The organism is Methylotenera sp. E1MeOHC1, assembly GCF_058745595.1.
Genome location: NZ_CP196025.1, coordinates 692,056 through 807,398, shown reverse-complemented (window position 1 = coordinate 807,398; position 115,343 = coordinate 692,056). Strand labels below are relative to the sequence as shown.

Genomic DNA, 115,343 nt, shown 5'->3' with positions numbered 1-115,343 from the left:
GATGGCTTAAATGCTAATCAAATTGAGCATCACGCGGAGCATCAAGGTATTGAAGATATTTCTCTACGTTCAATTAGTGAAGATACCAGCCCAGTAGTGAAGTTTGTGCGCTCCACACTTTACGACGCACTCAAAGCCGGCGCTAGTGATATTCATATGGAAACAGACCCAACTGGGTTGAAAGTGAAATACCGTATTGATGGGGTGCTGAGTCAAGAGGGTGGCATTCAGGGCCTAGCACAGGCGGAGCAAGCTATTTCACGCATCAAGGTCATGTCTGAGCTGGATATTACAGAGCGTAGGGTGCCGCAGGATGGGCGCTTCAAAGTGCTGGTAACTAGTGGAGATGGTAAAGCACGTGAGGTGGATATGCGTGTATCTATTATGCCTAGCGTGTTTGGTGAAGATGCCGTGCTGCGTATTTTAGACCGCAAGGCATTGAGTGATGAAGCCAAAGGCTTGAGCTTAGAAACCTTGGGGTTTGAAGAGTCCATCATGGCTCGCTTCAGGCTGTTAGCAGAAGAGCCCTATGGCATGTTGCTTGTTACTGGGCCTACCGGTAGCGGAAAAACGACCACCCTATATGGCATTATTTCTGAAATAAATCATGGGCAAGACAAGATCGTCACCATTGAAGACCCGGTTGAATATCAACTACCAGGCGTGCTGCAAATCCCTGTGAATGAGAAAAAAGGGCTGACCTTTGCCAGAGGTTTGCGCTCTATTTTGCGGCATGACCCGGACAAAATCATGGTGGGTGAGATTCGAGATTCAGAAACAGCACAAATCGCTGTGCAATCAGCGCTCACTGGGCATTTGGTGCTTACCACCGTGCATGCCAATAACGTGTTTGATGTCATTGGCCGTTTTACCAATATGAATGTAGACCCTTACAGCTTTGTCTCTGCCATCAACGGCATTATGGCACAGCGCTTGGTGCGCATCAGTTGCCATCACTGTGCGGTTGCAGACACACCTGATGCAGCACTTATTAGCAAATCTGGATTAACTCTGGAGCAGGCAAAAAGCTTTAACTTCAGAAAAGGCCAAGGTTGTGGGCAATGCCACGGCACTGGTTATAAAGGGCGTAAGGCCATTGCAGAATTATTGTGTTTTAACGATGAAATTAGAGAACTAATTGTTACTAGAGAGCCAGTGCGTAAAGTGAAAGAAGCAGCACGTGCCAACGGTACTTTAACTATGCGTGAAGCAGCGCTAGAGCTGGTAAGACGTGGTGAAACGACATTAGAGGAGATTAATCGTGTTACATCGCTGGTTTAACACTTTATTTAAAGATGAGCTGCGCGTGTTTATATATCCACAGCGCATATTGCTGCTGCATTTTAAAAGAACTTTTAAAAATGGTTTTAAACAAGCATTGGTACACCAGCAGTTTGTTGATTTAGCGAAAAAAACAGAAACAAATGGCAGTGAAGCTGCGCAGTGGGATGGCCTTGTATCAACATTGCAACAGGTATTGCAGACTAAGCATTGGCAAGCTGTTGCAAAAAGTGGTTCGTACACAAAAATCATCATTTCAAACCATTTGGTTAAATATACAGTGATTCCGTGGAGCATAGCGCTTGCGATAGAAAGTGAGCGTCAGGCGTATATGCAGCATCGCTTCAAGATTGCATATGGTGAGACTTCCAAAGCTTGGGATTTATGTATGAGTGAACCGGCCTTCGGTCAAGCATCAATTGCCAGTGGCTTATGTTCCGTATTGCTGAAAGCGCTTCATCAAGTATTTGAACAGCATGGCATCAATGTTTATGCAATACATCCGCATTTGATGCTGGCTAGCAATCAGATGCTCAAGCATATTAAAACGCAAAAAAATAAACACCACTTTTGGTTTGTCGTCATCGAATCTGGGCGTGCCTGTGTGTCGTTAATAGAAGATGGTGAGTGGCGTTTTGTTAGAAACATTGCAGCAGGCGAAGATGCTGCCAAACAAATCGATGATCTCATTCAGCGTGAGGTGGTCGTGAGTAATGCCAGCGCACAGTTGCCGATATTTTGGTATGGAAAAACACCAGTGCTCGTCACTGGGCTTAAACCAGATAGTCAGCATATCAAAGTCAACTTACATCATTTTGAGTTACTCAACCAACAGCTTGAAAAGCGTTTTAAAAACTGGGTGGCGGCATGAGCAGTATTACTTTAAATCATGCATTGGCAATCAAAAAAATCAACTTGACGGCGTTGGTGTTATTGGTGCTAGGTGTGCTAATAAGTGGCCTAACCATTAACTATTACCAATCTTTATTAAGTGATACACGTAAGTTAGAAACCAACATCGATGCACTTAGTCGTGCAAAGTCCGTGCGTCATTTGCCTAAGGCTAATATCAATCAAAACGCGCAAAAGACTCATGATGTTGCGGCGGTAAATGCAGCAATCGCTGAGATAGTTTTGCCGTGGACCGCGATATTTAAGATGCTGGAGGCGACAAATAGTGATGCAGTGAAACTATTAGCCGTAGAGCCAAATATAAAAAAACAAACGTTGCGAATGACAGCTGTGGCTATGGATGTAGATAGCATGATGGCTTATGTGGATAGCTTAATTCAGCAAAAAATTCTTAAAAGTGTGGCTTTAGTTTCGCAAGAGTCAGCAGAGGTTAACGGCCAGTCGGCAGTGCATTTTGTGGTGGAAACAGCATGGTAAATACAAGATATTTTTCTCTGGAACTATTGCAGTACAAATTGCGGCAACTTGGTTGGGCGGGATGGCTAGGTTTATTTTTATTGCTATTTAGCCTGCTAATCATGGTTACGGTAATACGTTCTCAAGCTAATAAAGTTGAGACGCTAACAGCCGACATCAATGAACTAAAAACCAACCCTAATATCAATAAACTCGAAATTAAAGCTGACACTCAGTTTGATATTGAGCAGAGGTTTTATGCGCTATTGCCCCAACAAAATGAAGCCAATAACAAAATTGCTGAAATATTACATGCTGCAACCAGTGTGGGCATCACCCCCAACAAAGTTGAATATTCCTCTCAATCTCCCTCAGCTACATTAATCAAGTACCAAATCAGGCTTCCGGTACAGGGCAGTTATGTACAGATTCGCCAATTCATCAATGCAGTGCTAAATAGTTTACCGACAGTAGCACTGAATGATATCAGCATGAAACGAGAGAATATTGGCTCAGATTTGATTGAGGCCAATATCCAATTCACTATGTATTTACGAAAAAGGCGCGAATAGATTGATGGTCATGGTGAAGAAATACGCAGTTTGGTTGGTTTTAGTGTTAACGGTAATTGCTTGTTATTGGGTAGGCGCTCAAGACGAGCCTGCTGACGATGAGTTGGAGGTTATAGCCAAGTCCAGTAAAGCAACTTTAGCTAAACAAGAAGCAAATCCTGGTAGTAATAACTTATTGCCGGTTAATACTGGCAACGCAGAGTTTAGCAGGCCACAGATAATGGATGAACCTGAAAACATATTCACTATGTTTGTCTCTCAGGCTGATTTAAACCAGCAGTCGGTAGAACAAGAAATAGATCCGCCGCCAGAAAATCCATTTAAGTTTGCCGGGAAGCTGATTGATGACGGTGAAATCGTGGTCTTTCTGATGGATGGACAGAAGAATTATTCAGTAAAAGTGGGTGATGTGCTTGAGGGCAGTTGGGAAATTAAAGCCATTACGCCACCGTTAATGACAATTAAATATATTCCTTTAAATATTGAGATGCAGATGCAAATTGGAGCAGTAAGTTGAAATTATCATTTTCCCAGACTTTTATTAAGGTAATCACAGCGCAAAGATTGCATATGAGTATAAAAAAACTAACTGCTTATTTTGTAGTAATCACCTTTGCAACCAGTTGTACAGGGCTTAATCACCTTAAGGGTAAACCAGCTGACGATAATCAAGCATATGAATCAGCTAGGCAGTTGATCAATAGCGGCGATGTAGACGCTGGTGTAGCTAAACTAAAGCAACTGGTTACTTTATATCCAGATAACCCTCAATACCGCAGCATGTTGAAAATGCAGCAAGAGTTGCAGCTATCAACCCTATTGAAACAGGCAGATAACCAATCTCAGCAAGGTTTGTTTGCCGATGCCGAATCAAACTACAAAAAAGTGTTGATGCTAGACCCTAATAACCAAAGGGCGCAAGAAGGGTCTTTTAAGCTTGGCTTGGCACAGAACCATGACATGATGCTGGCAAATGCGCAAAGCTATTTTGATAAAGATGATATTGACTCTGCCCAAAACCTAACCAGAGCCATCCTTGCAGAAGATAGTAAGCATGAAGGAGCCCGCCTACTGTTTGAGAGCATGGAGAGTAAGCGTATAGGCAAAATAACGGCAATCCCGCAGATTAAGTCTGCGTTTAAAAATCCCATTACATTGGAGTTTAAGAATGTTTCTGTAAAGTCTATTTTTGAGTTTATCGGTAAGGCTGCCAATATCAATTTTTCTTATGATCAAGAGCTACGGGACAATCAACGCACCAGTATCTTTGTACGTGATACTACAATTGAAGATGCAATACAGGTTATTCTGACAACCAATCAGCTCGCAAAAAAAGTATTGAATGACAACACTTTACTTATTTATCCCGTGAGCCGTAGCCAAGAGTATCAAGAGCTGTATGTGCGAAGTTTTTATTTGAATAGCATAGATGCCAAGCGAGCCATGAACTTGATTAAAACTGTACTGAAATCTAAAGACGTTTATATAGATGAGAAACTTAATACCTTAGTGATGCGCGACACGGCTGAATCGATTCAAATCGCAGAAAAACTGATTGCCTCGCAAGACTTGATTGAGCCGGAAGTGATGTTAGAAGTCGAGGTAATGGAAATTAATCGTAGAAGTTTGGAGAACATAGGCGTGCGCTATCCTTCGCAAGTGAGCGTTGGTGTGCAAGGCAAAACAAATAGTAATGGCGTAACGACTAACACTCCAGGTCGATTGTCATTGGCTGAGCTTAAAAACTTTAATTCCGGGCTAGGTGTTTTTACGATTAGTGACCCTGTATTAGCGTTAAATCTGCTACATCAGGACACTGATACTAACCTTTTGGCTAACCCGCAAATTCGCGTAAAAAATCGTGAAAAAGCCAAAATTCACGTAGGTGACAAAATACCTGTATTTACCAGCGTAGCTAACTCAACAGGTTTTGTGTCACAAACGGTTAATTATCTTGAAGTAGGCATCAAGTTGGACGTAGAGCCCACTATTCTGTTACAGGACCAAGTTAATATCAAAGTAGGGCTAGAGGTCAGTAATATTACCGACCAAGTAAAAACCGATACAGGCGTGTTGGCTTACACCATCGGTAGCCGCAATGCGAATACCACTTTGCAATTGAAAAATGGCGAAACACAAATTCTTGCTGGACTATTTAGGGATGATGGGCAGAATATCTCTAATAAAGTCCCTGGGTTATCTAGCTTGCCTTTCATCGGCAGATTATTTACAGATAAAAATAACGACAAGCGTAAGAATGAAATTGTGCTGCTGATTACGCCACGTATCTTGCATAACATTGCACCCGCCAATGCGGTGTACACCATGTTCCCATCCGGTGTGAATCATTCGGTAAATAGCCGTGGTGCAAAAGCGTCAGAGCCGGCTGTAGTTGCAGCAGAGTCTCAACCTGCGCCAGCCCCAACACCACAATCCATTCAGGCAGGTAGGGCACAGGTTGACCAGAACTTTGCTAGCCAGTTGTTACAGCCAGCCGCAGAGGATAGTGGAGCATCAAATGGTGGCGCTAATACTGTGAGATAACAGCTTATGCCTAAGTCATTTATAAAACACAAAGGCTTCACGCTGATTGAATTATTGGTATCTTTAGTACTGCTTGCATTGCTTGTTAGCTCTGCTGCGCCGATGGTGCAGTTATCTGCAAAGCGTAATAAGGAGCAGGAGCTAAAAAAAGCGCTATGGCAAATCCGTGATGCTATTGATCATTACAAACAAGCTGTAGATGATGGCCTGATTAAAAAGTCGATTGATCAATCAGGTTATCCGCCATCACTCAAAGTGTTGGTTGCGGGGGTGGAAAATATGCAAGACCCAAAAAAACGTAAGATTTACTTTATGCGCAATATACCTCGCGACCCATTTGCAATCGACACCTCTGTAAGTGCAGACGAAACATGGGGCAAACGCAGCTATATCAGCTCATTTCAAACGCCAGAGGCGGGAGATGATGTCTATGATGTGCATTCACTTTCCAATGAAGTTGGCATTAATCAACAACCTTATAGTGAATGGTGATGCGCGTGAAAGATAATAATCAAGGATTTACTCTGATAGAGATATTAGTGGTATTAGCGATTATCGCTACGTTGCTAAGCTTGGTTACCCCTAGGTATTTCAATTCAATAGATCGCTCTAAAGAAACAATCCTTAAACATGATCTCATTATCATGCGGGACGCAATAGATAAGTTTTATAGCGACAAGAATGTGTATCCGGAAACGCTGGAAGAGTTAGTCCAGTACAAGTATTTACGGTCTGTGCCAGAAGATCCAATTACTCAAAGTACCGTAACTTGGGCTATTTCTCCGCCACAAGATGTTGAGGCTAAAGGCGCAATTTACGATATTCACAGCGGAGCCGATATGATTGCTTCTGATGGTACTAATTATGCAGACTGGTAACAAAAATCAACAACTGGGATTTATCTTAATTGGTTTACTCGTACTCATTATGATTGCAGGCTTAGTATTGGCCGCGGCTGGCGTTAAATGGAATGAAGCCAGAAAGCGTGAAAGAGAGCAGGAGCTACTTAAAGTAGGGGATACCATCAGAAAAGCAATAGGTAATTATTACAACCAAACGCCTGGCGTGGTTAAACAATACCCGCCAAATTTAGAGGCGTTGTTAAAAGATGATCGCTACCCTGTCCCACGGCGTTATCTAAGAAAAATTTATGCTGATCCCATTACTCAAGTGCCAGACTGGGGCATATTACAGGCACCTAGTGGCGGTGTGCTGGGTGTGTACAGCAAATCACCATTAAAGCCATTTAAAACTAAAAACTTCAGGCCAACATACCGTTATTTTGAGAATCAACGGTCATATGGCGAATGGTTTTTTGCTTATGTGCCAGAAAGGTAGTGATGGTTAGCTTAATCAGTTACTTAAAATTATATTAAAGTAATGTTAGCTGGAGAAGTTAGGGACCTTACAACGAAAAACTAGAACAATATTAATAATTTGCTGACTACTAACGACAGTTTTGTTGATATTTCACCTAATTACATTGATTGCAGACTAACTGCCTTCGGCACAAAGCATCGATGTATCACACGGCATCGGCGTTGTGAGGGATAATAGCGCCACATCATTTTTTGCACTATTTTGGAATTATCCCCATGGAAATTAAGGTCAATTTTCTCGATAAGCTACGTCTTGAGGCCAAGTTCGATGACTTCACGGTAATTGCCGACCAGCCTATCCGATATAAAGGTGATGGTTCGGCACCCGGACCTTTCGATTACTTTTTGGCTTCATCCGCTCTGTGCGCAGCCTATTTCGTTAAGTTGTATTGCAACACACGCAATATTCCCACCGAAAACATCCGCTTATCGCACAACAACATTGTGGATCCGGAAAACCGTTATCAGCAGATTTTCAAGATACAGATAGAGTTACCGGCGGATATCTCCGACAAAGACCGTCAGGGGATTTTGCGCTCCATAGACCGCTGTACGGTAAAAAAAGTAGTGCAAGCCGGCCCCGAATTTATCATTGAAGAAGTGGCGAATCTGGACGAAGATGCGCAGGCTTTGCTGATGGTGAATCCATCTGCCGATACGCACACCTACATTACCGGCAAAGACCTGCCTTTAGAGCAAACCATCGCCAATATGTCGGGACTGCTGGCGAGCTTGGGCATCAAGATTGAAATCGCTTCATGGCGCAATATCATTCCTAATGTGTGGTCATTGCATATCCGTGATGCGCACTCGCCTATGTGCTTCACTAACGGCAAAGGCGCAAGTAAAGAAAGCGCGCTGGCATCGGCCTTGGGCGAGTATATCGAGCGACTGAGTAATAACCATTTCTATGCCGGCTCGTACTGGGGCGAAGATATTGCCAACGCCGCTTTTGTACATTACCCGAACGAGCGCTGGTTCAAACCGGGCCGTAAAGATGCGTTGCCGAAAGAGATTCTGGATGCGTACTGCCTAGAGATATACAACCCGGATGGCGAACTGCGTGGCTCGCACCTAATCGACACTAACTCCGGCAATACCGAGCGCGGTATCTGTTCGCTGCCCTATGTGCGCCAGTCGGACGGTGAGGTTGTCTATTTCCCGTCCAACCTAATTGAAAACCTTTACGTCAGCAATGGCATGAGCGCCGGCAATACGCTGGCTGAAGCACAAGTGCAATGCCTGTCGGAGATTTTTGAACGGGCTGTCAAACGCGAAATTCTCGAAGGTGAAATCGCCTTACCAGATGTGCCGCAGGCAGTGCTGGCGAAATATCCGGGCATTCTGGCTGGCACTCAGGGGCTGGAAGAGCAAGGCTTTCCGGTGCTGGTAAAAGATGCGTCGCTCGGGGGTGAATACCCAGTGATGTGCGTCACTTTAATGAACCCGCGCACAGGCGGTGTATTTGCTTCGTTCGGTGCGCACCCAAGCCTAGAAGTGGCGCTGGAACGGAGTCTGACCGAATTGCTGCAAGGCCGTAGTTTAGAAGGCCTAAACGATTTACCACAGCCCACTTTTGCCAGTGAAGCCGTGACTGAGCCCAATAACTTTGTGGAACACTTTATTGATTCCAGCGGCATAGTGTCGTGGCGCTTTTTCAGCGCTAAATCAGATTACGATTTTGTTGAGTGGGATTTTACTAGCGATGGTGAAAACGCTAATGCCGAAGAAGCTGCCACCTTGTTCGGCATACTCGAGGCCATGGGCAAAGAAGCTTATGTAGCGGTGTATGACCAGCTAGGCGCTACGGCTTGCCGAATCTTAGTGCCGGGTTATTCTGAAGTGTATCCGGTAGAGGATCTGGTGTGGGATAACACCAATAAGGCGCTGTTGTTCCGCGCTGATATTCTGAACCTGCATCGCCTAGATGACGCCAGCTTGGAAGCTATGCTTGAGCGTTTAGAAAATAACGAGCTGGATGACTACGGCGATATCGCCACCTTAATCGGCATCCAGTTTGATGAGAATACGGCTTGGGGTCAGCTCACCGTGCTGGAATTGAAGCTGCTGATTCATCTCGCCTTGCAGCAGCTTGAGGAAGCGCATGAACTCGTAGGCGCCTTCCTGCAGTACAACGACAACACGCTAGAGCGCGGATTATTTTATCAGGCCCTGAATGTGGTGCTGGAGGTCATGCTGGATGACGACCTAGAGCTCGCCGACTATGAAGTCAACTTCCGCCGCATGTTTGGCAATGATAGGATGGACGCCGTCATCGGCTCAGTAGAAGGCAGCGTGCGCTTCTTCGGCTTAACACCGACCAGTATGAAACTGGAAGGGCTCGACAGGCATCATCGCCTGATCGATAGCTATAAAAAATTGCATAGGGCGCGGGCCAATATAGCGGCTGCGACCAGTTAGGATGACGCGTCATAACTTTTTGTGCTGAGGTAACCCTTAACCTCAGCACAAATGCATTTTCGTTACCAATGCGACAAATTAAAATGGCTGCTGTCGAGCCAAATCGGAACTTACGTTCAATCTAAATAGCTGCAATATGGAATAAAAACACAGTTATTTGGTTGCCCTTACTACGGCCCTAAGGTGTGTAGTAAGCTAGTGGCGATTCAGTTCGTGCAGCCATTCCTAAAGCATCGTTAGGCAAAAACGCTAGTATTAATATTTCCGATCACCGTGGTCATGATCGTGATCTCTATCCCTATCTCGACCTCTGTCCCTATCTCGTCCATCACGGCGATCTCTGTATTTGATCTCTTTAGGATAGTGGCTACGAGGAAGATCTGACCATGGCCCTGATCTTGAGTTCGAGTAGCGCCAGTAGTTATTGTCGTAATAATAGAAATATCCTTGTTGATAGTAATAAGGCTCTGCGCCTAACTCCACAACAACTGGCAGTGCCGGTGCCACAACAACTCTGTCTGCAGGCGCTACTATGCACCCACTTAGCAGAAGAGCTGCAAGTGGTATAACAATTAGCTTCCTAGACATTTGATTTCTCCTATCGGGCGAGATATAGAACCTATGATCACTAGCTATTCGCCCTAACAAGCCAGCCAACTTTGAATTACGTCTACATATATCTTTAAATACCACATGGTGCACAAACAGTCTGTTCGATAGCGCACATCACAATGATTCGATTAATCCATAATATGTTTGAATGTTTAGATGAGAGATAGTTTCTGCTATTAAAGCGTTGGCGATAACGGCTTTACTGGGCATTCATTTTCGTTGTTAATTTCCCAATAAATGTAGTCTAATTACAAAACTAATCTCAAGCTCTTTTCTCTCTATTTGTTACATGACGTGGCTATGTGTGAGGATAAGTTAATGTCTAATATGATTTTACTCGGCACTCGCAAGGGCACCATAATATTCGATCGTATCAATGCTAAATGGCAGCCACGCCAAATTGCACATGCGGGTATCCCTGTGTGTTATGCGGCGCGTGACCCTCGTGACGGTACATTGTGGGCATCTTTGGACCATGGGCATTGGGGCCCTAAGTTATCCCGTTCTCGTGATGGGGGTGCAACGTGGGTCGATATTTCATCCTTAAAATATCCTGAAGGCGCACGTTATATCGTCAAATATCTGCCTACCCCAGATTTCAACCCGGAGTCACCGTCTGCTCAACCAGAATATGGCGATGCAACTGTATTAAAAATCTGGAATATCGCGTTTGGGGATGCCAATCAGCCTGGTAGGCTATATGCAGGCACTATCCCTGGTGGTTTATTTATCAGTGATGATGGCGGTGATACGTGGGAGCTCAACCGACCGCTATGGAATCATGATAGTCGGGGTGGTGATTTGTTCGCAGGTGATGCGACCTCGGAAAATCATTGGAATGGCACGCCTGCCAGTATCGATTATGGCGTGTTTGAACCCGGTATTCACTCCATCGTTATTGATCCGCACGATGCAAGCCATATGTATGTCGCTGTATCTACAGCTGGGGTCATCGAGACTACCGATGGTGGCCAAAGTTGGAGTGGACGTAATCGCGGTATGCTGAATGATTACATGCCGAACCCAGAATCCGATTGGGGTCATGACCCACATTTCGTAACAAGTTGCCCCAATCAGCCTAATCATCTTTGGCAGCAAAATCACTGCGGTATTTTTTACAGTGATAACGGCGCCGAGAGCTGGAAAAAGGTCAGCATGCCTAATGTTGGTGTGAATTTTGGTTTCCCAATTGCGGCTGATGTAAATGATGGACGTACCGCGTGGGTGGTGCCGGCAAGTGCAGATTCAGAGCGCATGGCGATTGATGGCGGTTTGTTCGTCGCACGGACTTCTGATGGTGGACAGACATGGCAAACGTTTAGACAAGGTCTGCCGCAAGATAATGCCTACGACATTGTCCTTAGACATGGTCTTGATGTGTCGGGAGATTGTTTATGTTTTGGCAGTACCACTGGAAATGTGTACTTATCAGAAGACCGTGGTGAAACATGGCAATGCTTGGGTAGCAATTTTCCGCCGATTTATTCAGTACGATTTGGTTGATATCATGCCTCGTGTAGAAATGACGCAACATCTTTACCGGTACTTTCCGCAATTAAAGAACCGAGTGATTACTGTGTCAGCTGGCTCGGTCGCGGAAATTTTACTTGCAGTGAACGAGATTGCGCCAGGCTTTACTGATTACGTACTTGATGAACGTGGTAGCTTGCGCCGGCATGTGAATATCAGTATCAATGACACTGTCGTGATTGATAAAGTAAAACTCTCTGATTATGTTGCAGATGAAGCAACTGTTTATATTTTCCAGTCCCTCAGTGGAGGTTGAGCTCATCAGATGCTATGGAATAACATCATACTAATTGGAATAAATCTTTGCTAGATGTGGCTAGCAGATTAAGAACCGAGCATTCCGATTTTTATTTTAACGGATAAGGTGAGCCTGCAATTGACGATAGAGTCAACATGATATTTATTAGGGCAGAGGATTTTTTTTGAGGAGTGCGTGGACTATCAGTACTTAAATCAGTGTCAATATTGATGTTCATTAACAACTGTTGCCTAATCTATATGGTTTATATAGCTTTTGGCGTCCCCACGGGGATTCGAACCCCGGTCGCCTCCGTGAAAGGGAGGTGTCCTAGGCCTCTAGACGATGGGGACCTAAGAATTACTACCGTACTACTGATGCTTTAAATTAGCCAACAGTTTAAGAAAACTTTTGGCGTCCCCACGGGGATTCGAACCCCGGTCGCCTCCGTGAAAGGGAGGTGTCCTAGGCCTCTAGACGATGGGGACCTAAGAATTTACCGCTAAACTAACAAGTGCAGCATTTTACAACATTTTGCTTATAAATCGAAGTGATTTGTAAGTCTTTTTGGTGGAGGTAAGCGGGATCGAACCGCTGACCTCTTGCATGCCATGCAAGCGCTCTCCCAGCTGAGCTATACCCCCAAAACCTACAACATATTGTTTTAAGCTGTTGCAATGTTAGCGAGGCGCCATATTAAAGATGGGCGCGGGGCTTGTCAATCACTTTCCTGTTAATTTGTGCAAATTCTAAAAGAATTTGCACATCAATCAAGCTGCCGCTATCACTATTGATGATTGCGCTTAGCCGCGGATGTTGGATTGGCTTTCAAATTGGGTTAATTCAACACGCGGTTGTGGCTGCCAGCCTGGTTTGCGATGCTCAGCAATAACGTTTGTGAATACGCCGCCTCTGACATAAAATTTAGCGGTCACACGCATGAATTTAGGCTGAGTAGCTCCAACCAAGTCATCTAATATGCGATTAGTCACAGCTTCATGGAAGCAGCCTTCGTCGCGGAATGACCACATATAGAGTTTTAGGCTTTTAAGTTCTACACAGAGTTGATCCGGGATGTAGTCTAAATAAATCACAGCAAAATCAGGCTGGCCTGTTTTAGGGCATAAGCACGTGAACTCTGGGATTTCCATATGGATATGAAAATCACGTGTCGTGGTTGGGCTTTCAAATGTCTCTAACGTTTTAGAGGGTTGCGCGGTTGGTTTTGCACCTAGTGATAGATCAGTCATGATGATAGTAGAGCTTTTAGCTTAAAAAACGTTATTATAACGCCCTAAAGCCAAACCTAATCCAAACCTATTTAGTAAAAGTTCATTTTGCGTTTAACCCATCTCAAACTCTCAGGTTTCAAATCATTTGTTGACCCGACAACGCTGCATATTCATGGGCAACGTGTAGGCGTGGTTGGCCCAAATGGCTGTGGAAAATCGAATGTTATGGAGTCTGTGCGCTGGGTGCTGGGGGAGTCGTCTGCCAAAGAAATGCGAGCAGATGCGATGGATGCTGTCATCTTTAACGGCTCAGGTAACCGCAAGCCTATTTCTCGCGCCAGTGTGGAGTTGGTGTTTGATAACAGCTTGGGTAGTGCGGCCGGGGAGTGGTCTCAGTATGCGGAAATCTCGGTAAAGCGAGTGATTGAGCGTGATAAGGGTTCGACTTATTACATTAATAATAGTGTGGTACGTCGCCGTGATGTAGCCGATTTGTTTTTAGGTACGGGTTTGGGCGGCAGGGCTTATGCGATTATCGGGCAAAATACCATTAGCCGAATTGTGGAAGCGCGCCCTGAAGAGATGCGCGTATTCCTTGAAGAAGCGGCCGGGGTTAGTAAGTATAAAGAGCGGCGCAAAGAAACTGAGCAGCGCTTACGTGATACACGTGAAAACTTGTTACGGGTAGAGGACATTCTGCGTGAGTTGGATGCGCAAATCGTACGTTTGCAATCACAAGCGGCAGTAGCTGCGCAATACAATCAAATGCAGCAAGCTTTAAATATCACCAAGGCACAGATTTGGTTATTAAAAAAGCGTGATGCAAGTGCGCAGTGGGAGAAGTCGCAACGTGCTGTTGAGCAGCTAGTCAATGCACTGGAAGCACAAATGGCAAGCTTGCGACATAGTGAAAATACGCTAGAAACACTCCGGCAGCAGCATGTTGCATCAAGTGAAGCAGTTAATGTGGCGCAGGCTGCTTATTACGAAGCGAATGCAGAAGTGTCTAACCTTGAAAATCAAGTGAAAAACACCGCGGACGCGAGAGAGCGCTTACAGATACAGTTGCATCAGCTATCGATGCAATTAGAGAAGAACACGCTACAGCACAGCCAAGTTGAGCGCGCACACGGTTTAGCTCAGGCTGAGCTTACTCAGGCGAATGCAGATTGCATGCATGCCGAGGAGGCAATGAGCGCGGCACGTGAGGCTGTGCCATTGCAGTTGCAGTGCTATCAGGCAGCACTCGCTGCTTTTAATGCCAGCCAATCAACATGGCTAAACACAGAGCAGCGCTTGCGTTTAGAGCAGGCAAATATGGCGCATTTGTCTCGCTCAATTGCAGAAACTAATGAGCAACTCAAGCGCCTACAGCAAAGTTATGCGTCATTGCAGATTCCAGCGGATAGTCTGCTTGTTGAGCAGCAATCGGAACTTAACGCCTTGACTTTGCAAGTTGCTGAATTGGAGCAACAAAGCACTCACGCTGCTCAGCAAGAGCAGGCTTTGCATGTTGAAATTAAAAACCATAGAGATGCTGTGCATCAGCATCAGCGCGCGTTGCATGTACTTGAGGCTGAAATTAATTCATTGGCTAAGCTGCAACAGTCTATGCGCAAAGTGGATGATGCATCCGCATTAAGCGCATGGTTAACAGGCGTTGGTTTAAATCACCAGCAGGAGCAAAATGTAAGGTTGTGGCAACTTGTTCGTATTAAGTCTGGCTGGGAGTCAGCGTTTGAGGCGTTTCTTGGTGCAAAACTTAATGCTATTGCGTGTGATCAATCGTTGATTGAGGCTGGTGTGGCAGATCGGGCCCCGCTTGCTGTAACGCTAGTTACCGCATCCGAGTCTGCCGCTGATCATGTTGCTAGCGATACAGTTACTCCTTATGCCACTATGCTATCGTTAGTGGAGCATGTAGAGCCTAGCTATCAGGCGGTGCTGCAAGACTGGCTGGCTGGTGTGTATATATTAGATAGTAATGCTGATGTTGTGAAAGCTGTTGGCTCATTGCAACGGGGCGAATGTTTAGTGAACCAACACGGAGATATTTATACTCGGCAAAGTGTGACGTATTTTGGCGAGCAGTCAGTACTGCATGGTGTGCTGGAGCGCCAAGCACGCTTGATTGCCTTGCAGAGCCAATTGCCAGAAGCGCAAGCGGAACTGACACTTAAAAATGAACAGCTGTTACAGCTAGAGCACAATATGCAGCAACTGCGTTCTACGCAGCATAGGCATCAGCAACAACTCAAGCATGTGACACAGCAGGCGCATCAGTTGAATTTGCATTTGCAGCAACTTAAACAGCAGCAGGCCAACGCAATACAGCGGCAGGCAATGCTGCAAGCAGACTGTAATCTTGCTGAAGAAAAACTGCAGAAGCTGCAAATGGAAAGTGCACAAAAGCAAACGTTACTCAATACCATCACTGTAAGCCTTACAGCGCTGCAGCATGAAAAATTGTCGCTAGAATCAAACAAGCAGTCTGCGGAGAGTTTATTAAACGATGCTAGATCGCAGTTGCAGGTGGCTGAGCGTATTCATCAAGAAAAAAGTTTTAATGTAAAATTAATAACAAATAATATCAATGAATTAGAGTTAAAAGTTAAATCAATACAAGAGGATATCTCTTCGCTGAAGTTGCGGTGTGCAGAGGTTGAAACAACATTGGCCGCAACTAAGATGGAGGCTTTAAGAGCAAATCTGGAAGCAGCGTTAAACGCCAAGCAGCAGCGTGAATTATCGTTAGTGAGCTTGCGTAATGCGATGAGCGAGAACGAAACCATTTTGCAGCAGCAGGAGCGCGAACGTTTACAGCAAGAACAGCAATTGCATCCTTTGCGAGATAAGTTGGAAGCTAGCCGTTTAACTGAGCAAGAAGCGCGTATTTATTTTGAGCAATGTCAGGCTGAGCTTGAAGGATCGAATATTGAAGAGGCTGTGCTTGAAAGTCATTTCAAGCAGAGTGTTGGTGCAGAGGTTAAAGTGACTGACCTTGAAAGGAAAAAGACCAAGCTAACATCGGATATTGAAGCCTTAGGTGCTGTGAACTTGGCGGCTATAGAGGAGTTAGCCTCAGAGCAGGCGCGTAAGCACTATATTGACAGCCAATGCCAAGACTTGACTGAGGCAAGCAAAACCTTAGAGGATGCAATCTATAAAATTGACCGTGAAACGCGCAGCCGTTTGCAGCACACGTTTGATGAAGCAAATAAACATTTTAATGAGTTGTTCACTACCTTGTTTGGCGGCGGGCAGGCTAAGTTAGAGATGTTAGGCGATGAGATTTTAGATACCGGCATGCAGGTGTTCGCGCAACCGCCAGGTAAAAAGAATAGTACGATTAATTTATTATCAGGTGGTGAAAAAGCGCTAACAGCGCTAGCCTTGGTTTTTGCTTTATTTAGGCTGAACCCAGCACCATTTTGCCTGATGGATGAAGTGGATGCACCGCTGGATGACAGCAATACGGAGAGATTTTGTGCGATGGTGCAAAAAATGTCTGAGAAAACACAGTTTTTATATGTGAGTCATAATAAAATTACAATGGAAATGGCGCAGCAATTAATCGGTGTTACTATGCAGGAATCAGGTGTTTCACGCATTGTAGACGTGGATATGGAAGCGGCTGTGAAAATGGTTGAGACAGCGTCTTAAATGACGGCTGTTATTTAGTTGAGAGTTTAATGTAAATGAACGATTTGCAAATCATATTAATCATTATTGGTGCTTTAATCATTGCTGCCGTACTTTTGTTTAACTGGTGGCAGGAGCGAAGGTTTAATCAGCAAGTAGAAAGCAGCTTCTCTAAATTGCAAAACGATGCGCTTTTAAATGATGGTACTAGCAGTGATAGTGTCAGTGCAGATGCAGTCAATGCGTTTGAAGAAGATAATTTTTCTATTGATACTGAGCGTTTGAAAGAGCGTTTTGATCATGAGGGTCGTGACAGCAGATTTGCAGCAATCAAGGATACGAGAGCGGAAAGTGATGAAGGCGCTTTGGATGACATTGATGAAGCATATTCAGAGTTAGTCGCTAGGCAGGGCCATGAGCACCACCATACACCGGAGGCAGACTTGCATGATGATGCTTACGAAGCAAGCAGCAGTGCGGATATCAAGCCAGCCCAGCATGAAGAAATCAAAGCAATTTTCAATGATGCTTTTAATCAAATTAATGTCGCTCCGGCGGTCAGCGCCGTATCAACTGATGCGGCTAATTACGAGAGTGACGAGCCTGTAGCCCCAACTAAGCTAGCAGCAGCCACAGCGCCTAAAGCTGCGGTGGCAAATGATGTGACAAAATCTAGTTTACCCGCCATGCTTCAATCACAGATGGACTTAATTGCTGTGATCTATTTAGCTAATGAAACCAGTATTACTGACATTACGGCAAGTATCGGTGGTTTTTTTGAAGATTATGACAAACCGATTCATCTGCACGCATTAGTTCGTGAAACGGATTGGGTTCTGCTAACCGCATTAGCGGCGCAACCAGAGATTGCTGATTACACCACTACAAAAATCACATGTAGCTTACAGCTTGCTGATCGTGCAGGTGCAGTGACCCGTAGTATCTTGAACCGATTCCAGCTAGCTGTAGAAACCTTGGGCTTGGATATTGATGGCCACGTTGAATGGCAAAGTAACGGTGACTCATTATTAGCGGCCTCAGCATTAGATGCTTTTTGCATCGAAGTGGATAAAACGATGGGCTTCCACTTGGTGCATGGTGATCATGGTGCTTTCACCGGCACTAAATTAAGGGGCCTCAGTGAGGCGCAGGGCTTGGTGCTAGAGGCTGATGGCGCATTTAAGTATTATGATGAAAGTGACGCATCACAAGTCAATGCTAAGGCACCCTCTGTTTCATTTGTGATGTTTAATCGAGACAATTACCCATTTAACCCTGAAATGTTAAGAACGAGTGTAGTGAAAGCCGTTACTTTCCAGCTAGATATCCCGCATGTGATGCATTGTACTGAGGCATTCAATCACATGGTGCAAATAGCCCGAAATATGGAAGCGGGCCTAAATGCGGTGTTGGTAGATGATAACAACAGGCCGTTAGGCGATATGCAGATTGAAAAAATTCGGCAGCAACTCAAAGTGATTTACGCCACGATGTTAGTGCGAGGCATCGTGCCTGGCTCAGACAGTGCGCGTAGATTATTCTCATAAGTTTCAAGGTTAGGTTTAATGTCAGATCCGAAGTTAAGCGATGCTGAGCAGCGTATTTTAGAGTTGCGTGAGTTAATCGCGCGTTACGACTACGAGTATTATGCGCTTGATGCTCCTTCTGTTCCTGATAGCGAGTACGATAAAATTTATCGTGAACTACAAGCCTTAGAGCATCAATATCCCAGTCTAGTGGCGCCAGACTCGCCAACTCAGCGTGTGAGTGGTACAGCTACCAATGCGTTTAACAGCATCACTCATCGTCAAGCCATGCTCTCTCTTAACAATGCGTTTGAGCAGAGTGAGTTAGAAGCTTTTGATAAACGTATTCGTGAGGCCTTAGGCGTCGTACAAGTGGAATATGCGGTAGAGCCAAAGTTTGATGGCTTAGCCATTACCTTAACTTACGAGCACGGTGTTTTTACACAAGGGGCTACACGTGGCGACGGTTACACTGGGGAAGATGTAACGCATAATCTGCGTACCTTACGTGCTATACCAATGCGTTTAATTTGTGAAAATCCACCAGAGTTGCTAGAAGTACGAGGTGAGGTGCTCATGTTAAAACGTGACTTCGATAAACTTAACCAAGCACAGCTGGCAAAAGGCGAAAAGTTGTTTGCGAACCCACGCAATGCGGCCGCAGGCAGCCTGCGCCAGCTAGATGCAAAGGTGACCGCTACACGCCCACTCACATTTTTTGCCTATGGCTTAGGTGTGGCTGAAGGGATTCCCGCGCTGACTAGTCATAGTGCCGCCATGAGTTACTTGGCTAGTTTGCATTTTCCTGTCAGTAGCGTGCGTGATGTGGTGCAGGGTGTACAAGGGCTTAGCGAGTATTATGAAAAAATAGGCCAGCAGCGCCCACAATTACCTTTTGATATTGATGGCGTGGTTTATAAAGTTAATCAATTTAACCAACAGAGTGAGTTGGGCTTTGTGTCTCGTGCTCCTCGCTGGGCGGTCGCGCACAAGTTTCCTGCGCAAGAGGCTCTTACTTTAGTAGAAGACATCACTGTGCAGGTAGGCAGAACTGGCGCGATAACCCCAGTTGCACGGTTAAAACCAGTGTTTGTGGGTGGCGTGACTGTGACCAACGCCACGCTGCATAATGAAGATGAGATTCGCCGTAAAGATATTTTAATTGGCGATACCGTTAGTGTGCGCAGAGCTGGAGATGTGATTCCAGAAGTAGTGAGCGTAGTGCTGGCAAATCGGCCACTAAATGCGCGCCGTTTTGAAATGCCGACCGTGTGTCCAGAATGTGGTTCGCATATTCTTAAGCAGGAAGATGAAGCCGTTGCGCGTTGTACGGGCGGGCTGTTTTGTCCTGCACAGCGTAAACAGGCAATTACACACTACGCTTCACGCCGTGCCATGGATATTGAGGGCTTGGGTGAAAAACTGGTTGACCAGTTGGTTGAGGCTAACTTGGTGCATACGCTGGCGGATATTTACAGCCTTGATATGCCTACGCTCAGTAACCTCGAGCGTATGGCAGAAAAATCCGCTCAAAATATCTTAGATGCATTGAATACCAGCAAAAAAACCACACTTGCACGCTTTATTTATGCGCTCGGCATGCGCAATGTAGGCGAAGCTACAGCTAAAGACTTAGCGAAACATTTCGGTAACTTAAAGGCATTAATGGCCGCCAGTATTGAAGATTTGCTAGAGGTGAATGATGTTGGCCCAATTGTTGCTGAGTCAATTAGAAACTTCTTTACTGAAGATCATAATAAAAGTGTCATTGATGCATTGTTAAATGCTGGAATACACTGGGTAGAAACAGAAGGCAGGCAGCAAGTTACCGGTAAGCTTGTTGGTAAAACCTTTGTGTTAACTGGCACCTTGCCAAGCCTGTCGCGCGATGATGCCAAAGCACTGATAGAGGCAGCTGCTGGAAAAGTAGCAGGCAGTGTTTCAAAGAAAACAGACTTTGTGGTGGCAGGTGCCGATGCAGGGAGTAAGTTGGAAAAGGCACAATTATTGGGCATTGCGATTCTGGATGAGGCAGGCCTATTAGCAGTGTTAGCGGAGGGTGAACCATCATGATTAATGAAGGCCATCAATTTCAAGCGGATGTGATTGCAATTGCTAAAGAAGCTGGCGATGCAATTATGCAAATTTATTCAACTGACTTTGGCTTTGAAATGAAGTCAGATAACTCTCCACTCACAGAGGCGGATATTGCTGCACACGATATTATTGTTGCAAGGCTTAGCCAGCTTACCCCGGATATCCCTGTGTTATCTGAAGAGTCTGATGAGATTGATATTGGCTCACGGTTGAGCTGGCAAACATACTGGTTAATTGACCCATTAGACGGTACGCGAGAGTTTCTTAAGCGGAATGGGGAGTTTACGGTGAATATTGCCTTAATTAGCCAGCACAAATCCATTATGGGGGTAGTGTACGCGCCAGTTACTGGTTTAACTTACTACGCAAGTAAAGGGCAGGGGGCTTATAAGCAAGAAGGCGCTGCACCTCCACAAAGGATTTATACAAAGCCGCTAAATTTAACACAGGTCACTATTGCAGGTAGCCGGTCACACTCCGATGAGCGCTTTCAGAAATTTTTGCTTGGTGTGGAAACGGCAACCCTAGTCAAACCTGAACTTATCTGCTTGGGCAGCTCTCTAAAAATTTGCTTGGTGGCCGAGGGTAAAGCTGATGTATATCCACGCTTGGGGCCTACTTACGAATGGGATACTGCAGCTGGGCATTGTGTGCTGCAGGAAGCAGGCGGTGATATTGTAGATATGCACGCAGCGGTGTTAAATTATAACGCTAAGCCATCGCTGTTAAATCCACATTTTTTTGCAACTGCTGAAAAGTCTCAGCAGTGGGCAACTTTCTTATAATGGTTACTTATCTCATCTAATTGTATCGAGTAAAAATGAAGCTACATAAAACTTTAACTGTAATAGCGACTTCTTTGTTTTTTAATACTATTTATGCTGCAAGTGATGACGCATTTGCATGTAATAAAGCGTATGAGCAAATGGATTTTCCTGCGGCGTTAAGCTTTGCAAATAAGGCGCTGGATACAAACAAAAATGACAAGGATGCCTTACTATGCCAAGGCCGCGTTTATAGTGGGCAGGGTAAATTAGACGATGCACTCAAGTCGTTTAAGTTAGCAGAAAAGCAGGCGGTAGACGGGTTTGATAAAATGATTATCGCGCTGGTTAGTGGGCATGCGTACAAAGACGCGGGTTTATATGAGCAAGCAATTGCAAGTTATGAGCAAAGCCTGCAGCAAGCCAAAAGTGTTAAAAGTAAAGCGTTTGAACGCGCGGCGTATCAAGGTGAGGGCAATGTATATCTTAATGCTGGCAAGTACCAGCAGGCACTAGACGCTTATTTGGCGGGCAGCGCGCTGACCGCAAACGATAATGAGCGTGGTGAAAGTTTTGAATCTATCGCACTGGCTTACCATAAGTTAAACCAACACGATGCAGCGCTTGAGTTTCAAATTAAAGCATTTTTGAGGCATGAAAAATCAGGTACGCTGGATCAATATGCACATTCAAGTATTGAGTTAGGTAGATATTACGCTGCCGCTAAGAACTATGATCACGCAGAACGTACACTAAATAAAATTATTAAGTTTGCGAAAGATCAGGGCGGTGCTTATTACGAAGCCTACGGTTACTGCATATTGGCACAAGTAAAGGCGGCAACTGGTGACAGTGCAACGGCAAAAACACTAATTGACCAAGCAAAATCAATCGCAAAAAACGCACATGATCAAGCGCTTGAAGATGAGATTGAAAAAGAAACTAAAGGTTTGATTTAGTCAGACTGCATTATTTTTTGCAGATACTGATTTATTTGTAAGGATATTCACTCAACCCAGACTAAGGTATGTTAGTTAAACTCATGATGAGTTAGGCTGTCACAGCTAGACAGTTCACTCACACATCATTCATGCTAGTTTAATGCTTCTAAAACATATATTTAGTACTGGGTATTCTTATGATTATTCTACAAAAGTCCGATATTTTATCCTCAGAAATCACACCCAAAGAGGTTTTTGAAGATAGGCGGCGCTTTATCAAGCAAGCCGGTTTAGGCTTGCTTGCTACCTCAGCACTGGCGCATAGTAATCTTTTATTGGCAGCTAACACCACGCACCAGAATACTCCCGTCGGTTACTCATCTAAATCAGCACCAACGCTGCCAAGCATCACTAAAACAGCCTATGGTAAAGAGGAAAAGCTCACCTCATACGAAGATGTTACCACCTATAATAATTTTTACGAGTTTGGAACCAGTAAAAATGAACCTGCTGTAAATTCAAAATTATTTAAGCCTCATCCGTGGACTGTTGGCATTGAGGGGGAGGTTAAAAAAAACAAGACCATTAGTATTGATGAAATTTTGAAGCTAGCCCCGCTAGAGGAGCGTATTTATCGTATGCGCTGTGTCGAAGGCTGGTCTATGGTGATTCCCTGGGTTGGTTTCCCGCTTTCGCAGTTAATTAAATGGGCTGAACCAAATGCCAATGCTAAATATGTTGAATTTATATCACTTGCTGACTCACAACAAATGCCAGGGGTAAACTTACCGATATTAGACTGGCCTTATATTGAGGGCTTGCGTATGGATGAGGCCATGAACCCGCTCACGCTAATGGCTGTTGGGTTATATGGAGAAAAACTACCCAACCAAAATGGTGCGCCGATGCGCTTAGTTGTGCCTTGGAAATATGGTTTTAAAGGGGCAAAATCTATCGTGAAAATACGTTTTACAGAGAAAATGCCACTGACCACTTGGATGAAGGCCGGGCCAAGAGAGTATGGGTTTTATGCAAATGTAAATCCGCAGGTAGATCATCCGCGCTGGACACAATCTTCAGAAAAAAGAATAGGCGCTGGTTTATTTGCGGGGCGCATTAAAACGCAAATGTTTAATGGATACACCGAACAGGTAGGGCAGATGTATGCAGGTTTAGATTTACGTAAAAACTTTTAAGTTGCAGGTTGATTAGCATGACCATTAAACAATTTTTCCTAAACACACCGAGTAGGAGGCAAATTAGCTGGATTAAATCCACGTTATTCTTACTTTGCTTAGTGCCGCTTGCACGCTTAGTTTGGCTAGGCGTGCATGATGGTTTGGGCGCCAATCCTGTTGAGTTTGTTGAAAGGTCAACCGGGTTCTGGGCATTGGTGATTCTATTAGCCACACTTAGCCTTACCCCGGTGCGCTTATTGTGGGGCGTGACATGGCAATTACAGCTTAGGCGCATGGTTGGGTTGATGATGTTCTTTTATGCCAGTCTGCATATCACCACTTATCTATGGCTAGATTATGGCTTTGATTGGGCTGATATCATCAAAGATATTATCAAGCACCCTTACGTATTGGTTGGGGCGACGGCATATTTACTGACCGTGCCTTTGGCTGTTACCTCCAATCAATTCATGATGCAGGTGTTGCGTCAGCATTGGAAGCAGCTGCATCTGAGTGTTTATTTAATCGCTACCTTAGGCGTCGTGCATTTTTGGTGGTTAGTTAAAAAAGATATACGCGAGCCATTGTTTTATGCAGTTATTTTAGCTTTTTTGCTGGGAATTCGTTTGTTCTACAAGTTACGCCAAATGAAGTTAAAGATAGAAAAAGCACATAAAGTGAAACTTTCTGCCTTAATTTAGAAAATATCACTGTAAGTTTTTACGGTTTGTGCCGACTAAGCTATACCAATAACTTCTAGGACAAACCTTATGTATAAAAATAGTCTGATTAATTACAGCTACGGTCTATATGACAGCGCTATCGGCTACCTAAACCAGCTTTCGGAAAGCATACCATCTTTATTTTTACGCCTGATACTTGCCTATGAGTTTGGCGAAGCAGGATTTGAAAAGCTTCATGGCACCAATTGGTTTGTTGATGTTGCGTTTCCTTTTCCATTTAGCTTGATTCCTGCGGAGTTAAACTGGCAGATCGCAACCTATTTTGAGATATTAGGTGCGACTGCGCTGTTGCTAGGTATTGCGACAAGATTTTTTTCAATTTCACTCATTATTCTAACTATCGTGGCGATTGCCACTGTGCATTGGCCTGCGCAATGGATGAGTTTAAATGATTTGTGGGCGGGCTATCGCATAATAGATGAAACAGGTGATGGCTTTGGTAATTATAAATTGCCATTGATTTATATCGTGATGTTCTCACCCTTGCTGTTTGGTGGCGCTGGTAAGTTGAGTTTAGACTATTTGATTAAACAAAAATGGATTAATCGATAAGCGCTAAAACTAGCGCATACCTAAAACACTGCAAATAAAATCATCAATTTTGTTTAATAAGAGATTTGCCCAGATAAATACCAACCGGATTGATTGGCTTTATTTGCAATGTTGCCCAAATCTAAGTAAGCGGCAGTCAGTGATATGTTCTTAAAAGGAAACCAAGCTAAAAATACATCATGCACATTTTGCTCTTTGTACACACTTAAATTGTCTGGTTTGTAACGATATTCAGTCCCAAGCAGCAACTGGTCTGTCAGCATCACGGCAATGGATGCTGCTGGTTGAATTTGATAATGGTCACGATTATCACCACCAAAACCTAAAAAACCAAACTGATTAGCTTTCGTCGCTTGCAACGTGCCATTTAGCAATAAGTTTCTACCGAACACCGCATCTAAATACAGCTTGGTTGCTGCCACGTATAAATCCACACCAGTTTGATGCTTAGCACCAAGCGCTTTGGGTATGTAATTAAAGTCTTCATTGTGTTTGATTTGAGCGCCAATGGCCACTTGCGGCAACCATGTGTCTTGGTCATAGATAGCATCGCCAAATAAGCGTAGCTTCACGCCCATTGTATCCACGCGGATACTTTCACCTGGCACCGTATCGCTCAGCCCCAACTTTTGCTGGCTTAGTGAAATTTCTAAGCGATTATATAAACCGACACTTACTCCGCCAGAGCTTATTTCAAAGTCGCCATTTGTTCTTGCTTCAGTATAAAAGGCCGAGCCGCCAACTTGTTTATCGGTACCATAGCCTGAGATTAAAGCCCAAGGTGTTAATCCGCCACCACCAGCTCCTTCTATTTGCATGACACCACCGGTTGCTAATAGACGGTCACCCGCCAACACTGCATTGGCATTGCTTAATATGGAAATTGCAAAAATATTCAACGACCATGTAAGAAGTTGTTTTTTGGGATTGCGTGTTAACAGCACATTTGCCTTTCATGGCTTTATTTAAAAATAATATACAAAGTAATTACGTAGATTAATCACAGTGGTTATATTAAAGTAATGATACATAAAAAGAGAGATTTAAATTGATGCGTAAAAATATTTTAATAACTTTAATGCTACTGCTTTCGTCTTGCGCACAAGTGCAATCTTCAAGTCATCAGGCTGCGAATCCATCCTTATTTGAGCGTATTGGCGGATTGCCTGTGTTAACGCTTGTTGTATCTGAAACAATAGATATGTCTGCGTCCGACCCTAAAATTAAGCGTTCGTTCGATGGCGTAAAGTTAGCAACCTTAAAACAAAGCGTTGTTGATCAGTTGTGCGTTCTGACTGGCGGAAATTGTGTATATGAAGGGGAGACCATGAAAAACTCCCATCGTGACCTTAAAGTGACCAGTGCAGAGTTCGAGTTATTTGTAGAAACGTTTAGAACTTCCCTAAATAAGCATGTAGGTGTTAAGGAGAAAAATGAGCTATTAAAAATACTGGCTCCGATGAAGCGTGATATTGTGACCGATTAATGATTAATTCTTACAGAGCCAATCTATGAAGCGTGCAGCCTTTAGCTTATTCCTTCTAGCAACATCATTTCAATTACAAGCTGCAGAGCTTACGGTGCAGGTAAATGACCAAGCCGGCAATCCGCTGAGTAACGCAGTTGTTTATTTAGAGGCGGATGTTAAACCTAGCCGTACCGCCTTGGGTGAAGCAAATGTGGATCAGAAAAATAAGCAGTTCTGGCCATTTGTAAGCGTGGTGCAAGTTGGCACCAGTGTAAACTTTCCTAATAAAGACTCCGTTAGGCACCATGTTTACTCTTTTTCGCCTGCTAAAGTTTTTGAGTTAAAACTTTACTCCGGTGTTCCGGCAAAGCCAGTTGTTTTTGATAAGCCAGGCACAGTGATACTTGGATGCAATATTCATGACAATATGCTGGCCTATATACACATTGTAGATACACCATATTTTGGTAAAAGCGATGTGAACGGCATCGTGAAACTAACGGACTTACCTAGCGGTCAACATACGCTTAAAGCCTGGTATTACGCCACAGTTAAAGAAAACTTTATTACTGAGCAAAAAATTACCATAAAAAATAATGAAACTGTTTCATTAAAGCTTGAAACACATAACTAACTCATTATTATCACAGCTAAAAACATGCAATTCAAAAGTCTAAAAAGTCGAATCTCCGTTATATTTTTATCATTAATATTGGTGATTCAAGTAATAAGCTCAATCGCTATTAAATTAAGTATTGATAAAAATGCACGGCGCTCAGTAAACCAACAGTTGGAGGTAGGTGAGCGCGTATTTTTAAATCTGCTAGAAAACAATGGCGAGAGTTTAAGTGTAGGTGCACGTATATTAGCGGCCGACTTTGGTTTCAAAGCTGCAATTGCAAGTAATGATCACGAAACTATCCTCTCCGCACTGATTAACCATCAATCAAGGATCAATGCCGATATCGCAATTTTTTACTCTTCAAATCAAAATAATTTGGTGATTTCAGAAAACCTGTCAGAAAATGAAGTGAGTGAAAAAATAGCAGAGGTTATTTACAAGGCAAAAAGTGATACACAAAAAAATAACTTCACCATATTTAAAAATCAACCATATCAATTAGTTGCTGTGCCCGTAAAAGCCCCACTTACTATAGGTTGGGTAGTGATGGGTTTTAAAATCAATAACAGTTTGGCAAATACACTACACAAACTGAGCAACCTAGAAGTGACCTTTATTAGCCAGGCTGGAAAAAGCCCTTGGCACTCAACCGCCAGTACCATGAGTGTTGGCGCTAGTGAGCAGATAGTTAAATTTACAACAGAGCAATACGCTTTTAATACACATAATAATTTAGAACTGACTATCGGCGACGTCGCGTTTGGCACTAGGTATGTCTCTATATTTAAAAATATCAATGAATCACTTTACGTAGTTTTACAGCGATCTATCGATGAAGCCACAGCGCCTTTTCAGGTGTTGCTACTTAATTTTCTGATTTTAAGTATTGTTGGCATGCTTATTTTTATAGTGAGTATTTTGTATGTTTCACGTATTGTGGCGCAGCCAATTGTCGAGTTGGCTAATACCGCTAGAAAGCTGGAGGAGGGGGATTACACATTCAACGTTGATACCTCTAGAAAAGATGAGTTAGGCAAGTTAAGTAGCGCTTTCAGTAGCATGCGCACTGCGATTGCGGATAGAGAAAAAAGCATTACCAAATTGGCTTACTGGGATGAGATGACCGGCTTGCCTAACCGTGCATCGTTTATGAAAGAGCTTAGCAGTGCCATCAAAAAGTCCGAAGTCAGCCGCGAGCCACTCTCTGTTTTGGTTATGAACCTAGATCGATTCAAGCAAATTAATAACGTGCTCGGATATGATTTTGGTAATCAGTTGTTGCATGCGGTATCCATTCGTATTTCACAGGTGTTTCGTAAAGATAACGATCTAGTAGCAAGAATCTCTGGCGATGAGTTTGCCGTCCTCCTGCCCGCGACTGATGCGAATGTTGCAGTTAATATCGCACAAAAACTTTTGCAGGCTTTTGAGAAGCCTATTGAGTTAGACGACAATTTTGTTGATATTACTGCTGGCATTGGCATCGCAAGTTATCCCGTTCATAGTAATCAAATAGAACAGCTGTTGAGTTTTGCAGAAGTCGCCATGCAGGTTTCAAAAGCCCAAAAATCTGGGCCAGTGGTATTCCAGCCAAGCTTTGATGTGGGAAGTAATGTGAATCTTACTCTTGCTTCTGAGCTTAAAAAATCAATAAATAACAATGAGTTGTCTCTGTTTGTTCAACCTAAGATTGACCTTGGAAGCAGGGTGGTGGCATCGGTTGAGGCATTGATTCGATGGAGGCATCCAACTAGAGGAATGATTTTTCCAGACCAGTTTATTCCATTTGCTGAGCAAACTGGGCTAATTAGAGATATTACGCTTTGGATGATTGCAGAGGCTTCTAAAGTGAGTGCATCATGGCTTGAAAAGGGCATGTCAATACCAATTGCAGTGAACATTTCTGCAAGAGATTTAATTGATTCCGACTTCCCAAATAAAGTCACTGAAATAATAAAATCTAATGGCTCGAACACTTCGCTCATTTTATTAGAGGTGACTGAGAGCAGTATCATGGATGATCCACACCGCGCCAAACAGACTTTGCTGCATCTATCTGAAATGGGTATTAAGCTAGCCATTGATGATTTTGGTACAGGCTACTCATCTTTGTCATATCTAAAAGAGCTACCGGTGAGTGAGCTTAAAATTGATAAATCATTTGTCATGCATATTGAAGAAAATCAGAACGATAGGATTATCGTCAGTTCAACCATTGAACTAGCACATAACATGGGCTTGCATGTGGTTGCTGAAGGGGTTGAAAGCATTAAAGTATGGAAGTCTCTACAAAGCATGGGTTGCGACTATGGGCAGGGTTATTATATGTCTAAGCCAATTCCAGTAAGTGATTTCGAAGCTTGGTACCAAGAATGGGTGTAATCGCCATTTAATCCAAGCAGTTTTCACCAAACACACTAACTAACCCATGGGTAAGAAAATTATTCTTTTGAAGGTATGTCGTTTGTTGTCAATCTAGTTGATATAAGCGCTATTAACTTGTTGGATTAATAGACACTACATAGAAATTTTGATACTTTAATACCCGTTTTTTAAGCTTATTAATCTGTTATGAACAATCAAAACCAAGAGCAACGCCTCAGAAACATTCTTTTCAACAATTTAGATGCTTTTGTTGGGGTTGATCACAATGGACTTATCACCGAGTGGAATCAACAGGCTGCCAACATTTTTGGTTGGAGTCACGAAGAGGCTATCGGTCAAAGCATGGATGAAATGATCATCCCTGAGCGGTTCAGAGAGGCGCATCAACAAGGAATGCAGCGCTTTCTGAAAGCTGGACATACTGAAGTATTGAATCGCCGTATTCAGTTAGAAGCTAAAAGAAAAACTGGGGAAGAGTTCCCGATTGAAATGGCAATTACCTATATTGCGAACTCAGAAGCCATTGAGTTCTATGCATTTATACAGGATATTTCTAGCCGCAAAGTTGAAGAGCAAAAACTACACTTTTTGGCTTCTAACGACTCACTTACAGGGGTGAGAAATCGGTCATATTTTAATACTAACTTGCCAGAGGCAATGGCAAGGAGCCGACGTAGTGACAAAGGCTTGGCCTTAATGTATCTGGATATTGATCATTTTAAATCTATCAATGACTCTTTAGGGCACGAGGCAGGGGATCTGCTTTTGAAAGAGTTCGCGATCCGGCTTAAAAGTAAGTTACGTGAAGCGGATATTGTTTCCCGTCTTGGTGGTGATGAGTTTACAGTGATTATTGAGGGTGTTGTTACTGAAGATGATGCCAGTAAGGTGGCAAGTAATATCATTCAAGAGTTAAATCAAGGCCGTTGGTTAGGTACGTCTGATCTTAAAATTACCTCAAGTATAGGCATTGCCATCTATGATGGGCGTGCGATTGATGCGGATAAACTGGTGGCCCTCGCTGATAAAGCAATGTACAAAGCAAAGCACTCAGGTCGCAATAATTTCAAAATATTAAGATTTGAAGATATTGACGTACCTCATGAAGGTAAATCTGCACCTAAAGTTCCTGCGGGCATTATCAATACCCAAAACCTTTTGAATGTACAGCAAAAGGCGGGAGGTAACTTTCTGCAAAATACCTTATCTGCTTTGCGACGTCACCTAGATATGGATGTGGCATTTATTTCTCACATTCATGATGGTGTACGTGAGTTTATGTTTGTGGACTCAAAAGATTTAAACCCGCCGATTGCGGTTGGTGATAGCGGATTGCTAGAAGACGGTTACTGCCAAAGAGTGATTGATGGGCGTTTACCTGAAATCATTAATGATGCTTTCGAGTTGCCAGAAGCCATGAGTATGGAAGTTACCGCTTTGGTGCCAGTTCGTGCGCATATGAGTGTGCCCATTAAGCTAAGTGACGGTAAAATTTATGGGACATTCTGTTGCTTTAGTTATACACCGGATCAAACGCTTAATGAGCGTGATATCTCAGTCATGCATGTTTTTGCCGACTTAATATCACAGCACTTATAGAGTAGAACATCTCGAGATCGTAGCACATAAGGTTTTTATCCCCTTAATGTGCAAATTAAGTGCCACTGCGTTATTTAACATAATATACATTATACGAAACTGTTAACTAGCGCTTAAAGCGCGCTCTTCGGTTAAAGAATTCCAAAAGACGGCTATCGTCAATCCTACCGCCACCGCCATTTTGCAGGAGGACATAAAAGATTTGAAGAACTCGCGTTTCTTCGGGTTCTTTTCTGTTTCTGACGCGATATCAGCCATTATTATGCTCGGGTCGATACCTAGGCATTCCCCAATCTTAAAACAGGCGTAAACGCTCGGCAAACGCTCTCCACGGGCATAAAAATTTAACTCACTGTTGCTGATATCCAGTTCAAGCGCTAATTTATAAATTGAATCTACATTTAAACGCGTTTTACACGCTTCTACGTACTCTTTGCCGTTCATGGTGTCTGCCTCTCGTTTTCTTCATTTCCTGCTTTTTTGGATTCTACACTGATTTAAAAAGTTCTTGACCTAATCACACTTTGTGATTATGGTTCGCCTAGTCACATTTTGTGACTAAATAAATTTTAAAAGGACAGAATCATGCTGAAAGTCGAAATTAAAGAACCGAACCTGACAGGCAGAAAATGGCAAAACGGCAATCCAGTATTTGAGCAACATGCTTGGGCATTTATCCCAGAACCAAACGGCAACACTGCCGATTACCCGCAACGCATCACTTTACGACTAGAAGATAATTCTCAACCTTACCCGATTGGCGTTTACGTCTTACCAGCGTCAGATTTCTACGTGGGCAATTTTGGTGCTTTGACTGTTGGCCGCGCACATCTAAAACCATATCCAGCCGCAGTACAAAAAGCCGCTTAGTTTTTCGATGATTTCCAACGTCCACAATCTTCAACTTTTGACTTGCAGTGCTAGTACCACTGCAAGTAATTCCGGTAGACAGGAATTTTTTAAACGTTTCAAACTGCCCTGTCAGCCAATGCTGGCATGGTTTTAAAGGGGTTTAGCTATGAAAAAAAACTCTTCCGCAAAGGTTACACCGATAAATAAGGCTAAAAAGCTCGCACAAAAGCGAGAAATTAGACGTGCTGATGCTCCCTATATGGGGCATTACTACACGGTTGAAGGTGCAGCATATAACCTAAATTGCTCCACTCGTAGAGTACGCCAGCTTTTACAAGCTAATCGCTTACTCGGTTACAAAATCGGTAAGAGCTGGCGCGTTAAATGGCCATTCTTATTTCAGGTCGGAACAAGAGGTCCAGTATCTTCAGCGATTAACCGCCCTGTTCGTGGCTCAAGGTCTGAAGCTTACTAGTAGGCAAGTAATTATTAAGGCTCGGAATATTAAAGCGTTTTACACATGATAGAAAAAGCAAGGAGACCTGAAAATCTTACATCGGCTGATAACCACACACAAAATTATATTTTTAAACGCGTTAAACATGCAAAAAAAGTACGGTTTTAAATCTGAATACCTATACATTACACGAAATAAATAATCAAAATGTTTGGTTTGCTTTTGATATGTATATTTTGGGGATTTATAGCCTGCTTTGCGGGCTGCATCTATAATCATCATCTTATCTAAGTGCTCTGCCACGTTTATATGGCGCACATACTTTAGATGTAGAAACAACCTTAGCGATGCCATTGTTCTGCATCATTTCAGCATCAATTTAACTGTAACTAATGCGTAGTCTGTAGATGTTTGTAGTTCAGCTTTGGTTACGCCATCTTTGGCTCTTAATGCTAATCCATGTACAAAAGTCATATAGAACTCGGCTAATGTTTGCGGGTTGGCTGTGCTGATTAACTGGCCATCTGTAACCGCTTGCTTGAATCTTGCTTCTAATACACGCATATAGCCGGTTCTGAGGTTTTTCAGTCTATTCATGTGTTCGGTATGCTCTGGAGAGCAATTGATGGCAGCTGTCATTATTAGGCAGCTACATGGGTTGTTCTGACTCGTGAATATCTCGACATTGCTGTAAAGCGAGCTTCTGATTGCATCGTAAATGGATGGATGATCGTTTAAAGCTTTTAGTGGCCCTACTTTTAAGGTCTCGGCATACAGATTGACCACCTCATTAAACAGTTTGTCTTTATTGCCAAATGCAGCATATACGCTCGGTGCTTTAGTGCCAATGGCACTAATTATGTCCGCCATTGTTGTGCCTTCGTAGCCTTTTTCCCAAAATATTAACATCGCTTTATTAAGCGCAGCATCTCTATCAAATGTTCTTGGTCGCCCTGCAGATGACATGATTATTCCTTTAAAAGCAATATGTTGAGTATATTGTAATGAGGATTACATAAATGTAGTAATAATGTAATGTATATTACATTATTAAATTAGGCAACTAAAACATCATATTTATGAGGTTTGTAAGTGTGTTAATCAGGATTGGTGGCAGAGTTAATTCAGGACAACTTCAGAATCTGGTTTGTCTTGATTTTAGAGTCGTTGATACTAGGGTGGTTGTATTACATTGCAAGCAGATGGTTCTGGTATAGGGGCACTACCCTACTTTTGTATTAATGCTTAACTAGCTCACTTGAAAGCGGCTCTTGCTTATATTTAGGGTGGGGTTAGGTGGTTATTATGGTGACGCCAGATAGCTTAGTTAGATTAACATTGCCTGGCTTTTGATTATGAGCGCATGTGCTTAGCGGCTGATTGAGATGTGTTCGATTTAGATGTATGGCAAAAATGCTTAGGTATAATTCTTTTGCAATATTTGGCCGGCAGCGTGCTACCTGAGTGAATAGTAAAGGATGGGCGGTATTAGGAATTCAATGCCGCCTATCATGCAGGGTTACTCAATACTTAATATTCGTATATTGAGATGTATGCGTCTAACACCCATGAAATCTTTTGGGAGACTATAGGCGTGATTTTTTTATAAAGCCCTAGAATACTATTTCTGCACAAAAAGTTATTTTCTGACATATGAGATTCTCCTAAGGCTTTGTGATTAATCTGATATTAAATTTATCTTTTTATATGTTCTTAGTGTGATATTTATTAGAGTTTGTCCATCGCATATTTAAGCAGTGTATACGCAATCCACATAAAACCAACAGAAGTAATTAAAAAGCTAAGTGCACTGAAAATCTTCCACTTGGTTTTATCCCAAAAATTGGTATCAAATGCGGCAATGGTAAAGATTGTAGGGTTTGTAAAGCCGCCAATAGCAATACACCAACAGGCAATTACAGGTAGCTCAACACCAACACCATAAAAGCCTAAACCAAACAGTGCCATTAAAGCATAATCAACGTGTGCCCTAATCAGGGTTTTATAGTCCACAACGAAGGCATCAACTCTTTTGATTGGAAACCATTTAGCAAAGGTCATCAACCATGCGGAGGTGATTAATGCGGTGATACAAGCTACGGCCCCTATTAGTAATACTTCCATTTTATTCTCCTAAATTAATATTAAACTGCAACTAAATAATACAGACAGGTCTGTCTTATTGCAACTAAAATATATAGTTTTAATACTAAATATGAGAAATATTGTGAGTTAAAATTGGTGACTCCATACAACAGATGGAATCACCTTATATTAAAGAGCCGAGCCAAATGGTTTGATTATTAGGCCGTGGTTTTTAATCGACTTGTTATATCACTTGCGTTTAAATCTAGCGGAAATAAAGTTTAGTGATATTAGATTAGGGATATAAGTAGCAAGCAGTACGAGTAATCCTAAGCTCAAGTAAAACCATCGTATTTTATAATCGCTAATGAAGCTAGCCGCTGGTTTTTGCCCCTGAACAAACTCATAAAATGCTGGGCTGTCTGCACCTTTAATGTAGCTAGCATTGATATCACCAGATAGTTTCTTTAGATAATCATCTTCTAATTGAGATAAAAATCTGTCATATTCTGCATATGCAACTGGTGGGTCAGGCTCATCTTGGCTAGGGTCTGAATAAGTAACGCTGACGGCACCTGAGTTATTATTCTCACTGATCGGCCAATACCCAACTCTTTTATTGTTTGAGTTAAATCGTGGGACCCCTATCTTAGTGGTTGAGCCGACGCCAATAAACGCTAGGTTTTTACCCATTTGTATTCCGCTTAAATCTTGTTGGATTGTTACATTGACCCTAGGTGCTTCGTCTCCGTCTGTAAAAAACAACATTTGTGCAGGTACGTTGAGCGAATCAAACACATTGGCTGCAGCGCGTACACCAAAACTTAATCGACTATTGCCTTTCCAGGCCATGCGCCATTCAAGATGGTCAATTGAATCGGTAATGGTGTCGAGGTTTTTGCATACCTCTAATGGATTAAGCAATAACGCAACATTGTCTGAAGCGAAAATACCAACACTAAAATATGTGCCACATGGCGATGTTTTAACGATATTTTTCATCAAATACCGCGTATACGCTAGCCGGCTGACAGCTTGGTTGTTGATTTTTTCATCTTCAGCATTCATGCTTTGAGATACGTCTGCCACCATTAAGTAATTATGCACCTGCTGTTTTAGTTGTATGGTTGGCATAAACAGCGCCAAGGCCATCAATGCGATGGCTAGAACGTATAGCAATGTTTCATAGTGGCTTTTAATCAATAAAATTGATTTGTTCAACATAGATTTATTCATGGCAGACCTATCGGTAAGTTACTCAACTCCATCGTTGATTGCTCCTTAGGCGCAGCATTCATGTTTTTTGACATGATTGAGTTAAGTAGGCTTAAATTAAACTTGGATGAGATATCCGTTGGCTCAATACGTAGTGATTGCTCATAGGCTATCTTTGCTTGCATGTAAGCATGTCTAGCCTCGTCTTGGTATGTACCGTCTTCATTCACACGACGGATTAACCCAAAAATGAACAGATTGTTACCAATATTGAAATGAATCTTGGCTTGATTAGCTAAAGATGGCGATTGATCTAATAATTGGCTGTAAGTCTGTATTGCATGTTTGTAATCCGATTTATTGCCCTGGTCATAAGCTGCGGTATATTTTTGCAAGTAAGGGTAATTCTCATCAGTAATGACCTTACCTGCAGTAATTTTTTTATTTAGGGTAGAGATAGCATGGCACTGATACGCCTCATAAATTGCCCCCACTAGACCTATCACCACTAACATAGTGAGTGTTAGATTGCGATTTTTAATATTTTTTGCCATTAATGTATCCTAAAGTTTTTAATCAATAAAATTAAAAGGCTCAGTACCATCGCTATTACAATCAGGTTGTTAGCATAATCATGGCCTGGAATAATAACGCTGTACTGGATGATGTTCTTTTCTTTAGCATTGATTTCACGTAGTGCAGACTCTAGTGTTGTTGGGTTGTCTGCCTCAAATGCTTTATATTTAATTTTAAGAGACTTAAAAAAGCGATCTAGGTTGATAGCATCTGGCGCTTGTTCGTCGCTATAGTTTGCACCGTTAAAAATACTGATGTCATCAGGCTCACGCAGCACAATCCAATAAAGATTTATTTTCTTGCCTATCAGTTGCTGGGATATTTTGTATTTCACCCTTGGGCTTAATTTACCTGCACCATCGGACAGTAAAATAACCGCTCGTGACCCTGAGCTTTGAATGTTATCGAATAAAGTGACCCCTTGTGTAATGCCGGCGCCAATATTGGTTTGGTTCAACGCCGGCCCGGTCGCGGCTTTAATTGCGGCATGAATAGCATCACGATTGTCCGTAATTTTCATGCCGTATAACGCAGAATTGGTGAAGCCAACAACGCCCATCATGTCGTCAGTTCGTGAGTCAATAAAATCGGTAATTAAACGCCGAGCCGCCATGGATTTGATTTCAGCGGCTCGGCCACCTGATGCTTGACCAGCAAATGGATGATCCATACTCACGCTTCTATCAATCACCAATACTGTTTGAGCGCCCTTACCTACTTTTTGCTCCCGTTTACTCTCCCCTTGTGGCGACGATAATGCCAACACGATGCAGACTATCAGCAGCGAAATCATTGCTTTAAGGGTAAGGTTAGCAATTTCCGAGTATTTGTCTGCAGGGACAATTTCAATCCATGAGTAAAATTGACCTTGGTGACTTTTTAAAATAAAGGGGATGGCTGCCAAAGGTAGCAACAGCAATGCCCATGGTTGTAATAAAGTCATTTATGCGCCTCGCTCACAATCTCTTAAGCGCTTACTTAATTTAAGTAAATTACCTATGTGCTGTTCTGAATACATTGTGCTGTTTGCGAATAGCAGTGCGTTTGATTGCTCAAAAAATGCATAAATCTCATCTTTTAACTTAGAAAAATTCGGGTTTTTCTTGATAAATTGCTCAATGTCTTCAGTAAATAGATTGGTGCCATGTGTCTTATTAAATGCTTGGTAAATGTAAATGGAAGCTTCTTTTAAACCGTCTAATGATTTAGGGGTTTTTCTGATGCGGCGATGCGCCTTGGCAAATGCACCATTCATGAATGGTAGCCAGTGACTATCCGCATTGATATAGAACAGACCTAACAGGCCGAATGTAAGCATGGCTAAAAAAACACCGAGCTTAGTTTGGTGTGACGTGATGTTTATAATTTCTGGTTGATGTTGTGGATACATCAGTTTTTTGGCATTTTCTATATTTTCCGGCACTAAAGCTGCGTACCAGAATGACCAAGTGGGAATTTCTGCCACTAAAGGATTAGTGTTAGCGTTAAATTTGAATATCTCTTTTGGCAGTTGCATGCGTGCAGGCTTAGTGGCCGCGGCAAAAACTTGATAAGAAAGATTGATGGTGTACCTATTTTTATCACCAGCCTTAGTGGCCACCAGCGTGATGTCTTTCACTTCAATACCATCAGCGCTTCTACCTTTGGCAGGCAGGTCGGCTTTGGATAGTGTGTAGGGTTGATTGACCTCCAGTTCTATATGGCGCTGCAATACATCGCCAATTTGCACTCCGCTGTTATATTGTGGATTCTGGATTTTAATAAGCTTTACATTTGGAGCCTGAGCGAATGAGATAGATGCATAGGACACGGCACCGAGTAGCAAGAGTAATTTAATGATTGATGTTTTCATAATGACTTAATTTTCTAACTCGATAATTGTTCAAAATATTGTGACAATAAATCCGGTTCAAACTTGTCACTCAAGTAAATCGCCTGATAGTCAAACCTGGAAAATAAGGTTTCAAGCGCCTGTTTACGCATTTCAAATGCAGCGATAAATTGGTCTCTAACCGACTCGCGGAAAAATATGGTTTTTTGTAAACCAGTTTCGGGGTCTATCATGTTGCCAAAGCCAAATTTAGGGAGCTTTTGGTACTCGCGTGCGTCCCACAGCACAATCGGCACGATGTGATGAATAGACATGGCACTAAGTGTTTGCTCCACCATTTCCAGTGGCATATGAAAATCAGAAATCCAGAATACCAAGCCTTTATGCTGGCTTAAATATTGCGGCACTTCCAAAATGCCTTCGCATCCAACTCGCATGGTGCTAATGTTTGATAATTGCTCTATGGTTTCAAACGATTGCTGCACGTTATGGTTGAGGTTATGCGAAATATCCTCTATCACTATTTGGTTGTAGCAAATCAAGCTAAATAAATCCCCTGCTTCATGTGCCGAATAAGCAATTGAGGCAGCAATCTCCTTAGCAACATCTAGTTTGCGCACTGCTCCTTTAAACTGCATGGAGCTTGAAACGTCACAGATAGCAAATATAGGGGTGGTGTTATCCTGATTGAATACCCTTACTTGCACTTGTTCGTAAGGGTCTCTCAGGGTTTGGCGCATGTCCATTCGCCTAGGGTCTGGGTAATCAATGAGAGGTACGTTTCCCTTGAATTCAAACCCTAAGCCGCGTTGCGTACCTCTATGTCCACCATAATGAATGCTGTTTGACTTCCATGGAATCTGGTAATGGAATGGTTTTGCGTATGCGGGAATCATACAGCTTTTGCCTGAGATGGAACGGCAACCGTTGCCAATATTTGAGACGTTAATTCACGAGCCAGCACCGTTCTACGGTTTTCATACATGGTATTAAATACCAGACGATGGGCAATTAACTCGTGAAAAACTGCATGGATATCTTCAGGATATAGGCTATCCCTATTCATCAACCAAGCATTAACACGCGCCGCTTTTAGCAGCATGCCCATGCCGCGCGGGCTTGCGCCAGTATGGATTAGTCTATTCACGTCTACGCTATCAAGTTTGATGCCAAATTTTTCAGGATTCTGTGTGGATTCCCATAAATCCAGCGCGTACTCTTCTAATACACTGCTCGACTTGATATGACTTTGCAGCACATCAGAGAAGGCGTTGAGCTGATCAAACTTAAGTACATTAGACTCTACTTGTTTGGTCAAACTCTCAGCATGCTGAAACTTCACATCAAACATGAGGGCTTTACGTAACTCTCTGTCATCTGGAATATTGATTGGGATTTCCATCATAAAACGGTCTCTGGCCGCTGACGGAATTTCAAACGTCTCATTTTTCTCAACTTGGTTTCTATCTGCAAATACCACCATATGTGGCAGGCGGTATTCCTGTTTAAATGCAGTGATGTGTCGCTCTGCCATCACACGCAGCATCAAAGCGTGCACCTGTGGCCTAGCTCTGTTTATTTCGTTAAAAAAGAAAACAGATAAGTTTTCTCCGGCTTTTAACAGTGGGCCTTCGTCAATTTTTGGTTTACCGTCTTCACCTAAGTAAGTGTGGTAAATCAGATCATTAGGCATTAAGTCTACCGTACCCTCTATACGCTCATAATCACCACCAATACACCTGGCGATGGATTGCAGTAGCGTGGTTTTGCCAACGCCCACGCCGCCCTCCAGCAAAACGTGGCCACGTGCAAAAATGGCGATATTCATTAAGTGAATGGCTTTATCTTGCCCAACAATTACCTTTTTTACCTCGCTCTCTAGTTTTAATGCATGAGCACGCCAATCTGCTAAATTTGTGTCAAAATTTGTAATCTGCATAATAATCCTATGTAAAATAATGTTTTAGGTGGAGTTCGGTATTGCATTTAGTAATACGCTGAGTTAACATAAAGACAGGTCTGTTCACTTTTTTATAGTCTACTTTAAGCTTTCTAAAAAACGCAAGACATTTTTTTGAGGTACTTTAATTTTGAGCCAATTGCGTAATTTATATACGGGTAACCCGGACGCTTGGAGTTTCCGTGAGTTACTCTCCTACTCGGCGATTAAAAGCCGGGTTCAGAATATGCGTGGTGCCAATGCTGCGATTGTTCGGTTGCCTAAAACATTAAGTGCGTGGAACTATGAACGCGTTTCCAAACGTACCAACAATGCGGGCAACGCGAACTTATCTCTGGATGAAATCAATGCGGTGAGGACATTAATTGAAGATGCAATTAGTAAATCGACGATTAAAAATCACACTGTATTTACTGACCAACTGTTCTTTTTGACGATTGGCGCCATACAAATTGAATCGCAGACGCACTCCAACGATGCCTGGAAGCTGCTTAATAAAACTATTGAAACGCACTTAAAGCCAAAAAATGAGCGTCAACTGCTGCTGGTCGGTGTATTGATAACTACGTTGATGGTAGGCATGAGTGCTATGCAAATGACCCATAAGCCAGGCAAAGTTAGCCCTGTGGAATCGCAAGGCGTGTTTATTGAGGCATCGACCAGTACAGCAGACCCGGTGACGATTAGCATGCTGCAGCTAGCTTACAACAAAATGAAGAGCGGTACTTGCCAGCTGCCACAGGCTGCCATGCTGCCAGAGCGTCAGAGGCAGGCATTTTTAGCCTTTGTTAACCAGGGAACAATCGATGTAAATAATGTGGAAAACCTTAGGCAGGCATTTGGATATGTCAGCTGTTTATATCCGCAAGAGTTAATGCGCCCACTCACAACAGCGTTGTAAGTGAATGAATTGTAATAACAAAACTTTTAATGAGTTTTGATAAAGGAACGATATGAAAACCAATGAAAAAATATTAACCGTAGCCACTATGCTGTTTGATAGTAGAGGCATACAGGCTTCAGGTGTTGATACGATCATTGCCGAATCTGGGGTAGCAAAAGCTACACTGTATAAGCATTTTCCAAGTAAAAATCACTTGGTAATGGCTTATCTCAGAAGTAAATCAGATAAATTTTACGAGTGGCTAAACTCGCGTCTTGTTTCTAAAAAAGCTAATTCCATCGATATTCTAGTGTCGCTTTGCGAGCTGGTTGAAACATGGATTACAACACCTGAGTTTCATGGCTTACCTTTCCATATTGCCTCGGTGGAATTTCCTAGTCCTGAGCACCCAATCAACCAATACTCGGCAGTGCTGGCGGCAGAACTGCAAGATTACCTAGCAAAAATCGCCCAAACTGCGGGCGCGCGTGATGCCGTTGCACTTGGCCAGCAGTTAACCATTATTTTTGAAGGTGCTGCTTTAGTGGAAAGACTGAACCCGGGCTCAGGTGCTGCCAGCAGAGCAAAAAGCGCTGCAATTGCACTGATTAATAGCTCAGTATAACTGCCCCACCACTCTAAATTGACGCGATTAAAGTCCGGCTGGCAGTGCTTTTGGTACATGCTCTAGGCTTTTTAACAGTTTTTTTGTGCTCTGATGGCTAGAATTGTGCATTTATGCTGATAACTATGATTGATGGCTTAAGAATGTGTGCTAGGATGTAAATTCTCTGCAAGCCTTATGAAACCTGGCTTTGGAGCGATATTAACCATATTATAGGAATTTATATGAACAAATCTGAATTGGTCGCAAAAGTAGCGGCTGAAGCTGGCGTAACGCAAGCTGACACAAATCGCGTATTAGATGCCATCATCAATACGGTTGGTGAAGCATTAAAAGCTGGAGACAACGTAGCGCTTGTTGGCTTCGGTACATTCCAAGTAACAAAAAAGGCTGCTCGTTCTGGCCGTAACCCTTCAACTGGCGAAACCATTCAAATTGCTGCACGTAATGCGCCTGTATTTAAAGCTGGTAAAACACTTAAAGATAAAGTTAACTAAGTATTAGTCTACCGTTCAAGGTAGATTGTATTAGTTAAGCCCATGCTTAAAAAACCCACAGCGCAAAGTCTTTAATGCTGTGGGTTTATTTTAAAATAACAATACAGCACCTTTAAATTAAAGGTTGCTTATGTCAAAATCTACATCAGACAGATGTCTGTTTTAGTAGATATCTCCTAATAACAACCTCCGCTCACATTTGCAATGTGTTTGGTGAGTAACAGCAACACTTGATGGCACCTAACCATCCTCCTCATTTTAGCGACCAATAAGACACTGAATATATGGATTTACTGCTTAACTTATTACATCAGTATGGTTTGCTGATCGTGTTTTTTAATGTATTTCTAGAGCAGATTGGCCTGCCTTTACCTGCTTACCCTACGATACTGGTAGCAAGTGCTATCAGTGTTAATCATGAAAACTCCCTCACAAGCCTAATGCTGGTTGCCGTTACCGGTGCATTGCTAGCCGATATGTTCTGGTATTTTGCAGGCCGTCGCTATGGCAAGAAAGTGATGAGTAAGCTTTGCAAAATCTCGCTATCTCCAGACTCATGCGTGAAGCAAACAGAATCTATGTATCTAAAAATTGGACCATCTGCCCTGCTGTTTTGTAAGTTCGTACCAGGTTTTGCTTCTATTTCCAGTGCGCTTGCTGGTGCGCTAGGCACTAAAGCATTCACTTTTATTGTGCTTGATGCCATAGGCGCGGCGGTATGGGTAGGCTCTGCTATCTTGTTAGGTTCAATGTTCAGCGCTTCTATTGACCAACTTTTGCTAACGCTGGTTGAGATGGGTAAATGGGGTGCTTTAGTCATAGCGTTAGCGTTTGTGCTATTTATTGCTAATAAATGGTGGGAGCGCTATCGCTTTCTTAAGGCGTTAAGGATGGCACGTATTAGCGTAGGGGCATTAAATGAGCTGCTAGTGAGTGGCAAACAGCCCGTTATTATTGATACCAGACCGCCAAAGCTAATAGAGGATGGATGGATACCTAGCGCTAGATTTGTCTCTACTGAGCAGGTAAAGGACATTTTGCCTGAAATAGACATCAATGAAGATATTGTATTGTATTGCGCATGCCCGAATGAAGTCACGGCCGCTAAGGTAGCCAAAGCTTTTATGAATCATGGCTATTTCAATGTGAGGCCGCTTGCCGGAGGCATTGATGCATGGATTGAGTCAGGGTTTGCAGTACACAAACCTGTAGATGGTGAGCAAAACTAGTATGTTTGGCGTGTCTTCTATTGCAGTGTAATCCTGCTTAAGACTCGCTAAATGTGTTTTCTGCCACCACTGTGCGGTCATGCATCACAATTTTTGATACGAATATAATCGCCAATATGTTCAATAACACCGCAATATAGCCGGCATGCTCGTAACCTATAAAGGCACCGCTGGTGTCCTGTGTGACAATAAACCCACCCAAGGTTGTCGATAACCCCATCGCTAACGATTGTACTGTAGAATTAAGTGACATAAAGGTACCCCGCAGTTTTGGCTGCGCTGCAGAGATCACCACCGTCATTGCAGGAATCATGCGGCCAGAGACTAAAACGAAAAAAGCCGTGGTATAGAGCAACCAAACCCACAAAGACACGGGCCCTGATTGGGTAATGAATAGGATGGGGAAAGTTGCTGCCAATGCTACCAACCGATACACCAGAACTTTTCCAGCATGGTCGGCCCATCGACCAATCAAGCGCGCTGTAATCAGAGTGGCGGCTCCGCCAGCTAGGTAGATTAAAGGGATGTCATGTTGCGAGATATCTACGTTGTTGACTGCATACACTGTCAAATAAGGAATCACGGTAAAGCTAGAGAAAATGATCAGTGCAGAAAATATAAGTGCCCTGATATGGTTTTTATCACGCAATACGGCAAGGATAGGCGCAAATGGATGGCTGCGTTTGATGCTTAAATGGTGGTCTATGGTGGGTAATAGTCGATTAGCTGTGAATATAAACAGTGCTGTCACGGCTGCAATCAAAAAGAATGGTGCACGCCATACGTAATGGGTAGCGATCCAGAGTGAAAGTGGCACGCCTGCTACTGTAGAGATAGAGAATGCAGTTGAAATAATGCCATTAGCTTTACCGCGGCGCATAAACGGAATGATATCGGCCACCATGGTCTGTACCAATGCTCCCATGATGCCGCCAAATACCCCGGACAATCCGCGAAACACGAGCAAAGCAGCATAGCTCGTTGCTAATCCACAAGCCACTGTAGCGATGCCAAAGCAAATTGACATTGCAATGAGCAGTTGCTTACGCTCAAATCGATCAATAAACGCAGCGCCTAATAGCCCAGAGAGTGCAGAACTAAAGCTGTAAGCGGCAACTAATAAGCCAAACTCGTGCGTATTGATGCTAAATTCTTTCATTAACATGGGGCCTAAAGGCATCATGATCATGAAGTCCAGAATATGGGTAAACTGAATACCCGCCAGCGTCATTAATACGCTGCGTTCGTTGTTGACGGATGTTACTGATGGCATAACTGGGTCATGGTCGCGGCGCCGGGCTCGTCAGCTGACCTGTTTGGTAGTCGATAATAGCTTGTGCAATTTCATCCTGCGTGTTCATAACAAACGGGCCGTATTGTGCAATCGGCTCATGCAATGGTTTTGCTGCAATCAGTAAAAAGGCTGCTGGCTGATCAAGTGTGCTAATTGCTACGTAATCCCCATCAGAGAGCTCGCCTACTACTTGTTGCATTATTAGTCGGCTTTGTACTGTTCCTCCCTCTATGCTTACTCTGCCCTCGTATGTGTAGATAAAGGCGGTATGCCCTAGTGGTATTGCATGTGCAAACCTCACTCCAGCAGGCAAGCGGATATCCCAAAACAGGGGCGCCGTTGTGCCACCTTGAATTGGGCCAAACAATGCCTTACCTGCTATCTCGACATTACCAGCAATCACTCTTACTTTCCCGCCAGTTGGTAAATCCATTTCGGGGATTTCTTCCGGGCGAATATCTCTGTATGCCGCAGGTTTCATTTTTTCTTTTGCAGGCAAGTTTATCCATAACTGAAAGCCGCGCATACGACCGCTTTCTTGCTGTGGAATCTCTGAGTGAATGATGCCGCGCCCTGCGGTCATCCACTGTGCGCCGCCGCCTTTTAACTCGCCTTGGTTACCAAGATGGTCGCGATGCAGCATATTGCCATCTAGCATGTAGGTGACCGTTTCGAAGCCGCGGTGTGGGTGGTCAGGAAAGCCCGCAATGTATTCGTCAGGGTTGCTTGATGAAAACTCATCCAGCATCAAAAATGGATCAAGGCGAAAAGATGGTGTCTTGCCAATACTGCGGCTCAGCCTGACCCCTGCCCCATCCATCGTCGGGGTAGGCGTAATCAATTGCTGCAATGTACGTATTTTCATCAAAACATCCTTTAGGCACTATTGCGCCTGTGCAAGCTTTACTGCCAATAAGCAGTGCCACGGCAAGTATCTGCAATGCGGTGGCACTAAAGCTACTTATTGTTTAACAGCTTCCACTGGCAAGGTAATAGTAACTTCATCACCAACGTATGGCACATACTTGCTCATGTTGAAATCAGAGCGTTTTACTGTTGCCGTTGCGTTTGCGCCGCAAGCATCTTTTTTCAACATTGGGTGTGGCATGCACATAAATGATGTTACTGTCAGCGTTACTGGCTTGCTTACGCCTTTGAGTGTGAGTGTGCCATCTACAGAGGCTAACTTGTCACCATTGAAATTCAGTTTCTTTGAAGTAAAGTTAGCAACCGGAAACTTCTCAGTACTCAAGAAATCTTCACCTTGAATATGCTCATTAAATAGTGGATAGCCAGTATTTACAGAGGTTGTGTCGATTGCGATATCCATAGAGCCGGTTTTTGCTTCGCGGTCTATCGTGATTTTTCCTGTTGTTTTGTCAAAGTGGCTCAATTGTGTAGAGTAGCCAAAATGGCTGTAAGAAAAACGTGGAAATGTATGTGTGTTATCAATCACATAAGTTTCTGGTGCTGCCAGTGCTGCGGTTGAAAAGCTGGCTGCAATAGCTAAAAGTGCGATACGTTTCATAGTGTTACTCCTGATGATAGTGATTTAAAAAAGTTATTTGCTGGCATTAGCCAGAAAGTGGAAGTTAATTTGTATTTCGTTAGCAACGGTGCCAAAGTCTGCCCACATGCCCTCGCCGATTGCAAATTCTGATCGTTTGAGTACAAAGCTACCGTCAACCGTGGCAGTGTTGCCTTGCGGGGTAAATGTGAATGGTGCAGTAATCATTTGCGTGCGCCCTTTAATGGTCATCTTACCGCTGACTTCATAACGGTTTGCCGCCAGCTGTTTGATGGCAGTAGATGCGAACGTTGCTTTTGGGTATACCTTGGTGTTGAACCAGCTTTTGCTGGAGACTTCATCATTGGCCTCATCTGAGCCAGCATCAATGCTCGCTAAATTAAGCTCAAAAGCGACTTTTGCATTGGCCGGTTTGGTAGGGTCAAATGCCAATTGCGCATTGAACTTATTAAAATTACCATCCACAGGCACACCCATTTGTTTATACACAAAATGTAGCGAGCTTTTGTCATTTTGAATGCTGGTGTACTCTGCTGCCTGCGCTCCAGAAGCTAGCATCAAACCACCGATTACACTTGACCATACTTTAATATTCATTTTGCAGACCTTTCACTTAGCTTAACGAGCACGCCATGGCAGCATGCGGCGCAATACATCATCTTTATCCACTACATGGTGTTTGATTGCTGCGCCTATGTGCCCAACCAGAATGGCCGCCATGCTGTAATTTAAAATCATGTGCGCAGCTTCTAATGCGTCACCTAGTGCTTTGTCTTTTGATAACAGATCAGGGATTGGCAGCACGCCAAAATAAACGGTTTGAAAACCTTTGGCTGAGCTCATTAACCAGCCGGATAATGGAATGGCAATCATTAAGAAATACAGCATGCCATGCCCTATATGTGCGCCAAGTTTGGTCATTTTAGACATGGTCCACGGCAAAGCTGGCGGACGATGCTTGATTCGCCATGCTAGGCGCAACATCACTAAGATAAATGCTGTTACACCAGCCCATTTATGCCATGCATAAATTTGCAGCTTTAATGGTGAGAATTTAAGCTCATGCATATACAAACCAACGACAAATAGCGTGATTAATAAGAGCGCCATCCCCCAATGGATAGCGATGGCAGTCAATGTGTAGCGAGCTTTTTGCATAGCAATGATTTGTAGTTAAGTTGATAGGATGCTATTAAACATTTTATTTATCAGATAAAAAAGTATAATATTTAGCTATTAATTATCTAAAAATCAGATTGATACCATGCCAAACATTTCTCTTGAACAGTGGCGGGCCCTAATTACAGTGGTGGAAACTGGCGGATACGCGCAAGCAGCGGAGAAGCTTTACAAAAGCCAATCCGCGGTTACCTACGCGGTGCAAAAGATTGAATCTTTGCTGGCATTAAAAGCATTTGAGATTCAAGGCCGCAAAGCGGTACTAACGCCAACCGGGCAAATGCTGTATCGGCGTGCACTTGCGCTAGTGAATGAAGCTAACGACTTGGAAGCGGCAGCTAATCGGCTATCAGCCGGCTGGGAGGCGGTTATTCATATCGCGTCTGAAATTCTATTCCCTACCCGATTATTGCTGGATTGCTTAAATCAATTTGGGCTGGAAAGTCCGCATACGAGAGTCGAATTGATTGAGTCGGTATTAGGTGGCACCTCAGATGCGTTATATAAAGGCGAAGCGGATTTAGCAATCTCCCCTAATATACCGTCAGGTTTTTTAGGTGACCAAATCATGACGATTAAACTGATAGCGGTCGCGCAACGCGAACATCCGCTGCATCAATTAAATCGCGTGTTAACCTACAGAGACCTGCAATCGCACCGCCATATTGTAGTGCGTGACTCAGGCGCTAAGCGCGACAAGAATACGGCAACCATAGAAGTCAACCAACGCTGGACTGTGAGTAATATTGCAACATCAATTGAAGCTTTAGCCATGGGGTTTGGGTTTGCCTGGCTACCTGCCGCGCATATCAAAGAGCAATTGCAATCTGGGCAGTTAAAGGCGTTGCCACTACGTGAAGGCGGTGTGCGCACATTACCACTTTACCTAATATTCGCAAGACCAGATTTTGCAGGGCCAGGGGTTAAACGTCTGGCAGAAATATTAATGCAAGCGGGCAAAGCAAGAGAAAGTCTGATGCAAGCAGATGGCGATATCCGTTAGCGTAAAACCTTGTTGCAGGCGTGATGATGGCGTGTATTTATCCTATATAAACTCATTGGATATTGGTATTATCTCGACTAGATTAGAGAATGAATAAACAACTATCATCAAAGTCTTATCTAAAATAGGACTTACAAAGCAGTTACCCCGTAGCTCATTGGATAGAGCACCACCCTCCTAAGGGGGAGATCACACGTTCGACTTTTTTAATCAACCCAGCCTATGCTCAATAGGGAAATCAGATCAATTAGCAATAGAAATCAGGATAAGCATGACAGCAACAAACATAGCACTTAAAGTACCATTTAATGAAAAAGACCAAGCAAAAGCACTTGGCGCCAAGTGGAATGCAGAAGCAAAACACTGGTACGTACCACAGGGGGTAAATGCAGAACCATTTGCAAAGTGGTTTACTACAGGCGCAGCATCAGCATCAGTCAATACCCCTGCTCCAGCTAGCAAGCAGGCATCACCGACCAGCAATTTACAGGATGATGATATTGATGCCATCAATGCAAGATTAAGAGAGGCGTTTGAGGACAGAGAGTTTGACTAGATTGAAAATCAATTGATATCTGGTGAATGCCAACTTTATTTAAATAAAGTTGGCATCTATAACAGCCCAAGTTCAGTATAATCGGCGCTTTTTTCTGAGCGCCCTTCTCATGTGGTTTAAAAATTCCTTTATCTATCGCCTGGCAGCAGACAGCACCATTACTCACGATCAGTTACTTGAAAAACTATCACTTAAGCCTCTGCAACCATGCAGTGGCCTAGATAAGCAAAGCCGTGGTTGGGTTGCATGCCACGGTGACAAGCTGGTTCATCATGCAAATAACCAACTGCTTTTTGCGTTAGGTGTAGAGCAAAAGCTATTACCAGCCACCATCATTAACCGTTTTTTAAAAGAACGTGTGACTGATATTGAGGCACAGCAAGGCTATAAAGTTGGCCGCAAAGAAAAAAAAGAACTCAAAGAAGCTGTCACAGAAGAATTGCTGCCTAGAGCTTTTGCACTGCAACGTACCACTTACGCATGGCTAGACCCTGTGAATGGGTATTTGGTAATTGATGCAGCTTCATCAGCTAAGGCGGAAGAGCTATTAGAGTTTTTTAATAAGTCGATTGAAGGTGTGCCATTTAAACAATTGCATACCAATGTATCTGCCGTGAGCGCCATGACTGATTGGCTTGCAAGTGGCAATGCACCGTCAGGTTTTACGATAGACCGTGAATTGGAGCTGCGTGCTGCAGGCGAAAGCAAAGCTACTATTCGTTATGCTAATCACGCGCTTGAAGGTGATGAAATACTGAAACACATAGCCGCAGGCAAGCGTGTGACGCGCTTAGGCATGACTTGGAGCGACAGAATATCTTTTGTACTCACCGAGCAAATGCAAATTAAACGGCTGGAGTTTCTGGACATTATTAAAGAGGACTCAACTACGTTAGCGGAAGATGCTGATGAGATATTTGCGCTGGACTTCACCCTGATGACGGGCGAGCTAGCAAAAATGCTGGCTGATTTAACCAATGCGCTGGGTGGAGAAATCCCACGTAACTAGCTTGTATTGCACACGATACTCAATCTGAATGGATTGGGTATCGGTTGACATGCTAGACAACTTGTAAAATACTATTCGACTTGTGTAAATTTCACCATGAACTCAGCTTCATCTCTAACAAACACTTGTTCTGGCCGCTCAACCGGGCAATACACCACCATTTTTGTGCCATCTCGGCTGTTGGTGCAGTCTGTGGCGTGATGTAAAATTTTATAAAGATTTAGGTTTTTATTATTACGCCAAAACATCTACTTATTACCCTTTTAATTCATTTTTCAGCAAATAGAAATGCATAAAGAGGCACCGTAATGCAGCCTCTTTATGGTGTGTAAACTTAATACTACCGCAATTATAAGTTCTGCACGCTACCCAGCACCACTAGCGTGACAATCATTAGCAGCGCCCAGCCAATCACTCCTGCAGTTAATACTGCGCCAAACATCAGAATCGCATGGCCGCGTTCTTTTATATGAAATACCGCCGGAACGCCATAATAGATAAATCCTACCGTGGCCATTAATGCCATGGTGAGCACCACTAGGTTAAACGTCATGTCTGGGACTAAAAGCACGATAGGTGCTAGCCATAAAGGCGTGGGGGCTACAGCCGCAAGCGTAAATGCTTGATGATAGGTGGGGTGAATTTCTGCAACCTCCCCTAATTGGCGAATAATGAGGCCCATCACCGGAACCGAGGCTAACTCAACAACGAACAGAATTGCAGCGACTAATAATAATTTTTGATTAGATAAAACCGGGAGTAAGTCTCCCGCGTATTTCCCCGCTGCACAGTAGATGAACAATGGGGGTATCAATGACATTGGAACTACATGCAGCAAATAAAGCCTGTGCATAGATAGCTTGCGCTGTACGAGATGTCGCCATCCTTTTGTTGGTACAAAAAACAACCAGAATAAATTTAAAAGACTCATGAAACTACCCTCCCAAAAAATTGGTTATTAGCTTATGTATCGTTATATCTAAATCTTGTGTTTACTTAACCTTATATTTGTTTGACTTTGTGTTTACTAGACCCTGTGTTACACAACTACGAGTATTCATTGTAGAGCTATTTATGCATTAATACATTACATTTCATTACAATTTCCTGAAATAAGCTATTAAATCATTGCTATAGGTCTATATCTAGGCAACATCCCACTGAAGTTCAGTGTCCACTTCTAGCCATCCATTATTGATTCTGACGGGATAGGTTCGTAAGTTTTCATAGGCAGGTGCAGTGAGCGCCTCTCCCGTTACCAAAGAAAAATGCGCACCGTGTAGCGGGCAGATGACTTCATCACGTTCAGTTTTTCCGGTTGATAATTCTGCCTCCTCGTGGCTGCATAGGTTATCAATCGCGTAGTAACGTCCATCAATATTGAATACAGCAACCGATGCTTCGTCTGTTTTTACCACACGACAAGTACCAGATTTAAAATCGTCTATTGCCGCTACGTCTATCCAGTTACTCATGATTGCGCTCCTTATAGCATGCCAAGTTGTAATTTAGCCGCTTCACTCATGCTGTTGCGGCCCCAAGGTGGATCCCATACCAAGGTTACATCCACACCGTTAACGCCTGGCACACAAAGCAATTTTTCCCGTACGGTGTCGGGGAACGTTTGTGCCACTGGACAATTGGGCGTGGTGAGTGTCATGGTGACATTGATATGTCCGTATTCCGTTGCTTCTAATTGGTAGACCAAGCCCAAGTCGTATATGTTGACCGGCAGTTCCGGGTCGAATATTGTCTGCAGCATCTCTCTCACGCGTACCAACAGCGCCTCTTTGCCGGGTGCAGGGGCCTGTTGCTCATCTGCAAATTTTTGCCAATCAAACATCATCTTTTACTCACTCAGTAGTCACTAGTTCAGCGCTGCTCTTTAATGCGGCTTGTAATGTATGCCATGCGAGCGTGGCACATTTAACACGCTGTGGAAACGCTTGCACGCCAGCCAACACAGCGAGCTTTCCCATATCTTTATCCACAGTGGCGCCGGTCACTAATGATTTAAATTCTTCTAGTATACTGAGTGCCTCTTCTGCTGTTTTTCCTTTCAGTGACTCAGTCATCAGTGAGGCGGAGGCAGTTGAAATTGCACAGCCGGTACCTTCAAACTTTAGGTCGTGAATGACGCCATCTTTGAGTATTAGCGTTAAGGTTACTTTATCTCCACATAATGGGTTGTAGCCTTCTGCTTTACGGTTAGCATTTTCCAGCTGACCATAATTTCTGGGCTGACGATAATGGTCAAAAATCATATCTTGATAGAGATCGCGCAGGTCGTTCACTTAAATAACTCCCTTGCGTGATAAACCGCGTTCACTAGCTTATCCACCTCATTTTTTGTGTTGTAGAGCGCAAATGAGATACGCACCGTTGCTGGAATGCCAAAACGCTCCATTAGTGGCATGGTGCAATGGTGACCAGTACGAACTGCGATGGCTTGACGGTCTAAAAAGGTACCGATGTCATGGGGATGCACACCTGCCATTACCCATGAAATGATGCCGGTTTTATGCCTAGCGTTGCCGATGATGCGTAGCTCTGGGATAATTTCAATTAGCTCAGTTGCGTAATTTAAGAGTGACTCTTCATGCTTTACAATGACATCAAGCCCAATGGCTGTTAGGTAGTCTACCGCGGCTCCAAGGCCAACCACACCGGCGATATTGGGGGTGCCAGCTTCAAATTTATAGGGGAGCTTGTTGTAAGTAGTGGCTTCAAAACTTACTGAGCTAATCATGTCCCCTCCCCCTTGATATGGGGGCATGCCGTCTAACAGGTCAGATTTTCCGTAAAGCACGCCAATCCCTGTTGGGCCATATAATTTATGGCCAGAAAAAGCATAAAAGTCACAATCTAAATCTTGTACATCAACAGGGATATGGGCAATTGCCTGCGCGCCATCCAGCAACACTGGCACATGCTGCGCATGGGCATGGTTGATAATGACTTTAACGGGGTTAATGGTGCCTAATGTGTTGGATACATGTGTGATGGCAACTAGTTTGGTTTTTGGGTTGAGCAAAGACTGGTAGGTATTGATATCCAGCTCGCCCGCATCATTCACTGGCACTATGCGTAGTATGGCACCGGTTTGCTGACATAGTATTTGCCAAGGCACGATGTTGGAGTGGTGCTCCATAGCGCTGATAATAATTTCATCACCAGCCTTGAGCCTGCTTCGCCCATAACTCTGCGCGACTAAATTAATGGCTTCTGTAGTGCCGCGTACAAAGATTATTTCATGGTCGTGACGCGCATTAATGAATTGCCGTAGCTTACTTCTGGCGGATTCAAATGCGTCTGTTGCTTGTTGGCTTAAGGTGTGAATACCACGGTGTACATTAGCGTTGGTGTGACGGTAATAGTGACTCTCAGCCTCAATGACTATCGATGGTTTTTGTGTGGTGGCAGCATTGTCAAAATAAACTAGCGGCTTACCATACAAGCTCGTGTGCAGTATTGGGAAGTCTTTTCGCCAATGCTGTACCAGCAGGTGATTTTTAATCTCGGATTCAACCGTGCTTGCACCACTTGTACCACCCTGCTTGTTCATATTGAATTCACCCATTTTCATAGCAGCTCCTTGACCATCTCTCCTTGAGGCAATCGATCTAACAGAAGATGCTCTAGGCGTGTGCGTAAGTAAGGCACATCTACGCCACGGATGATGTCATTGGCAAATCCATAAATCAGCATTGAGCGTGCCACTACCTCATCTAGGCCACGTGAGCGTAAGTAAAACAAGCTTTCATCGCTCAATTGCCCCACGGTTGCTCCATGTGTGCATTTGACATCATCCGCAAAAATCTCCAGCTGCGGTTTAGTATCAATTTCAGCTTGCCTTGATAACAGCAAGTTATGGTTGGTCTGATTCGCATCCGTGTTATTAGCGCCAGGGTGCACAATGACTTTGCCGTTAAACACGCCACGCGACTCCCCGTCTAGCACACCTCGGTAATGTTCGCGGCTAATACATGATGCTGCTATATGGTCAATACGCGTATGATGGTCAACATGCTGCTTATCATTTAACAGATATAAGCCGTCTAAAGTGCATGTGCAATTAGGCTCATTTAGGCTAGCGGTAATATCGTTACGGACTAAGCGCCCGCCAAATACAAATGATTTAGACGTAAAGTGACTGCCTTCCGCCTGTTGTACGTGGATGCCGGCAATATGTGTAGCCGCGGGCCCTTCCTGCGTGAGCTTGCAATGCTCAATTTTAGCGCCAGCGCCTAAGTTAATCTGAGTAGTAGCATTGGTGAAATTATGCGCATCTAAAGTGCCCATGTAATGCTCAATGATGGTGGCGCGTGCGCTCGCACCAGCCATGACAATCATACGCGGATAAATCGCAGTACCATGCCCGCTGGCGATAAGCAAAATATAAATCGGTTTATCTACTACTGTGCTTGGTGCAATATTCAATACTGCACCATCGGTCACAAATGCATTGTTTAACGCAGAAAAAACAGTGTGCTCATGCTGTTGCTTAAACAAGTCCTTTGGCAGCTCTGCACCATCATCCAGCATGTCCGCAAGGCTGTTCAGGGCTACGCCTGCAGGCAAATCATCAATGTTAGATAAGCCAGAGTCAAAATGCCCATTCACAAACACCATCAAATGCATGCCTTCACTTGGTAAAGTCCAAGCAAGTAACTTTGCTTCTGATGACGCTTCGGGCGGGATATTGTCAGGCGCTAGCGTTCCGCGCTTGCTAATCAATGACACATCGGTGTATTTCCACTCCTCTTCGCGCCTAGTCGGAAACCCATGGGCTTCGAAACGTTTAAACGCGGCTTTCCTCGTTGCCAATACCCAAGGCGTACCGTTACCAGCCAGTTCATACGGCACCAGCGATAACGCTATGTTTTGCCAGGATTGTGGTTGGGCATGCATGACTGAACTCCTAAGGGGCTTGGTTCGCTTGAGTGATCTGGCTAGCTTGCACGGCTTGGCTAGCGATGACATCAGTATTAACCCAACTATAACCATGCTGCTCCAGGTTTTTAGCCAAATCCGCCCCGCCTGATTTAACAATACATCCTTGTGACAGCACATGCACTGCATCTGGTACTACGTAGTCCAAAAGGCGCTGGTAGTGCGTCACCAGAATGATGGCGCGTGCAGGGTCACGCATATCGTTGATGCCATCAGCAATCAGTTTTAGCGCATCTATATCAAGGCCAGAATCCGTTTCATCAAGAATGGCTAGTTTTGGCTGCAGCACGCTTAACTGTAATATTTCGTTACGCTTTTTTTCCCCGCCAGAAAATCCTTCATTGACTGCACGTAACAGCATGGCATCATCCATCCCTACGCGCTTCATACGTTCGCGCACTAGGCTCAGAAAATCCATGGCATCCAGCTCTGGCAGCAGGTGATATTTACGGATGGCGTTAAGCGCTGTTTTCAGAAATAGCGCATTACTGATGCCTGGAATTTCAACTGGGTATTGAAAAGCCAGAAACACACCTTCACACGCACGTTGCTCTGGTGTCATGTTGAGTAAGTCGCGGCCAAGATAATGCACACTACCTGCGGTGACATCATAAATAGCTCTGCCGGCCAGTAATTGAGCTAGCGTAGTTTTGCCAGAGGCATTAGGCCCCATGATGGCATGCACCTCTCCCGCCTTTACCTCAAGGTTAATACCGCGCAATATTTCCTTACCATCAATCGATGCGTGCAGGTTTTTAATAGATAGCATGTTACCCCTCCTACCCTGTACCGCCTTCTAGGCTGACGCCTAATAATTTCTGTGCCTCAACCGCAAACTCCATCGGCAGTTCCTGAAACACTGCTTTGCAGAACCCGCTAACAATCATTGATACGGCATCTTCAGGGGGTATGCCGCGCTGTGTGCAGTAAAACAGTTGGTCTTCACCAATGCGTGAGGTTGAAGCTTCATGCTCAACTTTTGCGCTTGGATTTTTTACTTCAATATATGGAAACGTATGCGCACCGCATTTTGAGCCAAGTAGCAGTGAGTCACACTGTGTATAGTTGCGTGCATTTTCTGCACCAGCCAATACCTTAATTAGTCCGCGATAGGTGTTCTGACCGTATCCCGCGCTAATTCCCTTAGAAAGTACAGTGCTCTTGGTGTCTCGGCCAATATGTATCATTTTAGTGCCCGTGTCGGCTTGCTGATGGTGGTTAGTCAGTGCAACTGAATAAAATTCACCCACGGAGCCATTACCACGCAAAATTACGCTTGGGTATTTCCATGTAATGGCGGAGCCTGTTTCTACCTGCGTCCATGAAATATGGGATCTATCTCCACGGCAATCTCCGCGTTTGGTGACAAAATTATAAATGCCACCTTTACCGTTTTTATCTCCTGGGTACCAGTTCTGCACCGTAGCGTATTTGATACGTGCACCTTCCAGCGCAATCAGCTCTACCACGGCAGCGTGTAACTGGTTTTCATCTCGCATCGGTGCCGTGCATCCTTCTAGATAGCTCACATAGGCGTCTTTGTCAGCAATAATAAGCGTACGCTCAAACTGGCCTGTATTTTTTGCATTAATGCGGAAGTAAGTCGAAAGCTCCATCGGGCATTTAACACCTGGCGGAATGTAGCAGAACGAGCCGTCGCTAAATACAGCTGCATTCAAGCTTGCAAAAAAATTATCGGTATAAGGCACGACTGAGCCCAGGTACTGCTGTACTAATTCAGGGTGCTTTTGCACTGCTTCTGAAAACGAACAGAAAATAATCCCGAGCGTTGATAGCTTTTGTTTAAAGGTGGTGGCCACTGACACACTGTCAAATACCGCATCTACCGCTACACCAGCTAATACTTGTTGCTCTCTCAGTGGAATACCTAGTTTCTCGTAGGTACGCAATAACTCAGGATCGATTTCTGATAAATCGCGTGGCCCTGCTTTTTCTGACTTGGGCGCTGAGTAGTAATAAGTGTGCTGATAATCAATTGGCGGATAATGCACGTTCGGCCATGTAGGTTCAGAAAGTGTTAACCAATGCTGGTAGGCCTTTAAACGCCACTCCAACATAAATGCTGGTTCATTTTTCTTTGCAGAAATAAGTCTGACAGTACTCTCATTTAGGCCAAGCGGGATGGTGTCAGCTTCGAGCTGCGTATAGAAACCGTGCTGATATTCACGGTTAATTAATTCATCTAATTGTTTCGTAGTAGTCATCAAGCCCACCACAGTCGCTAATTCACTTCTAGCGCACCATATTCGGCGCCTTCCATGGCATTGGCTTAACCAATGATAGCGCCACCACCACACGCCCCGCGCCACTCTAAACCTAGTGACATAAATGGGACTTATGGCCTGTTTATAAGTTCCATCATACGCCTCCTGCTAAAAAGTGCTTAATAAACAACTAATATATTTAAAGTTTGTCAGAACTCATGTGTCTATATCAATTATTAAGGAGAGCTTCCATGAACAGCATAGACCTGACCAACAAACAGTGTACGCCTTGCCAAGGCGGTATCCCACCCATGACCTGTGAAGTGGCCAATCAGTACCTAGCACTAGTGCCAGGCTGGGAGCTACGCGACGATGCTACTAAAATTAAACGTACATTTAAGCTTAAAAACTTCATGGATGCATTGGCGCTGGCACAACGTGTTGGGCACTTGTGCGAACAAGAGGGACACCACCCGGATATCACGATAGGCTGGGGTTATTGTAGCGTTGTTTTTCAGACACACAAAATCAACGGCTTGCATGAGAATGACTTCATCATGGCAACTAAAGTAAATATGCTAGCAGACAGTAACGCTTAGTCATCAAGCAAAGCTTAGCACGAAAAATATTAACCTATTAGAACAACTTAACCTTGTAACCTGCTGATTAAGTTAACCAAGATCAATAGATCCATCAAAGCTGACATTCAGATTTAATGCATCTATTGATAGCGTCATTTTAACGGGTAAATGCTCATTTCCTTTGAGCGTATTATTTGCGCTGGCTCGCGCCACGGCTTGTTCAATTTCTCGCTGAGAGCTAATGCCGGCCATTTTCAAAAACTGACGAATGCTCATATTGAAAGTTTCATTATTCATATCAGACTCCATTTTTCACTGTTTAACGACAATAAGCGCTATGCGATATAACTTACTTCATAGCCCTAGTACTTTCGGTAAGTCTGCCACTGAATCAATCAGGATATCCGGCGTGATTGGCGAGGCATCAGCATAGTGCTGTCGATACTTGCCCGTTTTAACCAACACCCCTGTCAGCCCCACCTGTTGCCCTCCTCCCACATCTACATCAATATCGTCGCCCACCATCATGGCTTCTGTTGCTGTAAGACCTAAATCATCCAGTGCGATTTTAAAAAACTCAGGGGCCGGTTTGCCGATTACCATTGCTTTAACACCACTCGCATATTCCAATGCCTCTACAAAACCGCCTATATCCATTTGTAGCCCTTGCTCGGTTTGCCAGAACTTGTTCTTATGGATGGTAATTAGCTTCGCACCTTTCATTAATACGTTAAAGACATCATTGAGTAATGCGTAAGTCCAAGCATTACCTATATCACCAATCACAATGTAATCTGGGTCAGTCGATGATTGAGGCAGTACATTAAAATCTTTTTTAACATCATCCGCCAGCAATAAGCGGCAAGTAGCATGCGCTTGTTGCTTTAAGTAGAGCAAAGTGGCTTGAGGAGCACTGATGATTTCACCGCTGGGGATAGAGAAGCCTAGGGCATTAAGCTTGTTGTGCAATGATGCTAACGACAATGTGCTGGTATTGGTCACAAACCGGCATGGCATACCGCTGGCTCTAATGGTATTCACTGCATCAATTGCGCCTGATATAGGGCTGGAGCCAGTATAAAGCACGCCATCTAAATCAAAGAGTATGCCTTTAAAGTGTGGTTGCTTGTTCATATTTGGCATTACCTCCAAACTGGGTGAGCAAATAATATCAGTAGTGAATATGCAACTAAGAGCGTTTGGACATGAGTTAGTTTAAACCACATTTGAATGATATGGCAAACTGCTTGGTAGCGTTAGCGGGGTGACTGCTATTTCATGCGATGCATAATGATAGGCTTGAACTAGCTCAGCATTGGCGCTGTGTTTATGGTCGATATTTAATCAATTGAAGCTTAAAACGCAACTTGAAAATGCCAGCAGATTAAGCCAGCAAGCTACGTTTTAAGCCATTGGGTGTGACTATGTAAATTAGCGGTTGTTAAAGAAGGCAATATTCATTGCTTTATCATTTACAAACGTAATTTCAGTTTCTTTGTAAGTGCGTTTTGGATCATATTTCACGATATTTTTGTAGTACCACATTTCAACTTTAACCGGTTTAGATTTGCTTTCATCGGCACCAGCTTTAAGCATGACGGTATTAGCGCCTGATGGTTTAACTGACATTTCTTTTTTGAAAGGTGTGCCTAATTTATCAGTGATTACTTTTTTATTTTTTCCGCTAAATGTACTTAAAAACTCATTTTCAGTATAGGTTTTGGGAGGAGCAGCATGCGTCACCGAAATGGAAGCCACTAAGAAAGAGGCCATTGCTACTGTTGTTAAGGCTTTCTTAAAACTAAATTGCATATCTATCTCCAAAATTAACGCTTTATTATCTCACTGAATTATCTCATTGAACCGTGCATTAACAAACGATACACTGAGCAATCGGTTTACCGCTAAATTTTTAATTTTAATCCATCGTAGCCAACAAACACATTAGCAGGCAACTGTGCACTGAGCGCAGCATACTCCAAATCATGTGTCATATGGATTAAATAAGTAGCCTTGGCCCCTATCTGACTAGCCAACGCAAGACTTTGTTCCAAGTTAACGTGTGTGTAATGCGGCGTGATGCGTAAACAATCTAATAGCAGCACATCTACATCATTTAGAAACTCCATCGAGCTGGCTGGTATTGCCGATACATCAGTTAAGTAAACCAGGTTTCCAATACGGTAGCCGTATATATCACTATGCCCGTGCTTAATAGGAATGGGGGTGATGGTTTGCTCAAATAAGGTAAACGATGAAGTAACCGGATTTACTTTTAAAATAGGTAAATCCCAAAAATCTCCAGCCTCACGCAGCGTGTAGCCAAACTTATCAGCAATATGCCGCATTGCTTCTGGACTGCCGTATAGCGGAATCTGGCAACGCTGTCGTTGGCAATAAGCACGTAAATCATCAATCCCATGTAAGTGGTCTGCATGTGTGTGCGTATAAAGCACCGCATCTACGTTCATCAGCCCTTCTCTTAAAGCCTGCTGACGCAGATCTGGCCCAGTATCAATTAAGATAACCTTGCCATTATCCAAGGTGATCGCACTTGAACAACGTGTTCTATGATTCCGCTTATCGGTAGATACACATGTGCTGCATTGGCAACCGATCATGGGTGTGCCGGCACTGGAACCTACGCCTAACATGGTTAACTGCATTGACTGCCTTTGTCTGATGTTGCCTTGATTGAAACGTTTATTACTACACAACTGCTCACTTGAAATTAGCGCTTGGCGTGTTTAAACAACCTAAAGAAGTTTTCGGTTGTCGCTGCGGCTAGCTTATCAAAAGAAATGCCACGTAGATTAGCCACCTCTTCTGCCACATGTTTCACATAACTAGGCTGGTTTGTTTTGCCACGATAAGGCGTTGGTGCTAAATAAGGAGAGTCTGTTTCCACTAAAACTCTATCCAACGGAACATGCTTCGCTACCTCTTTAATGGTATGTGCATTTTTAAAAGTAATAATCCCAGAAAACGAAATATAAAAGCCTAGCGCAATCGCTTCTAGTGCAACATCTAAACTCTCAGTAAAACAATGCATTACACCGCCAACTTGCTGTGCATTCTCTTCGCGCATAATGCGCAAGGTGTCTTCAGGTGAGTTGCGCGTATGAATCACTAGTGGCTTGCCTGTGGCAATTGCTGCACGAATATGGGTACGAAAACGCGTGCGCTGCCATTCCAAATCACCGGTAAGTCTAAAGTAGTCCAGCCCGGTTTCGCCAATCGCAATCACTTTTGGATGATTGGCAAGTTTAATTAGCTCATCTACGGTAGGTTCTTGGATATCTTCATAATCAGGATGCACGCCAACAGAGGCGTAAAAATTTTCATTTTCCTCAGCGAGCGCCAATACTTGAGGGAAGTCTGGCAAGGTGACAGAAATACACAATGCATGGCTAACCTGGTTATCCTGCATGGATTGTTTAATCGCAGGTAGGTTGGCTAATAGCTCTGGGAAGTTAAGATGGCAATGGGAATCAACAAGCATGGTTTTCAACTAAATAGTATGGGTAGCACGTAATGATTTTAACGCGTTACCTAGTAGTCCTTCAATCTTGGTGCGCGCTTCTAAGCCGCCGCTTTTTTCGTTAAATTGAACACCAATGCCCTGTGGTTTATTACCTTGCGTATTTGGCGTAATCCAAACGACATTACCTACCACTTTTAACTTTACAGGGTCATCAATCAGGCTAAGTAGCATAAATACTTCTTCACCTATCTGGAATGACTTCGTTGTCGGGATAAATAAGCCGCCACCTACTAAAAATGGCATATACGCCGCATAGAGCGCTGCTTTTTCCTTGATTGCCAATGATAGTACGCCTGGCTTGGGTGCAATGGTATTAGGGTTTTTAATTTCGTCTTGTGTATCTTCAGCCATAATTAAACTCTATTGGGGTTCTACTTAATACTTTGTTTCTGTTAAGTTAACAAAGGATGTCGAAATTAAAATTTTTTAAAAATCACTGTGTTTTATAAAATGCAGAAAATTACGATGTGCTAAAAATCTTAGTGTAATCAAGTAATAAGCCCTCCATTTGCAGATCATGGTTCAGTGGGTGTGAGGCCAGCTTTCTTAACTCGTTCAGCTTTTTATGCATATCAAATAACCGACTTAAGTTTACTCTGTCCGCCAGCGCTTGCAAAGCACCGATGTGCTGCAAGTGATAGCGTGCCTGCTGTCCTAACTTGACGGCCACCATATCATATAGCCACTTTTGGATTGTAATCACGCCAGCTTCGGCTGAGTTTGCAATTAACAAAGGTGCAAGCACATAAGGTTCTAACTTTGAGCCAAGTGCTAGATAGCGCCAAATTTCAGTGAGCTGATCAAATTGCATTTGCTCAGCAAACACCTTGATTGGCGAGCCTTCTAAATAAGCTAATTGTTGTTTCGCATTTTTAACCCCTTGCTGCTCAAGCCAAGAAAGTGCTTGAAGCTCGCTAGGGACTGGCATATTAATCTTTTGGCAGCGGCTAATGATGGTTGGTAGCAAACGCTGCAATTGATGCGCAACCAGAATGAAAATCACGCCTGGTGCCGGTTCTTCCAGCATTTTGAGCAGTGCGTTTGCAGAGGCGATATTTAAGGTTTCAGCCGGATGTAGCAATACGATGCGCACGCCGCTACTTTGATGGCTGGATAAACTTAAAAAGTCACTTAAATCACGAATCTGCGCGACAGATATCTGTGTTTTTTTCTTGGTTTTTTTGCTTGGCGCAGTGTCATCAGCTTCTGTTTCCTGCTCAGGGCTTAGTAGGCGAAAGTCTGGGTGGCTCTCATCATTAAACCAGTTGCAGCTAGGGCATGCTTTGCATGCGGCTCCGTTAGGTGCCCTATTCAAACATAGTAGTGATTGGCTAAAACTACGTGCAAAGTCGTACTTACCAATCCCTGCCCTGCCATGCAGTAAAATTGCATGCGGCAGGCGTTGGCCACCCTGTGCTAAACGCTCCCATATCTGGGTTTGCCATGGGTAAATATCAGCAATATCGCTCATATCAATCACAACGATGCTATCGCTTGCATTACAGATTGGGCAACTTCATCTAAAGGTCGGTTGCTATCAATGACTTTGAATCTTGCAGGGTTCTGCTGTGCGCGCTGCAGATAGGCATTGCGAATGCGCGTAAAGAAATCAGCAGATTCCCTTTCAAACTTATCTGGGGTGCGTGCGGCTGCTAAACGCTGCATGCTAACCTCAACCGGCACGTCAAATAGCAAGGTTAAATCTGGTTGCAGGCTTTCTTGCACCCATAATTCCAATTGCTCTATTTTTGACGCTAACACGCCCTTAGCCCCGCATTGGTAAGCATAAGTTGCATCTGTAAAGCGATCAGACAATACGTAGGCGCCACGTGCTAATGCAGGCGCAATCACATTGGCAATATGCTCACGCCTCGCGGCAAACATGAGTAGAGTTTCGGTTTCAGGATGCATCGCTTCATGTAATAGCAATGCTCGCAGGCGCTCACCTAGCTCAGTGCCGCCTGGCTCACGCGTGGAGACCACTTCTACACCCCGTGTGCTAAGCGCTTTAATGATGTCTGCGATATGCGTACTTTTGCCCGCGCCATCCATACCCTCTAAAGTAATAAACTTTGCTGTCATATTTTTATTTCTTCAACTGATAACGTACTACCGCACGGTTATGCTCATTTAAACTATTAGAAAACTCATGGCTACCATCGCCCTTACCTACAAAATACAGCGCTTTAGTGTCTGCTGGGTGCAATGCCGCCTCAATAGCGGCAATGCCGGGCATCGCTATTGGCGTTGGTGGTAAACCACCTCTGGTATAAGTATTATATGGCGTATCTGCCAGCAAATCTTTTTTGCGGATATTACCGTCATACTGCAAGCCCATGCCATAAATGACGGTAGGGTCGGTTTGCAAGCGCATACCAAAGCGCATTCTGTTGACAAAAACAGCAGCAATCATCGGACGCTCACTAGGTTTTCCCGTCTCTTTTTCGATAATTGAAGCCATAATCAAAGCTTCATAGCTATCTTTGTAAGGTAAGTTTTGGTCTCGAGTTTGCCATGCTTTATTCAGCTTAGCCTGCATCGCATCATAGCTGATCTTTAATAATGCAATATCTGGCGTGTGGCGATTAAAGTAAAACGTGTCCGGGAAAAACAAACCTTCAGGTGTTGTATATTTAGAACCCAATAACTGCATAATCTCACGGTCTGACAAAGCTGTTGTAGTTTGCTTCACCGCATCATTTTTAGCGAGTTTTTCACGCATCTGTGCAAAGGTACGCCCTTCAATAAAGGTGACACTGCCTTGCGTTGCCTTACCGTAGTTTAGCGAAAGCAATAGCTGATAAGGTGAAACATTTTTGTTTAATGTATAGCTGCCAGCCTGTAAATATTGTTCTTTATTTAAAAGCTTAGCCAACAAAATAAAACGCCATGGCTCACGTAGCACGCCCTGCGCAACCAATTGATTTGCAATGCTGCGTAGCCCGCTATTTGGCGCGATAATCACTTCTTGGCTGCTCGGCTGTAATTTGAGTGGATAAATAGCGTAGTACACTAGCCAAACTGTTATCAACACAATTGAGACTAGGCTAATAAACAGCCATCTTTTAATACGTTTAACCATGAGTCAGTATGTTTCTAATTGTAGAAGCTAACGTCTGTTGCCTCCATGTTTGATCGCCTATGGCTGTTACCTGAAATGCACCATATAAACTATTACAAATAATCACTTCGTCTGCGCTTAACAACTGTGGCAATGATAATGTTGCCACGTGAGCAGTTAAACCAAGCAAAGTTTCTAAACCAAGGATGCGCTGCCTAGTGATGCCAGCCACGCCACATTGGCTTAAATCCGGGGTGTATAAATGCTGGCCTACACGCGCAAAAACGTTACTCATGGTGCACTCAATGACATTGTCATGCGGGTCCAGCATTAGCCCGTCAAATATAGATTCATCGCGCCACTCCATACGTGCCAGTATATTTTCAAGCCGATTCAGATGCTTAATGCCGGCAAGCTTAGGCTGCAGTGCTAAACGTGTATCACACAGGTGTAAACGTACGCCTTGAGTATAGTGCGCATCGGCATACGTTGGCATGGCTGATTTAATTAACACACGTGTGGGAATCGTCACTGCAGGCGGTGCATAACCACGCTCACCTTCACCTCTGGTGATGATGATTTTAACAACCAGCACTTGCCCATCGTCAAACTCATCAATTGGGAACAGCAGTTGAATGTCACACATCAACAACTCGGCACTCGGGCAGACAATGCCAATCGCGGCACAATCAGCAACTAATTTCTGGTAATGAAATGGCCAGCTGATTGGCTGACCATCTTTAATTTTCATGGTGCGGAACACACCATCTCCGTAAGTAAAACCACGGTCTACAGCTGAAATGATTTGATCAAAACTGCCGTTGATTAAAGATGTGCGATGAGTAGCCATAAGGCGTAATTAAACCATACACACCATAAATACACTACTCAAAACAGTGAATAAAAAGCCCGCAATTGACTATCAATGCGGGCTCAGTTTACGGCAATTTGATTGCTAGCTAGACTTTTTTAAATACCAAGCTGCCATTTGTACCACCAAAACCAAAGTTATTTTTCAGTGCATACTCAATTTTCATATCACGTGCGGTATTCGCACAGTAATCCAAATCACACTCAGGATCTTGGTTAAAGATATTAATGGTTGGTGGAGACAATTGATTGTGGATTGCCAGTACGGTGAATACTGATTCCAAACCACCAGCACCGCCAAGCAAATGGCCAGTCATCGATTTAGTTGAGTTCACTACAAACTTGTAAGCATGGTCACCAAATGCGGCTTTAATTGCATTGGTTTCATTGGTATCACCCAGTGGCGTTGATGTACCGTGCGCGTTAACGTACTGCACTGCATCTGGGTTAATACCAGCGTTTTGCATTGCATTGCGCATAGAACGGCGTGGACCGTCCATATTTGGTGCGGTCATGTGGTAGGCGTCAGCACTCATGCCGTAACCACTTAATTCTGCATAAATCTTCGCGCCACGTTTTTTAGCATGCTCATACTCTTCCAGTACCATCACACCTGCGCCCTCACCAATCACAAAGCCGTCACGGTCTTTATCCCATGGGCGGCTAGCCGTAGCTGGATCATCATTGCGGGTTGAAAGTGCTCGCGCTGCAGCAAAGCCACCAACGCTTAATCGTGTAATAGCAGCCTCTGCACCGCCCGCGATCATCACATCAGCATCGCCGTATTCAATCATACGTGAAGCATCACCGATAGAGTGCGTGCCAGTTGTACAGGCGGTAACAATAGAAACATTAGGGCCTTTAAAGCCAAACATAATGCTTAAATTACCTGAGATCATATTGATGATGGTGCCAGGAATGAAAAACGGTGATATTTTGCGTGGGCCAGACTCTTTATACAGAATGTCTGTGTCCTCAATTAACTGCATGCCGCCAATACCTGAGCCGATAGAAACGCCGATGCGCTCAGCATTTTCTTCGGTGGCTACAATGCCTGAGTCTTTAACTGCTTCAATCGCGGCAGCTAAGCCATACTGAATAAACGTATCCATACGTCTTGCGTCTTTTGCAGTGATGAAGTCTTCAGGGTTAAAATCTTTGACCTCGCCTGCGATTGTCGATGCAAATGCGCTGGTGTCAAATTTAGTAATTTGTGTAATGCCAGATTTACCAGCAACAAGATTATCCCAAGCGGTTTTAACACCAATACCTACAGGTGATACAACGCCAAGACCAGTAACTACCACTCTACGTTTAGACATACAGGATACCTCTAAGAATTCTTTACTAAGTGCATTAAATTGCTGCAAGTTGCTCGCAACTTAAACTGTACAACTAGCAATGTACAACAGGACTATCTCGGTTTCTGCCTTCCCTAGGTCTTAAGATAAAACTTATCCGGTGAATCTAGAGTCTCCTCTAAAAACACTGGCAGACTGGGATTAAGAAACAAAAAGGCAAAAGGCAGTAAGCCCTGAACGAGCAAACTGCCTAATTGTGAATTTATTTGAGGTTAGTATTGATGTAATCAATCGCTAATTGAACTGTAGTGATTTTTTCTGCTTCTTCATCAGGGATTTCGCAGTCAAATTCTTCTTCTAGCGCCATTACCAACTCCACTGTGTCTAGTGAATCAGCACCTAAATCATCTACAAATGATGATGCATTTTTAACATCAGCTTCATTTGCACCTAGTTGTTCAGCAACAATTTTTTTAACACGTTGTTCGATGTCAGACATCTAAATACCCCTTAATATAAAAAATAGCTTAAATATAAAAAATAGTTCAGCTAAGGCAACATTCTACCAAAACTCAACAATAATACAAAAAACTTAATCAATTGATAGCGAATCTAATGGTCTTTTTATATAAAAAGACCATTAAACCATCAACATCCCGCCGTTTACATGGATGGTTTCACCCGTAATATAGGCCGCATTAGGTGAAGCCAAGAACGCAACAGTAGCTGCAATCTCTTTCACAGACCCTAAACGCCCAGCTGGGATACGTGCAAGCATTTTATTGGTGATATCTTCAGACAGCTCTGCTGTCATATCCGTTTCAATAAAACCTGGAGCTACGCAGTTTACAGTAATTCCACGGCTACCGACCTCGGCAGCCAAGGATTTTGTGAAACCAGTCATACCAGCTTTAGCTGCGGCATAATTAGTTTGACCTGCATTACCCATATGGCCAACTACTGACGAAATACTAATAATGCGTCCTGCACGCGCTTTCATCATTGGGCGCAACACGGCCTGACTCATGCGGAATACTGAAGTCAAATTGGTGCTAATAACCGCATCCCAGTCATCGTCTTTCATGCGCATAAGTAAGGTGTCGCGCGTGATACCTGCGTTGTTAACAAGCACGCTAACATCACCGTATTTTTCACCAATGGCTTTTAGCGTAGCTTCTACTTGCGCAGCATCATTCACATCTAAAGCCATGCCCTCGCCTTTAATGCCGGCTGTAGTCAATGTCTCACTAATAGCTGATGCACCCTTGTCAGATGTTGCCGTGCCAATCACTAGCGCACCTTGCTTACCTAACTCCAAAGCAATTGCAGCACCGATACCACGACTAGCACCTGTAATTAATGCAATTTGACCAGTTAACATAAGGACCTCTATATAAAATTAAAGTATATTTTTAAGTTCAAGTAATGCGTCATTGCTAGCTAATGCAACGCATGGTAACTCCGCAACAATACGCTTAGTCAGCCCTGCCAGCACTTTTCCTGGGCCGCATTCCGCAGATTGTACAACGCCTTGCGCGGCGATATACTGTACGGTTTCGACCCAGCGTACTGGGCTATACAACTGGCGCACCAGCGCATCCTTTATTTTATCACCATCAGTGTAAGCCGCGACATCAGCGTTGTGGATTACGGGAATTAACGACGTATGAATTGTCACGCTAGACAAGTAGTCTGCAAGTTTAAGTGCTGCAGGATGCATTAGTGCACAATGCGATGGTACGCTTACTGGCAAGGCAAGTGCACGCTTGGCACCTTTAGCTTTGGCAGCTTCCATGCCACGCTCTACGGCAGCTTTATTGCCTGCAATCACCACTTGGCCTGGTGAGTTTAAGTTAACGGCTTCCAGCACCTCACCTTGTGCCGCCTCAGCACAGACAATGCGCACAGCATCATCATCAAGCCCTAAAATTGCAGCCATCGCACCCACGCCAGCAGGTACGGCACTTTGCATGACTTCAGCGCGATACTTTACTAGTGGTAATGCATCTTTAAATGATAATGCACCTGCCGCTACCAATGCAGTGTACTCACCCAAGCTGTGACCCGCTACCACTGTTGGCGCTTGATCTGACACAGCCTGCCAAGCACGCCAAGCGGCTACGCCTGCTGTCAGCATAATGGGCTGAGTATTGGTGGTTTCGTTAATCAGCTCATTGGCTTCAGTTGCCATTGCCCAAAAATCCACACCTAAAACATCAGATGCTTCTTGGAATGTGTCACGGATGATCTGATTATCACCAAAGCCGCTCATCATGCCTACAGACTGTGAGCCTTGCCCTGGAAAAAAGAATGCTGTTTTTTTCATAAATTACTTTATATTATCTATATAGTTAATTGAATATTAATACTTAATTAATGCAGAACCCCAAGTGAACCCGCCACCAAAAGCTTCCATTAATATGATGTCTCCGCGTTTAATGCGGCCGTCTTTGACTGCCGTATCCAGCGCTAACGGAATCGATGCGGCAGAGGTATTGCCGTGTTTATCCACGGTCACCACTACACGATCCATGCTCATGTCTAACTTTTTAGCAGTCGCCTGCAATATGCGAATATTGGCTTGATGCGGCACTAGCCAATCAATATCTGATTTTTGCATATTGTTGGCAGCAAGTGTCTCATCAACAATCTGATCCAAGGTATTGACCGCCATTTTAAATACAGCGTTACCTTCCATAATAATGGCGTCAGGCTTGTCGGTATTACGTGGTACGTGCAGCATATTTTCGTAACGACCATCTGCGTGCAAATGGGTAGAAATAACCCCCTGCTCACTCGATGCTTGCAGGATAACTGCACCAGCACCATCACCCCACAGAATGCAATTGCCTCTATCAGTATAGTCGGTGATGCGTGAAAACGTTTCAGCACCTATAACTAATGCACATTTGGCGCTGCCAGCTTTAATAAAGTTATCTGCTGTGGTCAGTGCATACACAAACCCGCTGCAAACTGCCTGAATATCAAATGCTGGGCAACCTGATATTTCAAGCTTTTTTTGCACCATGGTTGCTACGCTAGGAAAAATTTTATCTGGCGTAGCTGTTGCAACAATAATCAAATCAATATCATTTTGGCTCACACCAGCGCTTGCTATTGCATTTTTAGCTGCCTGCAGAGCTAGGTCGCTTGTAAACTCACCTTCCGCAGCAATATGACGCTCGCGTATGCCGGTGCGTGTAAAAATCCATTCATCGGTAGTATCTACCATATGCTCCAAATCAGCATTGGTAAGTATTTTGCTTGGTAAATAGCTACCGGTGCCTGCTATACGAGAAAATATCATTGCATGTCCTGAGAGTTTTTTACAGCCACACTTGGTTGTAAATGTTCAATTTCTAGCTGTTCGGTAATGCGGCGCAATACTCCGCTACGCGCTTCCTCTATTGCCACATGAATCGCAGAGAAATAAGCCACCTGATCTGCACCGCCGTGACTTTTAACCACAATGCCGCGTAAACCTAAGAAACTTGCACCATTGTAACGACGTGGGTCTAAGCGATTTTTAAAAGCTTTGAGTACTGGCATTGCACAAAGTGCCATTAATTTGGTTAGCCAGCTCTTTTTGAATTCTTGAGTTAAGAACTTGCCCATCATATGAGCTAAGCCCTCTGTGGTTTTTAGTGAGACATTACCCACAAAACCATCGCACACGACTAAATCGGTCGTTCCCTTAAATATGTCGTCACCTTCAACATTACCATAAAAGTTTAAGTGGCTGGCCTTTAGCAGTTCGCCAGCCTGCTTAACCACTTCATTACCTTTAATATCTTCTGATCCAATATTCAGCAGGCCCACGGTTGGGCGTTCTTTGTGCTCGACGCAGCTTACTAGCATAGCGCCCATGATGGCAAATTGATAAAGATGCTCAGGTGTACAGTCTGCATTTGCACCTAAATCCAGCATATAGGTATTGCCTTTTTCGCTTGGCAAAGCAGATGCGATTGCCGGGCGATCAATGCCGGGTAAGGTTTTTAGCACAAAGCGTGCTGTTGCCATAAGCGCGCCTGTATTGCCTGCACTGACGCAGGCGTTGGCTTCACCACTTTTAACCAAATTAATGGCAACTCGCATTGAGGAGTCTTTTTTGTTCTTTAAAGCGCTTTGTGGCGACTCATCCATAGTAACAACTTCAGTTGCATGATGAATGCGCAGGCGCGGACTAACTGTAGCTTTATGTGCCTTAAGTTCAGCCTCAATTACGTCACTTAAGCCCACTAAAACAATATTTAACTCAGAATCTGCATTCAATGCTTTCAGTGCCGCAGGCACTGTGACGTGGGGGCCATGATCACCACCCATTGCGTCGATTGCAATTGTAATATCCATTACTTTTTACTCGATTTGAATAGTAAGGGTTTAATCGGAACATCATTGCCACATGTTGGTAGCAAGATTAATAGGTACACTATTAAAACATAACGCCGCTCCAAGCTAATGGAGCGGCGTTATGTTTCCTGTACTGCCAAACAGCTCAATCTACACCAACACTGTTATTGAGCGTGTTCGTCGAGTAAGATTACTCGCCTTTTGATGGCAATACTTTACGGCCACGGTAGTAGCCATTAGGACTAATATGGTGACGCAAGTGCGTTTCGCCTGTAGTTGGCTCAACTGCTAATGGTGGATTTGTCAAAAAGTCGTGCGAACGGTGCATACCGCGCTTTGAAGGTGTCTTTTTGTTTTGCTGAACTGCCATAATAAACTCCAATAAAATGATTAAAACATCATCTCAATTACTTGTAAATCGATGCGTAAAAATGAACAACGCATCACTAATTTAAGATTACACTAAATAACTAACCCGTAATAATAATACAAAACATTAGTTTTGTCAGCCAATACTATATATTTTAAGATTTAATTAAGCCTTTCAGTGCCGCAAATGGGTTGGGTTTCTCGCCGCTTTGGATTGCTACTGGGGTGCAATTACCTTCATGCACGGGCGCGATTGGTAACGCTAGTATCACTTCATCCTCAATCAGCAACTTAACATCCATTGCTTGACTCACCTCTTGAATATCGAAATCATCACCAATCTCCGCCTCAGCATCTTCTAATGCGTCCACATCCACACTGCTAACTAGGTAATGAAAGTTCAACGCTAAAGTTAAAGGCATTTCGGATAGGCAGCGCTGACAGCTTGTTATCAAGCTTGCATTTAACGTCAAATGCAAGAAGCATTGCCCAAGCACATTCTTCTCACCTTCTAACGTAAATTCAATCCCACCGGCTTGCGCCGCTGCATCGACTGCCTTTGTGTTCATGGTAGCTTTTATTTGCTGAGATGCAATCAATTCGTGCAATCTAGGAAAGTCGGAAAGTGGAAGTTTTGCTTGCAGGCGTTCGCCACGGGCTGCAAAAGCCATGTTGTCAATTAGGAGGTTTTGATTGGTCATGATTAAGCTTTTAATTAAGATGAATTACATTTAATGAAATTATCCTAGATTATGGGCATTAGAGGTTAAAAATTCCCAGTGCATATGACAAAGTATTTAACGAGCTCATTAAATGTGTAGGTAATGCTTTAGATATTTAGTGGTTATTTAGGTGGCTAAATTGATTTTTCATGCCGAATTTAGTGCTTAAATTTGCGCTAGGGATTTAGCAATCAAGGCTCCCATGTTACAATTGCACTGTTTTTGTAACGATATTTAATAAAATTAAGGCTTACCTACGTGTTCAAAAAAATTCTAGTTGCTAACCGCGGTGAAATTGCAGTACGTATTGTGCGCGCATGCTCTGAGATGGGCATCAAATCTGTTGCGATTTACACAGATGCAGACCGTCAGGCTTTACATGTTAAAAAAGCAGATGAAGCTTATCATATCGGTGCCGATCCTGTTGCCGGTTACCTAAATGCACATAATATTGTTAACCTAGCTGTGGCTGCTGGTTGCGACGCGTTGCATCCAGGCTACGGTTTTTTGTCTGAAAATCCAGAGTTAGCAGAGATTTGTGAACGTCGTGGTGTTAAATTTATTGGCCCTAATGCTGACGTTATTCGCCAAATGGGCGATAAGATTCAAGCGCGCAATGCTATGACTAAAGCAGGCATTCCGTGTACCCCTGGTAGTAATGGTAATTTAAAAGATTTAGAAGAAGCTGTCGCACTTGCCAGCAAAATTGGCTACCCAGTGATGCTTAAAGCAACAAATGGCGGTGGTGGTCGCGGTATTCGCCGTTGTGACAGCGAAAAAGAGCTGTTAGGCAATTATGATCGCGTGATTAGTGAGGCAAGCAAGGCCTTTGGTAAACCTGAAGTGTTTATTGAAAAATGTGTGGTATCGCCGCGTCATATTGAAGTGCAGGTGCTGGCTGACTCTCAAGGCAATGCTATCCATTTATTTGAACGTGACTGTTCAATACAGCGCCGCAACCAAAAGTTAATTGAAATTGCGCCATCACCGCAGCTTTCACAAGCACAGCGCGAGTATATTGGCGGATTAGCAGTAAAAGCAGCCAAAGCAGTTGGATATGAAAACGCGGGTACAGTTGAGTTCTTGCTGGATTCTGACAATACGTTCTACTTCATGGAAATGAATACACGCTTACAAGTGGAACATACCGTGACGGAAACGATCACAGGTATTGATATTGTGCAGGAACAAATCCGCGTGGCTTATGGCCTGCCTTTACAGTACAAACAAAAAGACGTGTCCTTTAGAGGTTATGCGATGGAGTTCCGTATCAATGCGGAAGACCCTAAAAATGGATTCTTGCCAAGCTTTGGCAAAATTACACGTTACTATGCGCCTGGTGGCCCGGGTGTGCGTATGGATGCTGCCATATTTAGCGGCTATGAAATACCGCCATATTATGACTCCATGTGTGCAAAATTGACGGTATGGGCACTCACATGGGAAGGCGTGATCGAGCGTGGTCGTCGTGCATTGGACGACATGATTATTTACGGTGTAAAAACGACTATCCCTTATTATCAAGAGATTCTTAAGCATCCAGAATTTAGGGCTGCCGAGTTTAATACCAGCTTTGTAGAGATGCATCCAGAATTAGCAAACTATGCTAATGAAATTCCGCCAGAATTAATCGCAGCAGCGATTTCAGCGGTAATTGCAGCGCACGAAGGTATTTAACAAGATTTTCGAGTATTAAAAATTAACTTTAACCTTAGATTGATAGATTAAAAATATGGCAAAAGTATCTGTTACTGAACTAGTTTTACGCGATGGTCACCAATCGCTTATAGCAACCCGCATGCGCACTGATGATATGCTACCAATTTGTGCAAAGCTCGATGCTATCGGCTTTTGGTCGCTTGAAGCTTGGGGCGGTGCAACATTCGATGCATGTGTACGTTTTCTAAAAGAAGACCCTTGGGAGCGCCTTGCTAAATTACGTAAAGCGTTACCTAACAGCCGCATTAAAATGCTGCTACGTGGTCAAAACTTGTTAGGTTACCGTCACTACTCTGATGATGTAGTTCGTGCTTTTGTGCAGAAATCAGCAGATAACGGTGTTGATGTTTTCCGTATTTTTGACGCAATGAATGACTTGCGTAACATTCAAACTTCGGTTGAGGCTGTTAAAAAACTAGGCAAACATGCAGAAGGTGCAATTGCTTATACAACAAGCCCTGTACATGATGTTAACTATTTTGTTCAGTTAGCAAAAGAATTAGAAGCCATGGGTTGCGACACAATCGCAATTAAAGACATGGCTGGTTTACTTACACCTCAAGGAACAGGTGATTTGGTTAAGGCGTTGCGTAGTGCAGTGAGCTTGCCAATTCAATTGCATAGCCATGCTACTTCAGGCTTGTCTGCAATGAGCTTGCTTAAAGGCATTGAGGCCGGTGCGAGCATTATCGATACCTGCAACTCATCTTTTGGTGAAGGTGCTAGCCACTCGTCTACTGAAAGTTTAGTGGCTGCATTACAAGGCACTGAATACGACACAGGTTTAGACTTAGCTGCCCTACAGGAAATTACTGCCTACTTCAGAGATGTGCGTAAGAAATACTGGCAGTTTGAGAGTGAATTTACAGGCGTTGATACCAGAGTTCTGGTTAACCAGATTCCTGGCGGCATGATCTCAAACTTATCCAACCAGCTAAAAGAGCAAGGTGCACTTAATCGCATGGATGAAGTACTACAAGAGATCCCTAGAGTACGTGAAGATCTAGGCTACCCTCCTTTAGTGACACCAACATCGCAAATCGTAGGCACGCAAGCTGTGCTTAATGTGATGACTGGCGCACGCTATAAATCAATTACTAATGAAGTTAAAAACTACTTCTTAGGTCAATACGGAAAAGCACCGGCTGCTGTTAACGAGGCAATCAAGCAACAAGCTGTGGGTGATGCTGAAGTAGTTAGCTGCAGACCAGCTGATTTACTCAAGCCAGAAATGGCGAGATTAAGCAATGAAGCCGAGCGATTTGCTAAGTCTGAAGAAGATGTGCTGACTTATGCAATGTTCCCAGATATTGGTCAAACTTATTTACAAGAGCGTAATGCAGGTTCATTAGTGCCTGAAGTGTTGCTAGATAAAAACTCAATTAAATCTAGTGGCCCAAGATTTGCGCCAAATGAATTTAAAGTGACATTGCATGGCGAAACATTCCATATCAATGTAACTGGTAGCGGCCACGCTGGCGAAGAGCAGCGTCCTTATTTTGTGTCTATTGACGGTATCGCTGAAGAAGTGATTGTTGAAACCTTAAGTGAAATTGAGATTTCTAACGACGGTAGCGCAAGTAGCGGTGGTAAAAGAAAAGTAGCCAGCAATACAAGTAGCGGTCGCCCTCGCCCTTCTCACCCAGGTCATGTAACGACCTCTATGCCAGGTACTATCGTTGCGATTAAGGTAAACGTTGGCGACAAAGTAAAGGCTGGTGATGGCGTCTTGGTGATTGAAGCCATGAAAATGGAAAATGAAATCCAGGCTTCAACCACAGGTATCGTGGTGGCTATCCATGCAGCTAAAGGCGACACAGTCACTCCGGACGAATCTCTACTTGAAATTCAACCTGAATAAGAGATGTTTAATTAACAAACTTTAATTGACAGACTAAGCCGACGGATACGTACTGTCGGCTTTTTTATTACTACGATAATCATGCACAATAACCTGATCCTTGCTTCCTCCTCAATTTACAGACGTGAGTTATTAACACGCTTACAGATTCCTTTTAACTGTATCTCACCGGACGTAGATGAAACACCGCTAGAAAATGAGTTACCTCAAGAAACAGCTTTAAGATTAGCGCAAGATAAAGCCATCAAAATCGGTGCTACGCATACAGATGCGCTGGTGATTGGGTGCGATCAGGTAGCCACCCTAGATAACACTCAACTAGGCAAACCGCTAAATCACGACAATGCGACTAAACAACTGCGTATGGTGCGTGGCAGAGAAGTTATTTTCCATAGTGCATTATGCTTATACAACGCAAAAACGCAGCATATGCAAGCTGCGGTTGTTCCTTATGTCGTGCAGTTTAGAAATTTAACGGATGCGCAAATTGAAAGTTACTTGTTAAAAGAACAGCCTTATCATTGTGCAGGCAGTGCCAAATCAGAGGGACTAGGGATTGCCATTATTGAAAGAATGACAGGTGAAGACCCGAATGCGCTGATTGGCTTACCGCTGATTGCTTTGATTAATATGCTGAATCATGAGCAAGTGTCCGTGATATAAATGAACTAAATGCTATCTATTGTTGCCACATTTACCCGCTCTCACCAAGAAGGAGTTTGTAATGCCTAATCAATATAAATTGATCGTACTGTGCGTATTGTCCGTTTTATCAAGCAATATCATAGCCGCTGATACAGATGAAATCACCAGCAGCTTAAATGATCAGCAATCCGTTGCAGTCACTATCTACAATGGCAATCTGGCGCTAGTTAAAGATCAGCGTAAAGTTAAATTAAATAGCGGTTTAAATAATCTTGCATTACGTGATGTGAGCGCACAAATCAGGCCAGAAACAGCTTTATTGCGTAGCATTAGTCACAAGGGCAGTTTTGATACTTTAGAACAAAACTTTGATTTTGACTTACTTACACCACAAAAACTACTAGAGAAATATGTAGGGAAAATGGTACAAGTCATTAGTACCAATCCTGCTACAGGTGTAGAAACCAGCGAACAAGCTTCTGTATTGTCTGCAAACAACGGTACCGTGATGAAAATAGGTAATCGTATTGAAACCGGCATGCCTGGGCGTATTGTGTATGACAATGTGCCGGTTAATTTACGTGACCGCCCTACCCTGATTACTAAGCTTAATAATAAAACAGCAGGTGAACAGTCAGTTGAATTAAGTTACCTAACTGGTGGCTTGGACTGGAAGGCTGATTATGTGGCTGAACTCAGCCCGAAAGAAGACAGCTTAGATTTATCTGGCTGGGTTACGCTAACCAACACCAGCGGTACCAGTTATCAAAATGCGAAACTGCAATTAGTGGCTGGGGATGTTAACCGTGTACAAGATAATTACCCTCGTGCGATGAGTATGAGAAAAGGCCTAGAGATGGCGGCTGACACTGCGGCGCCTATGGCTGAAGAGTCGCTGCTTGAGTACCATTTATACAGCCTTGATCGGCCAACCACGATTGCAGAAAATCAAACCAAGCAAGTGGCCCTGCTTTCTGCATCACAAGTACCAGCGCGCAAAGAGTTAGTGTTGCGCGGTGCTGACTATTATTACAACGCCAGCTATGGCGATTTAGGTCAAAAATTAAAAGTTGGCGTATTTGTAGATTTTGATAACAAAGAAGCTGCAAAATTAGGCATTCCTTTGCCTAAAGGTGTGATGCGCGTCTATAAAAAAGATAGCTTAGGGAATGCACAATTTGTAGGTGAAGACCGTATCGACCATACACCTAAAAATGAAACAGTACGTCTTAAGCTTGGTGAAGCATTTGATGTAACAGCGGATAAAAAGCAATCTGACTTCAAAACCTTACCACGTCCAGCTAAGGGGAATAGTATGTTCGAAAGCGCGTATGAGATTGTTATCAAAAATGCAAAAAAAGAACGTGTTTCTGTCACGGTACAAGAACCGATTCCTGCAGACTGGAAAATAATCAAAGAAAACCATCCTAGCCAAAAAGCCACCAGCAATACGGCTGTGTGGAAAATCGACGTACCTGCAGAAGGTAAGGCTACATTAAGTTATCGAGTACAAGTGAAATATTAATGATTAATCAAAAAGCAGGAACACTCTATTTTATCCCAGTCACCTTAGGGGAAGACAACATCACAAAGGTGCTGCCAACAGAGGTGGTGAGTATCGCGCAGCAGTTAGATGAATTTATTGTGGAGAATGAGAAAACTGCACGTCATTTCTTAAGTACCATTAAACATAGCAAGCCTATACGTGACCTTGTGCTTAAACCATTAAATGAGCACACGAGTGATAAAGAGTTGCCCGCATTACTGAACTCACTCATCGCAGGTAAAGACGTAGGCTTAATGAGCGAGGCTGGCTGCCCTGGTATTGCCGACCCCGGCGCAAAGCTTGCTGCACTTGCACACCAAAAAGGGATTCGTGTTACTCCGCTGGTCGGCCCCTCTTCTATTCTACTCAGCTTAATGGCAAGTGGCCTAAATGGGCAGCGCTTTACCTTTTTAGGCTACCTACCTAGCGATAAAGCCGCACGCGTTATTCAGCTTAAAGAAATTGAAAAACGCTCCAAGCTGCAAGAAACGCAGATTTTTATCGAAACACCTTACCGTAACCAGCATATGCTTGAAGATATACTTAGCACATGCAGTGGCGAAACTAGGCTATGTATCGCCTGCAATATTAGCTGCAGTGATGAGTTAATTATCACAAAGCGTGTGAAAGAATGGAAAGCATCGGCGTTGCCAGATTTGCATAAAAAACCAACAGTGTTCTTACTGTTAGCTTAATTGGCTTGAATGAGGGCCTTCACTGGCGCATAGCTGCGCCGATGTACAGGTGAAACACCATGCTCGCGCAATAGTGCCATATGTGCGGCTGTGGGATAGCCCTTGTGTTGTGCAAATCCATACATAGGATACTGCTGGTCTAATTCATACAGTGCTGCATCTCGTGCAGTTTTAGCCAAAATTGATGCTGCAGAAATTGCCTGCACTTTGCTATCGCCCTTAACGATAGCCTCACACGGTAAGCTGATTTTAGGGCATTGGTTACCATCTACCTGCACCAGCAACTGCATTGGCTGCATATCAACTAAACTAACTTGTATCAATTCAACGGCGCGCTTCATTGCCAGCAAACTTGCTTGCAATATATTAATCTGGTCAATTTCCTCTACCGTACTATAGGCAATGCCCCATGCTAAAGCATGTGATTTAATTTCAAGTGCCAACGCATCACGCTTTTTTTCACTTAGTTTTTTGGAGTCAGCTAAGCCTTGAATTGGTTTTTCTGGATTAAGTACTACAGCAGCTGCATACACAGCGCCAGCTAGAGGCCCACGCCCTGCTTCGTCTACACCGCAGATTAAATGAACTTGACTCATTTCAAATGTGAAAGTACGGCAATAGCCGCTTTTTCAGCTGTATTTTGCTTTAATTGGTAATGAATGTCAGTAAATTCACTTTTAATCGCCGCAAGCTTTTCTTTATCATTGACTAGATCTAACGCTGCTTGAGCAATTTTTTCAGCAGTTGCGTCATCTTGCAGTAACTCTGGCACCACAAATTTTTCGGCCAGGATATTGGGTAAACCTACGTAGGGCTGCAAGCGCATACGTTTAAGCAACTGCCAGCTCAGGTTAGACATGCGGTAAGTAATCACCATTGGCTTTTTAAGCAAGGCCGCCTCAAGTGTTGCTGTACCCGATGCAACAATGACCACATTCGCGGCCTCCATTGCATCATGTGCGTGACCAAACAATAGTTGAATTGGCAAGGCCTCAGGCTCATTAAAAATAGCCAACTCAAAAATACTGCGTGTTTCACGTGTAATTAATGGCACTAAAAATATAGAGTTAGGTTGCTGTGCGTAAATCTGCTTAGCTGTTTGCACAAACAAATCTGCATGTTGTTGTACTTCGCTTTGGCGACTACCCGGCAACATCGCAACAATTAATGCATTTGCATCTAATTTTAAAATTTCGCGCGCGCCTGCAACATCAGGTTCAATTGGCAAGATGTCGGCTAAAGGGTGCCCGACATAGGCGACAGGGACGCCCTTCTCTTTGTATAAAGCTGGCTCAAAAGGAAACAGTGCCAAAACTTGGTGAACTGACTTCTTAATCTTATTGATGCGATTCTTACGCCAAGCCCAAATAGATGGGCTCACATAATGAATCGTTTTAACCCCTTTATTTTTAAGCTTTCTCTCTAGCCAAAAATTGAAATCTGGCGCATCGATACCAATAAACAAGTCAGGGGGATTACTTAAAAAATGATTGAGTAATTCGCGACGTAGCTTTAGTAAGCCCCATAAGTGCTTAATTACCTCAAGGTAACCACGTACTGACAGTCGCTCAATCGGGTAAAGTGATTTAGCGCCTTCGCTAATCATTTTAGGCCCAGCGATACCGACAAACTCTATATCTGGATTTTTTTGTTTAAGTGCTTGTATCAGGTGACTACCAAGTAGATCACCTGAGGCTTCTCCAGCCACGATGCCAATTCTAACCATATGACGCGATTAACGGACAATGCCGCGAGTAGATACATTCAGAAAATCAGTCAAAAGCCCGATCTCTGGTGTTTTTGATAACATGGCTTCTAGCTCCACTTTAGCCTCTTCTAAAGTTAAGCCTTTGCGATAAAGCGTTTTATATGCTCGTTTAATCTGCAAAATACTCTCAGGTGAAAAACCACGGCGCTTGAGGCCTTCAGAGTTAATGCCGTGGGGTTTTGCATCGTAACCAGCCGCCGTCACATAGGGTGGGATGTCTTTAAATACCACAGAACCTACTGCTGTAATGACATGTGAGCCAATTTTGCAGAACTGATGCACCAAGGTGAAGCCACCTAAGATCGCATAGTCATCCATATCCACGTGACCAGCAAGCGATGAGTTGTTCGCTAAAATGGTATGGTTACCAACCTGGCAGTCATGTGCAATATGCACGTAGGCCATAATCCAGTTATCGTTACCGATTTTAGTCGTGCCCTTATCTTGCACCGTACCGCGGTTAAAAGTGCAAAACTCGCGAATAGTATTGTTATCGCCAATCTCCAGCAGAGTTGGCTCACCTTTATACTTCTTATCCTGCGGCGCCTCACCTAGTGATGAGTACTGAAAAATCTGGTTATTTTTGCCAATAGTGGTTGGGCCATTAATTGCAACATGGCTAGCAACGCGTGTGCCTGCATCAATTTTTACATGCGGCCCAATCACAGAATATGCCCCTACTTCAACGCTGGAATCCAGTTCTGCTGAGGCATCAATGATGGCGGTTGGATGAATTTTTGCAGTATGCATTTTGACTTCACTTATTCTTTGTATGCGATATGGTGCTTATTAATAGCTTATTTTTCAATTGCTTTTAATATGCACATCATTTGCGCTTCAGCCACAACGGTACCATCTACAGTGGCAACGCCTGAGTATTTCCAAATACCTTTTAGAATGCGGTCAATTTTTACATTTAGTACAATTTGATCACCTGGCGATACCGGCTTTTTAAAGCGTGCGCTATCAATGCCTGCAAAGTAATATACAGAATCATCGGTAGGTTTAGTGTCCATGGTCTTGAACGACAATATCGCAGCAGCTTGTGCCATAGCCTCAACAATCAAAACGCCAGGCATTACTGGGTGATATGGGAAGTGTCCAGGAAAGTAAGGCTCATTCACACTGACATTTTTAATGGCTGTGATTTCCTTACCTAACTCCAGAGATAGCACGCGATCAACCAATACAAATGGATAACGATGCGGCAAATGCTCTAAAATTTCATGAATATCCATACTAGTAGTAGCGGTTGCATTATTAGTCATATTAATCTCGGTTTACTTCTTTTAAAGAGTTTTATTGTTAATCTGTGAAATCTGCCAATTACTTTATTTTTAACAAAGCAATTTCATTTTCAAGTTGTTTAATTCTTGCCGCAAAATCATCTAAGTGACGAATCTTTGCCGCTGTGTTTAGCCATGCTTTATGTGTTTGAAAAGGCATGAGTGCAGTGTATGTATCAGCCGTCATCAAGGAGCGCGTAATCATGCTACCAGATGAAACCGTGACATGATCGGCTATCTCCAAATGCCCGAGTATCATGGCTGCACCACCTATTTTACAGTGCTTGCCTATACGTGCGCTACCTGCCACTCCAACGCAACCTGCAATCGCAGTATGCGCACCGATGACACAGTTATGCCCAATTTGAATTAAGTTATCGAGCTTAACGCCCTCTTCTATAATGGTGTCATCAATCGCACCGCGGTCAATCGTAGTATTCGCACCAATATCTACATTAGCATGAATAACCACGCGCCCTACTTGCGGTATTTTAAGCCATTTACCAGCTTCTTCAGCATAGCCAAATCCATCAGAGCCAATAATCACGCCTGAAAATATATGGCAGTTCTCACCAATCTCGCAATGGTGTTTAATCACGACATTAGGTTCTAAGCGCGTTCTTGCTGCGATCTTCACGTCATTTTCAATCACGCAGCCACTAGTGATAACCACATGCTCACCTAGCGTAACATTTTCCCCAATAACAACTAGTGGGCCAATACTACAAGAGGCTGGGATTTGAGCCGACGAGTGGATGACGGCAGTTTCATGCACGCCAGTAGGCACGACGGCTAACGGATTTAGAAAGGCGGATAGTTTTGCAAAGTACGAATAAGGGTTATCAACGATAATCTTTGGTTGTGTCGTGAGGCTGGCATGTGCTTCTTTCATGATAAAAGCACTAGCGTTACTTGCAGCCAGTGCTTTTTGATACTTACCATCATTAAAGAAGCTAATAGAGCCTGCTTGTGCATTGGCAATAGAAGATACCCTACTGATTAAAACACTGCCATCACCTACAACATGACCACCTAGCGCATTAACAATATCGTTAAGTGAATATTGCTGACCCATACTTAGCTCGAAAATATAACGTTATCAAACAAACTGCTTATTTCTTACCAAGCAATTTTAATACTTTGTCTGTAATGTCAATTTTTTTACTAGCGTAAGCAACACCGCTGTACACCACTAAATCATAACCTTCAGCTTCAGATACTGATTGAACTGCTTTGTTGATACGGTCTTGCAAAGACCCTAGTTCTTCATTTTTACGTAAGTTGATATCTTCACGTAACTCACGTTGTTTACGTTGGAATTCAATTTTAATATTTTGTGCATCGCGCTCTTTAGTGCGACGCTCAGATTCAGAAAGCGTTAAGCCTTCTTTGTCTAACACTGTTTCAATATCTTTAATCTGTTTAGCCATACGCTCAAGCTCTTGTGAGCGAGGGCTAAATTCTTTTTCTAATTTCTTACCGCTCTCAGCTGTTTGTGGAGCATCTTGCAGGATTTTATCCACTTGTACATAACCAACTTTTAATTCAGCTGATTGAGCACTTGCTGCGAATGTGATTAAACTTGCAACTAATAAACTTTTTAAAAACTGACTCAATTAATTTCTCCTAACGCTGTACTGCACATGTGTGCATCATTATGCCATAAGACAACTAATCGAATAAGCGGCTAGTGCCCTTATTCGATATAATTATGTATAAATCTCTCTAGAACTGTTGACCCAGCTGGAACTGAATGGTCTGCGTATTATCACCAGACTTACTATTTAATGGCTTAGCAAACACTAATTTCAACGGACCAAACGGCGATACCCAGCTTAAACCTAAGCCAGTTGAATAACGCAACTCACCAAAATCATAAGAATCATTAACACCAAACACATTACCGGCATCCGCAAATGCACTCATTCTGAATTGTTTCGAGTCTTTTAAGCCAGGAATTGGAATATACAACTCGGCATTACCCAACATACGTTTTGTGCCACCTAAAGCAAAATCGTTACCGGTTGTAGAGTCGATACCACGTGGCCCCAATGAACCATTGGTATAACCTCTGACAGAGTTTACGCCACCCATATAAAAGTTTTTAAAGAATGGATAGTTTTTATTGCCGTATGAGTCAGCATAGCCAATCTCACCGTTTAACATCAAGGTGTAGCCAGTAAACAATTCTTTAAACCATGCATGCTTATAGTCAATTTTGTAGTACTCTAAATCAAGTACTGGGATAGAAACTTCTCCAGACAGTCTTTGCAATACACCTTTGGTGGTAAACATGATGCTATCTCTAGAGTCATGTGTCCAGCCTGCGCTTGCGACAATAGAGTTACTGGTACAACCGCTCGCTTTTTCGCAGAAGTCTTTATATTGCTGCGGGCTTTGAGAGGTCAAGTCCACTGATGTGAAGTCAGCAGCAAGGCCAAAGTTAATACCATCACGCTCATTTAATGGGATACCAAATCTAACGCCGCCACCATATGATGAGGTGTTGTAAGTACCAATGTTTAGCGAACTGGTATTAACATCACGACGATATAAGTCGATACCGCGACTTACGCCATCAGGTGTGAAATAAGGGTCGGTGTAAGAAAGCGAGTAAGTCGTATTAACTTTACCAGTATTCACCTGCGCGCTGACACGGTTACCCGTACCTAGGAAGTTGTTTTGATTGACAGTAATACCGAAAACCACACCTTCGTTACTAGACAAACCCGCACCAAACTGCACGCTACCCGTAGATTTTTCTGTCACGCTAATATTCAAATCAACCTGATCAGCAGTACCAGCTACGGCGGGGGTTTCTACATTGACGTCAGAGAAAAAGTCGGTACGTGTAATACGCTCTTTTGAGCGGTTAATTTTATTAGACGCATACCAGGCAGATTCCAGTTGACGCACTTCACGACGAATTACTTCATCGCGGGTACGTGTGTTGCCTACCACATTGATGCGTCTTACATATACGCGTTTGCCTGGGTCAACAAAAAAGGTAAATGCAGCGGTGTGTTTTTCTTTGTTGATATCCGGTACTGGATTCACATTTGAGAATGCATAACCATCATTACTTAATCTGTCACTAATCGCTTTGCTCGTTTGTGTCACTTTTTCACGGCTGAACGTATCTCCCGCCTGTACTTGAATCAATTGACGCAGCTCATCTTCAGGCACCAAGGTTTCACCGGCTAACTTCACCTCTGAAATGGTGTATTTTTCGCCTTCAGTAATATTGATGGTGATGTAGATGTCTTTTTTATCCGGGGTAATTGAAACCTGCGTTGAGTCAATATTAAACTCAAGATAGCCTTGGTTCATGTAAAACGAGCGTAAGGTTTCTAAATCGGCATTTAACTTTTGTTTGGAGTATTGGTCATCTTTATTCCACCAACTCATCCAATTGGGTGTTGTTAGTAAAAACTGTGCTCGAAGATCTTCAATGGTATAGGCTTTGTTACCAACGATATTAATATCGCGAATTTTAGAAACAGCACCCTCTTCAATATCAAAACGTACGGCCACACGATTGCGCTCTAATGGCGTCACTACAGTTTTTACAGTAGCGCCATATTTACCTTGCGATAAATATTGTCGTTTAATTTCCTGCTCTGCGCGGTCTAGTTGTGACTTATCAAAGATTTGACTCTCAGCAATACCAACTTGCTTTAGGCCCTCTTTCATTTTGTCCGTTGGGAATGACTTATTACCGCTGAACTCAATTTGCGCAATGGCGGCACGCTCCTGCACAGTGACAATCAGCACATCATTTTCCGCTTCAATACGTACATCTTTGAAAAAACCGGTGCTATATAGAGATTTAATGGCTTGTGATGCAAGATCATCGTCCATAATCTCGCCAACTTTAACAGGTAAATGGCTAAACACAGTACCAGCTTCTGTTCTCTGAATACCTTCTACTCGAATATCTTTAACTTGAAATGGTTCAAGTGCCATTACTGAACCAGCATATAAGCTAGATACCAGCAACAGCATAGATTTAAGTTTTAATTTAGGGTGTTTCAAATTTTGAATTGCCATTCAATCAGCCTGTTATTAATCTATTTATATCGTTATAAAACGCTAAAACCATCATAAATGTGAGAATCAGCACGCCTATTCTTTGTCCTACATTCATGACGGCTTCAGATACAGGGCGCCCTGTAAAAAATTCAACCATATAATACATGAAATGCCCACCATCTAATATGGGAATCGGTAAGAGATTGAGCACGCCGATGCTAATACTGATCAGCGCAAGGAAGCCTATAAAGGCTTTAACACCCATATTTGCACTTTGCCCTGCATAACTGGCAATAGTAACAGGGCCACTCATGCCCTTCCAAGATACATTACCTAGCACCATATTACCGAGCATCTTCAAGCTAAATGTAGCGGTATCCCATGTTTTCTCTACCGCTTTTAACAATGCACTAGGAGCTGAATAATGCGTTGTGATGAATAATTTGTCTAACTCACTCTGTGGCGTATTAAAGCCAGCACCAATACGGCCTATTTTTTCGCCTTTTTCCTCAATCGCTTCAGGTGTGACATTAAGCTTAATTGGCTGACCGTTACGTTGCACCACTAATGTCATCGGCACTTCAGGATGCGCTCTAACTTCTTTAACGAAGGCTTCCCAATCACTTACGTTTACTTGGTTGAGCTCCAGCACTAAATCTTTAGTTTTTAATCCTGCTTTCTCTGCAGGGCTGCCTGCAGCCACCTCTCCAATTTCAGCTGGGATGACAGGCATTGCAACCACAAATCCGATTTTTTCCAATACGTCTTGTTTCTCATCCTCTAGATTAATGTTTGATACATTGAGATGGTAAGACTTGATTTCATTTTGTGGATTAACCGTTTGCACTTCAATAGCAGTCTTTTTGAGCGACTCCTTTAACAACACCCAACGCGCATCTTGCCAGCTAACTACGCTTTGCTGATTGATGTTTTGAATAACTTCACCAGCTTGTAGGTTCTGCTGAGCTGCAGGGCTGTTTTCTACTAGCTTACCGACGACTGGTTTGATTCCGACAACACCAGCCATGAATAAAACCCAGTACAGAAAGATTGCAAGTAACAAGTTGGCAAATGGTCCAGCTAATACGATAGCCATACGTTTGCCTACACTCTGCCTATTTAGCGCGCGCGACATCTCCTGATCGCTAGTCTGCGATGCCTCAGATAGTGGCCCCTCCCCGAGCATTTTCACGTATCCACCTAGTGGAATCGCTGCAATCACATATTCGGTTTGATCTTTACCAAACTTTCTACTCCAGAGTGGCTGACCAAAGCCGATAGAAAATTTAAGCACCTTTACACCACACCACCTAGCAACTTGAAAGTGGCCATACTCGTGCACAGTGACCACAATGCCTATAGTCAGTATAAAAGCGAGGGTTGTTAGCATAGGGTCAGTTTATGTAGATTAAAATGCAACATGTGCTTAATGGGTGCCTGCTGAGCTGGTTAACCAATGTTTTGCAACGCGCCTAGCAGTGGCATCCACATCAACCAACTGCGGTATTGAAATCACCGCTTCGATATTAGATTTGCTCAATACAGACTCAATGAGTGCTGGTATCTCCATAAACCCAATTTGGTCGGCAAGAAACGCTTCAACCGCAACTTCATTTGCTGCATTGAGGATGGCAGGTGCGGTACCGCCTGCATCCAAGGCTTCATAAGCCAAGCGTAAACAAGGGAACATGGTTTGGTCTGGCGCACAGAAATCTAGCCGCCCAATTTTCAACAAATCTAAACTACTTACACCACTCACTAAGCGGTCCGGATAACCTAAACCATAAGCAATTGGCGTGCGCATATCCGGATTACCTAACTGGGCCAGTACGCTACCGTCGTTATATTCAACCATAGAGTGTATAACGCTTTGCGGATGTACAACCACCTCAATCTGTGCAGAGGTTGCATTGAATAACCAATGCGCCTCAATCACCTCTAACCCTTTATTCATCATAGTGGCAGAGTCAATGGTGATTTTTGGTCCCATCACCCAATTTGGATGATTCAAGGCTTGCGCACGTGTTACGTTGCGCAACTGTTCTATACTGGCATTGCGAAATGGGCCACCTGAGGCCGTAAGCAAAATGCGCTTCACCCCCATGTCTGCTAATACTCTAGTGCGTTGATATGGCATGACTTGGAAAATCGCATTATGCTCACTATCGATAGGAAGCAAAGTTGCGCCACCATCAATCACGGCTTGCATAAACAAGTTGCCTGCCATGACTAAGGTTTCTTTGTTGGCCAATAAAATACGTTTACCGGCTCTTGCCGCTGCCATCGCAGGGTGCAAGCCAGCTGCACCTACAATTGCAGCCATGACTACGTCAACGTCCTGATGCGATGCAACCTCACTGAGTGCATCCTCCCCTTGCAGTACCGTTGTTGCAACCCCTGCATCTTTAAGTTGGGTTTCCAAGTTTAAAGCTGCTACTGGAGACAGCAAGACAGCATAGCGGGGGTTATATTTTACACACAACTCAAATAGGCCTTGTGCATTGGTGCTGGCTGTCAACGCAAACACCCCAAAACGCTCTGGATGTTGGCTAATCACATCTAAAGTTTGTGTTCCGATTGTACCGGTTGCGCCAAGTATCGTTACCTGCTGTATCTTATTTTGTGTGTTTAAATCCACACTTTCAACTGACGACACACTAACCATGCACATTAAACCCCGAGAAATGTAAAAGAGAAATAGCGAGCAATATCATTGGCAATGTTGGAATAAATCCATCAATCCTGTCTAAAATACCACCATGCCCTGGTAGCAACTGACCACTATCTTTTAATCCAGCTTGGCGCTTCATTAAAGATTCAACCAAATCACCCATCACGCTAAATAAAACCACTAGCCACAGGGCTACAACTAACCAAAGGCTGATTTGCTGATAATAACAAAGAAGAGCACCGTAAACAGTCACTGCCGCAAGCGCGCCCAACACACCCTCCCATGTTTTTCCTGGGCTAATATTGGGCGCTAATTTATGTCGGCCAAAGCGTTTACCAGCAAAATATGCTGCACTATCCGCCAAGCTTACTGTTGCTATTACGCCAATTAACAGCCATGGGTTGATTGTATGCAGCCCTACTAACGCGACCCATGTGGCACTAATCAGCAGAACCCCTAAAACTCCCATCATGAAGCGGTGTTGACAAGCTTTACGCTGACTTAGCCATAAAGGCGCCATCACAACCCAAAACAATGCAGAAAGGCTTAATAGGCTCAGTTCAAGGTCGGTTTGATATGATGCGAGTGCTGTATATTGTAGCGATAGTATGCAAACACCTGTAAGCGCTGTAAGCGCCACATAGGCGAAAGATTGTGTACGGCTAAGTTTAATAAGATGCGTCCACTCAGTGACAGCAAGTAGCGATATCCCAAGCGTCACTATCGCCCATACTTGTTTAGAGGCTAAAAATACAGTCAATAATAGACCTGTAACCAACAATATTGCGGTAATCACTCGGGTTCTTAGCATTTTTATATCATTTAGTAATTAGAGTTTGAGTGAGCTTTAACGAGTTGGCTCTGAAAGTTGTTCGCTAGTGCGTCCAAAACGGCGCTCACGTTGCTGATAAGATTGAATCGCCGCGTTAAACGCAGCTTCATTGAAGTCTGGCCACAGTGTATCGGTAAAATAGAGCTCAGTGTAAGCCAATTGCCACAAAAGAAAATTGCTAATGCGTTTTTCACCACCAGTGCGTATGAATAAGTCAGGCTCTGGCGCATAGCTCATTGATAAATAAGGCGTGAGGTGGGTTTCATCGTAAGCACCAGCTAGTTCAGGCTCGGCCTTTTGCATTTTATTGACGGCCTGTAGTACATCCCAGCGTCCCCCGTAGTTTGCAGCAATCGTTAATACCAAACCTGTGTTGTTCGCAGTCAACTGTTCTGATGCTTCAATCTTTTCAATCAGGCCAGTATCAAAACGGCTGCGGTCACCGATCATGATGAGCTTAATGTTGTTTTGGTGTAGCTTAGTGACTTCACGTTTAAGCGCCTCCATGAACAGTGACATCAAGAAAGAAACCTCTTCAGGTGGGCGACGCCAGTTTTCACTGCTAAACGCAAATAAAGTGAGGTACCCCACTTTAAGCTCTATACATTGCTTCACTATGTCACGAACAGTCTCTACGCCACGCTTATGGCCGGCGATTCGGGGTAAAAAGCGCTTTCGCGCCCAACGCCCATTACCATCCATAATGACTGCGACATGCTTAGGCACCTCTGCAACCGGAGGTACGCGTTGTGTAGCACTTGAGAATAAAGCCAATTAATGCCCCAAGACTAAGTGCATAAAGAAAGTGCTATTAAAGCGTGCCAATGTACTCACCATTTTTACGATTAAACCGCCATTAAATCTGTTTCTTTGACCTGCAGCATCTTATCAACTTCGGCAACTGCTTTATCTGTTGATTTCTGCACATCATCTTGTGCACGACGCTCGTCATCTTCAGAAATCGCTTTATCTTTCACTAGTTTTTTAAGAGCATCATTCGCATCGCGACGCACATTGCGTATAGCTACCTTGGCACTTTCGCCTTCTGTACGCACGATTTTTGTTAAATCACGGCGACGCTCTTCCGTAAGCATTGGCATAGGCACACGAATCAAATCGCCATTAGTTGCTGGATTCAAACCTAAGTCACTGTCACGAATCGCTTTTTCTACTTTAGCAATCATGTTTTTTTCATATGGCTGTACATTGATAGTACGCGCATCACCCAAGTTAACGTTAGCAACTTGGTTCACCGCAACCATTGAGCCGTAATACTCAACCATTACGTGATCTAACAAACCAACATGCGCACGGCCAGTACGCACTTTAGCTAAGTCATTTTTTAATGACTCTAATGACTTTTGCATTTTTAGATCGGCATTTTTTTTCACATCTTCTAACATTTATTTCTCCAACGCAGCTTAATGCTTCAAACTGATTTATTTGTTAACTTTTACTCTATATTTAGAATAGAACAATATTACATTCATAGAAAAGTCATATGCCCTATGCATTAGCACATATGGCAATACGTATATTATGGCAAGACCATCGTGCCTTCATCTTCACCCATCACCACTTTTTTCAAGGCACCTTGTTTAAAGATGCTAAATACAGAGATAGGTAACTTCTGATCGCGACATAAGGTCAATGCTGTCGCATCCATCACTTTCAGGTTCTTGGAAATAGCCTCATCAAAACTAATGGTTTTGTAGCGCATCGCTTCTGGGTTAGTTTTAGGATCGTCTGTGTACACACCATCAACTTTAGTGGCTTTAATCACGATTTCAGCATTAATCTCCATGCCACGTAGCGCAGCTGCAGTATCTGTCGTGAAGAATGGGTTGCCGGTACCTGCGCCAAAAATCACAACGCGTCCTTCTTCTAAGTAACGAATAGCTTTACCGCGTATATACGGCTCTGCTACTTGCTCAATGCTCAATGCTGATTGCACGCGCGCATTGAGACCAATATTTTTCATTGCATCTTGTAATGCCATCGCGTTCATTACAGTCGCTAACATACCCATGTAGTCAGCGGTTGCTCTATCCATGCCTTCCGCTGCTGGTGCTACGCCACGAAAGATATTGCCACCACCGATAACGACTGCAACTTGCACGCCTAAATCCACTACTTCTTTGACTTCACTCACAATTCTGGTAATGGTCGCGCGGTTAATGCCATAAGCATCATCGCCCATTAAGGCCTCGCCAGAAAGTTTAAGTAAAATGCGCTTATAAGCTGGTGCAGACACGAGGACTCCTCAAATTTTAAGTTTGCTTATTTAAGCATAAAATAACGGTCTTAGGCACAAAAATAACCCGCAGAAACGCAAATTGAATGCTTATTTTTATTAAAAAAAAATGGACTAAGCAATTTGCTTAATCCATTTTAATTTTCAAAGGCTGCTAGCCTTATCATTCATTACACTTTAGCTGCTGCTGCAACCTCTGCTGCGTAATCAACAACAGCTTTCTCAATACCTTCACCAACTGTGTACATTGTGAATGAAGCGATAGTTGCGCCTTTAGATTTAAGCAATTGCTCAATCGTGAATTTGTCATCTTTAACAAAAACTTGGCTTAACAGTGTCACTTCTTTCAAGAATTTTTGCACAGTACCATCTGCAATTTTTTCTAACATCGCTTCAGGCTTACCTGCTTCTTTAGCTTTTTCAATTGCAACGCGGCGCTCAGCTTCAATCAAACTTGCATCAATACCTGAAGCATCCAATGATTTTGGTTTTGCTGCAGCAATGTGCATTGCAACATCTTTAGCTAAAGCATCATCACCACCAACGATATCCACTAAAACACCGATACGGCTGCCGTGAACGTAGCTTGTAAGTTTGCCTTGAACAGCTGGGCGAACAAAGCGACGTGGTGTGATGTTTTCACCAATTTTACCTACTAATTGTGCACGTGTTTCTTCTGCAGTTGAACCGCCCATAGCAAGTGCACCAACTTCAGCAATGTCACTTGCGCCACTAGCAGCAATAACGCCAGCTAATTCATTTACGAATTTCAAGAAGTCTTCATTTTTAGCACAGAAGTCTGTTTCAGAGTTAACTTCAACCATCGCGCCAGTTTTACCATCAGCACTAATGCTAATACCAACAGTACCTTCAGCAGCAACACGGCCAGCAGCTTTGCTTGCTTTGTTACCAAAACGTACACGCAAGATTTCTTCAGCGCGTGTCATATCGCCTTCAGCTTCAGTTAACGCTTTTTTACAGTCCATCATCGGCGCATCTGTGCGCTCACGTAATTCCTTTACCATACCTGCGGTAATTTCAGCCATTTTAAGCTCCTTAATATTCACATATTGCATTGAAAATGCAAATTAACAGTTTGATTTAATTATATTTTTATATTTAAATTGTCAAAATTAAAAAGGGGCCTTAAGCCCCTTTTGTAAGCAGAGTTAATTACTCTGCAGCTGATTCAGCTACTTCTTCGCTAGCTGATTTAACAATTTCAGTAATTACTGAGCTACGACCTTCCAATACCGCATCAGCGATACCACGTGCATACAAACGAATTGCACGGCTAGAGTCATCGTTACCAGGAATTACATAAGCAACGCCGTCAGGTGAGTTGTTTGTATCAACAACACCGATAACTGGGATGCCTAATTTAGCAGCTTCAGTAATTGCACCGCTTTCGTGGCCAACGTCAATAATGAAAATAGCGTCAGGTAGGCCGCCCATTTCTTTAATGCCGCCGATAGAACGCTCTAGTTTTTCAACTTCACGTTTGTAGCCTAGCGCTTCTTTTTTACCGAATTTTTCCAAGCTACCGTCTTGCAACATAACTTCAAAATCTTGCAGGCGTTTGATAGATTGTTTAACTGTTTTAAAGTTAGTTAGCATACCGCCTAACCAACGGTGGTTTACATAAGCACAACCTGCACGAGTCGCTTCTTCTTTAACGATATCACGTGCTTGGCGTTTAGTACCTACGAATAAAATACGGCCCTTGTTTGCAGCCAATGTACGCACATGTTTAAGTGCATCTTCAAACATTGGTAATGTTTTTTCAAGGTTTACAATATGAATTTTGTTGCGGTCACCGAAAATGAACGGTGCCATTTTTGGGTTCCAGTAACGAGTTTGATGGCCGAAGTGAACTCCAGCTTCCAGCATTTGACGCATGGTTACAGACATGTTAAATCTCTCTTCTAAAGGGTTATTAATTCACACAACACCAGAAACACCCAGATTAAAACCCAAGCACCCTAGAATGGGTTGTGTGTAAATTAGCCACTCACCAAATTAATGACGAATGTTTTTGCAAGAAAATGCAAAGGCGGAATAATAACACCAAGTGACTGAGTTTGCTAGGCTTTACCACACATTATTTTAAGATTGTTGCGCATTAGGCACACCCACTACCCGCATTACCGTATCTACATCTAAGCGAAGCAGCTCGGATATGTCGCTGTAATCATCAGGCAGTGCCGCGTCATCCCAACCATTAGCCGAATGCCTTGCCAAATTCACTGCAAGCGTAACATTTCTGACTCGTTGCTCACTGGATGCGCCATCTTGCATCAGCTTACCGAGTAATGGCGGCAGTTGAAAAACCTCTACCAGTTGAACTTGTAGGTCATGTAATACAAAACCTAACACTTCCTGCTGCACAGTCTTGCTGCGTAAGGTTTTGTCAGCAGTTTGCATGGTATGAATAAGATTCATTTTTTCTGGGATATAGCACCACATCAGCATTTCTGATAAATCATGCAGCAGCGCGGCGATAAGCACCTCTTCCGCATGCAAGTCATTTAAGTGTGCAGCCCAATTAACGGCAAAATTGGCAGCCCTATGTGCTCGTTTAATCAGCTTCAGTAGCTGCATTAACGCTGTTAAGTTGGTTTTTAACGCATCCTCCACCAGCGGCACAGGAGGAATGTTTCTAAAAAAAGTACCGGTACCCATCATCATAATGGCCTGCTCAACCTGAGCAAGGTCTTGCAACTGGCTACGTGACTTATGCTTTTGAGCGTAACTAAGTACTTTAAAGACCATCATCGGGTCATTAAGCACTACACTTGTGATTGCGCGGGCGCTAAGATTGTCTTCATCCTCTTGCAGGCGCCCAATCTCACGTGCGGTTTGCTTGAGTACTGGGATTTCTGCAGTTCTCAAAAAGTTTACCCATGCATTTAAATCTCTTGCTGCCAAGTCTACGGGTATCGCTGCCATGTACCAATCTCCTTTTTTCTTGGCTATATTACATCTTACATTTTCAATCTGAAACAAAATCTATAAAAAATCAAAGATCATCATGATTGACCTATTAATACATTGAGCCACTTGCTGGAAGGTACGCGCTGCAAAATTGTAGGTGACGCCTCAAAAACAGATGGATATGCTATGATAAAATGACATATTAGCAATCCTCAATAAAACTCATGGCAATCTCAATTAAAAATCAACACGATATCGAAAAAATGCGTATCGCAGGCCGACTAGCCTCTGAAGTGCTGGATTTCATCACGCCTCACGTAGTGCATGGTGTAACAACAGAAGCGTTAGACAAACTCTGCCATGACTATATCGTTGATGTGCAAAAAGCAATTCCCGCACCATTAAATTACGCACCGGATGGACACAAACCATACCCAAAATCAATTTGCACATCTATTAACCAGCAGATTTGCCATGGTGTTCCTAGCGACAAAGTGCTAAAAAATGGCGATATCGTTAATATTGATATCACCGTAATCAAAGATGGCTACCATGGCGACACTAGCCGTATGTTTTATGTAGGTGAAGCCTCAATACAAGCAAAGCGTTTGTGTGAAATCACATATCAGGCAATGTGGCTAGGCATTAATAAAGTGAAGCCTGGTGCAACGTTAGGTGATATTGGGTTTGCCATACAAACGTTTGCCGAAAAAAGCGGTTACAGCGTTGTGCGCGAATTTTGTGGCCACGGGATCGGTACTGTGTTTCATGAAGAGCCTCAAGTGCTACATTACGGCCGACCTGGAGCTGGGCTTAAGTTACAAGCTGGTATGATGTTTACGATTGAGCCTATGATTAATGCAGGAAAGCGCGATATTAAGCAAATGCCTGACGGCTGGACTATCGTGACTAAAGATCGTAGTCTATCTGCACAGTGGGAACACACCATTTTAGTCACAGATACGGGCTATGAGGTAATGACACTGTCCGCAGGCTCGCCGCCTCCGCCAGCTTTTATCACCAACTCATCAAGTACTTAATGCCAGACTTATAAATTAACGATGGTGCAGCATGCAACTAGATAAGAATATAGAACCCATCGAAATTTCAAAAGAAAGAATTGCTTTTTTACGCACCTCCTTAAAAAAGCAATTCCTAGCATTAAAAGAAGATTTTAACTGCCAACCCAACACTACCCGCTTATTTAAACAGCATTGTAAATTTATTGACCAGCTGCTCGTAGAGCTATGGTCTGATTTACATATTGATCAGGGCTGCTGCCTGATTGCCGTTGGCGGTTACGGCCGAGGCGAGCTATTCCCCTACTCTGATATTGACCTGCTGGTTTTGATACCAGCTGAACCTCATGAAAATCGCGCGCTCAATCAAAGCATTGAAAACCTGATTGGACTCATGTGGGACTTAGGACTTAATATTGGGCACAGTGTACGGAACTTAGAAGAATGCATCAGTGAGGCGCAAAAAGATATTACAGTGCAAACCAATGTACTGGAGTCGCGCTTGCTCACAGGCAACGGTGCTATCTATCAAGAATTTCAGGCAAGTATCGCCAAAAATCTAAGCCCGATTGACTTCTTGAAAGCAAAGTTAAAAGAGCAGGAACTGCGCCACTCAAAATTTAATGATACGGCTTACAATCTGGAGCCCAATCTCAAAGAAAGCCCCGGCGGCCTGCGTGATTTGCACATGATTATTTGGATAGCTCGTAGCTTACAAGTTAAAAATCAGCAATATGCAGCCGGCAATATCTGGACCTCTTTAGCAAAAGATCAAATCATTTCAGTGACGGAAGCTAGGCGGATTCGTCACCACGAAAAAAAGCTACAGCTACTGCGTACCCATTTACACTTTTTAAGCAGCCGCCGTGAGGATCGCCTGCTATTTGATTTCCAGAATGATCTCGCAGCAATATTACACTATACCAACACACCGCGCAGACGTGCGAGTGAGCAGCTTATGCAAAGCTACTACCGAAGTGTAAAGTTTATTGAGCTCATGAACGAGATTGTGCTCAAACTGCTAGAAGAAATTATTGTTGCCACACCGCCTGCCATTCGCGTTATTAATGATAAGTTTGAGGCGCGCAATGACTTACTGGAAGCCCGAACAGCAAACTTGTTGCAGAAAAATCCGTCTGCAATTTTTGAAGCATTTTTGCTGTTACAGCAGCATCCAGAGTTATCAGGGATGGGTGCCACACTGCTACGTACATTGCAGCGCGTAAAACCATTAGTGAATAAAGACTTTAGGCACAATGCCATCAATAAAAAAACTTTTATAGACATTTTGTCGCAACCTAGTGGCGTTAATCGCGCGCTACGTGCAATGAACCGATACGGAATATTAGGTAGCTACATTCCAGCTTTTGGGAAAATTGTTGGCCAGATGCAACATGATTTGTTTCATGTATATACGGTAGATGAACATATTTTAAATGTGTTAGCAAATTTACGACGCTTTGCCAAACCTGAACTTAAGCATGAGTTTCCGCTTTGTAGCCAAATATTTGCAGAGTTCGATGCGCCACATTTGCTTTATCTAGCCGCATTATTTCACGATATTGCCAAGGGACGCGGCGGCGACCACTCCGCTTTAGGCACAGTAGATGCCTTTAAATTTTGCAAGTTGCATCACTTGCCAAAAGCCGACTGCGCATTGGTTTCGTGGCTAGTAGAAGCGCATTTAAAAATGTCATCCGTTGCACAGAAAACCGACCTATCAGACCCCAGTGTGATTGAGTCATTTGCTGACTTTGTTGAAAATAAACGTAGGTTAAACGCACTATACTTACTTACTGTGGCCGATATCCGTGGCACCAGCCCTGTGGTATGGAACGCTTGGAAAGCCAGACTGCTGGAAAGCCTATACTCTGCAACTCATCATGCACTGTCAGCCCCGGGCTTCCATGCGAAACAAACCATACAGCGGCGCATTAAAGAAGCAGCGGATAAACTGAGCAGGTTTGGCTTAAGCAGCCACGCTTACGAGCCTCTATGGGTGCAATTTGGCGAGCACTATTTTGTACGGCACGAGAGTGATGAAATTGCCTGGCATAGCCGCTTATTAACGCCGCATCTCTACAGTGAAAACCCTATCGTACGTGCAAGGCTTAGCCCGCATGGTGACGGTATTCAGGTGATGATTTACATTAAAGATAAAAGTGACTTGTTTGCGAGAATCTGTAACTTTTTTGACCGCATGGGTTATGGTATTGTTGAGGCAAAAATCTTTACCACTCAACATGATTATGCACTAAACAGTTTTATTATTTTAGATCAGTCGGGCAAGTCTGTGAGTTACAGTGGTTTATTGAAGTTTATTGAGCTAGAGCTTGCCAATCAACTCGACGACCTCTATCAGCTAGAGTCACCACTTAAAGGTCGAGTAAGTCGCCAAGTGAAGCATATGCCGATTCAAGCACAGATCACCATCACCAAAGAGGCTGAAAATAACAACCACAAGCTAGAAATTATTGCTAATGACAGACCGGGCCTGCTCGCCACGCTAGCGCAACAGTTTTTAAAATACGATATCAAGCTGCACAATGCAAAAATTAACACGCTAGGCAATCGTGCCGAAGATACGTTCTTAATCTCAGCCCAAAATGGCGAGTGCCTTGATTTTAACCGGGTGCATGCATTGCAAATGGCTTTGCTGGATGAAATCTAATGCAAGGGATGCATCTTAGCCAAGCTGATAATGTTTTTTGAGCGACTTTTTCACGTGCCAAACACAAGATAATCCAGCAGGGAACGTCACCAAATCACCTACGGTAAAGCTCACGGGCTCGCCTTCTGATGGTTGTACCGTCACTTCACCTTCCAGAATGTAAGCGATTTCCTGCGTGCTAAAACGCCACGGGAACTGTGACACCTCTTTAGACCAAGTCGGCCAGCCTTTTACCCCCAAGGAAGCTAGCTGCTCTGCACTAGGTTTTTCTACGATGATTTTACTCATTTCAAACTCCTTAGCAATAAAAAAAGCCCCGACGAATCGAGGCTTTATTTTAAGCTTTATTCACTAAATTGCAATTATGAATGCTTGTAGTGTTTTTTCAATTGTTTAGTTACTTCCCAGTTAGATTTCAAACCTTTAGGGAACACAACGAAATCACCTGCTTTAATCACAACAGTTTCGCCACCTTGTGGTGTCACATGAATTTCACCTTCAAGTACGTATGCACTCTCAGTTGCTGAATCAAAGTTAAGTGGGAATTTAGAAGGCGCGCAATCCCAGATAGACCAGCTTGATACGCCTAATTGTTTCAATTTCTCTTCTGATGGGTTGTGATCTACGATGATTTGAGTCATGTTAATTCCTAGGATAATGTTTGATGATACTAACGTTAAAAAACAAAGCCGCTTAATTGTAAAGTTAAGCGGCTTAAAATTCTTGGCGGAAGAGGTGAGATTCGAACTCACGGTGGGCTCGCACCCACGACAGTTTTCAAGACTGTAGCATTAAACCGCTCTGCCACTCTTCCATCTAAATCGTTACTTGCGTTACGAGGTCAGCATTATAACAACAAATTAATCATCTTGAAAATCCTGATTTGGAAAAAAAACATCAGAATATCCAAAATCTTTTAAATTTGTTATCCGCATCGGATATAAAACACCATCTAAGTGATCACATTCATGCTGAACCACACGCGCATGAAAGCCGCTGACCAATCTATCAACTTTATTGCCGTACTGATCAAACCCTGTGTAATGCAATTTCAGATGACGCGGCACTATACCTCGCATTCCAGGAACTGACAAGCACCCTTCCCAATCATTTTCAATTTTATTGCCAATAAATGTTAATTCAGGGTTAATTAGCACAGTGTAAGGTACCGCATCAGCATCTGGATACCGAGGGTTGATAGCAGTAGATTCCTTTTGCCCAAAAATAACCACCCTCAGACTGACGCCAATTTGCGGCGCAGCTATGCCGGCTCCGTTCATATGTTGCATGGTATCTTCTAAATCTTGAATTAACGCATGCAACTCCGCTGTATCAAACTGTGCCACAGGTTCAGCTTTTGCCAGCAAGCATGGCTCGCCCATTCTTAATACAGTTTTAATTGCCATTTTTCACCTTAAATCTTATCCAAACCGAGCTATGATGCCTAATTAGATGCGCTTGAAGTAACTAGTGATGTCCATTTTGCTTGACCAGCTGCGCAATAATGTTTCGCACACGCACCATAGTGAGGTTTAAATTAGAGATCACTTCCTCGTATTTAATTTCATGTAAATTTTCACCTCGGCCAGCTGCATAATTTGCCACAGGGCAAATTGTTGCATAACCAATGCCTAGTTCACGTGCAAGCGCTGCTTCTGGCATCCCTGTCATACCTACAATGGTTGCCCCATCTCGCTCCAGACGGTTAATTTCTGCTGCTGTCTCGAGCCTAGGGCCTTGCGTAGCGGCATATACGCCGTGATCAACCACCTCTTCACCTACTGCGATGGCTGCTCTTTTCCATTTTTCACGTAAGTCTTGGCTGTAAGGTTCTGTAAAGTCGATATGCTTTACTGGGTTACTAATCCCATCATGAAAGGTTGTTTTTCTACCATAAGTGTAATCAATGATTTGATGCGGAATCACAATCTTTCCTGCTGATAAATCCGGATGAATGCCCCCTACTGTGGCAATCGCGGCAATTTCCGTCACGCCTTGCAAATGCAGGGCTGCGATATTGGCACGATAATTAACCTCATGCGGTGGAATCGTGTGCCCGTTACCATGACGTGCTAAGAAAATAACTTCACGCCCAGAAATCTCACCAAAAATAAGTGGTTGCGATGGCTCACCGTAAGGAGTTCGTACAATTAAACGTCTAGTAATATTTAAGTTGTCTAGTTGCGTTAGGCCTGTGCCACCAATAATTGCTAACATAATCGCTTTCTATATGAATACATTTTTATTCTAACAAAGCTTTAATTATTTTCTTAAAAAATTTACCACATTAGAAAAACAAATGTTCATTAGAAATACCAGCCTTTACCACCAAAAATGATTTATTTTTGTGGCATACTCACGCCATGGTAAATATTTGCTCAAAGTCTTGCGATTCCTCAGCAGCTGTGGCTCAACAGAGTCTAGACTTAGCCAGCTGCCATTATGAAAATTTTCCAGTCGCTTCATGCTTTTTACCTGAGTATTTACGGGAGCCGATTGCTTTAATTTACAGCTTTGCACGGCAAGCTGATGATTTTGCCGATGAAGGTGATCTAACTATTGAGCAACGCCTAAACTTGCTTAGTGGCTTTCGTGATGAACTTGATTTGCTACAAGCCTATATCAAGCCAAAGTCAGCTTTTTTTATGACATTGGGTCAAATGATTCGCGAAAGAAAATTACCCTTTGCCCCATTTTATGACTTGTTAGATGCCTTCAGCCAGGACGTGACTAAAACCCGCTACGCTGATTACGAAGATGTGCTCGATTATTGCGCACGCTCTGCAAATCCTATCGGCAGCCTTTTGCTGCATTTGTATCAGCAAGCAACCCCGCAAAATATTACATATTCCAATCACATTTGCTCTGCATTACAGCTGATTAACTTTCTGCAAGACATTGCCATTGATTTTAAGAAAAATGAAGGTAAACAGCGTATTTATCTATGCCAAGACGAGTTACTGGCATTTGGTATCAGCGAGCAAACGATTAGGGCCTATGTAAATGCAACGCAGCCCATTGATGACTATTGGCAGCAGTTTATGCACTTTAATTTGCGCCGCACACATGCACTGCTTAACGCAGGTAAGCCATTAGGAAAGATATTAAAGGGTCGCATTGGTTTTGAAATGCGCATGATTATTGCTGGCGGCGAACGCATTATTCATAAAATCAGTGCAGTCAATGGCGATGTGTTTAACCGCAGGCCCAAACTCAATTACTGGGATTGGGCTATCGTTTTCTCTAAAGCATTACTTAAGCTATAAACATTAATCACTTAGTTTCAATAATCTCAATATGACCCCAAAGCAATATTGCCAAGAAAAAGCAGCAAAAAGCGGCTCCAGTTTTTATTACAGTTTTATGTTTTTACCAAAGCAGAAGCGTGAGGCAATTACCGCGCTATATGCCTTTTGCCGCGAAGTAGATGATATTGTAGATGAGTGTACGGAGTTAAAAGTCGCTCAAGTAAAGCTTGCCTGGTGGAAAGATGAAATTCGCAATTTATATCTAAACAAACCAATACATCCAGTAACCAAGGCGCTGGAGCCGGTTATCAAGCAGTTTCAATTAGATGAAGAGCATTTTCATGAGATTATTGATGGCATGGAGATGGATTTAAATTTCAATCGCTATGAAGACTTTAAGCAGCTACAGCTCTATTGCTATCGTGTCGCTAGCGTTGTAGGTATACTCTCTGCCCAAATTTTTGGCTTTCAGAATAGAAAAACCCTTAAATTCGCCCATGACCTCGGCATGGCATTTCAGCTCACTAACATTATCAGAGATGTAGGCGAAGATGCACGTCGCAACCGCATTTACATACCGTTAGACGAGCTGGCAAAGTTCAATGTCACAGAAGAGGATATTTTAAAAAGCCGTGAATCTAACGCTGTAAAAAAACTGCTGGAGAGCCAAATTGAGCGCGCTGAAACTTATTATGACAAAGCACTGCAAGAGCTGCCTGCCGAAGATAAAAATAATCAGCGCGTAGGCTTAATTATGACCGCAATTTACCGCACATTGCTCCGCGAAATTAAAGTAGATGGCGCAGAGAAAGTACTGAATGCGCGTATATCATTGGGCACACTGCGCAAACTATGGATTGCTGTCAGCACCTGGATTAAGCATTTGGTTTAAACACTTAATAATAATTATAGAGAATACGTTTGAACACACATCAGCATATTGCAATCATAGGCGGCGGCTGTGCTGGCTTAAGTGCTGCCGCAACCTTAACTGAGCGTGGCTACACTGTCACCTTGTTTGAAGCTAGCTCGCAACTTGGCGGGCGTGCACGTAGCGTGGTAGTGGAAAACAAAGATTTATTGCAATTACTGGATAATGGCCAGCATATTCTATTAGGTGCTTATAGCGCTACGCTATCCCTGCTGGAAAAAGCTGGTGTAAAAGAAGATGAAGCCTTTTTACGGCTACCACTACAGCTTAATATGCAGTCTACTGTGGCTAAATCGGTATTTTCACTAAAGTCTGCAAATTACTTGCCTGCCCCCCTCAATATACTGGTTGGTTTCTTGTTTTGTAAAGGCCTCACTTTGGGTGAGCGAGTCGCTGCACTAAAGTTCATGCGGCATCTACAAGCCGCTAACTATGAAATCAGCACAGACCTAACGTTAGCTAGCTTTTTAAAGCAACATAAGCAGACAAAAACGTTAATCCAAATGTTATGGGAGCCCTTGTGCCTAGCTGCATTGAACACACCGCTTAAAAAAGCGAGCAGCCGTATATTTTTAAATGTATTACGAGATACATTTAGCGGGCATAAAAAAAATAGCGACTTTTTGATCCCTAAACTAGAGTTATCAAAAATAATCTCCCAGCCAGTAGCGCACTACATACAAGCTAAAGGCGGCACCATCAAATTAAACCATCGCATACGCTCACTGGTGGAGGCGGATAACGGCTTTCATTTGGAAACGAAACAAGGCACGCTCCATTTTAGCCATGTGATTGTGGCCACCTCCCCAGCCAGAACAGATAAGTTGTTGGCACAACTCCCCAGACTCAAGGTGAGCCAAGATAAAACGCAACATTATCAATACCAGCCTATTTACACGGTGTATTTACAATACCCAACTGAGATTAAGCTGCCACAAGTGATGACCGGCTTAGCGAACACCACAAGTCAGTGGGTGTTTGATAGAGGCGCCTTGTGCGGAGAAAAAGGATTGCTGGCGGTTATTGTGAGCGCAGAGGGTGCACATCAAAAGCTGACACAAGATGTGCTAGCGTTACATGTAGCAAAAGAGTTACAACAGGCTTTCCCGCACTTACCGAAACCGCTGTGGCATAAAGTCATTGCAGAAAAGCGTGCCACCTTCTCATGTACTCCTGAACTGGCACGCCCTACCAACAGAACTGCACAGAGCAATCTTTATCTGGCTGGTGATTACACTTATGCCAGCTACCCTGCAACGATTGAAGGCGCTGTTAGAAGCGGTATTTATTGTGCCAATCTTATTGCTAATTCATCTTAAGATTTAAGCGTAACGTAATACTAAGCACCTTTAACTTAATAATTCTTCACATAGTTGAGCGCTTGTTCTAAGCGCTCAACTGCAACCACCTCGATACCGTCTATACGCTGCTTAGGTGCATTAGCCTTAGGTACGATTGCTTTTGTAAAACCAAGTTTAGCGGCCTCTTTCAAGCGCTCTTGTCCACGCTGCACCGGCCTCACCTCTCCCGCCAAACCAACCTCACCAAATACAATAAGTTTGTTATCTAATGGTTTGTTTTTTAAAGAAGAAGTGATTGAGAGTAGCACGGCCAAATCCACGGCCGGCTCTGAAATTTTAACACCGCCTACCGCATTGATGAAGACATCCTGATCAAAGCAAGCCACGCCGGCATGACGGTGTAATACCGCTAACAGCATTGCCAAGCGGTTCTGCTCCAGGCCCACGCACAAGCGTTTTGGGTTAGGTGCATGCGCCTCATCCACCAGCGCTTGTATTTCAATTAACAATGGACGCGTACCCTCCATTGTTACTGTGATGCAAGAACCCGCCACCTGCTCACTGTGATGCGATAAAAACAATGCAGAAGGATTGGTCACTTCACGCAAGCCTTTTTCGGTCATCGCAAACACACCAAGCTCATTCACTGCACCAAACCTGTTTTTAAATGCGCGAATTAAACGGAAGCTAGAGCTTTGATCACCTTCAAAATACAGCACAGTATCTACAATGTGCTCTAGTACGCGCGGACCAGCTAAGGCGCCCTCTTTCGTTACATGGCCAACCAAGATCACCGTAATGCCAGCCTGCTTTGCTAGGCGCGTCAATTGTGCAGAGCATTCTCGCACTTGTGCCACAGAACCCGGTGCTGATTGCAAAGCCTCTGAATAGACGGTTTGAATGGAGTCAATCACCGCAATATCAGGCTTATGCTTTTGCAGCATACTGATGATTTTTTCTAGATTAATTTCTGCCAGTAGCGATATCGGGCTTGCATCCAAGCCCAGTCGTTTTGCACGCATGGCAATTTGCTGTGGAGACTCTTCACCGCTTACGTAAATAGCTTTACGCGCATTGCCTATATGGCAGAGGGTTTGCAGCAATAAAGTAGATTTTCCGATGCCAGGGTCACCACCAATTAACACCACACCACCGGGCACCAAGCCACCGCCAAGCACACGGTCAAACTCGCTCACGCCTGTAGGCTGGCGTGGCACTTCTGCCGCCTCTACTTCAGCTAGTTTTTGCAGGCCTGCCGTTTCAGCCAACGGTGCAAAGCGGCTGGCACTGGCTGTTTCTGCGATGGTTTCAACCAGTGTATTCCACGCATGGCAGCTAGGGCATTGCCCTTGCCATTTAGGCTCGCTTGCGCCACATTCTGTGCAGGTGTAAATGGTTTTGGCTTTAGCCATCAGTCAACAACCTTCATCGGCACTCGTGGTGCAACAGCGCAAAGCAGTTCATAACCGACAGTATCAGAAGCTGCAGCTACAGCATCTACAGGCACTTGCTTACCCCAGAGCTCGACTGGCGAACCTACACCAGCCTCTGGTATGTTGGTTAAATCACAAAACAACATATCCATAGAAACACGACCTAATGTGGAGGTTAATTTACCAGCTACTGCAATTGGCGCACCTCCCTGATAACCACTCACCAAGCCTGCGTGTCTTGGGTAACCATCCGCGTAACCGCAAGCCACAATGCCTACACGAGTAGGTTTTGTTGCAGTAAAGCGATTACCATAGCCTACAGTTTCACCAGCCTGCACTTCCTGCACCCCAATAATTTCAGAGGTAAATTGCATTACTGGCATTAACCCATAGACGCTAGCTGCTGTACCACCGACCGGACTGGCGCCATACAGCATAATACCAGGGCGCACCCAATTGGTATGCGCAGCTGGGTGGCGCAAAATCGTAGCAGAGTTGGCTAAAGATACGGGTAAGTTCAGCCCTTGAGTGGTGGCATTAAATAGAGCTAATGGCCTCTCAATGCCAGCCTCATCATCTGCTGTTGCAAAATGCGTCATTAACGTAATATCTGCAATATTTTTGCATGCCTTCAAGCGCTCATAAGCCTCAATAAAGGCCTCAGGCTGGAATCCCAAGCGGTTCATCCCGCTGTTCATTTTAAGATGAATGTGCATAGGCTTATTGAGGGATGCAGACTCCAACATCTCCAGTTGCGATTGTGAATGAATCACAATATTTAAGCTTAGCTTAGAAGCAACATTCAACTCCTGAGCGCAAAATACACCTTCTAATAACAGAATGGTTTGCTGAAACCCTGCATCGCGTAAATCCACGGCTTCATTGATACCGAGCACGGCAAAACCATCTGCCGCACTGAGCCCATGCGCTACATTTATTAAACCGTGACCATAGCCATTCGCCTTAACAACGGCCATAGTTTTTGAGTGTGGTGCAAATTTGCGCACAGCGGCCAAGTTGTGCCGTAATGCATTAAGAGAAACGGTAGCAAGGATGGGGCGCATGCTACAACTCTAGTACTCGTCTGCCATATGTGCGCTACCTGCAAAATTCTCAAAGCGCGTGTGTTGACCAAGGAATGTCAAGCGAACCCGACCAATTGGGCCGTTCCGTTGTTTACCGATAATAATTTCTGCCGTGCCTTTATCCGCTGAGTCTGCGTTGTAGACCTCATCACGGTAAATAAACAAGATTACGTCCGCATCCTGCTCAATCGCGCCGGATTCACGTAAGTCACTCATCACTGGGCGCTTGTCAGGGCGCTGCTCTAAGCCACGGTTGAGCTGAGATAGTGCAATCACTGGTACATCAAGCTCTTTAGCCAAGGCTTTTAGCGACCTTGATATTTCAGAAATCTCAGTTGCACGGTTCTCACCCTGCCTGCCTGCTGGCGCTGCCATCAACTGTAAGTAGTCGATAACAATTAAGCCCAGCTTGCCAGTTTGACGGTGTAGCCGACGTGCTCTTGCGCGCACATCAAAGCTGCTTAAACCCGCACCTTCATCAATAAAAATAGGCGCCTCGTTTAGCTTACCCAATGCGGTGGTGAGCTTTTCCCAGTCCTCATCTTCTAATTTACCGGTACGCATGCGGTGTTGATCCAAGCGCCCTACCGAACCGATCATACGCATTGCTAATTGCGCGCCACCCATCTCCATAGAGAACACAGCTACTGGCAAGCCAGTATCCAAGGCTACGTTCTCAGCGATATTGAGTGAGAAAGCCGTTTTACCCATAGAAGGACGCCCGGCTACAATAATCAAGTCGCCACCCTGCAGGCCAGAGGTCATCGAGTCTAAGTCTGCAAATCCAGTTGGAATACCAGTCACGTCAGACTGATTGTCGCGTGAGAACAGTTGATCAATACGATCAGCCACCTGAGGTAACAAGACTTTAATATCAATAAAGCCTTCACTGCTGCGCTTGCCGCCCTCAGCAATTTGGAAAATTTTGGCTTCCGCTTCATCTAATAACTGCTGCGCATCGCGACCATTCGGCAAGTATGCGCTTTCTGCAATACCAGAACCTACCACCACCAATTGACGCATCACCGCACGTTCATGCACGATTTCTGCATAGCGACGGATATTTGCCGCGGTCGGCGTGTTTTGCGCCAACAAACCTAGATAAGCAATGCCGCCTACGCCAGAAAGCTCAGCAGCATTCTCTAGCGACTCAGCCACTGTCACGATATCAGCGGGTTTGTTGTGTTCAATCAGTCTGGAAATGTGCTCAAAAATAAGCTTGTGGTCATAGCGGTAAAAATCCTTAGCCCTAAGAATGTCCGCAACCTTATCTAGGGCCTCATTTTCAAGCAGCAGCCCGCCAATAACGGATTGCTCTGCTTCTACAGAATGTGGGGGTACTTTAAATGCATCTAATTGTTCGTCAGCCATAGGCATGATTATATCAGTGCACGATTAACTCGCTAAGAATTTATGTCATCTAACATTAATTATTAAACAACTGTGCGGCAACCACGTTGAATGCATACATTTTGCGGCGCATGTTAGCGAGAGTGAGTAATGATGGGTAGTGTATATATGATTAAAAAACAAAAAAGCCGACCATTCGGTCGGCTTTCTTTTAAAACAATAAACGCTTAAGCTTCTGCTACCACTGTTACAGTGATATCAACAACTACGTCGTGATGTAACGCTACAGTTACTGCGTGATCACCGATTGTTTTCAATGGGCCGTTTGGCAAACGAACTAATGATTTAGCAACTTCATGACCTTGAGCAACTAAAGACTCAGCGATGTCACCGTTAGTTACAGAACCAAACAAACGACCATCAACACCAGCTTTTTGAGTAACTGTTACAACAAAACCAGCTAATTTTTCGCCGCGTGCTTGTGCAGCAGCTAAAATTGCAGCTTGTTGTTTTTCTAATTCAGCACGGCGTGCCGCAAATTCAGCTTTGTTAGCTTCAGTTGCACGTTTTGCCTTACCTTGTGGGATCAAAAAGTTACGACCGAAACCGTCTTTAACTTTAACAACATCACCTAACACACCAAGGTTAGCTACTTTTTCTAATAAAATTACTTGCATGCTTATATCTCCTTAGCCTGGGTGTTTGTCAGTGTATGGTAACAATGCCAAGAAACGAGCGCGTTTAACCGCAGATGTTAATTGACGTTGATAGCGAGCTTTAGTACCCGTCATACGTGCTGGGATGATTTTTGCATTTTCTGAGATGAAATCTTTTAAAAGATCAACATCTTTGTAATCTACTTCTTTGATGCCTTCTGCTGAAAAACGGCAGTAACGGCGGCGTTTGTACATATCTCTTGCCATCTTAAACTCCTAAATTCTTTAATTTATGCAAGCATTGCTTACATAGTCTTTATGTCATTAATATGCATAACCAATTGTGTGCTTTTAAGACTGCGTTTAGCTAAAAAACCTTGCGCTATTATTTGAACGCCCTGCTTTAAGCCTTTTAATGCTGGTGTTCCTAAAAGCTGGTCACCTAAAACTACTGCATTAATTTCACACTCTACTTTTCGCTTCATGCCAGCTTCAACTTGCTCTGAAACATGTCGCAATACAACACTTAACAACGGTATGCCTGCTGGTGTGTAGCGAAGCGGCTCAATTTGCACCACCTCAGCCTGTATCACCAATTTATTCAATTAAGCAGCAGCTGCCTCTGTTGGTGCAGCCGGTGCTGCATCTTTACTCAACACTGACTTAGATTTCTCTTCTTTCATCATTGGTGATGGTGCAGTAACAGCAGTTTTTGTAGCCATTGTTAGATGACGCAATACTGCATCGTTGAATTTAAAGCCATGCTCTAATTCTTCTAACACTGTTTGGTTACATTCAATGTTCATTAACACGTAGTGTGCTTTGTGAATTTTTTGGATTGGATAAGCCAATTGACGACGGCCCCAGTCTTCTAAACGGTGAATTGCACCACCGTTAGTAGTGATGAGTGCGCGGTAACGCTCAATCATCGCTGGCACTTGCTCGCTTTGGTCCGGATGGACGATAAATACTACTTCATAATGTCTCATAGACACTCCTTTTGGATAAAAGCCACCTACTTTATGCAGTGTGACAAGGTAAAAAAACAAAAACTACTCGATATCACTACCAAGCAAGCGCAGGATTATAGACAAAAGCATAGGACTAATCAAATTATATTTAATAAAATCAATTGTTTTGTACTATCCAGCCGTACTTATTGTCACTTTTTAACACTCCACACTGACATTAGTGCTAAACAAGGTCTGGCATTTCTGCACCATAAAATTTAATTCTAAGTTTTTTAAGCTGATCTCTAAAGTCCGCAGCCTTTTCAAACTCCAAGTTTTTAGCCGCATCGTGCATGGCTTTTTCCAGGCGCTTCATTTCTTTGGTGATTTGTTTTTCACTTAGAGATTCGTAACTCGCCTGATCTTGCAAGGCCTTACGCTCACGCAAAGCTTCATCCTTATCATAAACGCCATCAATAATATCTTTAATGCGCTTACTTACGCCTCTAGGCGTAATGCCATGCGCTGCGTTGAACGCCATTTGCACACCACGTCTACGCTCGGTTTCATCCATGGCTAACTTCATGCTACGGGTGATTTTATTGGCATAAAAAATTACCTGACCATTTAAATTACGCGCCGCGCGCCCCGCCGTTTGAATCAAACTGCGCTCAGAGCGTAAAAAGCCTTCCTTATCAGCGTCTAACACCGCTACTAAAGATACCTCTGGAATATCTAAACCTTCACGCAGCAGGTTAATGCCAACCAGCACATCAAACTCGCCAAGACGTAAATCCCGAATAATTTCCACGCGCTCTACGGTATCAATATCACTATGTAAATAGCGCGTTTTAACGCCATGCTCACTTAAGTAATCTGTTAAGTCCTCAGACATGCGCTTGGTGAGCGTGGTCGCCAACACGCGCTCGCCAACATCTACGCGTTTTTTGATTTCACCAAGCAGGTCGTCCACTTGCGTATCAGCTGGTTTCACGATGATTTCTGGGTCTATCAAACCTGTTGGGCGGGCAATCATTTCAACCACTTGCTGCTGATGATTTTTTTCATAGTCCGCAGGCGTGGCAGAAACAAACACACTCTGACGCATGATGTGCTCAAACTCTTCAAACTTTAACGGCCGATTATCCAGCGCAGATGGTAAGCGCCAGCCATAATCTACCAAGTTCTCTTTACGCGAACGGTCACCTTTATACATGGCGCCGATTTGCGGCACTGTGACGTGACTCTCATCGATAATCATTAAAGCGTTATCTGGCAGATAATCAATCAGCGTAGGCGGTGGATCACCCGGATTGCGCCCAGACAAATGACGTGAGTAGTTTTCGATGCCTTTGCAAAACCCAATTTCATTGAGCATTTCAAGGTCAAAGCGCGTGCGCTGCTCGATTCTGGCCGCCTCTACCAGCTTGTTATCTTTCAGATAAACACTCACGCGATCTTTAAGTTCGTGCTTGATTTTTTCCATTGCACGTATTGTGGTCTCGCGCGGTGTCACATAGTGGCTAGAGGGGTAAACGGTATAGCGCGGGATTTTATTAAAGACCTGCCCGGTCAGCGGGTCAAACAAAGTGATGGATTCGATTTCATCATCAAACATTGAAATACGCACTGCGGTTTCATTATTTTCTGCTGGAAATACGTCAATCACGTCGCCACGTACACGAAACGTGCCACGAGAAAAATCAAACTCATTACGGTCATACTGCATACCAACTAGGCGCGTAATCATATCGCGCTGCGCTATTTTTTCCCCCTGCTGCACATGCAGCACCATGCCATGGTAGTCAGTTGGGTCGCCAATACCATAAATGGCAGACACGGTTGCTACGATAATACTGTCTTCACGCTCTAACAACGCCTTGGTGGCAGAAAGTCGCATCTGCTCGATATGCTCATTGATGCTGGAGTCTTTTTCAATAAATAAATCACGAGATGGAACATACGCTTCGGGTTGGTAGTAATCGTAATAACTCACGAAATACTCAACTGAGTTGTTGGGAAAAAACTCTCGAAACTCACTATACAATTGCGCAGCCAATGTTTTATTAGGCGCCATTACAATTGCAGGCCTCCCCGTACGCGCAATGACGTTAGCCATGGTGTAAGTTTTGCCCGAGCCTGTCACCCCAAGTAAAGTTTGGAACTTCAGCCCATCATTTATGCCTTGTGTTAGTTTATCGATAGCCTGCGGCTGATCACCAGCTGGAGGAAAAGGCTGATGCAGTTGATATTTACTATTAGGAAATGTAACGAACACGTTATGCTTTATATAGATATAAACACTTAAATTTTAACAGAAAATTCAATAACACCTCCTAACAAATATCAGCCATCATTATCTTAACTCTAGATTAATGCGAACTTTGCCGCAGATGCGCAGTCACTAAACAAAATAATAAGATTAACAACTCACATAACCATCAATCATTAAGCTGTCGATGATTATCCACTTTGTTTGGATCATCTAAAAATAAGCAGCCATTAACTTTTGGAGTCACTTATGCGTGGATTTATCCTGCTTGCCGCATTAATGAGTTTTACACAAACATCTTTAGCTTTAGATCAGGCTAAGGTACTTAAATCTCTACAATCAGTCGTCATGATCCGTGGTTACAACAGTAGCGGAGGCTTGGCATATGGCTCTGGTGTTGTAGTTGAAACAAATAAAGTGATTACCAACTGCCATATCTTTCGCAGCACAAGTGCGCCTTGGGTAACGCGCGGTGAAGATACTTATGAAATTGAATCTGTACAGTCAGACCGCTGGCATGATTTATGTTTGGTCACCGCCAAAATACCTTTTGCACCGGCACCTATCGGCAGTAGCGACAATATTAAAAGAGAGCAAGAAATACTATCCATTGGACACTCCAACGGCGTACTTGTCCCTATCACTTCCTCCGGTGTAATTAAAACAACTTACAACTTTGATGGCGGTAAAGTTATCCGCAGTAGTGCCAAATTTTTGATGGGTGCCAGCGGTAGCGGCATATTTGATACGGACGGCAATTTACTTGGCATCAACACGTTTAAAACACCTGGCCGCCCTGCTTACTTTTACTCACTGCCAATAGAGTGGCTGGCAGATTTAAAGAAACTTCCAGCAGAAACTAAATTTCCAATTACAGGTAAGGCATTTTGGGAAGAGGATGACGATAAAAAACCATTCTTCATGCAAATGGCTATTCCAGAAATTAACCAAGACTGGCCCAAACTAGAGCAAGTTGCAGCCAAATGGACTGAAACTTACCCAAAAGATACTGAAGCATGGTTTGAGCTTGGCTTGGCGCAAGAGCATTTGAATAAAGTAAATGATGCAAAACAATCCTACTTAAAGTCTGTTGCCATTGATGGCAACAACACTAGTGCACTATTCAGGCTTGGTGTTATTGCTCAATCTTTAGGTGATAAAGATAGTATGTCAAAAATAAACTCAACAATCGCTAAAATTGACGAAAATCTAGCCAAAGAATTTAGCGAAATGTTAGGTTGCAATACCCACTGCTAACAATGCGCTAGCCAATCAATCCTAGACGGCATACATTCGTATGCCGTCTTCTTGCACTTTTTAGACTCTGCGCTATTCCTAATCCACATATTTATGCGTAAAATGGCGGCAATTCAACTGGTTACATACAAAATTGTCTTAAGGAACAGACCTTGTCACACTCCGTATTATCTCAACGCGTTTTATCAATCAAAGAGTCGCCTACATTAGCCATTACCGCTAAGGCTGGTAAATACAAAGCTGAGGGTCGAGACATTATCGGCCTAGCGGCTGGCGAACCAGATTTTGATACACCTCAACACATTAAAGATGCGGCAAAAGCTGCGATTGATGCCGGCTTTACTAAATACACCCCAGTTGCAGGTATTCCTGGGCTAAAAAAAGCGATTGTTGCAAAATTCAAAAACGAGAATGGTTTTGACTATGCACTCAATGAAGTGATTGTAGGCGTAGGCGGCAAGCAAACCATTTTTAACCTGTGTCTGGCTGTACTCAACAAGGGCGATGAAGTAATCGTCCCTGCGCCATATTGGGTATCTTACGCAGATATCGCTTTGGTGGCAGAAGCAACGCCGGTGATTATTGAATGTGGAATTGAACAAGGCTTCAAGCTGACAGCAGCACAATTGGAAGCTGCAATCACCCCTAAAACAAAAATATTTATGATTAACTCACCGTCGAACCCGACGGGAGCAGTGTACACACTGGCTGAGTTGCAGGCGTTAGGTGAAGTTTTACTTAAACACCCACATGTTCTCATCGCTACAGATGACATGTATGAACACGTGAACCTCACAGGTAACAAGTTCTACAATATTCTAAACGCTACACCAGCGTTAAAAGACCGTTGCATAGTCCTTAATGGCGTATCAAAAGCCTACTCGATGACTGGCTGGCGTATTGGTTATGCAGCTGGCCCGGCTTACATCATTAAAGCGATGGAAATCTTACAGTCGCAATCGACTAGCAACCCGACTTCAATCTCTCAAGTGGCAGCGCAAGCCGCGCTTGAGGGCTCTCAAGAATGTATCGTGCCTATGGTTACCGCATTTAAAGAGCGCCACACTTATGTAGTAAACCGTTTTAACAGTATGCCAGGCTTAAGCTGCCTAATGGCTGGCGGTGCATTTTATGCATTCCCTGATGCACGTGGCGCGATTGATAACCTATTCCAAGCTGGAAAGATTAAAGCAGCAACGGATATGGCATTAGCTGAATACTTGCTCGAAGAGTTTGATGTGGCAGTTGTACCTGGCTCGGCATTTGGCGCAGAAGGTTATTTCAGAATTTCGTTTGCAACATCTATGGATAACCTACGCAATGCGCTAGATCGCATTGAAAAGGCACTCAAGTAAGGTAGCAGCTTAATGGCAACATGGCTAAACTTCATGTTGCCAATTCAAATAAAGGCTTATTTAAAACAGTTAATCGTTCTTAAATAAGCCTTTAAGCTTATCTATTGCACCAGCAGCTTTAATACCTACACTGGTGCCAAGGCCCGGGCCTAAAATGGCTGTGCCAGCAACAGCGCCAGCAAGTGCAGCCTTTGAAGGTAAAACTACAGGGTTATCCACCGTGCCCGATATATCCAGCGGCACCGCAACCAAACTCACACTGCGTTTAATTTCCACCTCAGCTGTACCATCCAGCGTTTTATTTTCCGCAATCTTAACCTGCCCGCTACCAGATAGTAAACCTGAGCTGAGTTTAAGGTTGTTTAAATGATATTGGCGACCTTTAGCATTAGCCACGCCAGAGAAATCATCAAAAGACGTTTCACCGCCAGCCGTCTGCTTGGTTAGCAAACTGGCTACCTTAATTAAGTCCAGTCCGTGCAGCACACCGTCATGTACTTTAAATGTAAATTCGGCATTGATGTTATCCATCAACTTTTCGGCATCTTTTGCGACACTCGAAAATACGCCATTACCCGATAACTGCCCACTCAAGTAGACAGCTTTACTGATTAACCTACTCGGCTCCTTAACAGCAAGCCCCTGCACTTTCACTTTACCGTTGCTGCGCCAACCTTTATGCCACAATACATTGAGATTAGCATTGACCTTGCCGCCGTATAAATCCATCTCAATACGCGGCACCTCTAAACGATCCGCTTTTAAGCGTGCCTCTAGCGTGGCTTTATCAATCAACAACGGCAAGCCTACTGGCAACGTCCACTTTTCAGCACGAATAGAGATTAAATACTCTTCTTGCTCAGGCGTTACCTTAGCAGTTAAAGCGCCATCAATAGACTCAAGCGTTGCAGCACTCAATTGTTGATCATGCAAGAAGCTGATTTCAGCATTAAGTACTGGCAACTTCAGATTCGGCCAGTCCAACTGCAACGCATCTACATTAACACGCCTGATATTAACCATATTAGGCTCATTGCTCGCGTTAGGCCTCTTGTCAGCCAATGCCAACATAATATCTAGCGCAGCTTTTTTAACGATGGGCTTAGTAATATGAACGTCAACTACTCTCGGCGCAGAAAATATAGTGCCTAAAGACGGAATAACAGCGATCTGCTCAACCTTTAATTCGTCACCGGCACCCACATTTACTTCGCTGATGACAACACGCGGACTAGGCAACAAGAGCAAACGACCAGAGGAAATTGTCACTGGGACCCCTAATTGGTCACTAGCTAGCTTTTCCGCCTCATTTAGATAAGTTCTGATCGAAATAAAAAAAGGTAGAATAATCAACAAGCTAATTAAAATCAAAATTCCAATTAATATTTTTTTATTTTTTTTCATTAAAATAACCTAAAATTTAGCTAGTAGCGATTGACCAAAGCACGCTCGATAAGTATTATAGCGCCTTCACCGATTCCTCAATAGCTCAGTCGGTAGAGCGCCGGACTGTTAATCCGTAGGTCCCTGGTTCGAGCCCAGGTTGAGGAGCCAAGTTTTTTAGGTTTGTGTATTCGTACATAAATTTATTTTCGAGTGATAAATATTCCTCAATAGCTCAGTTGGTAGAGCGCCGGACTGTTAATCCGTAGGTCCCTGGTTCGAGCCCAGGTTGAGGAGCCAAACATATAAAGCCTTGCAGAAATGCAGGGCTTTTTTTATTTTCTGGCACTAACGCTAAACTAGGCCAAGATAAATTAGTTGGGGAAAATTAGTTAAGAATGCACACCCTCTCCTTATTACGCGCGGGTAAACTAGCCGGCATCAAGCGTCTAGACCTTGCTTGCCAGTTAACAGAGTTCCCTAGAGAAATCTTTCAGCTGAGTGAGTCGCTGGAGATTCTTAATTTATCGAACAATGCTCTAAATAGCTTACCCGACGACCTGCCAACGCTACACAAACTGCGCATTATTTTTTGCTCAGAAAACAACTTTACCGAGTTGCCTGAGGTTTTAGGCCGATGTCCAAATATTGAAATGATAGGATTCAAATCCAATCAGATTAGCAAGGTTTCGGCGTCTGCTTTACCCGCCAAATTACGTTGGCTGGTTTTAACAGATAAT

At 43.5% G+C, this 115,343-nt stretch carries 119 protein-coding genes and 6 tRNA genes (2 of these 125 only partly in view); 49 read left to right on the top strand and 76 right to left on the bottom strand.

The features are described 5' to 3' along the window. The 12 genes from ACSSU7_RS03670 to ACSSU7_RS03615 form a co-directional block, all read left to right on the top strand. Positions 1–1,281, top strand: the 3' portion of a protein-coding gene (locus ACSSU7_RS03670; RefSeq protein ID WP_492517370.1) for a GspE/PulE family protein. It extends 480 nt beyond the left edge of the window; only the last 1,281 of its 1,761 coding nucleotides appear in the window; its start codon lies off the left edge, out of view; the stop codon is at positions 1,279–1,281. Beyond that, a complete protein-coding gene (locus ACSSU7_RS03665; RefSeq protein WP_492517369.1) occupies positions 1,262–2,152 on the top strand; it encodes a hypothetical protein in 891 nt (296 codons plus the stop codon). The genes ACSSU7_RS03670 and ACSSU7_RS03665 overlap by 20 nt, the downstream gene beginning before the upstream one ends. Beyond that, the gene (locus ACSSU7_RS03660; protein ID WP_492517368.1) at positions 2,149–2,670 is read left to right on the top strand and encodes a PilN domain-containing protein; all 522 of its coding nucleotides are present in this window, start codon (positions 2,149–2,151) and stop codon (positions 2,668–2,670) included. The genes ACSSU7_RS03665 and ACSSU7_RS03660 overlap by 4 nt, the downstream gene beginning before the upstream one ends. Then, on the top strand, positions 2,664–3,221 hold the full coding sequence (locus ACSSU7_RS03655; protein ID WP_492517367.1) for a type 4a pilus biogenesis protein PilO: 558 nt from the start codon (positions 2,664–2,666) through the stop codon (positions 3,219–3,221). The genes ACSSU7_RS03660 and ACSSU7_RS03655 overlap by 7 nt, the downstream gene beginning before the upstream one ends. Before the next feature lie 10 nt (positions 3,222–3,231). After that, positions 3,232–3,738, top strand: a complete 507-nt coding sequence (locus ACSSU7_RS03650) for a hypothetical protein (RefSeq protein ID WP_492517366.1) — start codon at positions 3,232–3,234, stop codon at positions 3,736–3,738. A gap of 53 nt (positions 3,739–3,791) precedes the next feature. Next, positions 3,792–5,765, top strand: a complete 1,974-nt coding sequence (locus ACSSU7_RS03645) for a secretin GspD/PilQ domain-containing protein (protein ID WP_492517365.1) — start codon at positions 3,792–3,794, stop codon at positions 5,763–5,765. Positions 5,766–5,771: 6 nt separating this feature from the next. Then, on the top strand, positions 5,772–6,257 hold the full coding sequence (locus tag ACSSU7_RS03640; RefSeq protein ID WP_492517364.1) for a type II secretion system protein: 486 nt from the start codon (positions 5,772–5,774) through the stop codon (positions 6,255–6,257). Then, the gene (locus ACSSU7_RS03635; protein WP_492517363.1) at positions 6,257–6,643 is read left to right on the top strand and encodes a type II secretion system protein; all 387 of its coding nucleotides are present in this window, start codon (positions 6,257–6,259) and stop codon (positions 6,641–6,643) included. The genes ACSSU7_RS03640 and ACSSU7_RS03635 overlap by 1 nt, the downstream gene beginning before the upstream one ends. Next, positions 6,630–7,103 (top strand): pilus assembly FimT family protein, encoded by a 474-nt coding sequence (locus ACSSU7_RS03630; protein ID WP_492517362.1) that lies wholly within the window; start codon positions 6,630–6,632, stop codon positions 7,101–7,103. The genes ACSSU7_RS03635 and ACSSU7_RS03630 overlap by 14 nt, the downstream gene beginning before the upstream one ends. A gap of 257 nt (positions 7,104–7,360) precedes the next feature. After that, a complete protein-coding gene (locus ACSSU7_RS03625) occupies positions 7,361–9,565 on the top strand; it encodes an OsmC domain/YcaO domain-containing protein (protein WP_492517361.1) in 2,205 nt (734 codons plus the stop codon). A 930-nt stretch (positions 9,566–10,495) separates the two neighbouring features. Continuing rightward, positions 10,496–11,680, top strand: a complete 1,185-nt coding sequence (locus ACSSU7_RS03620; protein WP_492517360.1) for a WD40/YVTN/BNR-like repeat-containing protein — start codon at positions 10,496–10,498, stop codon at positions 11,678–11,680. A gap of 4 nt (positions 11,681–11,684) precedes the next feature. Beyond that, entirely contained in the window at positions 11,685–11,963 is a 279-nt protein-coding gene (locus tag ACSSU7_RS03615; RefSeq protein ID WP_492517359.1) for a ubiquitin family protein, read from the top strand. A gap of 259 nt (positions 11,964–12,222) precedes the next feature. Here ACSSU7_RS03615 and ACSSU7_RS03610 read toward each other — a convergent pair. From ACSSU7_RS03610 to queF, 4 genes are all read right to left on the bottom strand, one after another. Beyond that, positions 12,223–12,298, bottom strand: a tRNA-Glu gene (locus ACSSU7_RS03610). Positions 12,299–12,357: 59 nt separating this feature from the next. Beyond that, a tRNA-Glu gene (locus tag ACSSU7_RS03605) sits at positions 12,358–12,433 on the bottom strand. Positions 12,434–12,513: 80 nt separating this feature from the next. After that, positions 12,514–12,589: transfer RNA gene (locus ACSSU7_RS03600), tRNA-Ala, on the bottom strand. 159 nt (positions 12,590–12,748) lie between these two features. Next, positions 12,749–13,195 carry a preQ(1) synthase gene (gene queF, locus ACSSU7_RS03595; RefSeq protein ID WP_492517358.1) on the bottom strand — a complete coding sequence of 149 codons (447 nt, stop codon included), beginning with the start codon at positions 13,193–13,195 and terminating at the stop codon, positions 12,749–12,751. An 87-nt stretch (positions 13,196–13,282) separates the two neighbouring features. On the opposite strand from queF, the gene smc reads away from it, so the two are divergent. The 8 genes from smc to ACSSU7_RS03555 all read left to right on the top strand — a co-directional run bounded on the left by smc (position 13,283) and on the right by ACSSU7_RS03555 (position 24,620). Beyond that, a complete protein-coding gene (gene smc / locus ACSSU7_RS03590; RefSeq protein ID WP_492517357.1) occupies positions 13,283–16,840 on the top strand; it encodes a chromosome segregation protein SMC in 3,558 nt (1,185 codons plus the stop codon). 35 nt (positions 16,841–16,875) lie between these two features. Then, complete coding sequence (locus ACSSU7_RS03585; RefSeq protein WP_492517356.1) at positions 16,876–18,366, top strand: cell division protein ZipA C-terminal FtsZ-binding domain-containing protein; 1,491 nt, start codon at positions 16,876–16,878, stop codon at positions 18,364–18,366. Positions 18,367–18,384: 18 nt separating this feature from the next. Continuing rightward, a complete protein-coding gene (gene ligA / locus ACSSU7_RS03580; RefSeq protein ID WP_492517355.1) occupies positions 18,385–20,418 on the top strand; it encodes an NAD-dependent DNA ligase LigA in 2,034 nt (677 codons plus the stop codon). Continuing rightward, a complete protein-coding gene (gene cysQ, locus ACSSU7_RS03575) occupies positions 20,415–21,227 on the top strand; it encodes a 3'(2'),5'-bisphosphate nucleotidase CysQ (protein ID WP_492517354.1) in 813 nt (270 codons plus the stop codon). Before ligA ends, cysQ begins: the two co-directional genes overlap by 4 nt. 35 nt (positions 21,228–21,262) lie before the next feature. Then, positions 21,263–22,165 carry a tetratricopeptide repeat protein gene (locus ACSSU7_RS03570; protein WP_492517353.1) on the top strand — a complete coding sequence of 301 codons (903 nt, stop codon included), beginning with the start codon at positions 21,263–21,265 and terminating at the stop codon, positions 22,163–22,165. Positions 22,166–22,344: 179 nt separating this feature from the next. Continuing rightward, positions 22,345–23,343 (top strand): protein-methionine-sulfoxide reductase catalytic subunit MsrP, encoded by a 999-nt coding sequence (gene msrP, locus ACSSU7_RS03565; RefSeq protein ID WP_492517352.1) that lies wholly within the window; start codon positions 22,345–22,347, stop codon positions 23,341–23,343. Positions 23,344–23,360: 17 nt separating this feature from the next. Then, entirely contained in the window at positions 23,361–24,026 is a 666-nt protein-coding gene (msrQ, locus tag ACSSU7_RS03560; RefSeq protein WP_492517351.1) for a protein-methionine-sulfoxide reductase heme-binding subunit MsrQ, read from the top strand. Positions 24,027–24,095: 69 nt separating this feature from the next. Next, positions 24,096–24,620 (top strand): HvfX family Cu-binding RiPP maturation protein, encoded by a 525-nt coding sequence (locus tag ACSSU7_RS03555; RefSeq protein ID WP_492517350.1) that lies wholly within the window; start codon positions 24,096–24,098, stop codon positions 24,618–24,620. Between the two features lie 53 nt (positions 24,621–24,673). Here ACSSU7_RS03555 and ACSSU7_RS03550 read toward each other — a convergent pair whose 3' ends face one another. Continuing rightward, the gene (locus ACSSU7_RS03550) at positions 24,674–25,519 is read right to left on the bottom strand and encodes a DUF3034 family protein (protein ID WP_492517349.1); all 846 of its coding nucleotides are present in this window, start codon (positions 25,517–25,519) and stop codon (positions 24,674–24,676) included. Between the two features lie 152 nt (positions 25,520–25,671). On the opposite strand from ACSSU7_RS03550, the gene ACSSU7_RS03545 reads away from it, so the two are divergent. The 4 genes from ACSSU7_RS03545 (at position 25,672) to ACSSU7_RS03530 (ending at position 30,694) form a co-directional block, all read left to right on the top strand. After that, positions 25,672–26,106 carry a group I truncated hemoglobin gene (locus tag ACSSU7_RS03545; RefSeq protein WP_492517348.1) on the top strand — a complete coding sequence of 145 codons (435 nt, stop codon included), beginning with the start codon at positions 25,672–25,674 and terminating at the stop codon, positions 26,104–26,106. Positions 26,107–26,131: 25 nt separating this feature from the next. Beyond that, positions 26,132–26,722 (top strand): methylamine utilization protein, encoded by a 591-nt coding sequence (locus ACSSU7_RS03540; RefSeq protein WP_492517347.1) that lies wholly within the window; start codon positions 26,132–26,134, stop codon positions 26,720–26,722. Between the two features lie 81 nt (positions 26,723–26,803). Then, the gene (locus ACSSU7_RS03535) at positions 26,804–29,092 is read left to right on the top strand and encodes a bifunctional diguanylate cyclase/phosphodiesterase (protein WP_492517346.1); all 2,289 of its coding nucleotides are present in this window, start codon (positions 26,804–26,806) and stop codon (positions 29,090–29,092) included. 189 nt (positions 29,093–29,281) lie between these two features. Beyond that, positions 29,282–30,694 carry a sensor domain-containing protein gene (locus ACSSU7_RS03530; RefSeq protein ID WP_492517345.1) on the top strand — a complete coding sequence of 471 codons (1,413 nt, stop codon included), beginning with the start codon at positions 29,282–29,284 and terminating at the stop codon, positions 30,692–30,694. A gap of 102 nt (positions 30,695–30,796) precedes the next feature. On the opposite strand, the gene ACSSU7_RS03525 is transcribed toward ACSSU7_RS03530, so the two are convergent. After that, on the bottom strand, positions 30,797–31,138 hold the full coding sequence (locus ACSSU7_RS03525; RefSeq protein ID WP_492517344.1) for a helix-turn-helix domain-containing protein: 342 nt from the start codon (positions 31,136–31,138) through the stop codon (positions 30,797–30,799). A gap of 141 nt (positions 31,139–31,279) precedes the next feature. Between ACSSU7_RS03525 and ACSSU7_RS03520 the strand changes: the two genes are divergently transcribed. Next, on the top strand, positions 31,280–31,564 hold the full coding sequence (locus ACSSU7_RS03520; protein WP_492517343.1) for a single-stranded DNA-binding protein: 285 nt from the start codon (positions 31,280–31,282) through the stop codon (positions 31,562–31,564). Positions 31,565–31,712: 148 nt separating this feature from the next. Beyond that, entirely contained in the window at positions 31,713–32,021 is a 309-nt protein-coding gene (locus ACSSU7_RS03515) for an excisionase family DNA-binding protein (RefSeq protein ID WP_492517342.1), read from the top strand. Positions 32,022–32,366: 345 nt separating this feature from the next. Here the strand turns inward: ACSSU7_RS03515 and ACSSU7_RS03510 are convergent, their stop codons facing one another. From ACSSU7_RS03510 to ACSSU7_RS03475, 8 genes are all read right to left on the bottom strand, one after another. Then, entirely contained in the window at positions 32,367–32,969 is a 603-nt protein-coding gene (locus tag ACSSU7_RS03510) for a TetR/AcrR family transcriptional regulator (protein WP_492517341.1), read from the bottom strand. A gap of 762 nt (positions 32,970–33,731) precedes the next feature. Beyond that, positions 33,732–34,127, bottom strand: coding sequence for a hypothetical protein (locus ACSSU7_RS03505; RefSeq protein WP_492517340.1), 396 nt, complete (start codon positions 34,125–34,127; stop codon positions 33,732–33,734). Between the two features lie 210 nt (positions 34,128–34,337). Then, positions 34,338–35,312 (bottom strand): vWA domain-containing protein, encoded by a 975-nt coding sequence (locus tag ACSSU7_RS03500; RefSeq protein WP_492517339.1) that lies wholly within the window; start codon positions 35,310–35,312, stop codon positions 34,338–34,340. Positions 35,313–35,320: 8 nt separating this feature from the next. Beyond that, positions 35,321–35,857 carry a hypothetical protein gene (locus ACSSU7_RS03495; RefSeq protein WP_492517338.1) on the bottom strand — a complete coding sequence of 179 codons (537 nt, stop codon included), beginning with the start codon at positions 35,855–35,857 and terminating at the stop codon, positions 35,321–35,323. Further along, positions 35,857–36,822, bottom strand: coding sequence for a vWA domain-containing protein (locus ACSSU7_RS03490; RefSeq protein WP_492517337.1), 966 nt, complete (start codon positions 36,820–36,822; stop codon positions 35,857–35,859). Before ACSSU7_RS03490 ends, ACSSU7_RS03495 begins: the two co-directional genes overlap by 1 nt. Continuing rightward, positions 36,823–37,731 carry a nonribosomal peptide synthetase MxaA gene (locus tag ACSSU7_RS03485; protein WP_492517336.1) on the bottom strand — a complete coding sequence of 303 codons (909 nt, stop codon included), beginning with the start codon at positions 37,729–37,731 and terminating at the stop codon, positions 36,823–36,825. Positions 37,732–37,745: 14 nt separating this feature from the next. Further along, positions 37,746–38,606 (bottom strand): DUF58 domain-containing protein, encoded by an 861-nt coding sequence (locus ACSSU7_RS03480; RefSeq protein WP_492517335.1) that lies wholly within the window; start codon positions 38,604–38,606, stop codon positions 37,746–37,748. After that, positions 38,603–39,649 carry an AAA family ATPase gene (locus ACSSU7_RS03475; protein ID WP_492517334.1) on the bottom strand — a complete coding sequence of 349 codons (1,047 nt, stop codon included), beginning with the start codon at positions 39,647–39,649 and terminating at the stop codon, positions 38,603–38,605. Before ACSSU7_RS03475 ends, ACSSU7_RS03480 begins: the two co-directional genes overlap by 4 nt. A gap of 151 nt (positions 39,650–39,800) precedes the next feature. On the opposite strand from ACSSU7_RS03475, the gene ACSSU7_RS03470 reads away from it, so the two are divergent. The 4 genes from ACSSU7_RS03470 (at position 39,801) to ACSSU7_RS03455 (ending at position 42,904) form a co-directional block, all read left to right on the top strand. Further along, positions 39,801–40,571 (top strand): hypothetical protein, encoded by a 771-nt coding sequence (locus tag ACSSU7_RS03470; RefSeq protein WP_492517333.1) that lies wholly within the window; start codon positions 39,801–39,803, stop codon positions 40,569–40,571. Between the two features lie 52 nt (positions 40,572–40,623). Beyond that, complete coding sequence (locus tag ACSSU7_RS03465; RefSeq protein WP_492517332.1) at positions 40,624–41,178, top strand: TetR/AcrR family transcriptional regulator; 555 nt, start codon at positions 40,624–40,626, stop codon at positions 41,176–41,178. 224 nt (positions 41,179–41,402) lie between these two features. Continuing rightward, positions 41,403–41,675 (top strand): HU family DNA-binding protein, encoded by a 273-nt coding sequence (locus tag ACSSU7_RS03460; RefSeq protein ID WP_492517331.1) that lies wholly within the window; start codon positions 41,403–41,405, stop codon positions 41,673–41,675. 284 nt (positions 41,676–41,959) lie between these two features. Further along, a complete protein-coding gene (locus ACSSU7_RS03455) occupies positions 41,960–42,904 on the top strand; it encodes a VTT domain-containing protein (RefSeq protein WP_492517330.1) in 945 nt (314 codons plus the stop codon). Positions 42,905–42,941: 37 nt separating this feature from the next. Here the strand turns inward: ACSSU7_RS03455 and ACSSU7_RS03450 are convergent, their stop codons facing one another. The 5 genes from ACSSU7_RS03450 to ACSSU7_RS03430 form a co-directional block, all read right to left on the bottom strand. Beyond that, positions 42,942–44,177, bottom strand: coding sequence for an MFS transporter (locus ACSSU7_RS03450; RefSeq protein ID WP_492517329.1), 1,236 nt, complete (start codon positions 44,175–44,177; stop codon positions 42,942–42,944). Positions 44,178–44,184: 7 nt separating this feature from the next. Further along, on the bottom strand, positions 44,185–45,063 hold the full coding sequence (locus ACSSU7_RS03445) for a pirin family protein (protein WP_492517328.1): 879 nt from the start codon (positions 45,061–45,063) through the stop codon (positions 44,185–44,187). A 96-nt stretch (positions 45,064–45,159) separates the two neighbouring features. Then, positions 45,160–45,726 carry a YceI family protein gene (locus ACSSU7_RS03440; protein WP_492517327.1) on the bottom strand — a complete coding sequence of 189 codons (567 nt, stop codon included), beginning with the start codon at positions 45,724–45,726 and terminating at the stop codon, positions 45,160–45,162. 33 nt (positions 45,727–45,759) lie between these two features. Next, positions 45,760–46,323 carry a YceI family protein gene (locus ACSSU7_RS03435; protein WP_492517326.1) on the bottom strand — a complete coding sequence of 188 codons (564 nt, stop codon included), beginning with the start codon at positions 46,321–46,323 and terminating at the stop codon, positions 45,760–45,762. Positions 46,324–46,344: 21 nt separating this feature from the next. Then, positions 46,345–46,884: a cytochrome b gene (locus tag ACSSU7_RS03430; protein ID WP_492517325.1), complete on the bottom strand. Its 540-nt coding sequence runs from the start codon at positions 46,882–46,884 to the stop codon at positions 46,345–46,347. Between the two features lie 106 nt (positions 46,885–46,990). Here ACSSU7_RS03430 and ACSSU7_RS03425 point away from each other — a divergent pair, with 106 nt between their 5' ends. From ACSSU7_RS03425 to ACSSU7_RS03415, 3 genes are all read left to right on the top strand, one after another. Next, positions 46,991–47,908: a LysR family transcriptional regulator gene (locus ACSSU7_RS03425; protein WP_492517324.1), complete on the top strand. Its 918-nt coding sequence runs from the start codon at positions 46,991–46,993 to the stop codon at positions 47,906–47,908. Between the two features lie 271 nt (positions 47,909–48,179). Then, on the top strand, positions 48,180–48,464 hold the full coding sequence (locus ACSSU7_RS03420; RefSeq protein WP_492517323.1) for a DUF5710 domain-containing protein: 285 nt from the start codon (positions 48,180–48,182) through the stop codon (positions 48,462–48,464). A 109-nt stretch (positions 48,465–48,573) separates the two neighbouring features. Further along, entirely contained in the window at positions 48,574–49,473 is a 900-nt protein-coding gene (locus tag ACSSU7_RS03415; RefSeq protein WP_492517322.1) for a recombination-associated protein RdgC, read from the top strand. Between the two features lie 71 nt (positions 49,474–49,544). On the opposite strand, the gene ACSSU7_RS03410 is transcribed toward ACSSU7_RS03415, so the two are convergent. From ACSSU7_RS03410 to sufB, 9 genes are all read right to left on the bottom strand, one after another. Continuing rightward, positions 49,545–49,721 carry a hypothetical protein gene (locus ACSSU7_RS03410; protein ID WP_492517321.1) on the bottom strand — a complete coding sequence of 59 codons (177 nt, stop codon included), beginning with the start codon at positions 49,719–49,721 and terminating at the stop codon, positions 49,545–49,547. Between the two features lie 101 nt (positions 49,722–49,822). After that, positions 49,823–50,404: a Yip1 family protein gene (locus ACSSU7_RS03405; protein WP_135277121.1), complete on the bottom strand. Its 582-nt coding sequence runs from the start codon at positions 50,402–50,404 to the stop codon at positions 49,823–49,825. Positions 50,405–50,618: 214 nt separating this feature from the next. After that, on the bottom strand, positions 50,619–50,948 hold the full coding sequence (locus ACSSU7_RS03400; RefSeq protein ID WP_492517320.1) for a Rieske (2Fe-2S) protein: 330 nt from the start codon (positions 50,946–50,948) through the stop codon (positions 50,619–50,621). Positions 50,949–50,959: 11 nt separating this feature from the next. Beyond that, positions 50,960–51,319 carry an iron-sulfur cluster assembly protein gene (locus ACSSU7_RS03395; RefSeq protein WP_492517319.1) on the bottom strand — a complete coding sequence of 120 codons (360 nt, stop codon included), beginning with the start codon at positions 51,317–51,319 and terminating at the stop codon, positions 50,960–50,962. Positions 51,320–51,326: 7 nt separating this feature from the next. Beyond that, positions 51,327–51,767 (bottom strand): Fe-S cluster assembly sulfur transfer protein SufU, encoded by a 441-nt coding sequence (gene sufU, locus ACSSU7_RS03390; protein ID WP_492517318.1) that lies wholly within the window; start codon positions 51,765–51,767, stop codon positions 51,327–51,329. Next, complete coding sequence (locus ACSSU7_RS03385) at positions 51,764–53,059, bottom strand: SufS family cysteine desulfurase (RefSeq protein WP_492517317.1); 1,296 nt, start codon at positions 53,057–53,059, stop codon at positions 51,764–51,766. The genes sufU and ACSSU7_RS03385 overlap by 4 nt, the downstream gene beginning before the upstream one ends. Then, positions 53,056–54,384, bottom strand: coding sequence for a Fe-S cluster assembly protein SufD (sufD, locus tag ACSSU7_RS03380; RefSeq protein WP_492517316.1), 1,329 nt, complete (start codon positions 54,382–54,384; stop codon positions 53,056–53,058). The genes ACSSU7_RS03385 and sufD overlap by 4 nt, the downstream gene beginning before the upstream one ends. A gap of 10 nt (positions 54,385–54,394) precedes the next feature. Continuing rightward, a complete protein-coding gene (sufC, locus tag ACSSU7_RS03375; protein WP_492517315.1) occupies positions 54,395–55,195 on the bottom strand; it encodes a Fe-S cluster assembly ATPase SufC in 801 nt (266 codons plus the stop codon). A gap of 10 nt (positions 55,196–55,205) precedes the next feature. Further along, positions 55,206–56,651, bottom strand: a complete 1,446-nt coding sequence (sufB, locus tag ACSSU7_RS03370; RefSeq protein WP_492517314.1) for a Fe-S cluster assembly protein SufB — start codon at positions 56,649–56,651, stop codon at positions 55,206–55,208. A 251-nt stretch (positions 56,652–56,902) separates the two neighbouring features. Here sufB and ACSSU7_RS03365 point away from each other — a divergent pair, with 251 nt between their 5' ends. Then, positions 56,903–57,250, top strand: a complete 348-nt coding sequence (locus ACSSU7_RS03365) for a 4a-hydroxytetrahydrobiopterin dehydratase (protein WP_492517313.1) — start codon at positions 56,903–56,905, stop codon at positions 57,248–57,250. 72 nt (positions 57,251–57,322) lie between these two features. Here the strand turns inward: ACSSU7_RS03365 and ACSSU7_RS03360 are convergent, their stop codons facing one another. From ACSSU7_RS03360 to ACSSU7_RS03275, 18 genes are all read right to left on the bottom strand, one after another. Continuing rightward, entirely contained in the window at positions 57,323–57,529 is a 207-nt protein-coding gene (locus ACSSU7_RS03360) for a DUF6494 family protein (protein ID WP_492517312.1), read from the bottom strand. Positions 57,530–57,586: 57 nt separating this feature from the next. After that, a complete protein-coding gene (locus tag ACSSU7_RS03355; protein WP_492517311.1) occupies positions 57,587–58,366 on the bottom strand; it encodes a TIGR01458 family HAD-type hydrolase in 780 nt (259 codons plus the stop codon). Positions 58,367–58,663: 297 nt separating this feature from the next. Beyond that, positions 58,664–59,044: a hypothetical protein gene (locus tag ACSSU7_RS03350; protein WP_492517310.1), complete on the bottom strand. Its 381-nt coding sequence runs from the start codon at positions 59,042–59,044 to the stop codon at positions 58,664–58,666. Between the two features lie 92 nt (positions 59,045–59,136). Beyond that, positions 59,137–59,898 carry an MBL fold metallo-hydrolase gene (locus ACSSU7_RS03345; protein WP_492517309.1) on the bottom strand — a complete coding sequence of 254 codons (762 nt, stop codon included), beginning with the start codon at positions 59,896–59,898 and terminating at the stop codon, positions 59,137–59,139. Positions 59,899–59,963: 65 nt separating this feature from the next. Next, positions 59,964–60,734 carry a TatD family hydrolase gene (locus tag ACSSU7_RS03340; protein ID WP_492517308.1) on the bottom strand — a complete coding sequence of 257 codons (771 nt, stop codon included), beginning with the start codon at positions 60,732–60,734 and terminating at the stop codon, positions 59,964–59,966. A gap of 9 nt (positions 60,735–60,743) precedes the next feature. After that, positions 60,744–61,127 (bottom strand): PilZ domain-containing protein, encoded by a 384-nt coding sequence (locus ACSSU7_RS03335; RefSeq protein WP_331019159.1) that lies wholly within the window; start codon positions 61,125–61,127, stop codon positions 60,744–60,746. A 109-nt stretch (positions 61,128–61,236) separates the two neighbouring features. Beyond that, a complete protein-coding gene (gene holB, locus ACSSU7_RS03330; protein ID WP_492517307.1) occupies positions 61,237–62,247 on the bottom strand; it encodes a DNA polymerase III subunit delta' in 1,011 nt (336 codons plus the stop codon). Positions 62,248–62,252: 5 nt separating this feature from the next. Beyond that, the gene (tmk, locus tag ACSSU7_RS03325) at positions 62,253–62,858 is read right to left on the bottom strand and encodes a dTMP kinase (RefSeq protein ID WP_492517306.1); all 606 of its coding nucleotides are present in this window, start codon (positions 62,856–62,858) and stop codon (positions 62,253–62,255) included. A gap of 4 nt (positions 62,859–62,862) precedes the next feature. After that, a complete protein-coding gene (gene mltG, locus ACSSU7_RS03320; RefSeq protein WP_492517305.1) occupies positions 62,863–63,858 on the bottom strand; it encodes an endolytic transglycosylase MltG in 996 nt (331 codons plus the stop codon). Then, positions 63,851–64,687 carry an aminodeoxychorismate lyase gene (gene pabC, locus ACSSU7_RS03315; RefSeq protein WP_492517304.1) on the bottom strand — a complete coding sequence of 279 codons (837 nt, stop codon included), beginning with the start codon at positions 64,685–64,687 and terminating at the stop codon, positions 63,851–63,853. Before pabC ends, mltG begins: the two co-directional genes overlap by 8 nt. 109 nt (positions 64,688–64,796) lie before the next feature. After that, positions 64,797–66,029 (bottom strand): beta-ketoacyl-ACP synthase II, encoded by a 1,233-nt coding sequence (gene fabF / locus ACSSU7_RS03310; protein ID WP_492517303.1) that lies wholly within the window; start codon positions 66,027–66,029, stop codon positions 64,797–64,799. 241 nt (positions 66,030–66,270) lie between these two features. Next, entirely contained in the window at positions 66,271–66,507 is a 237-nt protein-coding gene (gene acpP, locus ACSSU7_RS03305; protein WP_015832083.1) for an acyl carrier protein, read from the bottom strand. 141 nt (positions 66,508–66,648) lie between these two features. Further along, a complete protein-coding gene (gene fabG / locus ACSSU7_RS03300; RefSeq protein WP_492517302.1) occupies positions 66,649–67,389 on the bottom strand; it encodes a 3-oxoacyl-ACP reductase FabG in 741 nt (246 codons plus the stop codon). An 18-nt stretch (positions 67,390–67,407) separates the two neighbouring features. Continuing rightward, the gene (gene fabD, locus ACSSU7_RS03295) at positions 67,408–68,334 is read right to left on the bottom strand and encodes an ACP S-malonyltransferase (RefSeq protein ID WP_492517301.1); all 927 of its coding nucleotides are present in this window, start codon (positions 68,332–68,334) and stop codon (positions 67,408–67,410) included. A 36-nt stretch (positions 68,335–68,370) separates the two neighbouring features. Continuing rightward, complete coding sequence (locus ACSSU7_RS03290; protein ID WP_492517300.1) at positions 68,371–69,315, bottom strand: beta-ketoacyl-ACP synthase III; 945 nt, start codon at positions 69,313–69,315, stop codon at positions 68,371–68,373. Further along, positions 69,312–70,358, bottom strand: a complete 1,047-nt coding sequence (gene plsX / locus ACSSU7_RS03285) for a phosphate acyltransferase PlsX (protein WP_492517299.1) — start codon at positions 70,356–70,358, stop codon at positions 69,312–69,314. The genes ACSSU7_RS03290 and plsX overlap by 4 nt, the downstream gene beginning before the upstream one ends. 190 nt (positions 70,359–70,548) lie before the next feature. Next, positions 70,549–70,728, bottom strand: a complete 180-nt coding sequence (gene rpmF, locus ACSSU7_RS03280) for a 50S ribosomal protein L32 (protein ID WP_015832088.1) — start codon at positions 70,726–70,728, stop codon at positions 70,549–70,551. A 154-nt stretch (positions 70,729–70,882) separates the two neighbouring features. After that, positions 70,883–71,428, bottom strand: coding sequence for a YceD family protein (locus tag ACSSU7_RS03275; RefSeq protein WP_492517298.1), 546 nt, complete (start codon positions 71,426–71,428; stop codon positions 70,883–70,885). Positions 71,429–71,707: 279 nt separating this feature from the next. Here ACSSU7_RS03275 and ACSSU7_RS03270 point away from each other — a divergent pair, with 279 nt between their 5' ends. From ACSSU7_RS03270 to ACSSU7_RS03250, 5 genes are all read left to right on the top strand, one after another. Further along, on the top strand, positions 71,708–73,126 hold the full coding sequence (locus tag ACSSU7_RS03270) for an acetyl-CoA carboxylase biotin carboxylase subunit (RefSeq protein ID WP_492517297.1): 1,419 nt from the start codon (positions 71,708–71,710) through the stop codon (positions 73,124–73,126). A 55-nt stretch (positions 73,127–73,181) separates the two neighbouring features. Beyond that, complete coding sequence (oadA, locus tag ACSSU7_RS03265; protein ID WP_492517296.1) at positions 73,182–75,029, top strand: sodium-extruding oxaloacetate decarboxylase subunit alpha; 1,848 nt, start codon at positions 73,182–73,184, stop codon at positions 75,027–75,029. Between the two features lie 81 nt (positions 75,030–75,110). Then, positions 75,111–75,692 carry a Maf family nucleotide pyrophosphatase gene (locus ACSSU7_RS03260; protein ID WP_492517295.1) on the top strand — a complete coding sequence of 194 codons (582 nt, stop codon included), beginning with the start codon at positions 75,111–75,113 and terminating at the stop codon, positions 75,690–75,692. Positions 75,693–75,753: 61 nt separating this feature from the next. After that, positions 75,754–77,199 (top strand): DUF4139 domain-containing protein, encoded by a 1,446-nt coding sequence (locus ACSSU7_RS03255; protein WP_492517294.1) that lies wholly within the window; start codon positions 75,754–75,756, stop codon positions 77,197–77,199. After that, positions 77,199–77,915 (top strand): SAM-dependent methyltransferase, encoded by a 717-nt coding sequence (locus tag ACSSU7_RS03250; protein ID WP_492517293.1) that lies wholly within the window; start codon positions 77,199–77,201, stop codon positions 77,913–77,915. The genes ACSSU7_RS03255 and ACSSU7_RS03250 overlap by 1 nt, the downstream gene beginning before the upstream one ends. Here ACSSU7_RS03250 and rnhB read toward each other — a convergent pair. The 16 genes from rnhB to ACSSU7_RS03170 all read right to left on the bottom strand — a co-directional run bounded on the left by rnhB (position 77,912) and on the right by ACSSU7_RS03170 (position 93,707). Then, entirely contained in the window at positions 77,912–78,511 is a 600-nt protein-coding gene (rnhB, locus tag ACSSU7_RS03245) for a ribonuclease HII (protein ID WP_492517292.1), read from the bottom strand. The genes ACSSU7_RS03250 and rnhB overlap by 4 nt on opposite strands. Beyond that, positions 78,508–79,641 (bottom strand): lipid-A-disaccharide synthase, encoded by a 1,134-nt coding sequence (lpxB, locus tag ACSSU7_RS03240; RefSeq protein WP_492517291.1) that lies wholly within the window; start codon positions 79,639–79,641, stop codon positions 78,508–78,510. The genes rnhB and lpxB overlap by 4 nt, the downstream gene beginning before the upstream one ends. A 9-nt stretch (positions 79,642–79,650) precedes the next feature. Further along, a complete protein-coding gene (gene lpxA, locus ACSSU7_RS03235; RefSeq protein ID WP_492517290.1) occupies positions 79,651–80,433 on the bottom strand; it encodes an acyl-ACP--UDP-N-acetylglucosamine O-acyltransferase in 783 nt (260 codons plus the stop codon). Between the two features lie 47 nt (positions 80,434–80,480). Further along, a complete protein-coding gene (fabZ, locus tag ACSSU7_RS03230) occupies positions 80,481–80,951 on the bottom strand; it encodes a 3-hydroxyacyl-ACP dehydratase FabZ (protein ID WP_015832098.1) in 471 nt (156 codons plus the stop codon). Positions 80,952–81,009: 58 nt separating this feature from the next. After that, a complete protein-coding gene (gene lpxD / locus ACSSU7_RS03225; RefSeq protein WP_492517289.1) occupies positions 81,010–82,044 on the bottom strand; it encodes a UDP-3-O-(3-hydroxymyristoyl)glucosamine N-acyltransferase in 1,035 nt (344 codons plus the stop codon). Positions 82,045–82,081: 37 nt separating this feature from the next. Continuing rightward, complete coding sequence (locus ACSSU7_RS03220; RefSeq protein WP_331019180.1) at positions 82,082–82,585, bottom strand: OmpH/Skp family outer membrane protein; 504 nt, start codon at positions 82,583–82,585, stop codon at positions 82,082–82,084. Between the two features lie 109 nt (positions 82,586–82,694). After that, entirely contained in the window at positions 82,695–84,974 is a 2,280-nt protein-coding gene (gene bamA, locus ACSSU7_RS03215) for an outer membrane protein assembly factor BamA (protein WP_492517809.1), read from the bottom strand. Positions 84,975–85,023: 49 nt separating this feature from the next. Beyond that, positions 85,024–86,391, bottom strand: a complete 1,368-nt coding sequence (gene rseP / locus ACSSU7_RS03210; RefSeq protein ID WP_492517288.1) for an RIP metalloprotease RseP — start codon at positions 86,389–86,391, stop codon at positions 85,024–85,026. A gap of 36 nt (positions 86,392–86,427) precedes the next feature. Beyond that, a complete protein-coding gene (gene ispC / locus ACSSU7_RS03205) occupies positions 86,428–87,666 on the bottom strand; it encodes a 1-deoxy-D-xylulose-5-phosphate reductoisomerase (protein WP_492517287.1) in 1,239 nt (412 codons plus the stop codon). Continuing rightward, a complete protein-coding gene (locus ACSSU7_RS03200; RefSeq protein WP_492517286.1) occupies positions 87,659–88,483 on the bottom strand; it encodes a phosphatidate cytidylyltransferase in 825 nt (274 codons plus the stop codon). The genes ispC and ACSSU7_RS03200 overlap by 8 nt, the downstream gene beginning before the upstream one ends. A 36-nt stretch (positions 88,484–88,519) precedes the next feature. Further along, positions 88,520–89,278: an undecaprenyl pyrophosphate synthase gene (gene uppS, locus ACSSU7_RS03195; protein ID WP_492517285.1), complete on the bottom strand. Its 759-nt coding sequence runs from the start codon at positions 89,276–89,278 to the stop codon at positions 88,520–88,522. 71 nt (positions 89,279–89,349) lie between these two features. Continuing rightward, positions 89,350–89,907, bottom strand: coding sequence for a ribosome recycling factor (gene frr / locus ACSSU7_RS03190; protein ID WP_492517284.1), 558 nt, complete (start codon positions 89,905–89,907; stop codon positions 89,350–89,352). Positions 89,908–90,041: 134 nt separating this feature from the next. Beyond that, positions 90,042–90,758 carry a UMP kinase gene (pyrH, locus tag ACSSU7_RS03185; protein WP_135277080.1) on the bottom strand — a complete coding sequence of 239 codons (717 nt, stop codon included), beginning with the start codon at positions 90,756–90,758 and terminating at the stop codon, positions 90,042–90,044. A gap of 170 nt (positions 90,759–90,928) precedes the next feature. Continuing rightward, positions 90,929–91,804: a translation elongation factor Ts gene (gene tsf / locus ACSSU7_RS03180; protein WP_492517283.1), complete on the bottom strand. Its 876-nt coding sequence runs from the start codon at positions 91,802–91,804 to the stop codon at positions 90,929–90,931. A 127-nt stretch (positions 91,805–91,931) separates the two neighbouring features. After that, positions 91,932–92,669 (bottom strand): 30S ribosomal protein S2, encoded by a 738-nt coding sequence (rpsB, locus tag ACSSU7_RS03175; protein ID WP_135277078.1) that lies wholly within the window; start codon positions 92,667–92,669, stop codon positions 91,932–91,934. Positions 92,670–92,864: 195 nt separating this feature from the next. Beyond that, positions 92,865–93,707, bottom strand: coding sequence for an HDOD domain-containing protein (locus ACSSU7_RS03170; protein ID WP_492517282.1), 843 nt, complete (start codon positions 93,705–93,707; stop codon positions 92,865–92,867). A gap of 209 nt (positions 93,708–93,916) precedes the next feature. Here ACSSU7_RS03170 and map point away from each other — a divergent pair, with 209 nt between their 5' ends. After that, the gene (gene map / locus ACSSU7_RS03165) at positions 93,917–94,732 is read left to right on the top strand and encodes a type I methionyl aminopeptidase (RefSeq protein ID WP_492517281.1); all 816 of its coding nucleotides are present in this window, start codon (positions 93,917–93,919) and stop codon (positions 94,730–94,732) included. Between the two features lie 31 nt (positions 94,733–94,763). Next, the gene (locus ACSSU7_RS03160; RefSeq protein WP_492517280.1) at positions 94,764–97,382 is read left to right on the top strand and encodes a [protein-PII] uridylyltransferase; all 2,619 of its coding nucleotides are present in this window, start codon (positions 94,764–94,766) and stop codon (positions 97,380–97,382) included. 15 nt (positions 97,383–97,397) lie between these two features. On the opposite strand, the gene ACSSU7_RS03155 is transcribed toward ACSSU7_RS03160, so the two are convergent. The 5 genes from ACSSU7_RS03155 to ACSSU7_RS03135 form a co-directional block, all read right to left on the bottom strand. Continuing rightward, positions 97,398–97,670, bottom strand: a complete 273-nt coding sequence (locus ACSSU7_RS03155) for a cupin domain-containing protein (RefSeq protein ID WP_492517279.1) — start codon at positions 97,668–97,670, stop codon at positions 97,398–97,400. Positions 97,671–97,744: 74 nt separating this feature from the next. Beyond that, positions 97,745–98,023, bottom strand: coding sequence for a cupin domain-containing protein (locus ACSSU7_RS03150; protein ID WP_015832114.1), 279 nt, complete (start codon positions 98,021–98,023; stop codon positions 97,745–97,747). Between the two features lie 83 nt (positions 98,024–98,106). Further along, positions 98,107–98,196 (bottom strand) — tRNA-Ser (locus ACSSU7_RS03145). 46 nt (positions 98,197–98,242) lie between these two features. After that, positions 98,243–98,788 carry a peptide deformylase gene (gene def / locus ACSSU7_RS03140; RefSeq protein WP_492517278.1) on the bottom strand — a complete coding sequence of 182 codons (546 nt, stop codon included), beginning with the start codon at positions 98,786–98,788 and terminating at the stop codon, positions 98,243–98,245. A gap of 61 nt (positions 98,789–98,849) precedes the next feature. Beyond that, complete coding sequence (locus ACSSU7_RS03135) at positions 98,850–99,599, bottom strand: S-methyl-5'-thioinosine phosphorylase (RefSeq protein ID WP_492517277.1); 750 nt, start codon at positions 99,597–99,599, stop codon at positions 98,850–98,852. Positions 99,600–99,745: 146 nt separating this feature from the next. On the opposite strand from ACSSU7_RS03135, the gene hpnC reads away from it, so the two are divergent. Genes hpnC through hpnE form a run of 3 tightly spaced genes read left to right on the top strand, consistent with a single transcriptional unit; the run spans position 99,746 to position 102,880 of the window. Beyond that, positions 99,746–100,648, top strand: coding sequence for a squalene synthase HpnC (gene hpnC, locus ACSSU7_RS03130; RefSeq protein ID WP_492517808.1), 903 nt, complete (start codon positions 99,746–99,748; stop codon positions 100,646–100,648). A 31-nt stretch (positions 100,649–100,679) separates the two neighbouring features. Continuing rightward, positions 100,680–101,522 (top strand): presqualene diphosphate synthase HpnD, encoded by an 843-nt coding sequence (gene hpnD, locus ACSSU7_RS03125; RefSeq protein ID WP_492517276.1) that lies wholly within the window; start codon positions 100,680–100,682, stop codon positions 101,520–101,522. Positions 101,523–101,551: 29 nt separating this feature from the next. Continuing rightward, positions 101,552–102,880, top strand: coding sequence for a hydroxysqualene dehydroxylase HpnE (gene hpnE / locus ACSSU7_RS03120; RefSeq protein ID WP_492517275.1), 1,329 nt, complete (start codon positions 101,552–101,554; stop codon positions 102,878–102,880). 35 nt (positions 102,881–102,915) lie between these two features. On the opposite strand, the gene radA is transcribed toward hpnE, so the two are convergent. The 8 genes from radA to uvrB form a co-directional block, all read right to left on the bottom strand. Beyond that, positions 102,916–104,274, bottom strand: coding sequence for a DNA repair protein RadA (gene radA / locus ACSSU7_RS03115; RefSeq protein ID WP_492517274.1), 1,359 nt, complete (start codon positions 104,272–104,274; stop codon positions 102,916–102,918). Beyond that, entirely contained in the window at positions 104,274–105,359 is a 1,086-nt protein-coding gene (gene alr / locus ACSSU7_RS03110) for an alanine racemase (protein ID WP_492517273.1), read from the bottom strand. Before alr ends, radA begins: the two co-directional genes overlap by 1 nt. Before the next feature lie 9 nt (positions 105,360–105,368). Next, a complete protein-coding gene (gene dnaB / locus ACSSU7_RS03105; protein WP_492517272.1) occupies positions 105,369–106,751 on the bottom strand; it encodes a replicative DNA helicase in 1,383 nt (460 codons plus the stop codon). Between the two features lie 206 nt (positions 106,752–106,957). Further along, the gene (rplI, locus tag ACSSU7_RS03100) at positions 106,958–107,407 is read right to left on the bottom strand and encodes a 50S ribosomal protein L9 (RefSeq protein ID WP_492517271.1); all 450 of its coding nucleotides are present in this window, start codon (positions 107,405–107,407) and stop codon (positions 106,958–106,960) included. Between the two features lie 12 nt (positions 107,408–107,419). Beyond that, positions 107,420–107,653 carry a 30S ribosomal protein S18 gene (gene rpsR / locus ACSSU7_RS03095; RefSeq protein ID WP_015832124.1) on the bottom strand — a complete coding sequence of 78 codons (234 nt, stop codon included), beginning with the start codon at positions 107,651–107,653 and terminating at the stop codon, positions 107,420–107,422. 38 nt (positions 107,654–107,691) lie between these two features. After that, the gene (gene priB, locus ACSSU7_RS03090) at positions 107,692–107,991 is read right to left on the bottom strand and encodes a primosomal replication protein N (protein ID WP_492517270.1); all 300 of its coding nucleotides are present in this window, start codon (positions 107,989–107,991) and stop codon (positions 107,692–107,694) included. Beyond that, entirely contained in the window at positions 107,992–108,375 is a 384-nt protein-coding gene (gene rpsF / locus ACSSU7_RS03085; protein WP_019898377.1) for a 30S ribosomal protein S6, read from the bottom strand. 205 nt (positions 108,376–108,580) lie between these two features. Next, positions 108,581–110,614, bottom strand: coding sequence for an excinuclease ABC subunit UvrB (gene uvrB, locus ACSSU7_RS03080; RefSeq protein WP_492517269.1), 2,034 nt, complete (start codon positions 110,612–110,614; stop codon positions 108,581–108,583). A gap of 243 nt (positions 110,615–110,857) precedes the next feature. Between uvrB and ACSSU7_RS03075 the strand changes: the two genes are divergently transcribed. Both ACSSU7_RS03075 and ACSSU7_RS03070 read left to right on the top strand, forming a co-directional pair. Then, positions 110,858–111,865: a trypsin-like peptidase domain-containing protein gene (locus ACSSU7_RS03075; RefSeq protein WP_492517268.1), complete on the top strand. Its 1,008-nt coding sequence runs from the start codon at positions 110,858–110,860 to the stop codon at positions 111,863–111,865. Between the two features lie 152 nt (positions 111,866–112,017). Next, entirely contained in the window at positions 112,018–113,220 is a 1,203-nt protein-coding gene (locus tag ACSSU7_RS03070) for a pyridoxal phosphate-dependent aminotransferase (RefSeq protein WP_492517267.1), read from the top strand. Between the two features lie 69 nt (positions 113,221–113,289). Here ACSSU7_RS03070 and ACSSU7_RS03065 read toward each other — a convergent pair whose 3' ends face one another. Continuing rightward, on the bottom strand, positions 113,290–114,624 hold the full coding sequence (locus ACSSU7_RS03065) for an AsmA family protein (RefSeq protein WP_492517266.1): 1,335 nt from the start codon (positions 114,622–114,624) through the stop codon (positions 113,290–113,292). A gap of 74 nt (positions 114,625–114,698) precedes the next feature. Here ACSSU7_RS03065 and ACSSU7_RS03060 point away from each other — a divergent pair. The 3 genes from ACSSU7_RS03060 to ACSSU7_RS03050 all read left to right on the top strand — a co-directional run. Beyond that, positions 114,699–114,774: transfer RNA gene (locus ACSSU7_RS03060), tRNA-Asn, on the top strand. A gap of 53 nt (positions 114,775–114,827) precedes the next feature. Further along, a tRNA-Asn gene (locus ACSSU7_RS03055) sits at positions 114,828–114,903 on the top strand. 98 nt (positions 114,904–115,001) lie between these two features. After that, positions 115,002–115,343: the 5' portion of a leucine-rich repeat-containing protein kinase family protein gene (locus ACSSU7_RS03050; RefSeq protein ID WP_492517265.1), read on the top strand. The gene runs 1,014 nt beyond the window's last position; the window shows 342 of its 1,356 coding nt (coding positions 1–342); the start codon lies at positions 115,002–115,004; its stop codon lies beyond the right edge, outside the window.

Bases quoted from the DNA above. Each gene is read 5' to 3' on its own strand.
- ACSSU7_RS03335 (WP_331019159.1), bottom strand. From the start codon at position 61,127: ATGGCTGAAGATACACAAGACGAAATTAAAAACCCTAATACCATTGCA.
- ACSSU7_RS03540 (WP_492517347.1), top strand. From the start codon at position 26,132: ATGAAGCGTGCAGCCTTTAGCTTATTCCTTCTAGCAACATCATTTCAA.
- ACSSU7_RS03290 (WP_492517300.1), bottom strand. From the start codon at position 69,315: ATGATATTTTCTCGTATAGCAGGCACCGGTAGCTATTTACCAAGCAAA.
- ACSSU7_RS03635 (WP_492517363.1), top strand. From the start codon at position 6,257: ATGCGCGTGAAAGATAATAATCAAGGATTTACTCTGATAGAGATATTA.
- ACSSU7_RS03660 (WP_492517368.1), top strand. From the start codon at position 2,149: ATGAGCAGTATTACTTTAAATCATGCATTGGCAATCAAAAAAATCAAC.
- dnaB (WP_492517272.1), bottom strand. From the start codon at position 106,751: ATGGCTGACGAACAATTAGATGCATTTAAAGTACCCCCACATTCTGTA.
- ACSSU7_RS03395 (WP_492517319.1), bottom strand. From the start codon at position 51,319: ATGATGTTTGATTGGCAAAAATTTGCAGATGAGCAACAGGCCCCTGCA.
- rplI (WP_492517271.1), bottom strand. From the start codon at position 107,407: ATGCAAGTAATTTTATTAGAAAAAGTAGCTAACCTTGGTGTGTTAGGT.
- ACSSU7_RS03355 (WP_492517311.1), bottom strand. From the start codon at position 58,366: ATGAACAAGCAACCACACTTTAAAGGCATACTCTTTGATTTAGATGGC.
- ACSSU7_RS03480 (WP_492517335.1), bottom strand. From the start codon at position 38,606: ATGATTCCCGCATACGCAAAACCATTCCATTACCAGATTCCATGGAAG.
- ACSSU7_RS03455 (WP_492517330.1), top strand. From the start codon at position 41,960: ATGGATTTACTGCTTAACTTATTACATCAGTATGGTTTGCTGATCGTG.
- pabC (WP_492517304.1), bottom strand. From the start codon at position 64,687: ATGGCTACTCATCGCACATCTTTAATCAACGGCAGTTTTGATCAAATC.
- ACSSU7_RS03520 (WP_492517343.1), top strand. From the start codon at position 31,280: ATGCTGAAAGTCGAAATTAAAGAACCGAACCTGACAGGCAGAAAATGG.
- ACSSU7_RS03510 (WP_492517341.1), bottom strand. From the start codon at position 32,969: ATGTCATCTGCAGGGCGACCAAGAACATTTGATAGAGATGCTGCGCTT.
- queF (WP_492517358.1), bottom strand. From the start codon at position 13,195: ATGACTGATCTATCACTAGGTGCAAAACCAACCGCGCAACCCTCTAAA.
- ACSSU7_RS03365 (WP_492517313.1), top strand. From the start codon at position 56,903: ATGAACAGCATAGACCTGACCAACAAACAGTGTACGCCTTGCCAAGGC.
- ACSSU7_RS03620 (WP_492517360.1), top strand. From the start codon at position 10,496: ATGTCTAATATGATTTTACTCGGCACTCGCAAGGGCACCATAATATTC.
- ACSSU7_RS03655 (WP_492517367.1), top strand. From the start codon at position 2,664: ATGGTAAATACAAGATATTTTTCTCTGGAACTATTGCAGTACAAATTG.
- rnhB (WP_492517292.1), bottom strand. From the start codon at position 78,511: ATGAGTCAAGTTCATTTAATCTGCGGTGTAGACGAAGCAGGGCGTGGG.
- ACSSU7_RS03425 (WP_492517324.1), top strand. From the start codon at position 46,991: ATGCCAAACATTTCTCTTGAACAGTGGCGGGCCCTAATTACAGTGGTG.
- ACSSU7_RS03500 (WP_492517339.1), bottom strand. From the start codon at position 35,312: ATGTTGAACAAATCAATTTTATTGATTAAAAGCCACTATGAAACATTG.
- ACSSU7_RS03460 (WP_492517331.1), top strand. From the start codon at position 41,403: ATGAACAAATCTGAATTGGTCGCAAAAGTAGCGGCTGAAGCTGGCGTA.
- ACSSU7_RS03430 (WP_492517325.1), bottom strand. From the start codon at position 46,884: ATGCAAAAAGCTCGCTACACATTGACTGCCATCGCTATCCATTGGGGG.
- sufC (WP_492517315.1), bottom strand. From the start codon at position 55,195: ATGCTATCTATTAAAAACCTGCACGCATCGATTGATGGTAAGGAAATA.
- frr (WP_492517284.1), bottom strand. From the start codon at position 89,907: ATGTTAGAAGATGTGAAAAAAAATGCCGATCTAAAAATGCAAAAGTCA.
- ACSSU7_RS03530 (WP_492517345.1), top strand. From the start codon at position 29,282: ATGAACAATCAAAACCAAGAGCAACGCCTCAGAAACATTCTTTTCAAC.
- ACSSU7_RS03465 (WP_492517332.1), top strand. From the start codon at position 40,624: ATGAAAACCAATGAAAAAATATTAACCGTAGCCACTATGCTGTTTGAT.
- oadA (WP_492517296.1), top strand. From the start codon at position 73,182: ATGGCAAAAGTATCTGTTACTGAACTAGTTTTACGCGATGGTCACCAA.
- ACSSU7_RS03570 (WP_492517353.1), top strand. From the start codon at position 21,263: ATGAAGCTACATAAAACTTTAACTGTAATAGCGACTTCTTTGTTTTTT.
- ACSSU7_RS03555 (WP_492517350.1), top strand. From the start codon at position 24,096: ATGTATAAAAATAGTCTGATTAATTACAGCTACGGTCTATATGACAGC.
- ACSSU7_RS03350 (WP_492517310.1), bottom strand. From the start codon at position 59,044: ATGCAATTTAGTTTTAAGAAAGCCTTAACAACAGTAGCAATGGCCTCT.
- ACSSU7_RS03485 (WP_492517336.1), bottom strand. From the start codon at position 37,731: ATGAAAACATCAATCATTAAATTACTCTTGCTACTCGGTGCCGTGTCC.
- ACSSU7_RS03545 (WP_492517348.1), top strand. From the start codon at position 25,672: ATGCGTAAAAATATTTTAATAACTTTAATGCTACTGCTTTCGTCTTGC.
- fabF (WP_492517303.1), bottom strand. From the start codon at position 66,029: ATGTCTAAACGTAGAGTGGTAGTTACTGGTCTTGGCGTTGTATCACCT.
- bamA (WP_492517809.1), bottom strand. From the start codon at position 84,974: ATGCTGTTGCTGGTATCTAGCTTATATGCTGGTTCAGTAATGGCACTT.
- ispC (WP_492517287.1), bottom strand. From the start codon at position 87,666: ATGGTTAGTGTGTCGTCAGTTGAAAGTGTGGATTTAAACACACAAAAT.
- ACSSU7_RS03135 (WP_492517277.1), bottom strand. From the start codon at position 99,599: ATGTTAGCAATTATTGGTGGCACAGGCCTAACGCAACTAGACAACTTA.
- ACSSU7_RS03400 (WP_492517320.1), bottom strand. From the start codon at position 50,948: ATGAGTAACTGGATAGACGTAGCGGCAATAGACGATTTTAAATCTGGT.
- ACSSU7_RS03585 (WP_492517356.1), top strand. From the start codon at position 16,876: ATGAACGATTTGCAAATCATATTAATCATTATTGGTGCTTTAATCATT.
- rseP (WP_492517288.1), bottom strand. From the start codon at position 86,391: ATGCTAACAACCCTCGCTTTTATACTGACTATAGGCATTGTGGTCACT.
- ACSSU7_RS03345 (WP_492517309.1), bottom strand. From the start codon at position 59,898: ATGCAGTTAACCATGTTAGGCGTAGGTTCCAGTGCCGGCACACCCATG.
- ACSSU7_RS03625 (WP_492517361.1), top strand. From the start codon at position 7,361: ATGGAAATTAAGGTCAATTTTCTCGATAAGCTACGTCTTGAGGCCAAG.
- ACSSU7_RS03065 (WP_492517266.1), bottom strand. From the start codon at position 114,624: ATGAAAAAAAATAAAAAAATATTAATTGGAATTTTGATTTTAATTAGC.
- lpxA (WP_492517290.1), bottom strand. From the start codon at position 80,433: ATGCATACTGCAAAAATTCATCCAACCGCCATCATTGATGCCTCAGCA.
- acpP (WP_015832083.1), bottom strand. From the start codon at position 66,507: ATGTCTGACATCGAACAACGTGTTAAAAAAATTGTTGCTGAACAACTA.
- ACSSU7_RS03075 (WP_492517268.1), top strand. From the start codon at position 110,858: ATGCGTGGATTTATCCTGCTTGCCGCATTAATGAGTTTTACACAAACA.
- ACSSU7_RS03250 (WP_492517293.1), top strand. From the start codon at position 77,199: ATGATTAATCAAAAAGCAGGAACACTCTATTTTATCCCAGTCACCTTA.
- rpsB (WP_135277078.1), bottom strand. From the start codon at position 92,669: ATGTCTGTAACCATGCGTCAAATGCTGGAAGCTGGAGTTCACTTCGGC.
- tmk (WP_492517306.1), bottom strand. From the start codon at position 62,858: ATGACAGCAAAGTTTATTACTTTAGAGGGTATGGATGGCGCGGGCAAA.
- ACSSU7_RS03200 (WP_492517286.1), bottom strand. From the start codon at position 88,483: ATGCTAAGAACCCGAGTGATTACCGCAATATTGTTGGTTACAGGTCTA.
- ACSSU7_RS03440 (WP_492517327.1), bottom strand. From the start codon at position 45,726: ATGAAACGTATCGCACTTTTAGCTATTGCAGCCAGCTTTTCAACCGCA.
- holB (WP_492517307.1), bottom strand. From the start codon at position 62,247: ATGAGCGATATTGCTGATATTTACCCATGGCAAACCCAGATATGGGAG.
- msrP (WP_492517352.1), top strand. From the start codon at position 22,345: ATGATTATTCTACAAAAGTCCGATATTTTATCCTCAGAAATCACACCC.
- plsX (WP_492517299.1), bottom strand. From the start codon at position 70,358: ATGGATATTACAATTGCAATCGACGCAATGGGTGGTGATCATGGCCCC.
- ACSSU7_RS03515 (WP_492517342.1), top strand. From the start codon at position 31,713: ATGAAAAAAAACTCTTCCGCAAAGGTTACACCGATAAATAAGGCTAAA.
- cysQ (WP_492517354.1), top strand. From the start codon at position 20,415: ATGATTAATGAAGGCCATCAATTTCAAGCGGATGTGATTGCAATTGCT.
- ACSSU7_RS03525 (WP_492517344.1), bottom strand. From the start codon at position 31,138: ATGAACGGCAAAGAGTACGTAGAAGCGTGTAAAACGCGTTTAAATGTA.
- ACSSU7_RS03150 (WP_015832114.1), bottom strand. From the start codon at position 98,023: ATGACTCAAATCATCGTAGATCACAACCCATCAGAAGAGAAATTGAAA.
- ACSSU7_RS03445 (WP_492517328.1), bottom strand. From the start codon at position 45,063: ATGAAAATACGTACATTGCAGCAATTGATTACGCCTACCCCGACGATG.
- fabG (WP_492517302.1), bottom strand. From the start codon at position 67,389: ATGTTAACTGGTCAAATTGCATTAATTACAGGTGCTAGTCGTGGTATC.
- ACSSU7_RS03490 (WP_492517337.1), bottom strand. From the start codon at position 36,822: ATGACTTTATTACAACCATGGGCATTGCTGTTGCTACCTTTGGCAGCC.
- ACSSU7_RS03650 (WP_492517366.1), top strand. From the start codon at position 3,232: ATGGTGAAGAAATACGCAGTTTGGTTGGTTTTAGTGTTAACGGTAATT.
- sufD (WP_492517316.1), bottom strand. From the start codon at position 54,384: ATGCATGCCCAACCACAATCCTGGCAAAACATAGCGTTATCGCTGGTG.
- ACSSU7_RS03255 (WP_492517294.1), top strand. From the start codon at position 75,754: ATGCCTAATCAATATAAATTGATCGTACTGTGCGTATTGTCCGTTTTA.
- hpnC (WP_492517808.1), top strand. From the start codon at position 99,746: ATGGTAAATATTTGCTCAAAGTCTTGCGATTCCTCAGCAGCTGTGGCT.
- lpxB (WP_492517291.1), bottom strand. From the start codon at position 79,641: ATGGTTAGAATTGGCATCGTGGCTGGAGAAGCCTCAGGTGATCTACTT.
- ACSSU7_RS03645 (WP_492517365.1), top strand. From the start codon at position 3,792: ATGAGTATAAAAAAACTAACTGCTTATTTTGTAGTAATCACCTTTGCA.
- ACSSU7_RS03450 (WP_492517329.1), bottom strand. From the start codon at position 44,177: ATGCCATCAGTAACATCCGTCAACAACGAACGCAGCGTATTAATGACG.
- hpnD (WP_492517276.1), top strand. From the start codon at position 100,680: ATGACCCCAAAGCAATATTGCCAAGAAAAAGCAGCAAAAAGCGGCTCC.
- ACSSU7_RS03615 (WP_492517359.1), top strand. From the start codon at position 11,685: ATGCCTCGTGTAGAAATGACGCAACATCTTTACCGGTACTTTCCGCAA.
- map (WP_492517281.1), top strand. From the start codon at position 93,917: ATGGCAATCTCAATTAAAAATCAACACGATATCGAAAAAATGCGTATC.
- ACSSU7_RS03160 (WP_492517280.1), top strand. From the start codon at position 94,764: ATGCAACTAGATAAGAATATAGAACCCATCGAAATTTCAAAAGAAAGA.
- radA (WP_492517274.1), bottom strand. From the start codon at position 104,274: ATGGCTAAAGCCAAAACCATTTACACCTGCACAGAATGTGGCGCAAGC.
- ACSSU7_RS03340 (WP_492517308.1), bottom strand. From the start codon at position 60,734: ATGCTTGTTGATTCCCATTGCCATCTTAACTTCCCAGAGCTATTAGCC.
- ACSSU7_RS03475 (WP_492517334.1), bottom strand. From the start codon at position 39,649: ATGCAGATTACAAATTTTGACACAAATTTAGCAGATTGGCGTGCTCAT.
- ACSSU7_RS03360 (WP_492517312.1), bottom strand. From the start codon at position 57,529: ATGAATAATGAAACTTTCAATATGAGCATTCGTCAGTTTTTGAAAATG.
- fabZ (WP_015832098.1), bottom strand. From the start codon at position 80,951: ATGACTAATAATGCAACCGCTACTACTAGTATGGATATTCATGAAATT.
- ACSSU7_RS03420 (WP_492517323.1), top strand. From the start codon at position 48,180: ATGACAGCAACAAACATAGCACTTAAAGTACCATTTAATGAAAAAGAC.
- ACSSU7_RS03155 (WP_492517279.1), bottom strand. From the start codon at position 97,670: ATGAGTAAAATCATCGTAGAAAAACCTAGTGCAGAGCAGCTAGCTTCC.
- msrQ (WP_492517351.1), top strand. From the start codon at position 23,361: ATGACCATTAAACAATTTTTCCTAAACACACCGAGTAGGAGGCAAATT.
- ACSSU7_RS03415 (WP_492517322.1), top strand. From the start codon at position 48,574: ATGTGGTTTAAAAATTCCTTTATCTATCGCCTGGCAGCAGACAGCACC.
- mltG (WP_492517305.1), bottom strand. From the start codon at position 63,858: ATGGTTAAACGTATTAAAAGATGGCTGTTTATTAGCCTAGTCTCAATT.
- lpxD (WP_492517289.1), bottom strand. From the start codon at position 82,044: ATGGGTCAGCAATATTCACTTAACGATATTGTTAATGCGCTAGGTGGT.
- ACSSU7_RS03260 (WP_492517295.1), top strand. From the start codon at position 75,111: ATGCACAATAACCTGATCCTTGCTTCCTCCTCAATTTACAGACGTGAG.
- ACSSU7_RS03495 (WP_492517338.1), bottom strand. From the start codon at position 35,857: ATGGCAAAAAATATTAAAAATCGCAATCTAACACTCACTATGTTAGTG.
- ACSSU7_RS03385 (WP_492517317.1), bottom strand. From the start codon at position 53,059: ATGAAAATGGGTGAATTCAATATGAACAAGCAGGGTGGTACAAGTGGT.
- rpmF (WP_015832088.1), bottom strand. From the start codon at position 70,728: ATGGCAGTTCAGCAAAACAAAAAGACACCTTCAAAGCGCGGTATGCAC.
- rpsR (WP_015832124.1), bottom strand. From the start codon at position 107,653: ATGGCAAGAGATATGTACAAACGCCGCCGTTACTGCCGTTTTTCAGCA.
- ACSSU7_RS03630 (WP_492517362.1), top strand. From the start codon at position 6,630: ATGCAGACTGGTAACAAAAATCAACAACTGGGATTTATCTTAATTGGT.
- sufB (WP_492517314.1), bottom strand. From the start codon at position 56,651: ATGACTACTACGAAACAATTAGATGAATTAATTAACCGTGAATATCAG.
- fabD (WP_492517301.1), bottom strand. From the start codon at position 68,334: ATGAAAAAAACAGCATTCTTTTTTCCAGGGCAAGGCTCACAGTCTGTA.
- ACSSU7_RS03405 (WP_135277121.1), bottom strand. From the start codon at position 50,404: ATGAGTCTTTTAAATTTATTCTGGTTGTTTTTTGTACCAACAAAAGGA.
- ligA (WP_492517355.1), top strand. From the start codon at position 18,385: ATGTCAGATCCGAAGTTAAGCGATGCTGAGCAGCGTATTTTAGAGTTG.
- ACSSU7_RS03170 (WP_492517282.1), bottom strand. From the start codon at position 93,707: ATGGCAGCGATACCCGTAGACTTGGCAGCAAGAGATTTAAATGCATGG.
- ACSSU7_RS03505 (WP_492517340.1), bottom strand. From the start codon at position 34,127: ATGGAAGTATTACTAATAGGGGCCGTAGCTTGTATCACCGCATTAATC.
- ACSSU7_RS03640 (WP_492517364.1), top strand. From the start codon at position 5,772: ATGCCTAAGTCATTTATAAAACACAAAGGCTTCACGCTGATTGAATTA.
- ACSSU7_RS03435 (WP_492517326.1), bottom strand. From the start codon at position 46,323: ATGAATATTAAAGTATGGTCAAGTGTAATCGGTGGTTTGATGCTAGCT.
- ACSSU7_RS03410 (WP_492517321.1), bottom strand. From the start codon at position 49,721: ATGTTTTGGCGTAATAATAAAAACCTAAATCTTTATAAAATTTTACAT.
- ACSSU7_RS03275 (WP_492517298.1), bottom strand. From the start codon at position 71,428: ATGACCAATCAAAACCTCCTAATTGACAACATGGCTTTTGCAGCCCGT.
- alr (WP_492517273.1), bottom strand. From the start codon at position 105,359: ATGCGCCCCATCCTTGCTACCGTTTCTCTTAATGCATTACGGCACAAC.
- tsf (WP_492517283.1), bottom strand. From the start codon at position 91,804: ATGGCTGAAATTACCGCAGGTATGGTAAAGGAATTACGTGAGCGCACA.
- rpsF (WP_019898377.1), bottom strand. From the start codon at position 108,375: ATGAGACATTATGAAGTAGTATTTATCGTCCATCCGGACCAAAGCGAG.
- def (WP_492517278.1), bottom strand. From the start codon at position 98,788: ATGGCAATTAAAACTGTATTAAGAATGGGCGAGCCATGCTTGCTGGCA.